The organism is Rhodococcus sp. T9N (assembly GCF_024436645.1).
Lineage (GTDB): Bacteria > Actinomycetota > Actinomycetes > Mycobacteriales > Mycobacteriaceae > Rhodococcus_F > Rhodococcus_F qingshengii.
Window position 1 is genome coordinate 57672 of sequence record NZ_JAMSKS010000004.1, and the last position, 115343, is coordinate 173014.

Below are 115343 nucleotides of genomic sequence, written 5' to 3' on the forward strand. Positions count from 1 at the left end.
CCACACCGATTTCCGAAAAGCGAGTCCTGAAAGCTATCGAAGCGATCAAGCGTTGATGTTCGGCGGGAATTGCGCGATCAGTAGATTGTCTGAATGTTGACGTTGGTGAGGAAACCGCCAAAGGTGGCAACAGTGTTGGCGAACCCGAGGGTTACCAGGCTGTTCACGACTCCGAGAACTGCAACTAAGTTCATAACGCCTCCGTGAAGATCCGAGATGCGGACGAACGTACCTGGTAGACACTAAGCGAATAACGTGCCCGATTTGTTCGATTGTTCGCTTTGTGTTCTCAGCGTTACCTAAGACCGCTCTGTGCTCTCAGCGTTATCTGAGGCGAAGGCCTCAGTCGACGGAAACGGTCTCGGCGCCGGGAGCCTTCTCGGCGGCACGGGTCTCTGCATGCTCGCGCATGTCGGTGATCTCACGTTCGAAATCCGCAGCCGAGCTGAAGGACTTGTACACCGATGCGAATCGCAGGTAGGCGACTTCGTCGAGATTTCGAAGCGGATCGAGGATCGCGAGCCCTACCTCGTTACTGGGAATTTCGGCAGAACCCGAAGCTCGAACGGCATCTTCAACCTGTTGGGCGAGCAAATTCAGCGAATCGTTGTCCACTTGGCGGCCCTGGCATGCGCGACGCACACCTTTGACAACCTTTTCTCGGCTGAAAGGCTCCGTGACGCCGCTGCGCTTCACGACCGAGAGAACTGCCGTCTCGACCGTGGTGAATCGGCGGCCACACTCGGGGCACGAACGGCGCCGCCTGATCGCCTGGCCCTCGTCGGCCTCGCGCGAATCGACCACTCGGGAATCAGGGTGCCGGCAGAACGGGCAATGCATCGGGGTTCCTTCGTTGTCGCCGAAATGGCCGCAACTCAGATTCGCTACCGACTGCAAATCCTCCGACGATTTACAGAGCAGATCCACGTACTCAACGCGACCACCCGAGGTGGTGGGACTGTCAAGTGGACAGCTTACTCGCTGTGAACGGACTGCTCTCACGCTCGGTACGCCCCCGCCTGGTACGGGGTAGGTCAGCGCCCCGAGGCCGGCACGATCAGCGTTTGTCCCACTGACAGTCCGGAACTCGACATCGCATTGAGATCCATGATCTGCTCGATCACCGAACCGACCGCCTGGCCAGGTGCAACCTTGGCAGCAATATCACTGAGGGATTCACCCGCGGCAACGCGAACCACTTCGGTCGCGCCGTTTGTCGCAGCTACGTCACCACTCGACAAAGCGCCGATCCCCACCAACGCCAACACTGCGAATGCGGTGAATACGGCGCCCAGGAAAACCGTCTTCCAACTGACATCCTCGGCGGCCACTTCATGTTCGACCCGTGACACACCGACCCTGTTTCGGTGCGCGAAACTTCCTCCGTACGGGCGTGACGAATCGTGCTCGCTGTCCCACCGGCGAGGAGATTCGCGCAATGAACGCGAACCTGAAACCGCGCCCACCGCCGGAACCCGGCGAACGACGGCCGCCTGCGGTTCGTTGTCGACATCCCTGGCCACGCCATGCATTTCGGCCGCTCCGCGCCGTTCGAAGGACACAGCGTCTGCATCGGGCCCATAGAACGAGGGGTGGTACTTCAGTGCCGACGTACCGTCGAAACCAAACGCGTCGAAACCAATCGCGTCGTCGAAAACCCTGTTGCTTTTCAGTGCTGCGTTACCCATCGTGACCTCCGCTGGTCGACACCGATCGATGTGTTCGATCATGCGTTCGATGGAACGCATGTTCGAATTTCTACCACGCCTGGCCGACAATGTCTCTACTTGGAGCGACACGAATCGAACAGATGTTTGAAACCGCGAGCAAATCCGGCTAGATTCGTGTCAGACCACACAGCGGGAATTGCGAAAGCCTCCGTGTTTGTCGACAGCTCGAATGTTGGCAGGAGGCACCGACAGGTTTCTGCGCGACTTGCACCAGGCACTTTTGCAGGCAGTTTTCAGACACGACTTGTTCAGACACGACTTCTTCAGACACGACTTCTTCAGACACGGAGGCAACAGGCCATGAAGGACGATCGCTCCAGCACAGCCGCGGAGGCAGGAGCTTCTGCAGTTCCGTCTCCGTCGAGCGAGACGCTCACCGAGCGTCAGCGGCGCGTTCTCGAAGTGATCCGCGATTCGGTGACGGAGCGCGGGTATCCGCCGAGCATTCGCGAAATCGGGGATGCGGTGGGGCTTACCTCCACGTCGTCGGTCGCGCATCAACTGCGAACGTTGGAGCGCAAGGGCTTCCTTCGACGCGATCCCAATCGCCCTCGTGCAGTCGATGTTCGGGGTCTCGACGAGGTTGCGGCCGATACCGCCATCGCGTCGGTGTCGAAGCATTCCGGCGAGTACAACAGTGCCGACCCGCTGCCAGAGCCGGCGTTCGTCCCCATCCTGGGCCGCATCGCTGCCGGCGGACCGATCCTCGCCGAGGAAGCTGTGGAGGATGTGTTTCCACTCCCCCGCGAGCTCGTCGGCCAAGGTTCGCTCTTCATGCTCAAGGTTGTCGGTGAGTCGATGATCGATGCAGCGATCTGCGATGGCGACTGGGTTGTCGTCCGTCAGCAGAACGTCGCCGAGAACGGTGACATCGTGGCCGCAATGATCGACGGCGAAGCCACCGTGAAGACGTTCAAGCGTACGAAGAAGGAGGTGTGGCTGATGCCGCACAACGACCTCTTCGAGCCGATTCCCGGCAACAACGCCGTCATCTTGGGCAAGGTTGTCACGGTCATGCGGAAGATCTGAGTTCGCTCGCACCCTCGATCACAAAACTCTGGGCCCCGGCATCAGCCGGGGCCCAGAGTCTTTTCGTGACGATCAGCGGTCCATCACCCGAATCAGAGATTCAGCGAACGTCCGATGATCTCCTTCATGATTTCGGTTGTGCCCCCGTAGATGGTCTGCACACGAGAGTCCATGTACGCCTTGGCAACCGGGTATTCCTTCATGTAGCCGTAGCCTCCGTGCAGCTGGAGGCAGCGGTCGATGAGCTTGACCTGAGCTTCGGTGGTCCACCACTTCGCCATCGCAGCTTCCTGCACGGTCAGCTTCTCGGCATTGAGCTGCTCGATGAACTTGTCCACCAGGATGCGCACTGCCGTGGTCTCCGTTGCCAATTCGGCCAGTACGAATCGGGTGTTCTGGAAGCTGCCGATCGACTTGCCGAATGCCTTGCGGTCACGGCAGTACTGGATCGTGCTCTCGAGAACCGATTCCATTGCGGCGGCAGCAACGACGGCGATCGAGAGTCGTTCCTGGGGAAGGTTCTTCATCAAGTAGAAGAAGCCCATTCCCTCTTCGCCCAGCAGGTTGGCAGCGGGAACGCGTACGTCGGTGAAGCTGAGTTCGGCGGTGTCCTGAGCCTTCATGCCGATCTTGTCGAGATTGCGTCCCCGCTCGAAGCCGGGCATGTCCCGCTCGACCACGAGGAGGCTGAAGCCCTGAGCACCCTTGTCCGGGTCGGTGCACGCGACAACGATGATGATGTCGGCGTTGATTCCGTTGGTGATGAAGGTCTTCGAACCGTTGAGTACCCAGTGGTCCCCGTCGCGAACTGCTTTCGTCTTGATGCCCTGCAGGTCGCTACCGGTACCCGGTTCGGTCATCGCGATCGCCGAGATCAGCTCACCCGACGCGAATCCGGGTAGCCAACGCTGCTTCTGCTCCTGGTTGGTCAACTCCAGGAGGTACGGCGCCACCACGTCGTTGTGCAGCGTGAAGCCGATACCACTGAAGCCACCCTTGGTGGTTTCCTCGGTGATGATCGCGTTGTAGCGGAAATCCTTGACACCGCCGCCGCCGAATTCCTCAGGTACCGCGGTTCCCAGGAATCCCTGCTTTCCGGCCTCGACCCAGACGTCACGATCGACGATGTTCTGCTCTTCCCACTTCTCGTGGTTCGGTGCCACGTGCTGTGCCAAGAACTTCTGGTACGACTCCCGGAAGAGTTCATGTTCCGGTTCGAACAGGGTGCGCTCCACGCCGACTCCTTGCAATTCGATATACGGCACTTCAGTGATGTACCCGGTGGGGACGATGTACCCGGTCGGGATATTTTCGCTGAGACTGGGCACGCCGAAGTTCGCGGGCCCACGTCACTGCCTCCGACGGTAGAACCTGTTGCGATACCCGTCGATGACCCGAACGATCACGATTCGTGACTGTAGCGGTTATCTGTTACTCGAAGTACGGAATTTGGCGAGGTATCGCATGATCGGGTAGGCGACGAGGATGCCGATCGACCCCCAAGCGATGCCGCCCAGCTCGACCGAACCAATGGTCAGCGTCAGGTTCCCGATGCCGGCAACCAGTGCGGCAGCGGCGACGGTCAGGTTGACCGGATCGGTGAAGTCCACCTTCGCTTCCATCCAGATGCGCACACCGAGAATGCCGATGAGTCCGTAGAGAACCATCGTCGCACCGCCGATGACGCCGTTCGGAACCGTGAAGACCAGTGCACCGAATTTGGGCGAAAATGCCAGGATCACGGCGGTGGCGGCCGCTACCCAGTACGCCGCGGTCGAGTACACACGCGTCGCTGCCATGACACCGATGTTCTCGGCATACGTGGTGGTTCCGGATCCGCCGCCGGCGCCCGCCAAGGTCGTGGCGAGACCGTCTGCAAACAGCGCATTTCCGGCCAGGTCATCGAGGGACTTACCCGTCATGGCGGACACCGCTTTGACATGTCCGACGTTCTCGGCGACCAGAACGATCACCACGGGCAGCGCGAGCACGATCACCGACCAGTCGAACGACGGTCCGTGCAGACTCGGCAGCCCGAACCAGTCGGCTTCGCGCAGAGCGGACACTCGTTCACTGTCGAGACCACCGATGACCGCGGCGAAGACCCAGCCGATCACGACGCCGACCAGAATGCCCAACCGGCCGAGCAGCCCGGGACCGACGACCGTGACCAGCAGGATCGAAACGAGCGTGACCGTGGCGATCAGCGGCTGCGATTCGAAGGAACCGACCGCCGTCGGAGCGAGGTTGAGACCGATCAGCGCGACGACGGCGCCTGTCACTACCGGCGGCATGACGGCGTCGATGACCCGGCTGCCGATCAGACGTACGGCGACGCCGATCAACATCAACACGATGCCGACGGCCATGACGGCACCGAGCTGCGCGGCCGGGCCCGATCCTGCCGACGCTGTCAGCGGGGCGATGAACGCGAAGGACGAACCGAGATAGCTCGGGATCCGGCCCCGGGTGATGAGCAGGAACAGCGCGGTGCCGATACCCGAGAACAACAGCGTCGTCGTGACGGGGAAGCCGGTGATGGTCGGAACGAGCAGTGTCGCTCCGAACATCGCGATGACGTGTTGCATCCCGATTCCGATGGTGCGCGGCCAACTCAGTCGTTCGTCCGGCGCCACGACGGCTCCGTCGGCGATCCGCTTGCCGTCTCCGTGGACAGTCCAGCCGATTCCGCCGGCCCCGGTCATTGTTTCTCGTTCGATCACAGGTCGAAATACTAGAGGTCAGGCGCTCGGTCTCCGACCGAGACCAACGAAACCAGTTCAGCTGATTGCGTCGGCCGCCGCTTTGCGCGCTGCCACCGGATCACCGGTTGCCAGCACCGCCGCCGCAGCCGCCTCACATTGCGCCATGGTGACGGACCCGACCTTCGCTCCCACACCCACGACCGACGCCGCAGCGCACGACAGCGAGGAAACTCCGAGTCCGGCCAGAACACACGCCAACAGTGGATCGGCGGCCGCCTCACCGCAGACGCCGACGCGCTTGCCTGCCGCCTGACCGGCCTGGGCCGTACGTGCGACAAGGGCGAGCACCGCGGGCTGCCACGGATCGGTCAGGTCGGCGAGTTCGGAGGACATCCGATCAGCGGCCATCGTGTACTGAGCGAGGTCGTTGGTACCGATCGAGAGGAATTCGACGTGTTCGAGAATCTGGTCGGCCAACAGCGCCGCCGCCGGGATCTCCACCATCACACCGGGAACAAGATCGCGTGCCCGCACCGCATCGGCAAAACGTTTCGCCTCGGCCGGGGTGGCGATCATCGGTGCCATGACCCACGGCGACGAGTTGGTCGACGCCGCGGCTGCCGCGATCGCGTCGAGCTGGCGGTCGAGAATTCCCATGTCCTGCCAGGCGATTCGGACCCCACGAACGCCGAGGGCCGGATTCGCTTCCTCTTGATGGTTGGCGAATTTGAGCGGCTTGTCCGAACCCGCGTCCAACGTGCGAATGATGACCTTCTTGCCTGCGAAGGCCTCGAGAACTTCGGCGTAGATCGCCGCCTGCTCGTCTACGGTCGGTTCGGTCTCACGGCCGAGGAAGCAGAGTTCGGTCCGGAAGAGCCCGATGCCTCCCGCTGCGGTCAGCGCCGCGGCCCGAGCGCCGGCGCCGTCTTGAACGTTGGCGAGGACTTCTACCGGCCGGCCGTCCGACGTCCGGCCTGGTCCGGTCCACGTGCTGACGCGTTCACGATCGATCCGGGATTGTTCGACCAGTTCGCGCGCCTGCTCGGGATCGGGCTCCGCGATCACGTCGCCGGTGGTTCCGTCGATCAGAATCGGTGTTCCGGCCGCGATGGATTCCAGTTCCTTCGCGGCCACGATGCACGGGATGCCCAACTGCCTCGCGATGATTGCCGTGTGGCTGGTCGGGCCGCCGAAGATGGTCACGAGTCCGATGATCTTGGTTGCATCGAGGCCCGCGGTGTCCGCAGGAGCCAGATCGTCCGCGCACAGCACCGACGGCGTCTCGGGCATCGGAACTCCGGGTTCGGGCAATCCGGAGAGTTCGGCGATCACGCGGTCGCGGATGTCCTCGAGATCGGTGACGCGCTCGGCCATCACACCGCCGACCTTGGTGAACAGCACCACGAACTGCTCCGTCGCCGCGATCGCAGCCTGCACCGGGGGCACTCCGCCGGCGATCGACTTCTTTGCCGCCCCGATCCAGCCGCGATCGGCTGCCATCGCTGCGTTGGCCTGCAAGACCTCGGCGGCCGCGCCTGTGGCTTCGGCAGCCCGTCCGAGAAGGCGGTTCTCGACAGCCTTCGCTGCTGCGACGAAGGCGTCTGCAGCGGCCTCTCGATCGGCCTCGTCGAGTGCGGGCGCATCGGTGACGAGTTCTGGTCGGCTGGACGGCCAGATAGCCGGGCCGTAGGCAATTCCGGGCACGACGGGGGTGCCGTGCACGGTGATTCGGTTGAGCTGTTCGGTCATCTGTCCTCCTTGAGCGATGGGCCCGGTGTCACACCGGATCACCTCGAGCGCGTAAAGCCCTCACCTTCGTTGTGACGAAGATTACTCCCAAGTCTTGACATGTCAACACACTCGGGCGTAAAACAACATAAAGCAACATTCACTGTGATCCACAACGCACCGTCGGATCACATTTCGGAATCGGAGAGCACGTGTACGCGGAAGAACGCCAACAAGCGATCGGCACCATGGTGTCGCAGCGCGGACGCATGTCCGTGGCGGCGCTGTCGGAGACCTTCGGTGTGACCACCGAGACCGTGCGTCGCGATCTGGCCTTCCTCGAGCGGATCGGACAGATCAGGCGTGTACACGGCGGCGCCGTTCCGACCGGATCCCTCCACGTGACCGAACCGGGCATGGCGGAACGCGATCAGACCCGCGCGCAACAGAAGGACCGGATCGCCCGCTGCGCGGTCACCTATCTCCCTCCTACCGGCGGCAGCGTCATCTTCGACGCGGGCACGACCACGGGCCGCATGATCCCCGAACTTCCGACCGAGAACGACTTCACGGCCGTGACCAATTCCGTGCCGATCGGCGCACGACTGGCATCGATGAACTCGATTTCCCTGATCCTGCTCGGCGGACGAGTACGCGGGGTGACGCAAGCCGCGGTCGGCGAGGACGCTCTGCGCCTGCTGAGCACGTTGCGGGTCGACGTCGCCTTCGTCGGAACCAACGCGATCAGCGTCGGGCACGGACTCTCCACCCCGGACAGCGAAGAGGCCGCCGTCAAACGAGCGATGGTCAAGGCCGCCAATCACGTTGTCGTGGTGGCCGATTCCAGCAAAGTCGGCCGCGAGCACTTGATCAGCTTCGCACCACTCGACAGCATCGACGTCCTCATCACCGACGAAGAGATCAGTCCCACAGACACATCCGAGTTCCACGACCACGGAATCGAGGTGGTGATCGCATGATCGTCACACTGACAGCCAACCCGAGTATCGATCGGACCGTACAACTCGAGCAACGGCTCGAACGAGGCTCCGTCCTACGCGCCCACTCCACTCGCAGCGACCCCGGCGGCAAGGGGGTCAACGTGGCGCGTGTTCTCGCCGCAGCCGACCTCGACGTGCTCGCGGTGCTGCCGGGAAACGGTGGTGACCCTCTGCTCTCGGCGCTCGCAACCGGTGGGATTCCCCACATCGGCGTCGCCACAACGGGTCCGGCTCGCACCAACATCACCATCGCGGAACCGGACGGGACCACGACGAAGATCAACGAACCGGGCGCAACGCTGTCCGGTTCGACACTCGACGCCCTGGCACAGGAGTTGATCGCCCGCGCCGATACCGCACTGTGGTTCGCGCTGTCCGGCTCACTGCCTCCCGGCGTTCCGCTGGGGTGGTACTGCGAACTGGTCGCCGCGCTGCGCGATCACCCGTGCAAGGTGGCGGTCGACACCTCGGACGCCCCGCTGACGGCACTCGCCGAATGCTTCCCCGGCTCGGCACCTGATCTGCTCAAACCCAACGGCGAGGAACTCGCGCAACTGACCGGCGTCGACGGCCACGTCCTCGAACGTGCTGCCGAGAACGGTGATCCCGGGCCTGCAATCACGGCGGCACAGCGATTGGTCGATCGCGGCGTCGGCAGTGTGCTCGCCACACTCGGCGCAGCCGGTGCCGTCCTCGTCACGTCCGACGGCGCGTGGATCGCCACCGCTCCCCCGATTGTCGCAGTCAGTACCGTCGGCGCAGGCGATTCGTCGCTGGCCGGCTACATCCTCGCCGAAGCGGGCGGCAGCTCGGAATCCGAGCGGCTACGTCACGCGGTCGCCTACGGAAGCGCCGCTGCCTCCCTTCCCGGCACAACCCTTCCCACACCCGAACAGATCGATCTGGCAGCGGTTTCGGTATCTGCAGCAGATGCCGCCTCTCCCATCCCCGTCCCCACCGAACTCGCCTGACGCCCTAAGGAACCTGACATGTCCGATACCACCGCAGCCGGCAGTTCCGGCCCGGAGATCATCAGTCCCGAACTGATCTCACTCGACACCGACCTGGGTTCGACCAAGGAAGATGTCATTCGTTCTCTCGCAGCGCGATTGACTGCAGCGGGGCGGGCGAGCGACGCCGCTGGACTGGTCGATGCCGCACTCGCTCGCGAAGCGCAGTCCGCGACCGGACTGCCCGGCGGAATCGCAATTCCCCACTGCCGCGCCGAGGCTGTCTCGTCCGCGTCCCTGGGGTTTGCTCGACTCGATCCGAAGGTCGACTTCGGTGCACCCGACGGCCCCGCCGATCTGGTCTTCCTGATCGCGGCACCCGAAGGCGCCGGAGCCGAACACATGAAGCTGCTCTCCTCCTTGGCCCGAGCACTCGTCAGGCCCGCGTTCGTCACGTCACTTCGTGAAGCGTCGACGCCGGACGAGATCGTGAGACTGGTCGACGAGGTACTCAACCCCGCGCCGAAGGATCCTGCAGCAAAGGCTGCGGCAGCGACACCCCCGGCACCTGTTTCCACCGGGAAACGCGCTACCGAGGAGACCCCGGCACCAGCGCCCGCGGAGCGTCACATCGTCGCGGTCACCGCCTGCCCGACCGGAATCGCTCACACCTACATGGCGGCGGACTCACTCGTCGCCGCGGGTGAACGCGCCGGCGTCAAGGTGCACGTCGAAACCCAAGGTTCGAGCGGAAGCACCCCCCTTGACCCTTCGGTGATCGCGGGAGCCGCCGCGGTCATCTTCGCCACCGACGTCGGAGTGAAGGGCCGCAAACGATTCGCCGGTAAGCCCGTCGTCGCTTCCGGTGTGAAGCGGGCAATCAACGAGCCGGACAAGATGCTCGCAGAAGCGTTGCGCGCCTCCGAGAATCCCGCCGCCGCCACCGTTGACGGCACCGCCGCAGCGGCCGCGGATTCCGATGCCGGTTCCGTAGGGTTCGGCACCCACCTCCGTCAGGTCCTCCTGACCGGTGTCAGCTACATGATCCCGTTCGTCGCGGCCGGCGGTCTGCTGATCGCACTCGGCTTCCTGCTCGGCGGATACGAGATCTCCGGTCCGGCCAAGGACATCGTTCTCAACAACTCGATCACCAACCTTCCCGACGGTGGTCTGGCCACCTATCTCGGCGCAGTGCTGTTCCAGATCGGTTCGTTGGCATTCAGCTTCCTGGTGCCCGCGTTGGCCGGCTACATCGCCTTCGCCATCGCCGACCGGCCTGGCATCGCTCCCGGCTTCACAGCCGGCGCGGTCGCCGTGTTCGTCGGTGCCGGTTTCATCGGCGGCTTGGTCGGTGGTCTCATCGCCGGTGTCGTCGCGCTCTACATCGGCCGGATCGCCGTCCCGCAGTGGCTGCGAGGCCTGATGCCGGTGGTGATCATTCCGCTGTTCGCGACGCTGGTCGTCGGAGCACTGATGTTCATCGTCCTCGGGCGTCCGCTCGCCGCGATCACCTCCGGTCTCACCGACTGGCTCAACGGACTGTCCGGCAGCTCGGCCATCTTCCTCGGCATCATTCTCGGCCTGATGATGTGCTTCGACCTCGGTGGACCGGTCAACAAGGCGGCTTACGCCTTCGCCGTCGCCGGACTCAACGTCAACGACCCGGCCACTTTGCGCATCATGGCGGCTGTCATGGCTGCCGGTATGGTTCCGCCGCTTGCCATGGCACTTGCCTCGACGGTGCTGCGTCCCAAGCTCTTCAGCGAAGCCGAACGGGAGAACGGAAAGGCTGCCTGGTTGCTGGGTTCGGCATTCATCTCCGAGGGCGCGATTCCGTTCGCCGCTGCCGACCCGCTTCGCGTGATCCCCTCGATGATGGCGGGCGGCGCGGTCACCGGCGCGCTGATCATGGCTTTCGACGTCACTCTCAGCGCCCCGCACGGCGGGATCTTCGTCTTCTTCGCAGTCGGCGGAATCGGCTGGTTCCTGGTCTCGCTCGCCGCGGGAACCGTGGTAGCTGCGCTCGCCGTCGTCGGAGCCAAGGAGTTCTTCCGCAAGGGGCCGTCCGATGCCGAACTCGACCCCGAAATCGTGCCCGCTGCGGCATGATCGACAGCAGGCAACACTGCAGTCACCACCTGAGTCACCAGATCTGCCCGAACACCCCATAACGTCCGCAACGACAGTTCTACAACGAGGAGATCCCATGCCCAGCAAGACAGTTGCCGTCGGTTCCGCAGTCGGCCTCCACGCCCGCCCCGCCGCTCTCATCGCCGAAGCAGTCGGAGCCTCCGGCGCCACGGTCACCCTCGCAGTCGCCGACGGCGAACCCGTGGATGCAGGTTCGGCACTGATGATCATGACGCTCGGAGCCGCCAAGGACACCGAAGTAACCATCGAGTCCGACGACGCCGACGCACTCGCCAAGGTCGCCGAGCTGGTAGCCGCTGATCTCGACGCCTGACCCGATGTCAGTCGGTGCTGTGTAGCGGGCCGGACACTCTCACGGAGTCAGTGCGAGTGTCCGGCCCAGCCAGTCCATTTCGAGTTCCAGAGCAGTGCCCCACACATCACCCGAGTGCCCGCCGGGAAGGGTGTAGTAGTCCACGTTCATGTCGGCGGCGCGTGCAGCCTCGAACATGATCTCCTGCTGAGGGCGGTAGATGTCGTCGTCCTCACCCGCGACAAATACACCCGACAACTGCGGATACCGATTCTGCGCCATCAGGTCTCGGGCGTTGACCGCGTCGAACGCGCTTTCGTCACCGTCGAACATGGCCGCCACGGTGTCCTCGTGATCACCGGTCGACGGTTCGTCCTGGCCGGAGAAGTCCAGGAACGACGGGTATCGGTCCGGGAAGTTCACGGCCATCTCGATCGCGCATGTCCCGCCGTAGGAGAACCCACCGATAGCCCATTGCGCAGCGTCCGGATTCACTTGAAGGTTCGATTCGATCCAGTTCGGGACGTCCTGGTCCAGATACGTCGCGACGTTGCCGAGCGCAGAATCCATGCAGCCGGGGTTGGCGTCGTAGTCCCCCAACGCGTCGGGCACCACCACGACGGGAGCAAGCCCGGAATGCCTCGACGCATAGGCGTCGACGGTGGTCGCGAGCCGGCCACTGTCCAGCCAGTCGCTGGGGCTGCCGGGCTCACCCGCCACCAACACCAGTACGGGCAACTCGGCACGCGGATCGGCAAGATAGGCCGGCGGGAGATACAGCGTCGCAGGCCTCGCGTCGAATCCCGAAACGTTTCCTGGAATCGCCGCTTCCGTCACGACACCGTTGCTCGGCATCCGCACCGGAACCTGCCAATGAGTTTCGGTGGGCAGTCCCCGTTGAACCCAAGGTTCGGCCCCGGGGAGCGAATCGAAGGCAACGTTCTCGACCGAGCCCACCGGCCAGTGCCCGACCAGTGAGCCGAGTGTGGGATAGGTGCCGGTCTGCGCGTTGACCTGACCCACTGCGACGATCGCGGCCAGCCCGGCGAATGCCGTCACCGAAAGGCCACGCGCAAGCCCTGGGCGCCGAAGGAGAACGAGTGCGGCGCCGATGACTCCGAACATCGCCAGCGCTATCCAGACAAAATTCGACACCGGTAGCTGCGCGGGCAGCGGCCGAAAGCTGAGCCACACGAACGTCGCACCGGTGGCTGATCCGAGCACTGACAGACCTAGCGCGACCAACGCGGCCCGACGCGGCAACCACCGAAGCAGAAGCAACGTGCCGACGCCGACGATGACGGAACCCACGAGCAGCGCTGCGGTGATGTGTCCGTGCTCGAGTGACATACGCGAGAGCCGCGTCAGGAGTTGATGCCCGTGCATTCGTTCCAGTATCCACATCTACCGTCGGTCTGCGAATTCGTGGAATTATCGGGAATCAGCGGCGTCGTCGAAATCTCACGAATGCCGCGCCCCCGATCGCACATCCTGCCGCGACCAACCCGGCCCACACGAATGTCCACGGATCGACCCCGACACCGACCGAACCGGCAGACGAGTCAGCCGTCGCTTCTGTCGCGTCCACGAGCGCTCGCATCACGTACACCGGAGGCAACGCTCCGCCGGCAGATTCCGAACCGATCAGAACATCGCCCGCATCGTTGAATGCCACCGCCTCACCCTGAGGCTCCTTCGGGAGCGGGATCCGCAGCGGTTCGGTACCGGTGAGCGTCGCGCCGATTCCGCCGTCCACGACTTCGTACAGGTACAGGTCGGAGTAACTCCGAAGTGCGATCGCCGAACCGTCCGACGACACCGCTCCCCCGGTGAACATCACCGACACGGGCTTCTCCGGTCCGAGGGACACGGCTCCGACGCGCTCGAGCGGCGTCGGGCCGGGCTGCGCCAAGTCACTCAGTTTCTGATCCCCGATCGGTGTGTAGACACTGCTTTCGCCGAACAATTCCTTGGTCACGACAAAAACGTGGCCGTCGGGGTCTAGCAGTATCGACTCGGTGTCGTGCGCACCGTCCGGGTACGTGAGGCGGTGCAACGTACCGTCACCGGAATCGAGGTCCATCGTGATGAACGCCACTGTTTCGCGGGTCCGGAGGTTGTCACCGGTGTCCGACAGAACGAGCGTTCGCCCACTCACCGCAAGATCTTCGACGTCGTAAGGATCTATCGGGACCGGAATCTGTTTCTGGACAACACAGTTCAGGTCCATTTCGAATACGAAGTCGTCACTGCCGCCGTCGCCCATCGCGTAGATCCGATCGTCGACGACGACCATCCCCGACAACTCCTGGAGCGCAGGATCGGTAGGCGTACAGAGTGGGGCGAACTCGCTCGGTTCGAACGACGACGCCTGTGCGAGCGCTCCGGGAAGCAGTGCGGTTGCCGTAGTCGCAGCAATCACCGCGACCACGGCCCCGAAACTACGCACTAGGTGCGTACTCGACCAATGCCGAGGCCAACATCTGTGGCACGCGTGCGTGCACCCGCGTGCCGGCCTCTTCGTGAGTCGATTCCAAAATTGTTCCGTCCGAGTGGATTCGAGCCATCAAGTCACCGCGCGTGTACGGCACCAGCACGTCGACCTCGACCTCCGGCCGAACCAGCACCTCGCTGAGATGTGCTCGTAGTTCGGCGATTCCCTCACCCGTACGCGCCGAGACGAACACGGCACCAGGCAACAGACCACGCAGTTGCGTCAACGTAACCGGATCTGCCGCGTCGATCTTGTTGACCACGATCAACTCCGGCGGAGCCTTCGAATCCGTCTCGCGCAGAACATCGGTGACGACTTCCCGCACAGCCTTGATCTGTTCTGTCGGCAACGGATCCGAACCGTCGACGACGTGCAGCAGCAGATCCGCGTCGGTTACTTCCTCGAGAGTCGAGCGGAATGCCTCGACCAACTGAGTCGGCAGGTGTCGCACGAAGCCGACCGTGTCGGTGAGTACGTACTCGCGGCCGTCGTCGAGTGCTGCGCGGCGAGTGGTCGGGTCCAAGGTGGCGAACAACGCGTTCTCCACGAGCACACCCGATCCGGTGAGCGAATTGAGCAGACTCGACTTGCCCGCGTTGGTGTATCCGACGATGGCGATCGACGGGATGTCGCTCTGCAGTCGACGTGTGCGCTTGGTGTCGCGAGCGGCCTTCATGCCCTTGATCTCGCGGCGTAGTTTTGCCATGCGCTCACGAATACGACGGCGGTCCGTCTCGATTTTCGTTTCACCGGGACCACGCAGACCCACACCGCCGTTACTGCCGGCACGGCCACCGGCCTGGCGCGACATCGACTCGCCCCAACCACGCAGACGCGGGAGCATGTACTCCATCTGAGCAAAAGCGACCTGCGCCTTACCCTCACGCGAAGTGGCGTGCTGAGCAAAGATGTCGAGAATCAGAGCTGTCCGGTCGATGACCTTGACCTTGACGATCTTCTCCAGCGCCGTGAGCTGCGCCGGCGTCAGCTCACCGTCGCAGACGACGGTGTCGGCACCGGTCGCCAGCACAACTTCGCGCAGTTCCTGCGCCTTGCCGGAACCGATGTAGGTGGCAGCGTCAGGTTTGTCGCGACGCTGAACCAGTCCTTCGAGGACCTCGGAGCCGGCCGTCTCGGCAAGTGCGGCCAACTCGGTCATGCTCGCCTCGGCCTGCTCGGCAGTTCCCTGCGTCCAGACGCCGACCAGGACAACTCTTTCGAGTCGAAGCTGGCGGTACTCGACTTCGGTGACGTCCTCGAGCTCGGTCGACAGACCGGCCACGCGGCGCAGGGCGCCGCGATCTGCGAGTTGCATCTCACCGGTCGACGGGTTGCCCGATGCGGACGCTGCCGTGTATTCGGCTTGCGCGTACTCGGACTGCTCGTGAGCGGTGGACTCTTCGTTTTCATGTGTGTTCGTCATACAAGATCCATGGTCCCACGAAACCTGGCCACGGTGCATCCGTATTTCCTGCAGGCGTATTTCCCGCGGGCGATATCACACAAGCGATTGCCACCAGGCATCGCTGATCGTCCCGTTCGCCACCAGAACCGAGGGCCCCCGCAACGACCCTTTGCCGCCTTCGACGGTGACCTGCACCTCGCCACCGAGCACGCGCACCAGTACCGAGCCTTCATCGCGGCCGTCGTACCTCAGCGCCGCGGCCGCCGCTGCGACCGTTCCGGTTCCGCAGGAACGAGTCTCGCCCACACCACGCTCGTGTACGCGCATGTGGACCCCACCGTCGTGGATCGGCGTCACGATCTCGATGTTGACCCCGTGCGGGAAGAACCCGGGATCGAAGCCCGGAGAAACACTCAAATCGAGCGCACTCAACACTTCTGCCGTCACGTGCTCGTCGACACACGCCAAATGCGGATTACCGACGTCGATCCCGACGCCGGCGAAGACGCGGCCGTCGATTGTTGCCGAGCTGGTGCCGAGGTCCTTGATCGGGCCCATCGCCACGGTCACGTCACCATGCGTGGCGTCGTAGCCGTGCACCACGACCGGACGCGCTCCGGCGCGGCTGCCGACCACGAACTCGTCCTTGCTCTCCAAGCCCGAGGCCTTGAGATAGTGGGCGAATACGCGAACGCCGTTTCCGCACATCTCGGCAATGGAGCCGTCGCTGTTGCGGTAGTCCATGAACCAGTCTTCGGCAGCGACGCCGTCGGGCAGCGCACCGAGCACGCCCGCGTCCGCAAGTGCGCCTGCCCGGGCGACACGAAGGATGCCGTCGGCGCCGAGGCCACGCTGACGATCACACAACGCTGAAACTCGCGCCGACTCGAGATCGATCCGAACGTCGAGGTCAGGGAGAACAACGAAGTCGTTCTGCGTGCCGTGGCCCTTACTGAAATCCATGGTCGCCATCCTATCCGGACCTACCGAGCGACTTACGCAGGTGACGCGGTGACCACGACGTTCTGTTCGTACGTGAAGCCGGACGGCAACGAGGGGTCGGGCACGGTTGCGCCGCCGCAGGTCACCAGGACAAGCCTGGGCGCACCGGATTCGGAGAAGAACTCCGCAGGCAAAGCCACCTTTTCGTACAACTTCAGGCTCGCTGCGTGATAGGTGAACATCGTTCCGGTGTCGTCACTGACATAGATCGGTGTTCCAGGCTTCATCTGGTGCAGCCCCCACAAGGCGCCGTGCGTGCGGTCACCGTCGTCGACGTGGCCGGCAACAAGATTGGTACCCTCCGAAGATCCGAACTGCACGCCGTTGGTGAAATGCGAAACCTTGTCAGGATGCGGAAGGATCATTCCGCGGTTGGCGCCGAACCCACTGGTCACGATGTCGGCTCGCACATCCAGATCGGGAATCGCGAGCGTGTTCGGCGGCAGATCCGTTGGCGCAGGCGCCCACGTCGCCCCTGGATCGGTTGGGGCTCCCACATCGAAGGGCGCTTCGGGAACAGGTGCGCTGATGGGCTTCCCGGCCGCACTCACCGCAAAGTAGATCAGTACCCCGCCGACCGTGAGAAATGCGACGAGCAGAAGAACCAGCGGTAGCCGACCCGCGCGTCGACGTTTCGGATGCGCGTGCGCCGCGGTCTGCGCCATGCTCGTTGACCTCCAGTTCATCGCTCGCGAAACCGATCGATCGCGAAATAGCTAACTGTAAGATAGCTGATCCGCTCGATCGTGTTACAGACCGCGATCTGCGAGCGCCGCGAAGGCGGAGTTGGGCAGCTCCGGATCGGCACCGTCGAGCCAGTGCACGCGTGCGTCACGACGGAACCATGATCGTTGTCGGCGAACATAGCGCCGTGTCCCGATGAACGTCCGTTCGAGTGCTTCGGCCAGATCGTATTCACCGTCGAAATGTGCGAGCACCTGTGCGTAGCCGATGGCTCGCGGCGCGGTGACGCCATCACGCAATCCTTGCTCGACGAGCACGGCAACTTCGTCGACAAGTCCGTCTGAAAACATCAGCTCTGTTCGCAACCGAATCCGGGCGTCGAGTTCTTCCGTATCCCGATCCACGCCGAGAATGCGGGTTCCCCATCGAGGGTCACCGATCTGCGGCGCCGAGGCCGCGAACGGCAGACCTGTCAGCTCGACGACCTCGAGCGCCCGAACCATCCGCCGACCGTCCGTCGGCAGTATCGACGCCGCTGCTACCGGATCAGCAGCAACAAGCGCCGTATGCACCGCACCGACCCCTCCTTCGGCGAGCACCGCCTCCCACTTCGCACGAACCTCGGGATCGGTTGCCGGAAAGGACCATTCGTCGAGCAAAGACTGGACGTACATCATGGATCCGCCGACGATCACCGGAACCTTGCCCGCCGCGATCAGATCCTCGGCGATCGCGATCGCGTCGCTTTGATAACGCGCGACGGTGGCGGTCTCCTTCACATCGAGAACGTCGAGCAGGTGATGCGGAATCCCACGGCGCTCGGCCGGTGTCAGTTTGGCGGTCCCGATATCCATGCCGCGATAGAGCTGCATCGCGTCGATGTTGATGATTTCACCGCCGAATTCCTCGGCCAGTGCCAACGCGAGATCGGACTTTCCCGACGCTGTCGGACCGACAACTGCGATCGGGCGAAGTTCTTCAGGGACGTTCACGGCCGCCACGTCCCGACGTGGTAACCGACGCCGAACGGCGCATCGCTGTAGTCGACCGTCGCGCGAGGATGGGCCGACCGAGACGAGCACGTAAAGACACCGGCCAGGACCTGCCACGCCGCGCGCCCCTGGGCTCCGACACTGCGGCAGAGCCGCGGATCGAGAGCAAGCAGCGCCTCCGGGTCCCCGGCCGTCAGGGCGTCGTCGATGGCCGACTGCACACCCGCGGCGCGCTCGTCGAAGCTTCCTGGCGCCTTTGCCGTCAGCGTGGACGCACCGTCAGCAACGATCAGAAGCCCTTGCGGTCGGTTGTCGCTGTCGAGTTGCTTGCGCAGCTGCTGCCCGAATTCACGACATTCATTCGCCGACGCCTTTGCACTGACGACGTGCATGTCGACGGTTATCTCCACGTCTGTTCGGCCACGCAACCAGCCGGCAACAAGGGCGCACAGTTCGAGAGATGGCACCGGTTCGCCTGCCGCATCCGCGTCCAGTGACGTCCGGACATCGGCGCCGAATCCAGCGAACGTACCGATCTGCCCACGTCCGACGCCCGATCGCCAGAGTTCGCCTGCTGCTTTCTCGGGTTCTGCATTCTCGGGGCCGACACCGACGCCCACCCAGTGCACCGCCTCGTGAGCGAGCCGGCTCACGGCGGTTGTCGCTGCAGCACGCACCTGAGCGGACTCGGCCGAATCACCGGACAATTCCGGCACGAGTAACGGCGCCGAGGGGACGAGAACAGCGGAAGTCAACACAGTTGCCACGCTAGTCGACCCCGAGGTGGCGACCTCACACCCTCTTACCTGATTCAATAGTCGGAGAACGTGAGTACCGGGTTCAATGGAACCAGGAATGCGATCAGGCAGCCGTGACGCGCGGCAGAGACGAGGACCGATGACCGAGAACAGTGAACCCACCACCGGCGCCGACAGCAGTTCGGCCAGCCCGAGCCCGGCAGCACCCAAACCCGGCGCTCCCAAACCTGGTGGACCACGCCCCGGTGCGCCCCGCCCCGGAGCACCTCGCCCCGGACCAGCAGCCTCGCATGCCGTCACCGCCGCACCGGCCAGCGACCCGAGCAAGTTCGGACGCGTCGAGGAAGACGGAACCGCCTGGGTGAAGACCGCTGACGGTGAACGTCAGATCGGTTCGTGGCAGGCCGGCGACGCCACCGAGGGCCTCGCCCATTTCGGTCGTCGCTACGACGACCTCGCGACCGAGGTCTCGCTACTCGAGGCGCGACTGACGTCGGGCGCCGGAGACGCCAAGAAGACCAAGGCTGCCGCCATCGCTCTGTCCGAATCCCTCTCGACCGCTGCAGTGATCGGTGACCTCGACGCTTTGGCTCGCCGACTCGACGTGATCGTTGCCGGTTCCGACGAGGCCGCAGCGCACGCGAAGGAAGAGAAGGAACAGTCGCGCGCGGCAAGCACCGCCCGCAAGGAGGCCCTCGCAGTCGAGGCCGAGCAGATCGGCTCGGAGTCGACCCAGTGGAAGACCGCGGGTGATCGACTGCGCGAGATTCTCGACGAGTGGAAGACGATTCGCGGAATCGACCGCAAGGTCGACGACGCGCTGTGGAAGCGGTACTCCAAGGCTCGCGAGTCCTTCAACCGACGACGTGGAGCGCACTTCGCCGAACTCGACCGGGATCGTGCGAGCGCCCGTTCGACGAAGGAAGAACTGGTCGAGCGCGCCGAGAAGCTGTCGACCTCCACTGAATGGGGACAGACCGCCGGGGAATTCCGCGATCTGCTCAGCGAGTGGAAGGCTGCCGGCCGCGCACCGCGCGAGGCCGACGACAACCTGTGGAAGCGCTTCAAGGGCGCTCAGGACGTGTTCTTCGCCGCGCGCAACGCTGCTGCATCCGAGCGCGACGCCGAATTCGAGCAGAACGCAGTCGCGAAGGAAGAGCTGCTCGCTGCGAACGCGAACATCGACCCGGCGCACGGACTCGAGAATGCTCGTGCAGCGCTTCGCGACCTGCAGGAGAAGTGGGACGCGATCGGCAAGGTGCCGCGCGACCGAATGCAGGAACTCGAAGCGAAGCTCCGGGCCATCGAAACCAAGGTGCGCGACGCGGTCGACGCCGAGTGGCGTCGCACCGATCCGGAAGCACTTGCCCGGGTCGCGCAGTTCAAGGAGCGGGTGAGCCAGTTCGAGGAGCAGGCCGCCAAGGCTCAGGCTGCCGGCAAGACGAAGGACGCCGAGAAGGCTCTCGCTCAGGCCAAGCAGTGGCGTGAGTGGGCCGAAGCTGCCGAAAGCGCCGTCAACGAGTAATCGACGACGAGCTGTAAAGACAACAAAAACGCCGGCTGACTCCGAAAGGAGTCAGCCGGCGTTGTCTTGTGCTTTGGACGGACGGCCTGCTGTGTCAGCCGACGTTCCATTCCTGATGCTTCTCGGCTTCGGCCGCAGCGATCCGGCGTTGCTCCTCGGCAGCGAGCTGAATGTTGGTTCGTGTCCAGACCACCTTGAGCCAATGGAACGTCAAGAACACGACGGCAAACCATCCGATGATCAGCCCGATCGACGGTCCTGCCACATTGAAACCGGCGGGAATGGTCTGACGCGACCAGACGGCCATCATGCCGAGAGCGCTCGCCACGGCACTGCCGGCGAGTGCGACCCAGGCCAGACTCCAACGCCGCGTGACCAGCGCGAGCATCGAGAATCCGATGCCGAAGATGACGACGAACCACACGAACAAGCGTGAGAACAGTGCAATCCGTTCGGTTTCCGCGTCCTGGTTGTACGCGAGCACATCCCAGCCGTTCGCAACTCCCGCATGGGGCAGGGCAAGGGTGCCGACCAGCACGAGCACCGCAACCGCGACAACCATGGCGCGCACACCCGGATCGATTTCTCCCGCGACCTTGCGTTCCGCGTCGTCGAGATCCTTGCGGTAGCCCTCGAAGGCGTCGTCGCCCGGCTGTGGTGTCGTGTTCTCGTGTTGCGAGGTCATGCGTTGCATCCCATCTGAACGGGTTGTGGGGCCGGGGCACCGATCTTCGGTAGTCCGAGACCTACGCCGATGGGCGGGGTCTTGGGTGTGATGCCCTTTTCGAACGAATCACCGGCGCGGGTCCGACGGTGCGTGAGCACTCCGTCATCTGCCACGAGGTGATGAGGGGCTCCGTGGGTGACGACGACCGTCACCACGTCACCGGGTCGGATTGTGCCGTCGAGGTTTCCCTCGGGGCGGAAATGCACCAGGCGACCGTCTCGCGCGCGACCACTGAGACGTTGAGTCGCCGCGTTCTTCCGACCCTCCCCCGCTGCCACCAAGAGTTCGACCTCGGTGCCGACGAGCTTGCGATTCTCCTCGATGTTCACTTCTTCCTGAACGGCGAGCAATCGCATGTAGCGTTCCTGGACAACCTCTTTGGGAAGCTGATCGGCCATCTCCGCCGCCGGCGTGCCCGGGCGCTTGGAGTACTGGAAGGTGTAGGCGTTGGAGAATCGCGCCTTACGCACGACGTCCAGCGTCTCCTCGAAATCCTCCTCCGTCTCCCCCGGGAACCCGACGATGATGTCCGTGGTGATGGCGGCGTGCGGCATTGCGGCGCGCACCTTCTCGATGATCCCGAGGTACTTCGACTTGCGGTACGAGCGCTTCATCGCTTTGAGAACCTTGTCCGAACCGGACTGCAACGGCATGTGCAGCTGCGGGCAGACGTTGGGAGTGGTTGCCATCGCTTCGATGACGTCGTCAGTGAATTCTGCCGGGTGCGGCGATGTGAACCTCACCCGTTCGAGGCCGTCGATGTGTCCACATGCCTTCAAGAGGGAGGCGAAGGCTCCGCGATCGCGCGGTTGTTCCGGATCGGCGAACGACACGCCGTAGGCATTGACGTTCTGTCCGAGCAGGGTTACTTCCGAGACACCCTCGTCGACGAGTGCCTGCACCTCGGCCAGAATGTCGCCGGGACGTCGATCCACTTCCTTGCCACGCAGGGCCGGAACGATGCAGAACGTACACGTGTTGTTGCAGCCCACCGAGATGGAAACCCAACCTGCATAAGCAGATTCGCGCTTGGCTGGCAGTGTCGACGGAAACGCCTCGAGTGCGTCGAGGATTTCGACCTCGGCGCGCTGATTGTGACGCGCACGATCGAGCAGCGCGGGCAGCGAGCCGATGTTGTGAGTGCCGAAGACGACATCGACGAACGGCGCCTTCTTGACGACGGTGTCACGATCCTTCTGCGCCAGGCACCCGCCGACCGCGATCTGCATGTCGGGGTTCGCCTCCTTGTTCGGGGCGAGCTGGCTGAGGTTGCCGTACAACTTGTTGTCCGCGTTCTCGCGGACCGCACACGTGTTGAAGACGACAAGATCAGGATCGGTTCCGGTCTCCGCCTTCGAATACCCGGCGTCCTCGAGCAGACCGGACAGTCGCTCGGAATCGTGGACGTTCATCTGACAGCCGTACGTCCGCACCTCGTAGGTGCGAACAGACTTCGCAGTCGGCTCCGGAACTGCAGTCGGCTCCGGAAGTGCAGGGGACATTTCGTCGATCAGTGACACGCTTCAGCCTAGCTCACGTCCACTACGACGTGTAATAACGCCCTGATAAACAGCCGAAACGCGACATAAACGTCGTCACAGTAAAATTTCCATTACATATGGCAAGAACCATGGCGAAATCACGGGCGTCGACGCAAACTACGCCTAAGGTTCTCGTTTATGACCCAAGCCGACGATGCGACGACGCCGACCACCTCCGGCGATTCCACATCCATGATTTCGATGACCTCGGTGAACAAACACTTCGGGGAACTTCACGTCCTGCAAGAGGTCAATCTCGAAGTACCCAAGGGCCAAGTGGTGATCGTCCTTGGTCCGTCGGGCTCCGGTAAGTCGACTCTGTGCCGCACCATCAATCGCCTGGAACCCATCGACTCGGGCACCATCGCCGTCGACGGCAAGACGCTCCCCGAGGAGGGCAAAGCACTTGCCGCACTTCGTGCCGACGTCGGGATGGTCTTTCAGTCCTTCAACCTGTTCGCACACAAGACGATCCTCGAGAACGTCATGCTCGCACCGATGAAGGTCCGCAAGGCGAAGAAGGACGAAGCCAAGAAGACGGCGCAGGCATTGCTCGAGCGCGTCGGTATCGCCAATCAGGCCGACAAGTACCCGGCGCAGCTTTCCGGCGGTCAGCAACAGCGTGTCGCGATTGCTCGCGCTCTTGCGATGCAGCCGAAGGTGATGTTGTTCGACGAGCCCACCTCCGCTCTCGATCCCGAGATGGTCAACGAGGTCCTCGACGTCATGACTTCCCTCGCCAAGGAAGGCATGACCATGCTCGTGGTCACGCACGAGATGGGATTCGCCCGCAAAGCCGGCGATCGTGTGCTGTTCATGGCTGACGGCCAGGTCGTCGAAGACACCACGCCCGAAGAGTTCTTCACCCATCCCAAGTCGGATCGGGCCAAGGACTTCCTCGGCAAGATCCTCACGCACTGATTACAGTCTCCCCTCCGACAGTCCTGTCCTCGTCCACAAGACAACTTGCTCGACTGCACCGTTCACCTCGGCTGCACCGTTCATCTCGACTGCACTGTTCGTGTGTCGACAACTGAGAGGATCTTCATGAAGATCAATCGTTCCGTCCGTTTCGGAATCGGAATCATGGCCATCGCGTTCGCTGCCACGGCCTGTGGCGGCGGCGAGGAGAACAAGTCGATCACCGAGAGCGCTTCCGACGGCACTCTCACCGTCGGCATCAAGTTCGATCAGCCCGGCCTCGGTCAGCGCAACCCTGACGGCACCTTCTCCGGCTTCGACGTCGAGGTAGCCCGTTACATCGCAAACGAACTGGGCGTAAAGCCCGAAGGCATCACCTTCAAGGAATCTCCGTCAGCCCAGCGCGAGACCCTGATCCAGAACGGCGAGGTCGACTACATCGTCGCGACATACTCGATCACCGACACGCGCAAGGAAAAGGTCAGCTTCGGCGGCCCGTACTTCATCGCAGGCCAGTCGCTGCTCGTTCGCTCCGACAACACCGACATCACCGGCCCCGATTCCCTGACCGGCGGCAAGAAGCTCTGCTCGGTGTCGGGTTCGACTCCGGCGCAGAACATCCAGGACAACTACGCCAAGGATGTCCAGCTCCAGCCGCTCGACACGTACTCCGCTTGTGTCGAGGCTCTGCGTAACGGCGCTGTCGACGCTGTCACCACCGACGACATCATCCTCGCCGGCTACGCTGCCCAGTACCCGGGCGAGCTGAAGGTAGTCGGAGAACCGTTCACGACCGAAAAGTACGGCGTCGGCCTGGCCAAGGACGATTCCGAGGGTCGCGGCAAGATCAACGACGCCATCGAGAAGATGATCTCCACCGGCGCATGGGAAGAAGCCTTCAACAACACCGTTGGCGCTTCGGGCTACCCCATCCCGGCACCGCCCACCGTTGATCGTTACTGACCTGCTTTTTTCACCGTCAATCTCGCTGCGGCTCCCCACTTCGGGAGCCGCAGCGCGTGACGCCACCAACGGAGATCCCGTGATCTGGGGAGACGGCAAGTGAACCTTCTGAGCAAGTACGGCGACCAGATTCTGGAAGCCTTCTGGACCACGATCCAGCTGACGTTCTTCTCCGCGATCGGCGCCGTCATCATCGGTGTCCTGATTGCGGCAATGCGCGTGTCACCGGTCCCGGTCGCCCGATTCCTGGGTACCGCGTACGTGACCGTGTTCCGAAACACCCCCCTGACACTGATTCTGCTGTTCTGCCTGTTCGGTCTTTCGCAGACGCTCGGAGTCAACCTCGCCAAGTCGGACTCACCGACGTTCTTGACAGACAACAACTTCCGACTCGCCGTACTCGGCCTCAGTGTCTACACCGCCGCGTTCGTGTGTGAGTCACTTCGATCGGGAATCAATACCGTTCCGGTCGGCCAGGCCGAAGCGGGCCGATCACTCGGTCTGTCGTTTGCACAAAATCTTCGGCTGATCGTCTTGCCTCAGGCTTTTCGCGCGGTCACAGCACCGCTGGGTAGCGTGCTGATCGCACTGACCAAGAACTCGACCATCGCCGCGGTGATCGGCGTTTCCGAAGCGTCAGCGCTGATGAAGAAGATGATCGAGAACGAAGCCGCGATCTTCGTCGTCGGTGGAATCTTCGCTGTCGGTTTCGTGATCCTGACACTTCCCATGGGCTTGATCTTCGGCAAGCTGAGCAAGCGATTCGAGGTTTCACGATGAGCAACCGCGCAACAGTTCTCTACGACGCGCCCGGTCCGAGAGCGCGAAATCTCTACCGATTCGCGTCCCTTGTCGTCGCCGCACTCATGGTGGCAATCGGGTACGTCGTCTACCGCGCGCTCGACGAAAAGGGCCAGCTGACAGCAGCGAAGTGGGATCCGTTCCTCGAATCCACCTCGTGGACAACGTATCTGATACCCGGTATCCGAGGGACGTTGATCGCGGCTGCGATGTCCATCGTCTTCGCGCTCATCCTCGGTTCTGCCCTGGGTATCGGTCGACTCTCCGAGCACAACATCATTCGGAAGATCTGCGGCGTCATCGTCGAATTGTTCCGCGCGGTACCGGTGCTGATTCTGATGATCTTCTCGTATCAGGTGTTTGCCGAATACGAAGTCTTCAAGTCGAAGTACCTCGCACTCGCCGCAGTCGTGGTGGGCTTGACCCTGTACAACGGTTCCGTGATCGCCGAGATCGTCCGCGCCGGAATCAACTCACTCCCCCGTGGGCAAAGTGAGGCCGCCAAGGCACTTGGCATGCGCAAGACGCAGATCATGGTGACAATCCTGCTCCCCCAAGCGGTTACCGCCATGCTCCCGGCCCTGATCTCGCAGATGGTCGTGGCGCTGAAGGACTCCGCCCTCGGTTACCTGATCGGGTATGTCGAGTTGGTGCGTCAGGCCCAACAGCTCGGCACCTTCTACGGAAACTTCTTGCCGGCGCTCATCGTGGTCGCAGCGATCATGATCGCTCTCAACTCGGCTCTGACCTTCCTGGCAACCAAGGTGGAGAAGCGCCTGCGTTCGGGAAAGCGAAAGGGCAAGGGCCCCATCGCGGCGCCGTCCGCCGACCCCGCCGTTTCGGTTCCGGGCATGGACTTGACCAAGCCGTGAATCAGATGGAGCCGTGAGTCGAATCCAGCCGCGTTAGCGCGAATACACAACAGGGCGGGGGTACCACCGAATTTCGGTGGTACCCCCGCCCTTTTGTTCTGAATGCTGCACTTCGCTACGAGTCGGTGACCGCCGCCATCTCGGCTTTGACCACCTCGTAGGACATCCCCGCTGAATATCCCTTGCGTGCCAGCATCGAGACCAGTCGACGCGTGGCCTTGTCGCGATCATCGACGGGCTTGTTCTTCAGCTTCCGCCGAACCAGCTCCGCTGCTCGCTCGCGTTCATCTTCCGGATCGATCTGTGACAACGCTTCGGAAGCGGTGTCCTGGTCGATTCCTTTGAGCCGCAACTCGACTGCAAGCGCACGCTTTCCCTTGCCCGAGTACGTATGCCGCGAATGAACCCACTGGTTCGCGAAGTCCGCGTCGTCGATCAACCCGATTTCCTGGAGTCGATCGAGGACCTTGGCAATGATCTCGGGCTCGAAGCCGCGCCCGCTCAGCTTGGTTTCCAGCTCGGAACGACTGCGCGCCCGGTCGGTCAGGAGGCGTAGGCAAGCATCTTTGGCCTGCGCCTCCGTCCCACCTTCTGCGCGTTGCGACGGCTTCTCGGATCGTTGACGGGATCGACGCCGAGGAGCGCCGTACTCTTCACGAGCATTCTCGCCGTTGTCACCGTCGTCGAAGCTCATGACTGAACTCAGAAGTCGGCGGGAGCTTCGTCGGTTGCAGTGACGTCAGCACCGATACCGAGCTTTTCCTTGATCTTCTTCTCGATCTCGTCGCGGATATCGGTGTTCTCCAGCAAGAACTTACGAGCATTTTCCTTGCCCTGACCCAACTGGTCACCTTCGTAGGTGTACCAGGAGCCGGACTTGCGGATGAACCCGTGCTCGACACCCATGTCGATGAGCGAGCCTTCCTTGCTGATGCCCTGGCCGTAGAGAATGTCGAACTCGGCCTGCTTGAACGGCGGCGCGACCTTGTTCTTGACGACCTTGACGCGAGTGCGGTTACCCACTGCGTCGGTACCGTCCTTGAGAGTTTCGATACGACGGATGTCGAGGCGGACCGAAGCGTAGAACTTCAGTGCCTTACCACCGGTGGTGGTTTCGGGAGAACCGAACATCACACCGATCTTCTCGCGAAGCTGGTTGATGAAGATGACGGTGGTGCCCGAGTTGTTCATGGCACCGGTGATCTTGCGCAGCGCCTGGCTCATCAGTCGAGCCTGCAAACCGACGTGGCTGTCACCCATCTCGCCTTCGATCTCGGCGCGAGGAACAAGAGCGGCCACGGAGTCGATCACGACGATGTCGAGGGCGCCTGAACGGATCAGCATGTCGGTGATTTCGAGGGCCTGCTCACCCGTATCGGGCTGCGAGACCAGGAGTGCATCGGTATCGACGCCCAGCTTGGCTGCATAGTCGGGATCGAGTGCGTGCTCCGCGTCGATGAACGCCGCGATGCCGCCGTTGGCCTGAGCATTGGCAACTGCGTGCAGTGCCACGGTGGTCTTACCCGAGGACTCCGGGCCGTAGATCTCGATGACGCGGCCACGCGGCAGTCCGCCGATACCCAGCGCGACGTCGAGCGCGATGGAACCGGTGGGAATGACGGCGATGGGCTGGCGGACACCCTCACCCAGGCGCATCACCGAACCCTTGCCGAAGTTCTTGTCGATCTGCGCCAACGCGAGGTCGAGTGCCTTGTCCCGATCAGGTGCCTGTGGTGCCATCGTGATCCCCATCCTTGTTTCAGTCTTCAGTGCCTGCCTGAGCAGACTCCGTCTCTTCAGCGCCTGCCTGAGCCGACCCTGTTGGTGTGTTGCGATCAGAGTAGATCCGGCCACCGACAGACTTTTCGATCTTGCTTTAGCGCTTGTCGATCACTGTGCTTTGTCGATAACCGAAAGTTCGCAGTTACGAAAGGAGCGTCACCACCGAACAGCTTCAGCATAGACGAACACGTGTTCGAACAGAAGATGGGAGACGTTCGACACGCCGAAGAATCAGCGGCGGGCGGGTGGTACGTCGAACTCCACACAGAGCGCACGCCACACCTCGCGAGGCTCCCAGCCTGCTTCGACGGCCTCCGCGGCAGTCATTCCGTCGAGACTCTGGAGTACATGGTCGATCAGCATCGAGTCGCCTCGTACCTGCCCGAACTCTTCGCGCACCATTTCATGAAATTCGGTCAACCGCACAGCCGCCACCGTAGTCCACAGAGCGGTGCACCTGCATTCAGGCGCAACGTGCTCACGCCGTCACACCACCGTTGACCACCTGTCGGCACACCGCCACCGGATCGGTGACCTGCGACGCAGTCGCGGCAGCCGCTCTCGCAGCTTCCGCGAATCGTTTGTCGGAGAGCACCTGCAGTACGGCATCGCGAATCGACTGAGCATCTGCGGGCCGCACGATCACCGACGTCCCTGCCCGCGCAGCGCGATTGGCCAACTCCCACTGGTCCCCGCCCCCGGGAACGACGACCGTCGGCACGCCGGCCAGCAGGGCCTTCGCCAACATGCCGTGCCCGCCGCCACATACCAACACCGACGCGTCACGCAGCATCGCGTCCTGGCGTCCGAGACCTGCACGAACCCAATCAGGATGCTCACCTTCAGCCCCGTCGAGCATCGACGCGATCAGCCGCACACCGGCTCCGCCGAGTCCTTCGACCGTGCCCTCGAACATTCCCACTGCGCCGGTGTGCGCCGTGGAGGGCGCCACCATAACCAGCGGTTCGTCACCTGGCGGTGGATCCAGAATCACCTCGGTCGGCTCCCACAGAAGCGGTCCGACGACGTGAGCGCGCTCCGGCCAGTCGGGGCGAGGCACTTCGAGTGCCGGAAGTGTTGCGATCAGCCGCGCTTGCGGACCGGGATCCAGAGCGGGCAGTCCGACACCGACACGGGCCTGGGATCGCTGGGCCAACCCTTGCTTGATCGAACGTCCCGTCGCTGCGCGCATCAGGGTATCGCGGAGTCGACCACGAATTCCGACGCCGGGAGCGAGCCCACTGCCGATCGGCGGCAACCCCCGTGAAGGTGAGTACAGCGGGTGAGGCGAGAGTTCCACCCAGGGGATGCCAAGTCTTTCGGCGGCCAATCCGCCTCCGGCAGTGAGGATGTCGGAAACGACGAGATCCGGGGAGACGGACTTCAGGTCGGGAAGCAGTTCGGTGGAAATATAGGCGGCGCGCGAATGAATCCGAGCGCCTGCATCAAGATCGTCGTCTCCCGGCCGCGGGGCCAAGCCCTTGAGCGGCTCGGCTTCCACGCCGGCTGCTCGCGCTGCCTCGACCCACCGGGTCCCCGTGTACAGGATCGGTTCGTCGCCGGCCTGGATCAACGCCAGCGACAACGCTATTGCGGGAAAAGCATGACCCGGGTCCGGCCCGGCAACAACGGCTACACGCACCGGATCAGAGTGTCACACCGAGTGAAAGGCCTGTTCCGCCGCACCCAGTGCGCGTTCGCGATCCGAAGCCACCAATCCGATTCTCGTCCTGCGATCGAGGACGTCGTCGACGTCGAGGGCGCCTTCATGCGACACCGCGAAATCGAACTCGGCACCGCAGATCTCCAAGTCCGCAACCGACCGGAGACGATCGCCGCTCGCCGCGGCAACGACCTCGGCCTCGGTGCCGTATCGCGCCACCAATGACGCGGGTGCCTTGATCTTCTTCAATTCCGCCGGTGATGCAGCGCCTACCAGCGGCAACGCGCGTGTCCGACATGCCCCGGCGCTCAGCGACCCGACCTCGACCGCAGCGTCGACGGCGTCTTCGGCCATCTTGCGGTACGTCGTGAGTTTTCCGCCTACCACCGTGACCAAGCCCGAGTCCGAACGGACTACCGCGTGATTGCGCGAGAGGTCGGCCGTCGAGCCTTCACCGGTGTCCAGCAGCGGACGCAGACCCGCGAAGGTCCCCAAGACGTCCCCACGGGTCAGCGGAACTTCCAACGCCGTGTTCACGGTGTCGAGCAGGAAGTCGATCTCGTCCTCGGACGCCGTCGGGACGTCTGGCACCGGTCCCGGAGCTGCTTCGTCGGTCAACCCGAGGTAGATCCGGCCGAGCTGCGCGGGCAGGGCGAAGACGAAACGGTTGGTCTCGCCGGGAATCGGCACGGTCAGCGCTGCCGTGGGGTTCCCCAATCGCGCTGCATCGAGCACCAGGTGCGTCCCGCGGCTTGGGCGCAGGGTGATGCTGGAGTCGACCTGATCAGCCCAGACACCGGTCGCATTGACCACGACGCGGGCACGCATCAAGAACTCGGATCCGGTCAACTCGTCGCGCAAGGTGGCCGACGTTCCGGATACGTCGTGAGCACCGACGCGCGTCAGGATTCGCGCGCCGTGCGACGCTGCGGTTCTGGCGATACCGACGACGAGGCGGGCGTCGTCGATGAGCTGCCCGTCGAACGCGGTCAAGGCGCCTCGTAGGTTTTCCCGCTTGACCGCGGGAGCCAATTCGCGCGCCCGCGCAGCGCTGACCGTCCGTGATCTGGGCAGCACCGAAGCCGGGGTTCGCGCCGACATGCGCAGAGCGTCACCGGCCAGGAAACCGGTACGCACCAGGGCCTTCCCGAAGAACGACGTTTCGGGCAATAGCGGTACGAGTTGAGGCATGGCGCGAACGAGGTGCGGCGCGGTGCGCGTCATGAGAATGCCGCGCTCGACCGCACTTTCACGCGCTATACCGACATTGCCGGAAGCCAGGTACCGAAGGCCGCCGTGTGCCAGTTTCGAACTCCAGCGGCTGGTGCCGAACGCGAGGTCGTGCTTTTCGACCAGCGCAACACTGAGTCCACGAGTCACGGCGTCGAGAGCGACACCGACACCGGTGATTCCGCCGCCGATCACCAGGACGTCGACCGAATCGCCGTTCGCCAACTGCTCGAGTTCACGAGTACGCCGTTGTGCGTTGAGCGCTGAATCGCTGCCTGCTGAATCTAGGGGGCTCACAGCTATTCTCCCGAATTCTTGACGGGTGCCAGATAAGCAGCGACCGCATATCGAAGTTGCTCGACCGACGCATCGGAGGAAAGCTCCGGCTCGAGAGTCGGCGCAGAAATGACGACGGACTGAGCCATCAGTAGAACCATCGCCGCGATCTCGTTGACGCTTCCCTCGCGAATCGAACCATCCTGTTGGCCGGCCGCGACAACGGACGTGATCAGCTCGAGAATCGACTTCTGGCTCGCGCCGAGCCGGTCCACGATGTAGGTCGTCAGCAATTCTTGATCAGCTTGCCGAATTTTCACGAAGAGCGGATGGTCGCGAATCTGGCCGACGACGTCACCGATCGCCTCCACGAGCAACGTGCCGGCAGACCCGTTGAAGGTCACCTCGGGCAGCACCGATCGGATCTCCCGGGTGAGCAGGTCCGCGACGACAGCTCGCGTGTCCGGCCATCGCCGGTAGACCGTCGGTCGGCTCACGCCGGCGCGACGCGAGATCTCGGCAAGTGTGGTTCGCTGCATTCCGAAATCGAGGACACACGACCTTGCTGCGTCGAGAATCACGTCGTCGATCTCGCGGCTGGGGATGCGCTGACCATCTGCCTTGCGAGGGGCAAATGAGTCATCTGCGTTACGGATTACCATCGTGTGTAACACAATACCGGACAAGTCACCGGTAATCCCGTCGGGACTTGCGATTTCTCTCGCTCAGAGATCATCAGAAATAGTACAACTCGAAACCAACTGCTCGCTCGGCGTCGAAACCAGGCTTCGGTCCGCTGACCATGTCGATCTGTGCGCGCGCCTGTTCCCGGATCGGCGTGGAACTCAGCGCCGCCAGATATCGCGCATGTTCCGCGAGCGAATCCACGGCGCGATCGACCGTCGACGTCACGTCGACGCAGTGTGTGGGAGTCATCGTATTGACCGCAACCCACCGAACACCGGACCACGGCGCCAGTCCCTGCGCTGTCAATGAGGGAAAGATCCATTCGTTCGCTGCGTCGGCAGTTGCGTCGAGAACGCTGATCCCGAGTGCACGGTGATCTGCGCTGTTCAGATAGCCGGGGCCCCAGGTGTGGGAGAAGTTCATCGTCACCACCAATTCCGGACGGTGGCGGCGAATTGCTGCGGCGAGAGTCGAGCGCAACTCCAAGCCTTCCACGAGACGACCGTCGGGCAGGCCGAGGAACTCCACCTCACCGACACCGACGATCGCGGCCGAGCGACGCTCTTCTTCCTCGCGGATCGGGCCGGACTCCTCGGGCGACAGACCGGCGATTCCGGCCTCGCCGCGCGTGGCCAGGACATATCGCACGTCTTTGCCGCGATCGGTCCACTGCGCCACTGCTGCGGCTGCGCCGTATTCGATGTCATCGGGATGCGCCACGATGACAATCGCGCGCTGCCAGTCCTCGGGGAAGTTTTCCATAGGGCAGATCTTGCCCGTCAGAACCGCGAAGCGGGCGAATTGTCGTCACTTCCCGACATCGCCTTCACCAGGAAGTAGATTCCGAAGCCGACAGCGCCGACCACCAGAACCCAGAAAAGCCCCTTGATCAGCGCACCGACCACCGCGAGTGCGACCCACACCAGTACGACGGCCAAAACGATCTTCCAAAACATGCTTACCTCCAACGTGCCGTTGAATAATCAGTCGAATCGGACAGGTGCTGCGTCGTCCGTAGAACCAGCCTGACAGGTCTGGCGTGACAAAGCAGCAGCTCAGCGGCAAGTTCAGGTAAAGATCAGGGTTCACCCCGAGACCGGCCCTCACGCGGGTCAGGTGTCCAACCCATGGGAGCTTGCTCCTGGCGTAAACTCGCGAAGTTCGATCCCGTATGCCGAAGGAGCACGTCCGCAGTGTCTACGACCCGTTTCCCCGCTCGCGATCTCGCGCATGTCGCCGTCTTCGCCGCACTCATCATCGCGCTGGGCCTACCCGGGTCGATCAACATCGGCATTTCCGGCGTGCCGATCACCCTTCAGTCCATGGGCGTCATGATGGCCGGCGCTCTACTCGGACCGCGCAAGGGTGTTCTCGCCGTCCTGACGGTCATTGCTCTGGGATTGGTCGGTCTACCGGTCCTTGCCGGCGGTCGCACCGCACTCGTGTCTCTATCGAGCCCGACAGCCGGATTCCTCATCGGTTGGATCCCGACGGCGTTTGTCATCGGATGGCTGACCGCCAAGATGCTGCCCAAGTACCGGATCATCGCGGGCATCGGCATCAACCTTCTCGGCGGCGTCGTCGTTCTCTACGCGTTCGGCATCGTTGGAATGATGGTCCGCGGACACATGAGCTTCGTTGCCGCATGGTCGGCCAACGCCGCCTTCATCCCGCTCGACGCCGCAAAAGCAGTCGTCACCGCGTTGGTCGCGTCCCAGGTTCACCGGGCATACCCGGCACTACTGCGCGACTCGGTGATCTCGTCGAACAAAACCGTGGTGGCGAATTAATCTCCGATGAGTGAGATCGTCTTCGAGAACGTCGGACACAGCTTCGGTGAACGAACGGTCCTGCAGCAGATAGATCTGCGACTGAGCGAGCAGCGAATCGGAATCGTGGGTGCGAACGGAAGCGGCAAGTCGACGCTCGCTCGCATGATCAACGGACTGGTCGTTCCGACGGAAGGACACGTCCACGTCAACGGCTTGGACACGGCGAAGAAGGGCCGCGACGTACGCAAGCAGGTCGGATTCGTCTTCACCGATCCCAACCACCAGATCGTGATGCCGACGGTTGCCGAGGACATCGAATTCTCGCTCCGCCGTAGCGGATTGGGCAAAGCCGAGCGCGCCGCAAAGGTGGCCTCGGTGCTCGAACGCTACGGCCTCGCCGGGCACGCCGACCATCCCACCCACCAGCTTTCGGGCGGGCAGAAACAGCTCCTCGCGCTCGCGGCCATCATGGTGACGGAACCGAACGTACTCGTCGCCGACGAACCCACCACGCTCCTCGACCTTCGCAACTCTCGGCTGATCAGCTCGGTATTCGAGTCACTCGATCAGCAACTGATCGTCGTGACCCACCAACTCGATCTCCTCGAGTCCTTCGAACGGGTGTTGGTCGTCGACCAAGGCCGCGTCGTCGCTGACGGCTCCCCCGCCGACTCCATCGATCACTACCGGTCGTTGGTCTCGTGACCACTCTCGGCGTCTACCGTCCGGGCCGCTCACTCCTGCACCGGATGCCGACGGGGATCAAGCTCTTCGCCTTGGTCGTGGCCATCCTCGCCGTCTCGATCTTCGTGCGCGAGCCGTGGCAACTGGCAGCTCCCACGATCGTCGTTGTGGCCCTGTACGCGATTGCGCGCATTCCTCCGATGACTGCGATCCGGCAGCTGCGTCCGGCGCTGTGGATGTTGCTCTTCATCGGGGCGTTCCAGCTGATAGTCGCGGGATGGCAGCGAGCGGCCGTCGTGTGCGGGGTTCTGATCATTTCGATCGCCTTCGCGGCGATCATGGGTCTGACCACACGGATCTCCGAGATGCTCGACGCGATCACCCGGTTCCTGACACCCTTGCGACGCTTCGGCGTCAATCCCGAACGGATCGCTTTGCTCCTCGCAATGACGATCCGGTGCATCCCGCTGATGTTCGAGGTCATCACACAGGTGTCCGAGGCACGCAAGGCGCGAGGGCTCGGATTCTCGCTGCGATCCTTCGCAGTTCCGGTCATCGTCGGCACCCTGATGACCGCTGACGCAATGGGTGAAGCATTGGCGGCCCGCGGCGCCGACGACTGAGATTTCGAACAGGTGCATCGATCAGGCGCGAGGACCGATCAGTTGTACTTGCGGGTGATGTCGTCCACCTCACCGATGGCGTCGGCAAGCGCCGAGAGTCGCTCGGCGGCCGCGTGCAGCGCCGAGAGTTCTCGGTTGAATCCCACCAGAGCCGAAGGGCTGTGAGGCGCTGTCAATGCAGCTGCGGAGGTCACCAGATCCTCGTACTGATCCAACCCCGACTGCAACTCACGAACTGCGCCGTCGATGGTGGGATCAAGAGGTTCGGTTACCTTCGGCGTCGCGGCCACAGCGCGTTCCATCGCGACGACATCCGAAGACACCGCGAACATCGCTCTCAGTGCCGAATCGGCGGTAACAGTGATTTCGTCCAACTCACCGGGGTCGATGGTGTCGGCGCGTCTGAGCACACTCAAGATCTCGAACAGCGAAGTCTCGGCGCCGATGAGGCGAGACATCGGGATGAACGCGCGAGACGACGACGGTGGCAACCGCCTGCGAATCGGCGCGGACGGCGGTGGGCCGGAACTCATCGAACGGTAACGGCCGACCGCGATGACGGCGGGAACCGCGAACAGTGCCGCTCCCCCGCCTGCCACGACCACCGACCACTCGGGGGCCGACGCAACAGCAAGGCCGGCCGTGCCGACCACTGATCCGCCGGACATGAAACCCCAACGCTGAGCGCGTCGACGTGCACGGGCACGTTTGCGCTCGAATTTGGCGCGCGGGTCTTGCCACCGCCGAGCGGCATCCGCCGCCGACAGTCCGACCTCGCGCAATGTGTCCGCGGTGCGTCCCAACGCTCCGAAGGCGCCGGATACGGAAACGGGAACGGTCGACCGGGGCTCGCGCCCAGGTCGACCGTCTCGTGAAGAAAACATCAGAGCATCACTGCCGACATCGAGGATTCGGCTACTGCCCGGTCTGACCGGCAGCCGGGGGCTGCTTCTCGACGGACGGCGTCGCAGGAGTGGCAGCTGAGCCGCCGGAAGGCAGTGCCTCGCCCTTCATGGAGGCACGAATCTGCTCGAGGCGACTGTGCCCTGCCATCTGGACCGAGGCCTGCTGGACCTCCATCATGCGGCCTTGAACGGAGTTCTGGGCGAGCTCGGCAGAGCCGAGTGCGTCGGCGTAACGCCGCTCGATCTTGTCGCGCACAGCATCGAGGCTGGGGGTGTTGCCGGGAGCCGACAGCGTGCTGTCCATGGACCGAAGGGACTCGCTCACGCGCTCCTGCATCTTGGCCTGCTCCAGCTGGCTGAGCAGCTTGGTGCGCTCGGCAACCTTTGCCTGCAGAGTCATCGCGTTCTGCTCGACAGCCTTCTTGGCCTGAGCGGCGGCCTGCAAGGACTGGTCGTGCAGTGCCTTCAGATCTTCGACGCCCTGCTCGGCCGTCACCAACTGGGCCGCAAAAGCTTCGGCAGCGTTGGTGTACTGGATCGCCTTGTCGTTGTCGCCGGCAGCAGCGGCCTGATCGGCGAGGTTGACGGCCTGGCGCGCGTTGGCGTTGAGCTTTTCGACCTCGTCGAGTTGACGGCTGAGCTTCATCTCGAGTTGACGCTGATTACCGATCACCGACGCAGCCTGCTGGGACAACGCCTGATGCTGGCGCTGTGCGTCCTCGATCGCCTGCTGAATCTGAACCTTTGGATCTGCCTTCTCATCGATCTTCGAATTGAAGAGCGCCATCAGGTACTTCCAGCCCTTGACGAAAGGATTAGCCATTGGTTTGATCCTGCCTCCATCTGATGCGCCGCGCCGAACGCGACCCGGAGCGCGACCGTCGCGCACCGAAACAAGGGCTGCGCCCTATCTGCTCTGACCCCACCTGCTGGAAACCGGCGGTTACGTACAAAATCTATCGGTTACGGCCGGTAGTGGCTACGCCGCCGCCAACCTTCGAGCGTTCGGTGCCGGAATCACGACGCGGGTATCGCGTGCGATTGTCGGCGAACCGGAAGCCGAGACCGAACCGGAAGCCGACACGGCGGGTTCGGCGACCTGTCGACCAGCTACCGGAGCGCTCTTCTTCGTGGCCAGGGTCTCGCTCACGTCGACCAGCACGTCGGACAGTGGGACTGCGAGCGCATCACAGATCGCCGCCAACAGTTCGCTCGATGCTTCCTTACGTCCACGTTCCACTTCGGACAGATAGCCCAAGCTCACACGCGCGCTGTTCGACACCTCACGTAGCGTGCGGCTCTGCGAAACGCGCGTACGCCGGAGACTGTCACCGATTGCCTCACGCAATAGCAGCGCCATCTCGCTCCTCCTTCATCCGTGACCTCATCGTGCATGGTCGTACGTCTTCACAATCGTCAACGTCCGAACACATCCGATTGGTTCCCGAGCCTATCGTGCCGCACGCTCTGCGACACGATCACGTAACCGCGACACGGCAGTTGCGACTGCGGTTGTCCGAATCTCCCACCGTTCGCCGCCGAGCGCGAGCGGTACGCATTCGGTTCCGTCCGGGCCGGCGATACCGAGAAACACCGTTCCGACCGGGTGTCCGTCCTGCTCACTCGGACCGGCGACTCCGGTCAGTCCGATACCCCAGTCGGCGCCGCACCTCGTCCGGGCGCCGAGCGCCAAAGCCACGGCGGTGCTCTCGGACACGGGGCCGTCCGTTGCCAGACGCTCGGGATCCACGCCCGCCAGCGTCGCTTTCAGATCGGTCGCGTACACGACCAGGCCCCCACGCAGCACCGCGCTCGACCCTGGCACGGACGCGACCGCAGCCGTGAACAAGCCAGCCGTCAGAGATTCGGCGGCGGCGACAGTATGCCTCGCGGCGCCAAGGGCGTCGACGAGTTCGACCACTCCGAGTGCGAGCAGCGGGTCCGTCATGACTCGACTGCGCGAACTCCGGCGCGAAGCCTGATCGCCTGCACGATGTATTCGATTCCCGTCGCCACCGTCAGCACGACGGCAGCAGCCATCAGCAATCCGCTGACGATGTCCCAACTGCTCGGCAGCGGGCAGAGGTAGAACCCGATCGCGACGGCCTGCACGAGGGTCTTGAGCTTGCCGCCCTTGCCCGCCGGGATGACCGCGTGCCGCAGTACCGCGAACCGCAACAGCGTGATTCCGAGTTCTCTGGCGATGATCACTCCGGTCACCCACCACGACAGGTCACCGAGAACCGAAAGACCGATCAGCGCGGCGCCGATCAGTGCCTTGTCCGCGATCGGGTCCATGAGTTTGCCGAAATCGGTGACCAGACCGTACTTCCGAGCCAATTGGCCGTCGATCCGATCCGTGATCGCGGCGACGATGAACACGCCCATTGCCCCGAGACGCCACCACGTCGAGTGTCCGCCGTCGACGAACAGAACAACGAGAAAAACCGGAACGAGAACCATTCGGACCATCGTGAGAATGTTCGCGATGTTCAGCAACGGAACCGGGTTGTCCGCGACAGGTGTGCCGTCGGACGGGCCGACGGCGGCGCGATGGGCGTCGGTCTGATCGCGCGGGGTACTCATCGGATCACCGCACAGGCGGTGAGCCGAACCCGGGACAAAGCCGAGCGGCGCGGGAATTGCGTGGGGCGGACAGGCACGCGACTTAGAATATCGGTAGGGCCATTGACTAATGTGCACCACATGACTTCGACCGCGCCGACCTATACCGAGAGCCAGTTGATCGTGCGTCGCGCGCGAACGTCGGACATCCCCGAAATCAAGCGTCTGATCGACATCTACGCCGGCAAGATCCTCCTCGAGAAGAATCTCGTGACACTGTACGAGGCAGTCCAGGAGTTCTGGGTCGCCGAGCGAGGCGGCCAGGTAATCGCTTGCGGCGCACTGCATGTGCTGTGGGCGGACCTGGGTGAGATCCGCACCGTCGCAGTCGATCCGACTGCCAAAGGCCAGGGCGCAGGTTTCCACGTCGTCGACAAACTCATCGAGGTCGCCAAGGAATTGGAGTTGGAACGGTTGTTCGTTTTGACGTTCGAGACCGAGTTCTTCCACCGTCACGGATTCGCGGAGATCGACGGCACCCCCGTCACCGCCGAGGTCTATGCGGAAATGTGTCGGTCCTACGACGCCGGCGTCGCCGAGTTCCTCGATCTGAGCTATGTGAAACCCAACACACTCGGCAATACTCGCATGCTCCTGACTCTCTGAACCGTTCAGACTCTTCACACACCACCCTCTCGATCACCAGCCCCGAAAGCGGTTCACGATGTCGTTGTTCCTCGTCGAATACACCTACGCGCCCGAGAAGAACGCTCAGCGCGACGAAGTCCGTAGCGATCACCGCGCGTGGCTCGCGGATCTGGTTTCCCGCTCGATCGTCTTGTCATCCGGCCCGTTTGCAGATGGAAACGGCGCGCTGATCATCGTCGACGCCGCAGACGCCGACACCGTTTCCCTCCTCTTCACCCACGATCCGTTCGCGATCGCCGATTTGATCGAGAAGGTCCGGATCACCGAGTGGGTTCCGGTGTTGGGTCAGTTCAGCGCCTGAGAGCCCCGGCCCCGGCTTACTCCCCCGCCCGGTCGCGAGTCTTCAACAGGCTCGCGACCGTCGTCACCGCCAATACTCCGATGATCACTCCGAGTGAGAGTGCCGTGGAGATTTCCGGGACGGAGACGTGTTCACCTCCGTTGACGAACGAGAGGGTGTTCTCGTGCAACGCGTGAAGTACCAATTTCACACCGATGAACGCCAGGATTATCGAGAGCCCGTACGAGAGATAGACCAGCCTTTCGAGCAACCCACCGATCAGGAAGTACAGCTGCCGTAGACCCATCAGCGCGAAGGCGTTGGCGGTGAACACCAGATACGGTTCCTGGGTCAGACCGTAGATCGCCGGAATCGAATCGAGCGCGAAGAGCACGTCGGCAAACCCGATTGCGATGAGCGCCAACAACAACGGTGTCACGACGCGCTTGCCGTCGATCCGGGTGATCAGTTTGTCCCCGTCGTATTCCTCGGTTGTCGGCAGCACCCGCTTCACGAGTGAGATGATGCGACTGTCGCGCTTCTCCTCGGCTTCCTTCTCATGCCCGTGATCGCGGATCAGGGTGTACGCGGTGTAGATCAGGAACGCACCGAAGAGGTAGAACACCCAGCTGTACGCATTGATGGCGGCCGCACCGACTCCGATGAAGATTCCGCGCATCACCAATGCGAGGACGATGCCGATCAGCAGGACTTTCTGCTGGAACTCTCGCGGGACGGCGAACGTCGACATGATGATCACGAAGACGAACAGATTGTCGACCGAGAGCGCCTTCTCCGTGACGTAGCCGGCGAAGTACTCACCGCCGTACGTGGTGCCCCAGATCCACATCACGACGAATCCGAAGACGATGGCGATCGAAATGTAGACCGTCGACCAGAATGCGGACTCCCGGAAGGTCGGCGCATGCGGAGTGCGGACGTGGGCGAAGAAGTCGAAGACGAACAGGCCGAGGATCACCACGATCGTGATTCCCCAAGCCAACGGCGTCACATGCACGGGTTCCTCCGGTCGTCTGTCGACGGCTTCTCCGCCGAGGTGTCCCTACTCGTCTGCAGGTGCCTCATCCGGGTCGCCGCCGCGTATCGACCACAGCAGACCGTCGAGCTCCTCGGGCTTCATGAGCACCTCGCGTGCCTTCGAGCCCTCGCTGGGTCCGACGACGCCGCGGTTTTCCATGAGGTCCATCAGTCTGCCGGCCTTGGCGAACCCGACTCGTAGCTTGCGCTGCAACATCGACGTCGAACCGAATTGACTCGTGATGACCAATTCCACGGCCTGCAGGAGGACATCCATGTCGTCCCCGATGTCAGGATCGACGTCTTTCTTCTCCCCTGCCTTCTGCGCGGTGACACCTTCGGTGTACTCGGGCTCGGCCTGGTTCTTCGCGAAGTCGACGACCGCCGAGATTTCCTCGTCGGTGATGAACGCGCCCTGCATACGGGTCGGCTTACCCGCGCCCATGGGCAGGAAGAGGCCGTCACCCATACCGATGAGCTTCTCGGCTCCGGGCTGATCGAGGATGACTCGCGAGTCCGTCAGTGAAGACGTCGCGAACGCCAGACGCGAAGGCACGTTGGTCTTGATCAGGCCGGTGACGACGTCGACGGACGGGCGCTGCGTTGCCAGCACCAGGTGGATACCGGCAGCACGGGCTTTCTGCGTGATGCGGACGATTGCTTCTTCGACGTCGCGCGGCGCGGTCATCATGAGGTCTGCCAGCTCGTCCACGATCGCCAGGATGTAGGGGTACGGACGGTAGACGCGCTCGCTGCCCAGCGGGGCGGTGATTTCCCCGGACTTGACCTTGGAGTTGAAGTCGTCGATATGACGCACCCGGTTGGCCTGCATGTCCTGGTAGCGCTGTTCCATCTCCTCGACCAACCAGGCCAGCGCTGCCGCTGCCTTCTTCGGCTGAGTGATGATCGGCGTGATCAGGTGCGGGATACCTTCGTACGGCGTGAGCTCGACCATCTTGGGGTCGATGAGGATCATCCGTACTTCTTCGGGCGTTGCTCGGGTGAGCAACGAGACGAGCATCGAGTTCACGAAGCTCGACTTACCCGAGCCGGTCGAACCTGCCACCAGAAGGTGGGGCATCTTCGCGAGGTTCGCACTGACGAAGTCACCTTCGATGTCCTTACCGAGACCGATCACCAGCGGATGGTGATCGCGTCGGGTGCTCGGCGCGTTCAAAACGTCGGCGAGGCGGACCATTTCGCGGTCGGAGTTCGGTACCTCGATACCCACCGCGGACTTACCCGGAATGGGGGCCAGGAGGCGGACGTTGTCGGTTGCCACGGCGTACGCGATGTTGCGGGCGAGCGCGGTGATCTTCTCGACCTTCACGCCTGGGCCGAGTTCGACCTCGTAGCGCGTCACCGTCGGTCCGCGGGTGAAACCGGTAACAGCGGCATCGATCTTGAACTGTTCGAGGACTTCGCTGATCGCCTCGATCATCGCGTCGTTCGCAGAACTGCGGAGCTTGGGCGGGTCTCCCTCGATCAGCAACGTCGTCGGCGGGAGGTTGTAGTCGCCGTCGGTGACCCGATCGGTGACGAAGTGTTCCTTCTCCTCCGGCTCCGGTTCGGGTTTCGGCACGGGCTTGGCGATGGGGACCGAACGCGCAGGCACCTTGGGGCGCGGTGCCGGCGTCTCCACGACGGGCGCTGCCGCAGCCGCGACGGGCTCGTCGGGTACTGCGGTGTCGTCGGCGTTCCACAGACCGAGGACTTCGGTCTTCTTGTCTCCGGATTCGAACTCGTCCGTCGGGTAGTTGTCGATCGGTGCGCGTCGACTGGTCCGCTTGGCGGGCTTGAGCGGCGGCTCGGCGTAGGTGTCGACCGGGTAGCCGTCGGCGTCGAACAGTGAAGGATCGTAAGCAGATTCGCCGTAGTGGTGCTCACCGTCCTCGTCGAATTCGGATCCGTAGTCGCCGTATTCATCCGAGCGATACGAGGCGCCGAAGAAGGACTGGAACTTGCTCGGCACCTCACGCAGAGTCGTTCCGGTCAGAAGGAGGATTCCGAATCCGGCGCCGATGACCAGCAGCGGCGCAGACAGCCAGACGGTGAGCCCGTTGGTGAGCGGGCCGCCCACGACGTATCCGACAAACCCTGCGCCGTTGGAGCGACCGGTGGCGTCTGTCGGTGAACCCGAGATGATGTGCCAGAGGCCGAGCGCCGGCAGACCGACCAGCAAGGATCCCATGATCAGTCGGGGCCGGATCTCAGGTTTCGGTTCGGTGCGCATCAACAGGATCGCGAGGCCGACGCCGACGATGGGGAGCACGGCCGAGGCCGCGCCGAAGATCGCCCGCACGAGGGTGTCGATGCCGCCGCCGATCGGACCACCGGCCTTGAACCAGACGCCACCGGCGATGACGACGCTGAATGCGATCAGGCCGAGCGCTATTCCGTCGCGGCGGTGGCCGGCTTCGATCTCGCCGACCTTACTGACGGTGCGTGTGGTGGCGCCGACGCCGCGGGCAGCCAGGGACCACCCGGCTCCGATTCCCTTGCCCACAGCGGCCAACGGGCTGGCCCGCTGAGAGGTTTTCGATACCGGGCGGCGCGCGGCCGACGACGTACCGGACGCCTTCTTGGGCGCCGGCTTGGAGCCTTTGCCCGACGCGGGGCGCCCACCAGCCCTGGCCGAAGTCGTGACATTTCGAGGAGTCGATACGGTTCGCGTGGTGCGCGAGGCACGAGGTTTTGCGGTTGCGCGCGCGCTCGGAGTAGAGGCTGACGACCTGGTCGATGCCCTGGACGTAGACGTGCTTGTACTGGATCCCCGGGCGCTCGACTTACCTGCCATGGAGTTCAGGCTAGTCTGTGCGACCCCATCTGGACCATCCGCAACACCAGCAACACTGGTGGCGAGTGCGAAACGTGATCTTCACAACCCGTCTGTCGAGTTCGGCTCCGGCAGAAGGGGGCCATCAGAAACTGCGATCGAGCGCCATCACGGATTGAACGTCGGCCAGTTCACCTTTGGCTTCGATCTTCACCTCGCTGCGACCGAAAGCGTGCAGCAGCAACTCGGCGGGTTCACCCTGCAGGACAACACTGCGAGAGCCGGATTTGTGGACGACCGCACTCTCGCCGGACGGAAGTTCGAAAATGACCTCGACAGCGGCTTTGCGGTAACCCATCTTGCCGATCTGCCGGGCGTACTTCCACAGCTGAGCCTGCCGACCCTCCGACAACGGACGCGGCGCCCAGTTCAGATGTGCGCGTCGTACATCTTCGTGGTGGACGAACATTTCCGTGGTATTTACCTGCGCGTCGAGCCAGTACATCGGCGACCACCGAGGCGGCCCACTCCGAACGTCGTCGAGGATCTCCTCCCACGGACGCGCCGCTGCGGCCTTACGCACGCTCTCGGTGTGACCGGCAAGAGGGCTCAACATGATTCCGGGAGCGGCGTCGAGACGCCGCTCCCGGACTATCAGATGTGCTGCCAGGTCACGATTGGTCCACTCCCCACACAGTGTCGGAGCATCGGGGCCGAATTCGACCATGCTGTCCACCAGGGCGAGTCGTTCGTCATGAGCGAAGGTCACCTTCGCCAAAGTACTCGAACCGGACCGGGTTCGAGCGGAAGCGACCTGCTGTGCCGAATCTACGGAACCGCGATGACCGTCGGAATGATCATCGGACGGCGGCGGTACTTGTCCGCGACCCAGCGTCCGACGACGCGGCGCACCGACTGCGCGATGCGATGAGCGTCGATGACGCCTTCGCTCGCCAACCGGGCCAGGTCCGATTCCACGAGATCCGCGGCAGCCTTGAGCGCTGTCGGATCGTCGGAGAAGCCGCGACCGGACACCTCGGGGGTGCTGACCGCACGGCCCGTCGACTCGTTGATGACGATGGTGATCGCGATGAAGCCGCCCTCACCGAGCACGAGGCGATCGGACAGCGTCGGCTCACCGACGTCGCCGACGGACAGACCGTCGACGTAGACGTGTCCGACCGGTACGCGTCCGACGATCTCGGCGAGGCCGTCCACCATGTCGACCACGACGCCGTCCTCGGCCAATACGATGCGCTCTTCCGGCACGCCGGTTGCCTTTGCCAGCGCGGCGTTGGCACGCAGGTGCCGCCATTCACCGTGGACGGGCATGGCATTGGTGGGCCGAACCGCGTTGTACAGGTAGAGCAACTCACCGGCGGACGCGTGGCCCGAGACGTGAACCTTGGCGCTCTGCTGGGTCACGACGGTGGCACCGCGCTTGGCCAAACCGTTGACCACGGCGAAAACGGAGTTCTCGTTGCCCGGGATCAGCGAAGACGCGAGAACGACCAGGTCGTTGGCGCGGATGTTGATCTGACGGTGTTCGCCGCGCGCCATACGCGAGAGCGCTGCCAACGGCTCACCTTGCGAACCCGTCGAAATGAGCACCAGGCGATCGTCGGGAAGGGTGGCGGCGGTGTCGATGTCTACGACGAGGCCGTCGGGCACCGTCAGGTAGCCCAGATCCTGGGCGATCTGCATGTTGCGGACCATCGAGCGGCCGACGAAGACGATGCGGCGGTTGTACCGAGCGGCTACGTCGACGACCTGCTGGATGCGATGCACATGGCTGGCGAAAGATGCCACGATGACGCGCTGCTTCGCCTTGCCGATGACGTTGTCGAGCACTCCCCCGATTTCGCGCTCGGGTGTGACGAATCCCGGAACTTCGGCGTTCGTCGAGTCGACGAGGAACAGGTCGACGCCCTCGTCGCCCAGGCGGGAGAATCCGGCGAGGTCGGTCAGGCGGCCGTCGAGAGGCAGCTGATCGAGCTTGATGTCACCGGTGTGCAGTACGACGCCGGCGTCGGTGCGAATCGCGATCGCGAGAGCGTCGGGAATCGAGTGGTTGACCGCGAAGTACTCGCAGTCGAACGGGCCATGGGTGGTGGTGTTTCCCTCGACGACCTCGACCAGGTTCGGACGCAGGCGATGCTCGCGGCACTTGGCGGCAACGAGAGCGAGAGTGAACTTCGCGCCGATGACCGGAATGTCCGCGCGCAGACGCAGCAAGAACGGCAGAGCACCGATGTGGTCCTCGTGTCCGTGAGTCAAGATGACGGCTTCGACGTCGTCCATACGGTCTTCGATGTAGCGGAAGTCCGGGAGGATCAGGTCGACGCCAGGCTGCTGGTCCTCGGGGAACAGCACACCGCAGTCGACGATCAGCAACTTGCCACGGTGCTCGAACACCGTCATGTTGCGACCGATTTCGCCGATGCCGCCCAGCGCGACGATGCGCAAACCCGATGCCGGCGCCTTCGGGGGTGTTCCGAGGCGACCCGTGGGATCGACGGCCGGACGGTTCTCGGGGCGCTTGTTTCCGCGCCCGTTGCCCGACTTCGATGCTGCCGGTCGGTTACCGCCGGAAGATTTGCGCGGCGACCTCTCTTCGGTCGACTTCTTGGGTGCAGCAGATTTGGTGGCAGTGGACTTGGTTGCTGCAGATTTGGTTGCTGCGGCCTTCTTGGGCGGGGCGGCTGCGGCGGGGGCCGCTTCTGCCGCCGGCGCAGCTGGTGCCTCTACCGGTGCGGCCTTTGCGGCCGTTTCGGGAGCCGGAGGCGAAGGCGGACCGGCTTGACGACTGGCACTACGACGTCGGGGGGGACGGGTCATTTACAAAACTCCTGCCGCATGCAGATCGGCGGCAAGACCGTCGATCTGCTCTTTAGTGGGTGCAACCTGCGGAAGGCGTGGTTCTCCGACATCGATTCCGATGAGTCGCAGACCCGCCTTCGAAGCGCTGACACCGCCGAGGCGGGCAACGGAACGAATCACAGGGATCAAACTGAGGTTTATCTCGCGTGCGCGGGCGATGTCGCCGGACACGAACGCGGTGTGAAGGTCACGGAGACGACCCGGAACAAGATGGCCGATGACGCTGACGAAGCCGGTGGCGCCGACAGCGAGCCACGGCAGATTCAGCGGGTCGTCGCCGGAGAAGAACTGAAGCTCGGTGGTGCCGATCAACTCTGCGCCGGCGTTGAGGTCGCCCTTGGCGTCCTTGACGGCCTTGATTCGCGGGTGCTCGGCGAGTCGGCGGATCGTCTCGGTCTCGATGGGAACGACGGAGCGGGGCGGAATGTCGTACAACATGACGGGCAGGTCGGTCGCGTTGGCGACGGCGGTGAAGTGTGCAAACAGTCCGGCCTGGGGCGGACGTGAGTAATACGGGGTGACGACGAGCAGACCGTGCGCTCCGGCGCGAGCCGCGTCACGTGCGAGTTCGACGCTGTGAGCGGTGTCGTTGCTGCCGGCGCCTGCAACGATCTTCGCGCGGTTACCGACGGCGTCGATCACTGCGCGGAGCAGGTCGAGCTTCTCGGACTCGGTGGTGGTGGGAGATTCACCGGTGGTACCGGCAAGAACGAGGCCGTCACAGCCGTTGTCGACGAGATGGGCTGCGAGGCGCACTCCCGCGTCGACGTCCAACTTCCCGTCGGCAGTGAACGGGGTCACCATCGCAACGGAAATGGTGCCGAACGGACGCTCGACAAGAGAAGCGGAATCACCGTAGGTCATGGTCAGAAGGTTACCCGGTTCAGCTCTTACTTCTGCACACGAGTCACGACTCGGCCGCAAATGCGCTGACGGCAATTTCCGATCCGTCGCTTCCGCGAAGAATCTCGTAGTCCCCGAACACATTTGGCGCGACATCACGAAGCTGACGCAGGCACTCGACCGCGACTCGCCGGATCTCGACATCCGCATGTTCGGTGGCACGCATCTCGACGAAGTGCCGCCAGGCCCGATAGTTCCCGGTCACGACCAAGCGCGTCTCGGTGGCGTTGGGCAGCACCGAGCGCGCAGCCTGCCTGGCTTGCTTGCCCCGCATCGGGGCACCGGGCACCGATTGCAGTTTCCCTTCGAGGGCAGTCAGCAGTTCCCCGTAAGCGCGACGGCTTTCGTCGGTGGCATGCAGAAACAGTGCTTCGAGCTCGGGATCACCTTCGACAGCAGGAGGCACGACGACGTTTGCATCGTTCTCACGGACGAATCGCTGCGAGAGTTGCGAGTACGAGAAGTGCCGGTGACGAATCAATTCGTGAGTGCACGAGCGCGAGATACCGGTGATGTAGAAGCTCACTGTCGCATGCTCGAGCACCGAAACGTGTCCGACCTCGAGCAGATGCCTCAGATAGCCGGCGTTGGTTGCGGTTCGCGGATTCGGCTTGGACCAACTCTGGTAGCAGGCTCGACCGGAGAACTCGACGAGCGCTTCGCCACCATCCGCGTCCGTCTCCCACGGAATGTCCTCGGGCGGGAAGAACTCGGACTTCGCCACCAACTGCACTTTCAGTGACACCGTGTTCGGCACAACCCACTCCTCGACAAGCACGAAACGACCAGCACGAAACCCGGGCGCCGTTCGCCTCAGGTGCTGGGCAACTCTATAGCGGTCGACCGCCCTCGATACCGAGTGACGTCATCACAGCCTTGACTGACGTCACTTTTGACGCCACTGTGGTGTCATGGACATTTCGGAGTACACCGCAAAGCTGCAGAACGACCTCGCCACTGCAGCCGAACTCGGCGACGATCACACGCGCCGGATTGCGGCGTCGTTGTCCGCCGCCATCGAACCCTCGGTCCGCCTGGTCTTGTTGGCCGCGGCGACGGAACTGGCCAAGGAGATCGGGGCGAAGCTGGGCGACCGAGAGGTCAAGGTGAATCTCGACGGAAGCGAATTACTGGTCGACGTCGTTCGCCCGCCGAACTCGACCGGCGGCGAAGGTGCAAACGAGAAGGCAGACGACGAGAAGAAGGACTCAACCTACTCGTTCGACGACGTCAGCGGAGATATCAGCCGGGTGACGTTGAGGATGATGGAACAGATCAAAGCCCGCGCCGAGGAGGCCGCCAATCAGAACGGAGTCTCCCTCAACTCGTGGGTTTCACAAGCCGTCCAGGGCGCATTGCGGGACCAGATGCGCAAGAACGGCATGGACTAGCTCGACGCCAACCCGATCACCGAATGATCTAATTGCGCAACTGCAGTAATCACGAACCGTTGCCGCAAGGCGAGAAGGAGCACGTTCATGGCCGTTTCGGGCGTCAAGGAATTCGAGATCAAGGCTGATCCGGAAACGGTGATGAAGGCCGTAGCAGCCGTCGATCGGCTGCCGGAGTGGTCGTCTGCACACAAGAAGATCACCATCGAGAGCACCCACGACGACGGTCGCCCCCATCGCGTTCGCATGGCCGTGTCCATTCTGGGAATCAACGACGAGCAGGTAGTCGACTACACCTTCGAGGGCGACGAGAAGGTGACCTGGACCCTCGTGGAGAGCGGTCAGCAGAACCAGCAGGACGGCTCGTACGTCTTGACTCCCACCGACGGTGGAACCAAAGTCACCTTCGAACTGACCATCGATCCCAAGATCCCGCTGCCGGGCTTCCTGGTGAAGAAGGCACAGAAGACGGCGCTGGAAACAGCGAGCAAGGGCCTGACGAAGTTCGTCGAAAACTTCTGAGCGCACACGCAATTCAGGCGGCCCTTACTTCCGGCGTTCATCGCCGGGTAGGGGCCGTTTGCCGTGAAGCCGAGCTGTGTTTTCGCGGAAGTCCCTGCCGATGTTGAAGATTCGCCGGTAGCCGGGGACCGCCCGGAGTAACGTCGGCCGCGTGTCCGCCGAGACCGCAGAGCCCAACTCCATGGCACCCGTGCGCATCCTCGTCTACAGCGACGACGCACACACGCGCGAGCAAGTTCGGCTCGCTCTCGGAGAGCGCCCACATCCGTCGATGCCCACCATCGACTACATCGAGGTCGCGACGGCACCGATCGTCGTAGCCAAGCTCGATGCCGGCGGAATCGACCTCGCCATTCTCGACGGCGAGGCGAGTCCGGCGGGCGGCATGGGCGTCGCGAAACAACTCAAGGACGAGATCGCCGACTGTCCACCGATCCTCGTACTGACCGGTCGACCCGACGATGCGTGGCTGGCGTCGTGGTCGAGAGCGGAAGCCTCAGTGCCGCAGCCGATAGATCCGATCGAACTTGCTTCCACCGTCATCGCGCTTCTGCGTCGACAACTGAGCCGGTGAGCACCCGTTGCAGCGGTGATTCGTTGCGGCGCCGACTACTTCGGACTTTCGAGAGCGAAACTCGGCACCCCGAAAACGAACCCAATGTCGGAGGCCTCCCCTAGTGTGGGTGTCGCAGGTCACATAAGTATCGAATTGCTGGCAGTATCGAAATCGAACGGCACCTTCGGGCTGGGCGGACATCCGCACAGCGGAGAGGAGTTCGGGTGACATGAACGCTTACATCCCCATTCTCGTCCTCGGGGTCATCGCGATGGCCTTCGCTGTGGTGTCGGTTGTTCTCGCGTCCGTGGTCGGCCCGAAGCGGTACAACAGGGCGAAACTCGAAGCCTACGAATGCGGAATCGAACCGGCACCCCGTACCGCCGGTGGCGGGCGGTTTCCCGTCAAGTTCTATCTGACGGCAATGCTGTTCATCATCTTCGACATCGAGATCGTTTTCCTCTACCCGTGGGCGGTGCATTTCGATTCGCTCGGCTTGTTCGGCCTCGCGGCGATGGGCCTTTTCATAGTCAACGTCTCGGTGGCATACGCATACGAATGGCGACGAGGCGGTCTCGGTTGGGACTAGGCCAGCGGACACAGGTACAGCACACATACGTCAGACAAAACCGGTCACACCGCAGCTGTTACGACTGAAAAGAGTCGGATATGGGTCTCGAAGAAAAGCTCCCCAGCGGATTTCTACTGACCACTGTCGAGGGCCTGGCAGGGTATGCCCGCAAAGGATCACTGTGGCCTGCCACCTTCGGGCTCGCGTGCTGCGCGATCGAGATGATGGCAACCACGTCAGGTCGCTTCGACCTGGCGCGGTTCGGCATGGAGGCATTCCGCGCGTCGCCGCGACAGGCAGACCTTCTGATCGTGGCCGGGCGGGTCAGTCAAAAGATGGGGCCGGTACTTCGTCAGGTCTACGACCAGATGGCCGAGCCGAAATGGGTTCTGGCCATGGGTGTGTGTGCGTCGTCCGGCGGTATGTTCAACAACTACGCAGTGGTACAGGGCGTCGACCACATCGTGCCGGTCGACATCTACTTGCCCGGCTGTCCGCCGCGGCCGGAGATGCTCCTGAACGCGATCATCGAACTGCACCGAAAGATCCAGGAGATGCCCCTCGGCGTGAACCGCGAAGAGGCACGCGCGGCAGCCGAGCGCGCCGCACTGGCATCCACCCCCACCATCGACATGAAGGGGCTTCTGCGATGACCGCGGGCAACAACGGATCGAGGGGGATGTTCGGGGTCCGCGGCAGTGGTGACACCTCGGGCTACAGCCGGCTCGCCCCGCCGATCTCAGTAGAGGACAAGGCCTCTCGACCGTTCGGTGGATACTTCGACGAAGTTGCGGACTCCTTGGATGCCGCATTGCGCAGCGGGGGCAGCACTTTCACCGATGCAATCGAGCGGGTAGTGATCTTTCGAGACGAGATGACGCTGCATGTCGAACGGTCTCACCTCCCGCAGGTCGCGCGCAGACTGCGCGACGAATCGGAACTGCGCTTCGAACTTTGCCTGGGTGTCGATGGAGTCCACTATCCGCAGGACACCGGTCGCGAGCTCCACGCCGTGTATCCATTTGCTTCGATCACGCACAACCGCCGGATCAGACTGGAAGTGTCCGTGCCGGACTCCGATCCACATATTCCGTCCATCGTCGGGATATACCCCACCAACGATTGGCACGAGCGTGAGACCTACGACTTCTTCGGGATCGTCTTCGACGGTCACCCGGCCCTGACCCGTATCGAGATGCCCGACGACTGGAAGGGCCACCCACAGCGCAAGGACTATCCGCTCGGCGGTATCCCGGTCGAGTACAAGGGCGCCCAGACTCCTCCACCCGACGAGCGTAGGTCGTACAACTGATGAACGAGACGACAGGAAGCAACTCCGGTGCCACGACGGAAACCGTCGTCACAGCATCGGGTCAGGACTGGGACGACATCGTCACCGCGGCCGCTCGCCAGCGAACCGGCGAGGCCGAACGGATCGTGGTCAACATGGGCCCGCAGCATCCGTCCACTCACGGCGTCTTGCGCCTCATTCTCGAAATCGAGGGTGAGACAGTCGTGGAAGCTCGGTGTGGAATCGGCTACCTGCACACCGGAATCGAAAAGAATCTCGAATACCGGAACTGGACGCAGGGCGTCACTTTCGTTACTCGAATGGACTACCTGTCACCGTTCTTCAACGAAACCGCGTACTGCCTCGGAGTCGAAAAACTTCTCGGCATCACCGACGACATTCCCGAGCGAGCCACCGTCATTCGCGTGATGATGATGGAGCTCAATCGAATCTCGTCGCACCTTGTCGCCCTGGCAACCGGTGGAATGGAACTGGGCGCCGTGACGGCGATGCTGTTCGGATTCCGCGAACGCGAATTGATTCTGGACGTGTTCGAGACGATCACCGGACTGCGGATGAATCACGCCTACATCAGGCCTGGTGGTCTCGCTCAGGATCTACCCGACGGGTCGGTCGCGAAGGTACGAGAACTGTTGAAGGTCCTACCGAAACGGTTGCGTGACGTCGAACTGATGCTCAGCGACAACTCCATCTGGAAAGCCCGCACCCAGGGAATCGGATATCTCGATCTCACCGGCTGCATGGCGCTCGGCGTGACGGGGCCGGTCCTACGCGCCACGGGTCTCCCCCACGATCAGCGTCGAGCGCAGCCCTACTGCGGCTACGAGAACTACGAGTTCGACGTCGTGACGCACGACGGATCCGATTGCTACGGAAGGTACGTCATCCGTGTCGAGGAGATGAAGGAGTCCCTCAAGATCGTCGAGCAGTGCCTCGACAAACTACAACCGGGGCCGGTCATGGTGGACGACAAGAAGATCGCCTGGCCTGCCGATCTCGCTGTCGGACCGGATGGCCTCGGCAATTCGCAGAAGCACATCGCCAAGATCATGGAGTCGTCCATGGAGGGTCTGATTCACCATTTCAAACTGGTCACCGAAGGAATCCGCGTGCCGCCCGGCCAGGTGTACGCCGCCGTCGAGTCCCCGCGTGGCGAGTTGGGTGTGCACATGGTCAGCGACGGGGGAACCCGGCCGTACCGCGTCCATTTCCGGGATCCGTCATTCACCAACCTTCAAGCGGTAGCGGCGATGTGCGAGGGAGGCATGGTGTCCGACGTGATCGCCTCGGTTGCCAGTATCGATCCCGTCATGGGCGGAGTGGACCGATGACCGGCCCGAACGGCTCGTCACGGGTGTTCATCGAACTCGGGCCGCGCCCGGACGAGCCCACGCAACTGGTACGCCCTGGCGCACGATCGAGTTATCCGCCTGACGTACTCGCCCGACTCGACGCCGATGCCGAAACCGTCATCGCTCGTTACCGTGAGCCTGACGCCGCGGCGACCACCAGTCGATCAGCCCTCCTGCCGCTCCTTCATCTCGTGCAGTCCGAGGACGGGTACATCACCCCGGCCGGGATCGATTTCTGCAGTGCCAAGCTGGGTTTGACCGGCGCCGAGGTTGCCGCCGTTTCCACCTTCTACTCGATGTATCGCCGTGGTCCGACGGGTGAGTATCTGGTCGGAGTCTGCACCAACACGCTGTGCGCGATCATGGGCGGAGACGACATCCTCGCAGCACTCGAAGAGCATCTCGGGTCAGCAGGCTCCAGAGACGAAGGCGGACACTCCATCTCGACGTCCGACGGCAAGATCACCCTCGAACACATCGAGTGCAATGCGGCGTGCGACTACGCCCCCGTCATGATGATCAACTGGGAGTTCTTCGACAACCAGACTCCGGAATCGGCGCGCTCACTCGTCGATGCGCTCCGCGCCGGAGAGCGCGTGACACCCAGTCGCGGTGCCACACTGTGTTCGTTCCGACAGACCGCACGCACCTTGGCCGGGTTCCCGGATACGCGAATCGAAGCAGCCGAAGCACAAACAATCGGCGGGGCAACTCTTGCCGGACTGCGTATCAGCCGATCTCACGACGACAACCCACCCGGCTCGGCCTCAGCAGCCGACGCTCCCGGCGAAGGGAAGTGACATGACACTCGCCCCCGTCCTGAGTCGCTACTGGGATCAACCGAACTCGTGGACTCTCGACAGCTACCTTCGTCACGACGGCTACCAAGCCCTACGCAAAGCGCTAGCCATGTCCCCGGACGCCGTGATCGAAACGGTCAAGGACGCGGGCCTTCGTGGGCGCGGTGGCGCCGGTTTCCCGACGGGCCTCAAGTGGAGTTTCATCCCACAGAGCACCGAAGACAAGCCAGGAGACGGCAAGCCCCACTATCTCGTCGTCAATGCCGACGAGTCCGAACCGGGCACATGCAAGGACATGCCGTTGATGATGGCGACCCCACACACGTTGGTCGAGGGAGTCATCATCGCGGCGTATGCAATTCGAGCGGCCAAGGCGTTCATCTACGTCCGGGGCGAGGTGGTCCCGGTCCTGCGACGTCTGCAGACCGCTGTGGCCGAGGCCTACGCGGCCGGATACCTGGGCCGCAGCATCCTCGGTTCGGGATTCGACTTGGATCTCGTCGTGCACGCCGGAGCAGGCGCGTACATCTGTGGTGAGGAGACAGCCCTCCTCGATTCGTTGGAGGGACGACGCGGTCAGCCTCGACTGCGGCCGCCATTCCCCGCCGTCGCCGGCCTCTACGCCTGCCCGACCGTCGTCAACAACGTCGAGTCCATCGCGAGTGTGCCGTCGATCGTCCTGGGCGGCCCGGAGTGGTTCCGGTCGATGGGAAGCGAGAAGTCGCCGGGGTTCAAGTTGTACTCGCTCTCTGGTCATGTCACCACTCCCGGCCAGTACGAGGCGCCGCTCGGCATCACGTTGCGAGAACTTCTCGATTACGCGGGCGGCGTTCGCACCGGGCACACCCTCAAGTTCTGGACTCCCGGCGGATCCTCGACTCCGATCTTCACCGACGAACATCTCGATGTCCCACTCGACTACGAGGGTGTCGGCGCGGCGGGATCGATGCTCGGCACCAAGGCACTGCAGATATTCGACGACACAACCTGCATCGTGCGCGCGGTGCTGCGGTGGACCGAGTTCTACGCCCACGAATCTTGCGGTAAATGCACGCCGTGCCGCGAAGGCACGTACTGGCTGGTGCAGATCCTGCGGCGACTCGAAGGCGGAACAGGTACTGAAGCTGATCTCACCAAACTTCTCGACATCTCGGACACCATCCTCGGAAAATCCTTCTGCGCGTTGGGCGACGGAGCGACCAGCCCGATCATGTCCTCCCTGAAGTACTTCCGCGAGGAATACGTAGCGCATTTCGACGGCAACGGATGCCCGTTCGATCCTCGCCGGTCCGTTCTCGCGACAGGAGCGTTCGTCTCATGACTGCAGCCGACGCCACCACTGGAACCGATGCGGCACCGCCGATTGATCTCGTCACCCTCACCATCGACGGCCGGGAACTCCAGGTACCCAAGGGCACGTTGATCATTCGCGCTGCAGAGATGATCGGCACACAGATTCCGCGGTTCTGCGATCATCCTCTTCTGGACCCGGTCGGGGCGTGCCGACAGTGCATCGTGGAGGTCGAAGGTCAACGCAAGCCGGTGGCGTCCTGCACGACACCGGTTGCGGACGGAATGGTCGTCACCACACAGCTCACGTCACCGGTGGCGGAGAAGGCGCAGCGCGGGGTGATGGAACTCCTGCTCATCAACCACCCTCTGGACTGCCCCGTGTGCGACAAGGGCGGCGAGTGTCCGCTTCAAAACCAGGCGATGTCGACCGGTCGCACCGAATCCCGGTTCGGTGAGGAGAAAAGGACCTATCCCAAGCCCATCCCACTCTCGTCCGAAATCCTCCTCGACCGCGAGCGTTGCGTCCTCTGCGCCAGATGCACGCGGTTTTCGGGCCAGATCGCCGGCGACCCGTTCATCGATCTCCTCGAGCGTGGCGCGCTTCAACAGGTCGGGATCTACGCCAACGAGCCCTTCGAGTCCTACTTCTCGGGCAACACCATCCAGGTGTGCCCGGTCGGCGCGCTTACCAGTACGGCATACCGATTCCGGGCGCGACCGTTCGATCTGGTGTCCAGCCCCAGCGTGTGTGAACACTGCGCCGACGGATGTGCTCAGCGCACGGACCACCGTCGCGGAAAGGTTCTCCGCCGTCTCGCCGGGGACGACCCCGAAGTCAACGAGGAATGGAACTGCGACAAGGGCCGTTTCGCATTCACGTACACGACCCAAGGTGATCGGATCACCACTCCCCTGATCCGCAACGCTGACGGCGAATTGATTCCGGCGTCGTGGCCCATGGCACTCGACCTCGTTGCGCGATCCTTCGCGCAGGCCCGCGGTGACGCAGGCGTACTCGTCGGCGGACGCTCTACCTTGGAGGACGCCTACGCCTACGGCAAGTTCGCGCGAGTTGCTCTCGCTACCAACAACATCGACTTCCGAATCCGTGCTCACTCAGCCGAAGAGGCAGGTTTCCTCTCAGCACACGTCGCCGGCCGCACACTCGAAGAGGCGGTGACGTACCAGGACCTCGAGTCGGCCCCGACCGCATTGCTGGTAGCTCTCGAGCCCGAGGAGGAGTCACCGATCATCTTCCTGCGGCTACGCAAAGCCGCACGTTTCGGCAAGACGACGGTGCTCTCCAGCGCGCCATTCGCTACGCGCGGCCTGCAGAAGATGGGCGGCTCTTTGCTTCGGACCGTACCCGGAAGTGAAGCAGCTCTGATGGATTCGTTGGCTCGCCCTGGAAATGAGGAGGGCCAGCTCCTCCGGCAGCCCGGCGCAGTGATCCTGTTGGGCGAACGACTCAGTGAGGTGGCGGGCGGCTTCGCCGCGGCGGTACGTCTCGCCGAAGCGACAGGAGCTTGTTTGGCTTGGGTCCCACGCCGCGCTGGTGATCGCGGCGCCGTCGAGGCCGGCGCACTACCGGGATTGCTTCCCGGCGGACGCCCCGTTGCGGACCCGGCAGCACGTCAGGAGGTGGAATCAGTGTGGGGGGCCTCCATCCCGGCATCCGACGGGCGCGACGCCGCGAGTCTGCTGGATCCGGGGCAGACGACTGCTGCCCTTCTTGTCGGCGGCGTCGAATTGAGTGATCTCCCGAACCCGGCGAAGGCAAGGGCCGCGATCGAAGCAGCAGGTTTCGTGGTGAGTTTGGAGATCCGTCACAGCGGAGTCACCGAACTCGCCGACGTCGTCTTCCCGGTGGCACCGGTCGCCGAGAAGCCCGGAACCTTCCTCGATTGGGAAGGCCGCGAGCGCGTGTTCGACACCGCATTGAGAACGACAGGAGTGATGCCGGATCAGCGCGTCCTTCACGCGATCGCAGCCGAGATGGGCATCGATCTGGGCCTACCCGACGCAGATTCCGCACGCTCGGAGATACACCGCCTCGGCGCGTGGTCCGGATCGCGCCCCATCTCGCCTCAGGTGCCGTCAGGCACCATGCCCACACCGGCACTGGGCGAGGCAGTGTTGTCGAGCTGGCGAATGCTGCTCGACAACGGCCGATTGCAAGACGGCGAGCCCAACCTGGCGGGTACGGCACGGCTCCCACTCGTGCGTTTGTCTGCCGAGACCGCTGCCGAGATCGGCGCCGACAACGGCGATCACGTTGCGGTGTCGACTGAATCCGGTTCCATCACATTACCGTTGGAGATCACCGAACTCCCGCCTCGAACAGTCTGGCTCCCGCTCAATTCACCGGGTAGCACGATCTACGAAACGCTCTGCGTTACCGCGGGTTCCGTGGTGAAGATTGCGAAGGCGGGAGCGCAATGACCACCCACGAGTACGGGACCGTGTCAGCTCCGGTCGACCTGTCGGCGTTCGGGCACGACCCGTGGTGGTTGGTGATCGGCAAGGCTCTCGCCATTTTCGTGTTCCTCGTACTCACACCGCTGGTGGCAATTTACGCGGAACGAAAGGTCATGGCACGCATGCAGATGCGTGTCGGACCGAACCGCGTCGGCCCCCGTGGAATGCTCCAGAGTCTCGCTGACGGAATCAAGCTCGCCCTCAAGGAGGGCATCTCACCGACCGGCGCCGACAAACCGATTTATCTCCTCGCGCCCGTCATCGCAGTCGTGCCCGCGTTCATGGCCTTTGCCGTCATCCCGTTCGGTCCGCAGGTCTCGATCTTCGGAACCCTTTCACCCCTGCAACTGACCGATCTGCCGGTCGGAGTTCTCTACATCCTCGCCGTAACTTCAATCGGTGTGTACGGGATCGTGCTTGCCGGCTGGTCGTCCGGATCGACGTATCCACTACTGGGCGCACTTCGATCGACCGCGCAGGTCATCTCCTACGAAGTAGCAATGGGGCTGTCCTTCGCCGCAGTCTTCCTCTACGCCGGCACGATGTCCACGTCCGGCATCGTCAGCGCCCAACAAGGTGCCTGGTACGTCTTTCTCCTCCTGCCGTCCTTCTTGATCTACGTGACAGCCATGGTCGGCGAAACCAACAGGGCTCCCTTCGACCTTCCCGAGGCCGAGGGTGAACTGGTGGGTGGGTTCCACACCGAGTACTCCTCACTCAAGTTCGCGATGTTCATGCTGGCCGAGTACGTGAACATGGTGACGGTGTCCGCTCTGGCCACGACACTGTTCCTGGGCGGGTGGCACGCACCGTTCCCGTTCAACCTGTGGGACGGCGCCAATTCCGGTTGGTGGCCGGTGCTGTGGTTTGTCGCCAAGGTGTGGGGCTTCCTCTTCGTCTTCATCTGGTTGCGCAGCACGCTTCCTCGATTGCGCTACGACCAGTTCATGAATCTCGGCTGGAAGGTTCTGATCCCCGCAGCTTTGGTATGGGTGATGGTGATCGCGACCGTTCGTGCGTTCCGCAACGAGGGCTACAACACCTGGGTCGTACTTCTCTGCGTCGCACTGGTTCTCGGAGCTGCGCTCCTGATCGTGTTGGCCGGGACTTACCGCAGCCGACGCCGAACCGCCGCGTTGGTGCCCGATTCGGGGACCCGGCCTTTCGATGCGATGTCGGGCGGCTTCCCGGTTCCACCCCTACCTGGTCAAACGCTGCCGACCCGAAAACTACCGGGTCAGAACGTGCCACCGCCGCGGCGGACAGATGTTTCCGACACATCGGAGGACTCCCATGCCTGATTTCCTCGGACCTATCGCGGGTTTCGGAGTGACGCTCTCGACAATGTTCAAGAAACCCGAGACCGAGTTCTATCCGGAGGAGAAGCGGCCCACCGCGCCCGGATACCACGGTCGCCATCAACTCAACCGGTATGCAGACGGACTCGAGAAGTGCATCGGTTGCGAACTGTGTGCCTGGGCCTGCCCCGCCGACGCGATCTATGTCGAGGGTGCTGACAACACCGAAGAAGAACGGTTCTCCCCCGGCGAGCGTTACGGGCGGGTGTATCAGATCAACTACCTGCGGTGCATCGGCTGTGGCCTCTGCGTCGAGGCTTGCCCCACTCGGGCTCTCACCATGACCAACGAGTACGAGATGACCGACGACAACCGAGCCGGATTGATCTACGAGAAGGACCGCCTTCTCGCGCCCCTGAAACCCGACATGGCAGCGCCACCACACGCGCTGCGTCCCGGCACAACTCAGGACGACTACTACCGCGGCGACATCACAGCAGCTCCCGAACAGGCAGTACCCGAGCAAGAGCCGAACCCGGAGACCGAGAAATGATCGCGGCGGTCACGACCACGATCCTGGCGGAGGGAACGATGACATCGACCTCCACCGGCGAGGCGGTGCAGTTCTGGATCCTCGGAACCCTTGCGGTGATCAGCGCTTTGGGTGTGGTCGCCGCCCCCAAGGCCGTCTACTCTGCGCTCTTCCTTGCAATGACGATGATCATCCTGGCCGTCTTCTACATCGTGCAGGGCGCACTGTTCCTGGGTGTCGTCCAGATCGTCGTCTATACCGGCGCAGTGATGATGTTGTTCCTGTTCGTCCTGATGCTGGTCGGCGTGGATTCTTCGGACTCCTTGGTCGAAACGCTACGGGGACAACGCGTCAGCGCGATCGTGATCGGTGTCGGATTCGGACTGCTCCTCATCGGCGGACTCGGAAATGCGTCGATCTCGGGCTTCACCGGATTCACCGGACTCGACCAGGGCAACATCGACGCTCTCGCCGATCTCATCTTCATCCGCTACGTCTGGGCCTTCGAACTGACCGGCGCAATGCTGATCACGGCGACACTTGGCGCAATGATGCTCGCGCATCGGGAGAAGATCGGAGCCACACTCAGCCAACGCGAACTCTCGCAGCAACGATTCGCGTACCTGGGCAGCGATGAGAGCAATCCCGACAAGGGCTCGGCCACTCCCCTCCCCAGTCCCGGCGTGTACGCACGTCACAACGCAGTGGACATGCCGGCACTGTTGCCCGACGGGACGTTCTCGACGCTCTCCGTCAGCAGCGCCCTCACTCCGCGTTCCCCGGATCCGAGTACCGGTGAGGAGTCTGCGCGATGAATCCCGAGAATTACCTGTATCTGTCGGTCCTGTTGTTCACCATCGGGGCTGCGGGAGTCCTCCTGCGACGCAACGCCATCGTGGTGTTCATGTGTATCGAATTGATGCTCAACGCCGCCAACCTGGCATTCGTGACCTTCGCGCGCATGCACGGCAATCTGGACGGCCAGATCTTCGCCTTCTTCACGATGGTGGTAGCTGCTGCCGAAGTAGTCGTCGGCCTGGCAATCATCATGATCATCTTCCGATCTCGGCGTTCTGTATCCGTCGACGACGCAGACCTGCTGAAGTACTGACATGTCAGGAGGAATCACGTCCGCCATCTGGTTGCTCCCCGCCCTGCCCCTGTGCGGCGCCGCTGTCCTGTTGCTGGCGGGTCGTCGCACGAACGCGTGGGGCCACCTGTTCGCCTGCGTCATGGCACTCGCGTCGTTTGTCGTCGCAGTGGTGTTTTTCATCGCCATGCTCGGCCGCGACACCGCCGACCGCACCGTCACCGAGCACCTGTTCAGTTGGGTCCCGGTCGACAGTCTTCAGGTCGAGTTCGGACTGCAGCTTGATCAACTGTCGATGTGTTTCGTCCTGCTCATCACCGGTGTAGGTTCGCTGATCCACATCTACTCGGTCGGCTACATGGCGCACGACCCCGAGCGTCGTAAGTTCTTCGCCTACCTCAATCTCTTCCTCGCTGCGATGCTGCTCCTCGTGCTCGCCGACAACTTCCTCGGGCTCTACGTCGGCTGGGAAGGCGTCGGTTTGGCGTCGTACCTGCTGATCGGTTTCTGGCAGCACAAGCCGTCGGCGGCGACCGCTGCCAAGAAGGCTTTTGTCGTCAATCGGGTGGGCGACATCGGATTGATGATCGCGATGATGTTGATGTTCAGCACGTTCGGCTCGCTCTCGTTCAGCAGCGTCTTCGCCGACGCGTCTGGTGCAAGCGAAGGTGTCCTGACGGCGATCGGCCTGATGCTCCTCCTCGCTGCATGCGCGAAGTCCGCGCAGGTGCCACTGCAGTCGTGGCTCGGCGACGCGATGGAGGGCCCCACCCCCGTCTCGGCTCTGATTCACGCGGCCACGATGGTCACGGCCGGCGTCTACCTGATCGTGCGCTCCAATCCGATCTTCGATCTCGCACCCGACGCTCAACTCGTGGTTGTCATCGTCGGTGCCGTGACGCTCCTGTTCGGTGCGATCATCGGCTGCGCGAAAGACGACATCAAGAAAGCGCTCGCCGCATCGACCATGAGTCAGATCGGATACATGGTCCTGGCGGCGGGCCTCGGACCAGCTGGATACGCCTTCGCAATCCTTCATCTGATCACCCACGGATTCTTCAAGGCAGGCCTGTTCCTCGGCGCGGGTTCGGTGATGCACGCGATGAACGACGAAACCGACATGCGGCGCTACGGCGGGCTCCGAGCGTTCATGCCACTGACTTTTGTCACTTTCGGGCTCGGATACCTTGCCATCATCGGTGTTCCGCCGTTTGCCGGGTTCTTCTCCAAGGACAAGATCATCGAGGTTGCGATCGGCGAGGGCGGCATCAAGGGTGTTGTGCTGGGCATCGTCACGCTGTTGGGTGCGGCGCTCACTGCCTTCTACATGAGCCGCGTGATGCTGATGACCTTCTTCGGGAAGGCCCGCTGGGAGAACCAGAAACCTCACGAATCTCCGGCGGTGATGACGTCTCCGATGATCATCCTGGCGGTGGGGTCCGTCGGCGCCGGGATGCTCCTGACCATCGGGTCCAGCTTGCAGAACTGGCTCGAACCGGTTGTCGGCTCACATCACGTCGAACCGCCGATACCCGCATGGTCGATCACCGCGCTGGCGCTGCTCGCGGTCGCCGCCGGCGTCGCGATTGCGTATCGCGAGTACGCCACCCGGGAGATTCCACTTGTGGCACCTACTCCGGTTTCACCGTTGACCGTTGCGGCTCGCCGCGATCTGTACGGTGACGCCTTCAACGAGACGGTGTTCATGAAGCCCGGACAACAACTCACCAAGTCGTTGGAAGTGTTCGACACCAAGGGAATAGGCGGCGTCGTGGGCAGCTTTGCGGTGGTCGTCACCGGGCTGTCCGCGCTCACGCGGAAGCTACAGACCGGGTTTGTTCGCTCGTACGCGCTGGTGATGTTTGTCGGAGCAACACTCGTGGTCGCGACAATGATGGCGGTGACACTGTGGTGATCGAAGCGGCGGTGAGCGACTCTGTGACCAATACCGGCTTCCCCGCGCTGACGGTGCTCTGGTTGCTTCCGCTCATCGGAGCGGGTGTAGTCCTCGCTCTGCCGGCACGGTCGTACCAATTTGCGAAGTATCTCGCATTGGCTGTGTCCGTGGCAGTCCTGGTGGTCGCCGCCGTTCTCGGAGTTGCGTTCGACCGCGGCGGCGAACAATTTCAATTTGTCGAAAGCCACAGCTGGATACCGGCTTTCGGCACCAGCTACACACTCGGACTCGACGGGATCGCACTCGTTCTGGTTCTTCTCACCGCAGTGCTGGTGCCATTACTACTGATCGCGGGCTGGAACGACGTCCCGGCAGACCCGGCATCACCCAAGAGAATGCCGCACACCTATTTCGCGCTGATCCTTGTTGTCGAGTCCATGGTGATGATTTCGTTCAGCGCCTTGGACATTCTCTTGTTCTACATTTTCTTCGAGGCAATGCTGATACCGATGTATTTCCTCATCGGCGGGTTCGGCGGAGTGGGCAGATCTCGCGCAGCCGTGAAGTTTCTGCTCTACAACCTCCTCGGCGGCCTGGTCATGCTCGCTGCAGTCATCGGCCTGTATGTGGTCACCACGCGCGACGAGAGTCCCTTCGCCAGCGGCACTTTCGACTTCCGGGCGATCGCCTCAGCGGCAAACAGCGGTGAACTCGGTGTTGGACCCGGGGTGCTCAACGCCTTGTTCCTCGGATTCATGTTCGCGTTCGCGGTGAAGGCACCGCTCTGGCCGCTGCACAGTTGGTTGCCGGACTCCGCGGTGGAATCGACTCCGTCGACAGCAGTGTTGATGATGGCGGTCGTGGACAAGGTGGGCACGTTCGCGATGATTCGCTACTGCCTGCAACTGTTCCCGGAGTCGTCGTCGACCTTTGCACCGTGGATCATCACGCTCGCCGTTATCGGGATCGTCTACGGCGCAATACTGGCGATCGCGCAAACAGACGTCATGAGACTGATCGCCTACACGTCGATTTCGCACTTCGGCTTCATCATTCTCGGAATCTTCGCGATGACCAGCCAGAGCCAGGCGGGTTCCGCGCTGTACATGGTCAATCACGGAGTCTCCACTGCGGCTCTGTTCTTGATTGCGGGATTCCTCGTCTCGCAGCGAGGTACTCGATCGATCGCGGCGTACGGCGGCGTCCAGAAAGTTGCACCCGTACTTGCCGGCACATTCCTCGTTGCGGGGTTGGCAACGCTGTCGCTGCCGGGTCTCGCGCCGTTCGTCAGTGAGTTCCTGGTGCTGATCGGGACGTACTCGCGATACCACGTGGCCGCTATCGCGGCGACTGCCGCGCTTGTCCTGTCCGCGATCTACATACTCTGGCTCTACCAGCGCATGATGGGCGGACCTGTGAAGGAAGGGCAGGGAACGATCCGCGACCTCTCTCGACGCGAACTCGTGGTGGTCGCCCCTCTGATCGCACTCCTGTTGCTTCTCGGCATCTACCCCAAGCCTGCCTTGGACGTCATCACTCCTGCAGTGAGCCATACGGTCGTCGACGAGGCTCCGACCCCGCTCGTCGCCGACCACGAAGGAGGTGCCCACAAATGAGTTCCTTCAACGACGTGACCATCCTCGGCTCAGCCGGCACGGCGTCACCCAGTGTCGAATACAGCTTGCTCTCGCCAATGTTGATCGTGTTCGGTGTTGCGGTTGTGGGCGTACTCATCGAGGCATTTGCACCCCGGCGTTTTCGATACCCCGTGCAACTCGTCCTCGGTGTCGCAGGCTTGGCGGCCGCGTTCGTGGCAGTGCTTCTGCTCGCCGGCACGCGGTCTACGGCGATGATGGGTTCTGTAGCGGTCGACGGTCCGACCCTTTTCCTGCAGGCCACGATCCTTCTCGTGTCTATCCCCGCAGTACTGCTGATCGCCGAGCGAGGCTCGGGCAACACCGCCGAGGTGATCGCGCAACACGACGCGCTCGGCGGTTTCACCCCTCAAGCGTCGAGCGTCCCCGGAAGTGTTGCGGAACAAGAAGCAGTGAAGGTGGGTCTCGCCCAGACCGAGGTCTTTCCGCTCACCCTCTTCGCTGTCGGCGGCATGCTCCTTTTTCCCGCGTCCAACGATCTGCTGACGATGTTCGTTGCGCTCGAAGTGTTCTCACTGCCTCTGTATCTCCTGTGTGGTCTGGCACGCCGACGTCGCATGCTCTCCCAGGAAGCTGCGCTCAAGTACTTTCTGCTCGGGGCATTTTCGTCGGCGTTCTTCGTTTTCGGAATCGCGTTGCTGTACGGCTATGCCGGGACGGTCACGCTCTCCGGTATCGCCGACGCAGCACGCAGCGGGTCGGGTACCGATGCCTTCCTGTGGCTCGGGACAGCACTCGTGGCCGTGGGATTACTGTTCAAAGTCGGTGCCGTGCCGTTCCATTCGTGGATTCCCGATGTCTATCAAGGGGCGCCGACGCCGATCACCAGTTTCATGGCTACTGCGACCAAGATCGCCGCATTCGGTGCCATCCTTCGTGTCTTCTATGTGGCTCTGCCCAACGAGTACGTGAACTGGCGTCCACTGATGTGGGCGGTCGCGATTCTCACGATGGTTGTCGGATCGATCGTCGCTGTGACGCAAACCGATATGAAGCGGATGCTCGCGTATTCGGCCATCGCGCACACCGGATTCATTCTGACCGCTGTGGTTGCGGATTCGGACGCCGGCCTGGCCTCGGCGATGTTCTACCTTCTGGCCTACGGATTCAGCACCGTGGGCGCGTTCGCCGTCGTGAGTCTGGTTCGGGACGCAGACGGTGAGGTCGCGACGCTCTCGCGCTGGGCCGGATTGGGCCGGCGCTCACCGCTGGTCGGAGTTGTGTTTGCACTGTTCCTGTTGGCTTTCGCCGGGATCCCGTTGACCAGTGGGTTCATCGGAAAGTTCGCGGTGTTCAGCGCGGCAGCCGAGGGCGGGGCCGCACCTCTCGTGATCGTCGGCGTCCTGTGCAGCGCGATCGCCGCGTACTTCTACGTGCGAGTGATCGTGTTGATGTTCTTCACCGAATCGGCCGCAGACGCTCCGACCGTCGTGGTACCGAGTGCACTGACCAGCAGCGTGATCGGCCTCGGCGCCGGTGTCACGCTCATCCTCGGCATACTCCCCCAGCCGGCGCTCGACCTCGCCGAGCGTGCAGCGGACTTCCTACACTGAGCCGATGCGTGAATCTGACCTCGACCCCGGGCTGCCGAGCATCATCCGGGCCCCATGGTTCGTCGTGTTTTCAGCGGTAGCGATTGTCCATCTGATCCTCAATGCCGCTGATGCTGCGCCCTGGGACGGGATCACCAAGGTCATGCTCGCTCCGATTCTGGCTGCCTGGGTTGTCGCCCGACGCGGACCTCGAATTGTTGCTGCTGCGCTGATTGCCTGTGCTTTCGGAGATTTGTTCCTGATCTGGGAGACCACGTTTGTCATCGGGATGGCAGCCTTCGCGATCGGTCACCTCTGCTTCATCCGATTCTTTCTCTCACACGGCGCGCTTCGGGAGATACGAAGGCGGCCATGGTTTCTGTGCGCTTACACCGTCGCTGGGATCGCTCTTGTGTCGTACACCTGGACCGGTCTCGAACCTGAACTTCGAATTGCCGTCCCCGTGTACGCCGCAATACTGGTGGGAACCGCATCAACCGCACTGACGTACAACTCGATCACCGGTATCGGCGGCGCGCTGTTCCTCACCTCTGACGCCCTCATCCTGCTCGGCCAGGCGAACAAGTGGCAGCCCGCCGCTGCGGGCATCTGGATCATGACGCTGTACATCCTCGCTCTGTTGCTTCTGACAGTGGGAGTTCTCGGCCGGAGTAACACGCCAAACCGTCCATTAGCTCAGAGGCTGTAAGGATCAGCAACCAGCCGGACATCTCTTCATATGACCCCGAAATCCGAGGAACAGCCACCGCCGAGCGGCGAAGAGCGGTTCACCGCCCTGTGGGACGCCTACGCCGGTCGGGTGTTCGCGTATACCTGTCGCCACGTTGATCATCACAGCGCGCAGGAGGTTGTCTCCGAGACGTTCCTCGTTGCCTGGCGACGCTTGGACGAAGTGCCCGAGCAGGCACTGCCGTGGCTGTTGGTGGTGGCTCGTAACACCGTGAACAACAACCGTCGCAGCGTTCGGCGCCTTGACGCGCTCACCGAGAAGATGGGACGCATCGAGCAGATTGCGGCATCGACGCCGGGCGCCGACGTCACTGTCACCGAACGCACGGAACTGCTCGAAGCACTGGCAACACTCACCGTCACCGAACGTGAAGCCCTGCTCCTGACTGCCTGGGACGGGTTGACCGCCACCGAAGCCGCGCGGGTCGCTGGGTGTTCGGTTCCGGCCATGCATGTTCGTCTCTTTCGCGCTCGGCGTCGATTGCGCGCCGGGTTGACTTCAGAATCCGACACCGTAATCCCGATGAACACCGCCCGACCTTGCGCTGCCGCCGAACACGGGAGTACCCCATGACCAAAGATCCGCTCACCACGCTCGAGAAGCTGCGGCCGAGCGATACGGTTTCCGCCGAACTCTGGCCCGAGAACGTCCAAGATGCCGCACGCACCCGAATCATGGCTACCGAAAACAACATTGGGGCAACCAAAGCTCCACGCCGTCGCGTCGGTGCCATCGTTCTCGTCGCGGCGATCTGCGCAGCAGTGGTGGTGGGCTGCGCCGCTGCCACGGGGATGATGCCGAAAGCGTTCACCGACATGTACTCGGGTTGGCAGACGATGCCGGGAACCAACGGCGGAATAGATCCGTCCACCGCCGAGCGGGTCGGGTCCATTCCCGGACCTGACGGAACCTTGTTCAGCGTCTTTGTCGCCCACGGCGCTAATGGCTGGAGGTGCGTCGCCCCGGTTTTCGAGGCGTCAGCCGACATCGACAAGGTTGGTCCGTCGAAATTCATCGGCCTCGGACACGCCTGCAGATCAATTGACTTGTACGGCGCAGATTCATTCGGGGGCGGCGCCGGGTACGAGGCCGGTCCGCACGAGGCGACCTACGACGCAGGAGCGGGAGGTGCTGTCCGAGCCGAACTTCACACCGCAGACGGCCATATCTATCCGACAATTCTTGCCGAAGACCGCTTCTACGGATGGATTCCCCTGTCGCTCACGTCCCCTCGTCCAACCCTCGTCGGATATGCCGCAGACGGGACGGTCGTCGGCACCCGGTGAGCTGTCGGTACCCTCGAAAGATGACTGCACACGCCCCGAACGAGCGCATCCCCAGCCAGTGGGAAGAGATCACTGCAGCCGACTCGACGCATTCCACACGATATGTCGAGCGTTTCCGTTCCATGAGAGCGGACGGCAAGGACATTGTCGGGGAAGCACGTTTGATCGACGCGATGCTCGGACGCGGTGGCCGGGTTCTCGATGCAGGGTGCGGGCCTGGCCGACTCGGCGGTTATCTGCACGACGTCGGGCATGTGGTTGTCGGAGTCGATGTCGACCCGGTTCTCATCGCTGCCGCAGAAGAAGACCACCCCGGACCGACGTGGCTTGTCGGCGATCTCGCCGAACTCGATCTGCCGGCCCGCGGTGTCGAGGCAGATTTCGACGTCATCGTGTCGGCAGGCAACGTGGTGGCGTTTCTCGCGCCGTCCACCAGGCAAGCAGTATTGTCAGGATTTGCTCGTCATCTCGCTCCGAGCGGCCGAGTGGTCATCGGATTCGGTGCCGGCCGTGGCTACGAGTTCCCCGAGTTTCTCGCCGACGCGACCGCGAGTGGCCTCGAGGCTGATCTGCTGCTCTCCACGTGGGATCTTCGCCCGTTCAAGGAGGATTCCGAATTCCTGGTCGCGGTGTTCTCCCGCGCCTGACCCGGCACTTCCCCCGCAGTCCCTGCGATCCGTCACACAGCGATCAACTCACCCTGATCACAATGGTGGCGACTGTTGTTCACTACGAACATAATTGGATCAATGCGGGTGTGGCCGAGCGGTAAGGCAGCGGTCTGCAAAACCGTCCACGCAGGTTCGACTCCTGCCATCCGCTCCCCTTGCGAACCAGCGACTCATGTCGCAACCCTCACCTAGGAATGACATTCGGTGCACGCAGCCTGCATCGCTCCGCTCCGTCTCCGCGCACATGGCTCCGGACAGTTACCCTCGATCGATGCACCCTCTCCCCGAGACAGGACAGCTACCTCCCGGACCGATGGCTTTGCAAGTGGAACACCTCTGCATGGCGTTCGGCGCGAAAGTTGCTGTGAACGACCTTTCCCTTGCGGTGCCCTCAGGTTCGTTGTTCGGTCTGGTTGGGCCGAATGGTGCGGGAAAAACGACCACACTGTCGATGGCTGTCGGATTGCTTCGCCCGCACTACGGTCGCAGCCTGGTGTACGGCTACGACGTGTGGAACGACCCTGTGGCAGCGAAGAGTCTGCTCGGCGTTCTACCCGACGGTTTGGCGCTACCCGCCCAGTTCACCGGTCATGAACTACTCACCTATTTCGGGCGACTGCGCGGTATGCCAGAGGACGTCATCGCGTCACGACGCGACGAACTGTTGGCCGCGCTCGATCTCGCCGATGCAGGTGGAACGGTCATCGCCGATTATTCAGCGGGCATGACGAAGAAAATCGGGTTGGCCTCGGCCTTGTTGCACGGCCCTCGCTTACTGGTACTGGATGAGCCGTTCGAAGCTGTCGACCCCATTTCTTCGGCCGGAATTCGGAGCATTCTGCTCTCGTTCGTCCACTCAGGTGGCTCGGTCATTCTTTCCAGTCACGTGATGGCCCTTGTCGAACAACTGTGTACTCAAATCGGAGTCATCGCAGACGGTCGCGTCGTGGCTTCAGGAACGGTCGACGAGGTGCGCGCAGGCAACACTCTCGACGAGGCATTCGTTCGCCTGGTCGGTAGCCGCAGTCCCAGTCCCGACGGACTGTCATGGATGCGCGCATGACCACCACCAGCTTTTCACCGACACACTGGAACCCGTCGGCCTCTGTGTGGCGCACTGTTCTCCGCATGCGCATGACCCTCTACAAACGTCAGTTCACCGGTGGAAGAGCTGTAATCAAGGTCATTGCAGCGTTGTTCGGGGTTCTGGGGGCAGCGCTACTGTGCCTACGAGCTTCGGGAAAGAACGGTGGTTCTCCCGATCTCGTCAGCGGCACAACCAGTCTCGCACTTTCGGCTATCGGCGTGATGTGGATCTTGATGCCGATCATGTCTGGTCTGTCAGATGACAATCTTCACCCCAGACATTTCCAACTACTCCCCCTGGAACCCGTCCGACTCGCCAGAGCACTGTTCTCGACGTCGCTGGTCGGTATGACCGTGCCGATTACCGCGTTGGCTGCAGCAGCGATTCCAATTTATGCCGCTACACACCACCCTGCCGCACTGCCATTGGCCATTATCGCTTGGCCCGCAACGGTCCTGCTCATTGTCGGCACCTCACGGGTCGCGATGCTGGCGATGTCGCAGCTCCTGCGGAGTCGTCGCAGCCGCGAACTGGGACTGTTGGCATTCGGCACGTTCTTCGGCGGACTGTATCTGCTGCAATTTCCGCTGCAGAGTCGCCTCGGCACGGTCGTGGACGGCGACGTCACGTGGCCGCTCACGGTCGCGCATTCGATCCCGTTCGCGTGGGGAATCACCAGTGTCGACGCAGCAGCAGGAGGCGCCTGGCTCCTCGCCGCCGGAGCAGTCCTCGCCCTGGTGCTGGTCGATCTCGCACTGCTGTGGTCATGGCAACGCCTGGTCGTTCGCTACTTCAACGGGAAGGTCGCAGAATCAGCGGGCGCCACTTCCGTGCAATTGAAGAACCAGGGCCGCGACATTCGAACCGGTTGGCGCGCATCCCGACTGGGCACCGTCATCTCTCGCGAGCTTTCGCTCTGGCACGGAGACATGCGCCGACGAACACAACTGCTCTCCGTTGCCATCATGACCTTGGTCTCCGGCTTCGGACCGCTGATCTCGTCATCGATCCCCTTCTCCGCCGCATGGGGTGCCTGGTTCCTGATCTACCTGGCAATGGCAGCCGGATCGAATCTGTACGGATTCGACGGCGCATCGATCTGGCATCTGGTGATGATCCCCGAAGCCGCTGCCGCTGACGTCCGGGGCCGACAAATCGCGTGGGCGATCGTGATGACACCCTTCGTGGTCGTCGCAACAGCTGCTGTACGGATCTTCGGGGACCTCGGGACCGACCGACTGGCCGTGCCGCTCGCCGTCGGCATTTCGATGATGGGAGTCGGTGCAGGACTGGCAGTAGCGATATCCGCCAAAGCCCCCTACCCGGTCCCGGAGATGAAGAAGTCGTTCTCCCTCAACACCCGCGGATCCTTCAATGGCTCGTCCTTCGGACTGATCATCCTCGCCATCGTCATCTTCGCCGCGACAACGGCGCCCGGCGTGCTACTAGGAGCGCTGCTACCGAACCCGGTGAACTATTTCGCCATCCCTGTCGCTGTTGCGATTGGTGCACTTGGTGCTTGGATCGGAGGCCGCGTCGCGATCACCCGTATGCAACGCGAGCCGGATCGGATTCTGTTCGCGGTTACCACCGCATGATCGTTGCCCAGATAGTCCGAGAATTTCTGGGCGTCAGCGCAGTAGCCGCAACTTGCACCAAAAAACTCAGTCTGGGCAATCGGATTATCAGGGAGCCAGGTAGCGCAGCTCAACGGGTTCGGTCCTCGCATATCGCCGCCGGGCTTTCGTGACATAGCTTCCGCTCGAGCCGAACCATTGCCCTGGAAACATCGCACCACCAAGATGTTTGGCATGCCTCCGGAGCACTACGGTTCCGTACGTGTCGCCGAACGTCCCGGCCGATGCGGGAACTGCGCGCACCCCGCCCCTTCGCTGGAGCGTGGGTGGATCGAGCGCTGCCTCAGGTTCGCACCGCAGCCCGCTCGGTGTGCAGAAATCCTGGTGATGGACCACTACACCGGAGCGATGGAATTCTGCCGGTGCCGACATCCGTTCCACGGGTCCTGATCGCGCCGGATCCTCGAGATCCGCTGTCGAGCCGAGTCCCTCGGCGCCCCGGCTCGACAGCGAAATCACACCTGAATCAGCTCAGCGAGCTCAGCAGCGGCTCGAGAAGCTTGTAGAGCTCGAAGATTCCGATGATCGTTGAAATAGAACCCATGATGATCCTCCGTGATTCGTGAACTTTCCGTGACGTCGCGTCACAGGCAGAAAGCTAACAAACCCGGCATTCAAACGGGGACCTTGGATGTGTCCGGCAGATGAACTCCCTGCTCGGAGAAGCATTTTGGTGACCAGCGTCATGCTCATCGAGAAATGAGCCCCATCGTCACATCACCTGACACCGACCGACGGTGGCAGCAAAAGTCTGCCCGTTGCGATCTGGCGATACATGGCACCATTTCCAACCCGTCCGACTCTTGCTTTGTGCGCTGAATCCGATTACATTTCTCCACAATAACGGTACGCGTAACGAAATAACGAGATGGTCTACTTCACAGCCCGATATATCCAGTGCCACAACCCTTCCGGGCTCTTGGAGGGGCGGCGTTTCGTCGCGTCCATAAGCTCCTCACTCCCCGATCGAAAGAGAGCACGATGACCACAGAGAGCGTCTCCGGCAATCAGCTGCGACCGGTAGCAACTATCGCAAGCCTGACCCTGCTGATCGCTGCCGTGGCCGCGCTCGAAAGCATCATCGTCCCCGCACTCCCCCTGATACAGAGAGACTTCGGAGTGACGGCCGACGTCGGAGCGCTCGCATCCGTCGCTCTGACGTTGAGCACTGTCCTCGTCACGCCGATGGCCGGGCGAATAGCCGACGTGTACGGCGCCCGCCCCACCTTGCTCGCGATCACGACAATCGTTGTCCTGGGCGGCAGCGTGTCCGCTCTCGCAACGATCTTCCCGCTGTTCGTCCTCGGCCAATTTCTCCAGGGATTCGGGCTCGGGTTGCTTCCCGTGAGCTTCGTGGTCCTACGACGCACTTTATCCTCGGACCGACTGAAGACGGCCACGGGTTTGCTCGGGGCTGTTGTAGTGGCCGGCGGCGCTCTGGGAGTCGTATTGTCCGGGCCCGTCGCGGAAAACGTCTCACGCACCGCGATGTATGCAGTTCCGACCGCGTTCGTTTTGCTCGGCGCAATTGCTTTTGCCGTGAGCACACCACGAGATCACATGTCGAACGTCGGCGGCCGACTCGATTGGCCGGGAGCGGGCGGATTGGCTCTTGGATTGTTGACGCTGACGGCGTGGCTGGCGAGCGCATCGAGCAACGGGTGGGGCGCACCGACGTCGATGCTGCTGCTTCTCGCTTCCGCTGCCGTGTTCGCGATCTGGGCCAGGTATCAGAGCCGGACAACCGAGCCGATGGTCGACCTGACGATGATGCGGCATCGTTCGATGTGGAGCGCCGTGGTCGTCGGCGTGGTTTTCGGGTTCACCTACGGCGCTGTTGTCTATCTACTTCCGCAACAACTCGCCGTGCCGGCAGAGAGCGGATTCGGCCGCGGTGCGTCGACCAGCGCCATCGGCTTCCTGCTGTGCGTCGGCTACGGCGCAGCGGTCATCGCGTCGGTGATCTCCGGAAAGCTCGCACAACGGGTCGGCACGAAAGCCATTGCGGTAGCGGGAGTTGCCTTCCTCGGCCTGAGCGGCGCCGTCGGCGTCTTTGCAACAACGATGTGGCAGATCGTTGTGGTGCTGATCCTTGCGGGTACCGGCGTTGCCGCCGCGTCGACGGCAGTGTTCGTCATCTCCGCCGACAGCGCACCGGCAGACCGCGTAGGTGTCACGACGGCAATAGTCACGATCGCCAGATCGCTGGGTTCTGCTGTGGGAACCCAAATTGCCGCCGGGATCATCGCGAGCGCGACTTCATCCGGCGGCCTTCCCCAGCACTCGGCATTCGCCACGGCTTTCGGAGTGGCGGCAATCGTTGCGATTGTCGGACTCGTTGTCGCGGTGACGATGCCGAAACCGGCGTCAACCGATGTTCAGTGGTCGTCGTCGTCCTCGTCGAAGTCTGCGACTCCGCGCTTCCAGTAGCCCGTGATCAGGTAGTCGCCCGAACTCAGGCCGAGTTCGTCGCGCACGAATCTGCGAATCGGCTTGAGACTGGTGGCCTCACCGGAGATCCAGGCGTAGAGGCGCTCACCTTCGGGCACGGTGACCGTCCGTACTGCCTGCTCGAGCAGATCCGAGTGACCGGCTGGGACGTCACCGCGGTGCAGCCATCGCACCTCGACGCCTTCCGGAACAGTGAGTTCGATTTCCTGTGAAGGGTCGGTGATCTCGACGAACACCCACCCGGCGGCAGCAGCGGGCATCATCTCGAGCCAACGAGCAATGGCAGGAAGGGCGGTGATGTCACCGGCCAGCAGATAGCGGTCGTACGTCCACGGAACCACGACGCCACCGGGCGGACCTGCCACGTGCACCCGAGTGCCGACGGTCGCCGCCTGAGCCCAATCAGAGGCGTACCCACCTTCGTGGAGCGCGAAGTCGAGGTCCAGCTCCCCCGCCTCGGCGTCGTATCGACGGACGGTGTACTCACGCGAGATCGGCAATGGACGAGGCCACTTCAGGCTGAATCCGTCGCGTTCGGGTAGACGTAAAGTTCCGTCTGCATCCGGGTAGACCAGGCGAACATGCTCGTCGGGAGCGTGCGATTCGAAGCCCGCCAACTCCGGTCCACCCAAGGTCAGACGCAACAGTCCGGTCCCGACCATTTCGCTGCGAACAACTTCGAGTTCGCGAATGCCGATGGGGTACGGCACTTTTGCGCCGGTGGTTCCCGCCAGAACTTCGGCGATGGTCGCGAGGTGGTCTCCTCGGTTCATGAACTACCTTCCTTTTCCGGCGGAGCATTCCCCACCGGCACAGTGTTTTCGGAGAGATCGACTTCGTTGATCTCCGAAGTTACCCGGCGCACCGAACCCAATGCTGCCAGGAGCACCAGGCCCAGTGTCACACCGGCGAGCCCCAAGACCAGTAGCGCGGCGCCAGGCTCGAGCCACTGCCCGAGGAACCCGGCTGCCATCGAACCGATCGCCGTACCCGTGACGGCTTGCACCATCCACAGACTGGACACGCGTCCGCGCAATTCGTCCGGCGTGTTCTGTTGAAGGACTGCAAATCTCAGAATGTCGTTGAGTGCGCGGCCGAGGCCGAATCCGGCCAGGCCCAGGAACGCGACAATCGCTGCTCCCGACGCACCCAGTACCACCAGGCCGAGAGGCATCAGCGCAACAGAGATCAACATCGCGGCGCCGTTGCGGTGGACTCGTCCGGTCCAACCGCTGGTGAGGGAACCGACCACAGCGCCGACAGCGGGGGCGCCGTAGAGCAGACCGAGCATGGTGGGTCCGCCGCCGAGAACCTGGTCGACGAAGGCAGGCAGCAACACCATCGGCCCGCTGACGAACATGACCAACAGACCGCTGATCAGGATGCCGCGAATGACTGTGTGCGTGCCGGCGAATTTCACGCCGGTCACCAGCGCGCGCATCGGGCTTTCGTGATTCGTGCCCGGTGCCGGGGAAGGGCCGATGGCTTGGAACAACGTGACAGTTGCTGCGGTGGCCACCGCAGCAACAAAGTATGTCGCGGGAATGCCGCCGGAGGCGATGATCACGCCGGCGATTGCCGGCGAGATCATCGTCCCGATGTCGGTGGTCAGCGCTACCAAAGCGCCGGCCGCAGCCATCTTGTTGCGCGGCAACAACGTCGGCATCAAAGCCATCAAGGCCGAGCTGCTGACACCGCCGGCCAAGCCGTCGACAGCTGCCGCGACGTAGATGACCCACATCGACGGGTGTGGCAAGAGCGCATTGCACCCGAGAATGACAAAGCCGAGACCCGCAGCACTGCGGGCCAACTGGATGGTGCGTCGCCGATCGTAACGGTCAGCGAGCACGCCGCCGAACAGGCTGCCGAAGAACATGGCGATGGCCATCGCCGTGGACACTCCGGCAACCTGCAAGGTCGAGCCGGTGAGCTGGTACGTCTGCGCGGGGACGGCTACGACGAGCAGTCCGATCCCGAGCAGCGAGATCAATCGCGCGGAAAAGGCGTACCTGAAGGGACGGCTGGTCCGCAAGGGTGAAACATCGATCACCAGCCCACCGAATCGAGTCATGCGAAGGTCTGGCCGATCAGGTCGAGGGTAGCCATTGCGCCGTCGTAGTCAGGACGGTAGCTGCTGGCGGGGAGCTCGAACGTCGTGCCTGCCTTGAAGGACGGCAACTGCGAGTAAAGCGGATCGGTGGCAAGTTCGGCCATCGGGCGACCGGACACCGGAATCACAAAGGCGACAGGAGCATCGGCGACCTGCGAGAGCAGTTCCGGGCTGACCTCGAACGAGTCACCCGAGCCGAAGAGCTGCGGGTTGCCGGCCTTGGCCATGACGTCGTCGGCCTTGAAACCGAGCTCGGCGAGCATCGCGGGCAGCGCGGCCGTCGGCGGAACGAGGTACGGCTTGTTGCTCGAGACCGAGAGGAAGTAGACGACGTTGCCCTCGGGAACCTTGATCTTGCCCTTGACCTCTTTGACCTTGTCCTCGTATGCGCTCATCAGCGCCGGAACCTGGTCGGAACGGCCCGCCGCGTCGGCGACGATTTCGAGCTGCTTGTCCCACGCGGCGACCGTCTTGGGGACCAAGACGGTGGGTGCGATAGCAGTGAGCTGATCGTAGAGTTCCTCGGACTGAACGGAGGTGATTCCCTGGCCACCGCCGATGATCAGGTCGGGCTCAGCCGCCGCGACGGCTTCGATGTTGAGCTGCTCGCCGGCCGGCAATTCCTTGGTGCCCTGCGCCTTTGCGGCGTCCGCCCAAGCCGGCGGGAATCCACCGTCGAGGTTCGTGACACCGAGGACGCGGGTATCGGTGGCAACCACCGGCGCGTCCAGGGCGTACAGGTATCCGGCGAGACCGCCGCTCAGAACCACGATGCGCTCCGCCGACGCGGGCACGGTGACCGAGCCCTTCTCGGTCTCGATCACACGGGTCGTGGGCTCTGCAGCCTTGGTCGGTTCGTCGTTCGAATCGCTACTGCAACCGATCATCGCCACGAGTGCGACGATCAGCAACCCTGCGATGGCGACGAATCGTCGCCAACTCCGTATCGCGAGGGGCGGTGTGGACTTCATCATTGAGCTCCCATTGTGTTTCAACTGTGCGGTTTTCGAACTATGTGGCCGTGCGTTTCGACAAATGGCTGTCGAGCAGCGGGGCAATCGCCGCCCACCCGGCTGGGGTCACCAAACCGGCGTGGTCGTACGGCAGATGGTGTACTGCCATGTCCCGGTCCCCGCGGACTCTGCGCCAGCGATCGGCCAGCAGCTGTCCGGACGCCTCGGCGTCGGCGGTGATCAGAGTAACCGGTCCGTCGTAGGTTGTGTCGGTCGAGCTGGCCACGAGCAAACGAGTGGCATCAAAACCCGCCCGAACAGCGTCGACCAGTCCCGGTGCCTGAGTGAGGATCTCGGGTGGCAGGGCGGCGGCCAGATCTCGGTCGTCGGCATCGTCGCGACCGTGATCGTCACGATCTCCCAGTGGATGAGTATCGATCAGACCGGCGAACTCCACTGTCTCGCCGATATCGACCAGCTGAGCCGCCATCGCGGCAACGACGTTGCCACCGAACGAGTAGCCGAGCAGGTGGTACGGCCCGCTCGGTTGCACGCCGCGAATCGTGTCGACGTACATCGCTGCCAGTTGGTCCACGTTCGTCGGTTCGAGTGGCTCACCGGCAACTGTGGGCAGTTGCAGGCCGAACAGTGGACGGTCGGCCTCGAGAACACCGGTCAAAGGCGCAAAGGGCCAAGCGAATCCACCGGCCGGATGCACGCAGAACAGTGGTTCTCCGCTGCCGTCGGCTCGCAGTGTCAGGAGGCGATCGCGACTCAGATCGATTTCGGACGCCGACTCGTCAAGGTGTGCTGCGAGCTCAGCGACTGTCGGACGGGCCATCAGCGTTGCCACACCGACGCTCACCGACAGGTCGTGCTCCATCTCCCCCACCAGTCGCATTGCTCGAAGCGAGTCGCCGCCGAGATCGAAGAAACTCTCTTCGGGATCGACTGCCTCGACGCCGAGTACCCGCGCAAAGACTTGGCACAGTTGCCTTTCCATCTCGGTTCGCGGTGCTCGGGCCGCTACTCGGGCGGGGGGTGCCGGCAACGCACCGCGGTCCAGTTTTCCGTTGGGCGTCAACGGGATCGAATCCACGACGACGATGTCCGACGGAACCAGGTGTGCCGGTACGCGTTCCCGCAACGCAGCTCGCAGATCGGTTGAATCGGCACCGGGTTCTTCGATGACGTAGCCGACCAGTCTCGGCGGCGCGCCGCCTTCGCTACGGACGGACGCTGCCGCTCGCAACACTCCCGGCAACGACGCCAACGCGGATTCCACTTCACCCAATTCGATCCGAATGCCTCGGATCTTGACCTGATGGTCCGCGCGACCCAGGTATTCGAGTTCACCGTCGCGACGACGCAGTACGACATCGCCCGTGCGGTACATGCGCTTGCCGACGGAGTAGGGATCAGCAACGAACACAGCGGAGGTCAACGCGGTCCGGTGAAGGTAACCCATCGCCGTTCCGTCTCCGGACATGTACAGCTCGCCCGCCGCTCCGATCGGTACCTCCCGCAGACCCGAATCGAGTACCCGCGCAGACGCGTTCAGAATCGGACGACCCAAGCAGGGTGTCTCGCTCCCCTGAACCGGGGATCCCATCGCGTTGATCGTGAACTCCGTCGGCCCGTAAAGGTCGTACCCGTCGACACCGTCCTGATCGCGCAATCGCGACCACAACTCGGCAGGTACAGCTTCTCCGCCGAGCATCACCAACACCGGCGTCCGCTCACCGTCGAGGAGACCGGCGGCCATCAGTTCCCGTGCATACGAGGGGGTTACATTCACGACGTCGATACCGACTTCGCGGTAATGCTTCACCAGAGACGCGGGGTCCAGTCGCGCCTGCTCGTCGATCACGTGAACTTCGTGCCCCGCGAGCAACCAGAACAGTTCCTCCCACGACATGTCGAACGAGAACGAGACTGTATGCGCGATGCGCAGACGTCGGCCACCCACACTGTTTTCGGTCGGAGTGAATATCTCGGCCTTGTGATTGTGATACATCGTCGTCAACCCGCGGTGACCCACCACGACGCCCTTGGGTTTTCCGGTACTGCCCGAGGTGTAGATGACGTAGGCAGGCTGGTCCGGTGAGGTCGGCCCGCAGACCGCAGCCTCGTCGACAACTGGTGCCGAAGACTGCCCGTCGAGTACCCCGGCCACGTCCGGGTCGTCGAGTACCAGACATGCCTGTCCATCGGGAACTACGAGGTCACGCGTCTGAGTCGTGGTGACTACCAGCGCCGCATCGCTGTCGAGGATGAGTTCGCGCAGGCGTGCCGGCGGGTGAGCCAGATCCAAGGGAAGGTAGGCCGCTCCGGTTCTCATGACGGCGAAGATTGCGACGACGTGATCGGCAGTACGCGGAAGTGCGAGCGCGACAACACGGGTCGGTCCCCCGCCTGGTACCGACTGCCCCAGCGCCGAAGCGAGTATCCGTGCCAGTCTGTCCACCCGAGAGTTCATCTCGGCTGCGCTCAGTGTGACGTCTCCGAAGACCAGCGCCGTCTCGTCCGGAGTTGCCGCTGCCCTTTCGCGCAGTAGTGCGTCCACGCTACCGCCGGCCTGGTCCGGCCGTGGCATCACGACGTGCTCCGAAGCGAATTCCGCGGGGGTGCGCGAAAGCGGAACCGCCGTGTCCGCCACCGTGGCGGTATCGGAATTCGCCATCACTTCGAGAATCGTGATGGTGCGGGACAGGATGTCCTGAGCCACGTCGTGCGGAATCAGGTCAGGACGGTTTTCGAGTGTGAGCGCCATCGCCGCGTCCCCGACACCCGGATCCACGTCGAGCGTGAGCGCATAGTGGGTGCCGTCCACTGCGTCGAACCCGACGATTCCACTGCGCCCGAACGTGTCTCGACGTGCCTGTTCGTCACGAGGCGTGTTGCGGAAGACGTAGAGCGTGTCGAACAGTGTTGCGAACCCAGCGCTTCGCTGCACGTCGCCGAGCCCGAGCTGGTGATGCCCCAGCAGCGAACCTTGTTCACGGAACAGGCGTCCGAGCAACGCCGAAATCTCCTCGCCTGGCCGGACCCGGACACGTACCGGAATGGTGTTGAGCGCCAAGCCCACCATGCGGTCGGCGCCCTCGACCTCGGGTGAACGTCCCGAAACCGTCGATCCGAAGACCACGTCGTCACGGCCCGTCACGGCGCGCAATGCCAGGCCCCACGCCGCAGAAACCACGGTGGACAGCGTCACTCCGCTACGTCTGGCCAACTCGCGTACGTGCTCGGTGATGCTCTGTTCGAGCTGAACCCGGGTGAACACCGGCAACGGAGCGCGCCCGCCTGATCCCGTACCACCCACGAGTGTGGGTTGCTCGAGATCCGCGAGGTAGTCCTTCCAGGACGAGATGGCGTCCGTGCGATCCGCTTCGGCGATCCATCGCAGGTGATCACGGAAGTCCGCAGGCTTGTCGAGCGCGCCGTCGAGTCCAACCGGGTCCGTGCCGTGTGTGCGAGCAAACTCGTAGAGCGCAAACAACTCCGCGTACATCAAGGTCTGCGACCAACCGTCGGTCAGCAGGTGGTGCTGAGTGAAGACGAGGTGCGCTCCCCCACCTGGCAACCAGACCAACACCATTCGAATGAGTGGCGGCGCACTCAAGTCGAACAGCCTGCCGAATTCGGCCTCGTCGACGCCGCGGACCTCGATATCCAAGTTCTCGGGTGCGACTGCGCTCAGATCGACCTCACGGAAAGGCATTTCGGCTTCCCTGGGCACGAACTGCACCGGAGCGTCGAACCCGGCGTGTGTGAAACCGGCCCGCAAGTTCGGATAGCGTCGCAAGAGCGCATCCCCCGCTGCGCGGAGTGAGCGAACGTCGACGGCGGCATCGGCGGAGAACTCGAATCGCGGCTGCATGTGATAGACATCCGTGCCGCCGGCGCCGTCGAGAACCGACTGGAAGTACATGCCTTCCTGCAAGGGACCGAGTGGTAGCACGTCCTGCCAGCCCGGGCTCAGCGACTCGAGCCGTGCCCGACGATCCGCATCGACGGCCACGAGCGGACTCTGCACGCGATCCGGCGCGGTGTCGGGCAATGCCTTCCGGTCCACCTTCCCGTTGAGGGTGAGTGGTAGTGCCTCGAGCACCGTGATGGTCTGCGGCACCATGTGTTCGGGTAGGAGCTGCGCAATCTCCTTGCGCACCAGTACCGAATCGAGCGTGGTTGCACCTTCGGGAACCACATACCCGTGCAAACTTCCGGTACCCGCCGCATCGACGCGAACGGTGGCTGCCGCGCGGAACACACCTGCCACCGATCCGAGCGCGCCTTCGACTTCGCCGAGCTCGATGCGGAAACCGCGAACCTTCACCTGATCGTCCGCACGACGAAGGAAGTGCAAAACCCCTCGCCGGCGTCGGACCAGATCGCCGGTGCGGTAGAGGCGTGCCCCCGGCAGAGAAGGATCGGCGACGAACCGAGCGACGGTCAGATCGGGGCGGTTCAGGTATCCGCGTACCACCTGCGCACCGCCCAGATACAGCTCGCCCGCAACGCCTTCCGGAACCTCACGCAGGTCGTCGTCGAGGATTCGCACGTGCACATCGGTCCAGGGCTGACCGATCGTGACTCGGTCGCCGGTCGTGATCACCGAAGATGTCGCCCACACCGTGGCCTCGGTGGGTCCATAGACATTCCGGACCGAAGCAGCGTTGGCCACCAGATCGTCGGCCAGATCCTGCGGGAGGGCTTCCCCTCCCACCAGGGCTCGCACCATCGCGAGTCCGACTGCGTTCTCGTGTTCGGTGACCACTCGCCACAGCGCCGGCGTTGCCTGCATCACTGTCGCATCGCTTGCGATGATCAACGCCGACAACGCATCCGGGTCGCGAACCGTCCTGCGGTCTGCGATCACGACAGTCGCGCCCGCCGCGAGCGGGCACAGCAACTCGAGTGCCGCGATGTCGAACGACACCGTTGTCACCGCGACGATGCGATCGCCCGGCCTGATCCAGCAATCCTCGAGTACCGTGTCCGCGAAGGCTGCGAGGTTGCCCGTCGAGACCATCACGCCCTTGGGGCGACCCGTCGAACCGGAGGTGTGGATCATGTAGGCGAGGTGATCACCCGCCGCGGGCGGCGGAGGAAGCACGACACCCGAGTTGGTGAACTCACCGTCCACGAAGACACTCGTGGCGACCGTGGACGGAAGTTGCCCGGCGCTGTCGATACTGGTCAGGACACACACCGGAGCCGCGTCCTCGATCATGAACTCGAGCCGCTCAGACGGGTAATCGACGTCGAGTGGCAGGTACGCAGCGCCGATGCGCAGTACCGCGAGCAGTCCGGCCACCAGATCCGCATTTCGATCCAGCGCGACGGCGACTACCTTCTCGGGTCCGGCGCCGACCGCGAGAAGTTCGCGGGCCAGCTCGTCGACGCGCGCCGACAGTTCCCCGTAGGTAATTCCGACCTCGCCGGAGATCACCGCGATGTCGTCGGGGTGGCGGCTGACGTGTCGAGCGAACAACTGCGAGATCCCCGACGGCGGCGTCGCGCGTCGGCCCGGGTCGCGATCCGGCTTGTTTTCTGCCAGTCGCAGATCCGCGACGACAGTGCTGATTTCGTGACCGAGGACCGCGATCACACCGTCGAGCAATGCGTCCGCAGTCGCGGCGTCGAACAGCCCGGCATCAACCGTCAATCGAAGTTCTGTTGCGGTTCGGACGAATTCGAGGTCGACGCTCTTTCCGGGCGAGTGACCGACACGGGCAGCGAACAGGCTGCTCGTCGGACGCCCGAGTAGATCGGCGATTCGGTCGAGGCTGACATCGGAATGCGCAAGTGCCTCGGAGACAGCGTTTTCGACTCGCCGAACGACATCGGCAATTCTCGGCCGACCGGACAGGTCGACCCGAATCAGGGTGTCAGTCCCTTCCGAGACCAGTCCGACCGCAAGGTCCCGACCACCGCCGAAGCTGTTCAGCGTCGCCGCCACGGCAGCCAACAGCACCGCGTCGAATCCTGGTTCGTCACCGAACCGGGCATCGCGTAGCTGACGGAGGTAGGTGTGCGGGCGGTACTCTTCGCCGCGCGGGCGGTCATACGGAAGGTCCGTTTCGAGGGGCAGGTCCGCGAGCGTGCGAACCCAGTAACGCTCGTGATCAGGATTTCCCGCCACCGCCGGGGCGCGGAACGTCGCCACGGTCACAACGGGTCGATCGACGCCAACGACCGAATCCGGCGAGAACTTCGTCCGATCGACGCGTGCGGCCACGGCAAGACCGAGGGGGGTCGGGGTGTCGAAGACATCCGAGACGACGACGCGAATTCCCAGCTTGCGCAGGCTTCCCACCAACCGCATCGCAGTGAGCGAGTGACCGCCGAGAGTGAAGAAATTGTCGCCCGGATCGACGTCGGGAATCTCCAACACCGTTTCGACACAGGCGCACACTGCATCCACGACCGCGGGATCGACATCGATCGCAGGATCGGACGCGGCCACCTTTTTCGTGACAGCGACATTTTTCGCGGCAGACACCGCATCGGCAACGGACGCTGCCTGTCGGACTACCGTGAGCACCGCGGATGCGGGAGCTGTCGGCTCGGTCAGCAACCCACGCAGGATCTCCGCGAGCCGTGTGACCATTCGCTCCGCCGTGGCGTCGGAGACAACTGCCGGATCGTGGTACAGAACCAGATCCAGACCGGTGCTCGGCGGCGCCATCAACGTCATCGGATAGTGCGTGACTCCGCGGTTGGTGAATCCCTCGACCCGCAGTGTGTGCGATGCAGGCTGTCCTGCACCGGAGTTCGGGAAGTTCTCGAACACCAGGAGCGTGTCGAACAGTTGCCCGATTCCGGCGATGCGTTCGATCTCGGCCAAACTGGTGTGTTCGACGTCCACGATGTCGAATTGGGCGTTCTGGAGATCGACGAACTGATCGAGCAAAGGCCGGTCCGCGACGATGTCGAGGCGGGCCGGAATCGTGTTGCTGAACAACCCGACCATTCCCTCCACCCCCGAGAGTTCGGCAGGTCGGCCGGACACCGTGGCCCCGAACACGACGTCCCACTGTCCTGTCGCTTCGGCGAGCGCTGCTGCCCACGCACCCTGAACCAGGGTGTTGACCGTCAGCGCTCGCGCACGGCCGAGTTCGATCAGCGCTTCGGCGTCCGATGTCGCGAGAGGAACCTCGAGCGCGACGGGCACACTTCGCGGCGCTCCGGCATCGGCAACGAGAGTCGGCGCGGTGAGCCCACGCAAACGCTCGCTCCACGCTGCGCGGGCAGAGTCCTGATCACGGCCGGCGATCCATGCCAAGTAGTCGCGATACGGCGTCGGCGCAGGGAGGCGGCTGTCGCCGTCGTGGTAGACGTTCATCAGCTCGCGCAGGACGATCGGAGTCGACCAACCGTCGGTGAGCAGGTGGTGCGCGTTGAGGACCAAACGGTGCACCCCGCCGGGCAGCCGAACCAGTAGTGCACGCAGCAGAGGCGGTGTACTGACGTCGAAGACATGCTTGGCGGCCTCGTCCTCGAGCTGATCTGCAGAGCGGAATGCAGTGTCAGCTGGAACGGAGGTCAGATCGACCGAACGCCACTCGACTTTTGCGCCGCGCGGAATGATCTGAACGGGCCGTTCGAACTGCTCGTAGTGAAAAGCTGCGCGAAGGTTCGGGTGCCTGTCGATCACGGTCTCGAACGCGTCGGCCAACTTCGCCTCGTCCAGTGGCCCGGAGAGGTCGAAGCGTGCAGTGAGCGTGTAGACGTCTGCGGCTCCGTCACGGACCGCATGGAACAGGAGACCTTCTTGTAGCGGCGAGAGCGGAAGGACGTCGGCAAGCGGTCCGTGGACGGCTTCGAGTTCGTTGATCCCTGCCTGATCGACCACCGCGCCCTGGCCGAAGATCGTCGCCGAGCAATCGGAAGGCGTCAAACCACCCTCGAAGAGCGCGGCATGCGCGGTCAGGGCAGCGAGCGCACGTTCCCAATGCTCTTGCAGCTCGACGATCGTCGCGCCGTCGAGCACTGAACCCGCCGCAGTCCATTCGACTGCCAGCGTCGTCGAGTCATCCTCTCGGACAAATGCGTTGAGCGCCAGCACTTCCGACATAACCTTCGTCGCCGGCTCGATGACCGCGAATGGATCCTGCTCCGGCAATCGCCATCCGGTTCCGGGCAAGGACGGGAAGCGGCCCAGATAGTTGAGCAGCAGTTCGGGTGTAGCGCACGCGGAAAGGTCAGGTGCGGTGTCGGGATCCAGATGCCGCAGAACTCCATAGCCGACTCCGCCTCCGGGTACGGCGCGTTTTGCCTCCTTCACCGCACGAAGGAGATGTCCCGCAGCTGCTCCGCCGCTCAGTGCGTCGGCAAGATCGTCTGCGGTGAGCAGTGCATCGGTGGGAACCCGGACGGGGAACTCACTGGTGAACCACCCGATGGTTCCGGCGAAGTCGGTGTCGCTGGTGAGCGCGTCGCGGCCATGACCTTCGACGGTAACTGTCTGCGCGGGCAGCCCGATGAGGCCGCGACTGTGCTGCCATGAGCGCAAGGCAAGCATCAATCCCGCGAGAAGCACTTCGTCGGTCTTGGCTCGATACGCCGCCGGAAGCGTGGTCAACAGCGCGTCCGTGACGGCCGGGGGCGCAACAGTTGTCGTGCGAGTGGCGGTTGCGGTCACGTCGATCTTCGGGTCGAGACGACGACTGCCGATCGCCTCGTCGTCCGCCTGTACCGACGCGGACTTCCAGTACTCGAGCTCTGACGCCCTGCTGCCAGAGGCCCCGAATTCCGCGAGCAACCCTGCGTATCGACGCCACGAACTTCCGCCTGCAGCCAACCGGGCCGACCTACGCTCGCGCGCTGCATCGGTAGCTTCGCGGAGGTCTGGAAGCAGAATTCGCCAGGACACACCGTCGACGATCAAATGGTGAGCCACGACGATCAATTGGTCGGGTCGACCGGCCTCGGTATTGACCAGTACGACTCGCAGGAGTTCACCGGCGCGTGGGTCGAGACTCGCCGCCGACGCCTCCGCGAGCTCTCTGATCCGGGACGGCTCGGAGGTGTCGGACACCTCGCGAACGAGTCCCTCGCTGCGCACTGCACCGGCGTCCCGGACGATCAATTCGGTAGTGCCGCTGTCGTTGTCACGGCGCAGGAGCAGGCGTAGAGCGTCATGGTGATCGAGGATCGTCTGCACGCCGGACTGCAGGTCACCCAGTGAAAGGCTGTCGTCGATGCGCACTGCGGTCCACTGCGCATAGCCCGCGATTGCCTCGTCTGCCGAATTTTTTTCGATCAGTGCTCGAACGATCGGCGGGGCGATCACGGTGCCGGTGGCCACGTCCGCAACCGAGGCTACGGCGTCGGCGTCATCGGCAATCTCACGTGCCGCAGCGGCGATGGTTCCCAGATCTCGCTGTGCCAGTAGTTCTTTGGGAGCAACGATTAGTCCGCGCACCCGCAGGCGACTGCTGACACTGATTGCCGTGATGCTGTCACCACCGAGGCCGAAGAAGTCCTCGTCCACGCCGACGCGTTCGCGGCCGAGCACCTCGGCCACCACGTCACAGAGGATTTCCTCGCTCGGTGTGGATGCGGCGCGACCTGCCGATTCGGCAGCCGGGGCTGGTAGTGCCGCACGATCGAGCTTTCCGTTCACCGTGACGGGTAGTTCGTCCAGAACGACGATTGCGGCGGGAACGAGATGATCCGGTACGCGACCGGCGAGGTCACGGCGCAATTCTTCCTGCGGCGGAAGCGCCGCGCCGGCGGCGGCTACAACGTAGCCGACGAGGCTGGGCCGTCCCCCATCCGTGCGGATCAACGCAGCAGCCGCGCCGATTCCGGGTACCGATCCGAGAACAGCCTCGACCTCGCTCAACTCGACTCGATGTCCGCGAATCTTCACCTGCTTGTCGCTGCGACCGATGAAGTCGTAGCCCCGCCCCGGCACCCACCGCGCCACGTCCCCGGCGCGGTACATCAGATCTCCCGGAGCCCCGAAAGGATCTGCGACAAAACGCTCGGAGGTCGCGCCGGCGCGGCCGAGGTAGCCCCTGGCCATTTGCGGTCCCGCCAGGTAGAGCTCACCTCGTTCACCGTCGGCGACCGGCTCGAGCGCGCTGTCGAGCAGGTACGCACGGGTACCCGCGAGGGGGTACCCGATACGCGGTCCGGCACCTTCGACCGTGGTCGCGATCGCGTCGACCGTCGTTTCGGTGGGGCCGTACAGGTTTCGAGCCGGAACACCGGATTCGATGATCGCGTCCCACAGTGCGGGCGGTGCCGCCTCGCCACCCACGACGAGGAGCTGCAACCGATGCGTACGCAGCAACCCGTTGTCCACCATCGCTGCCGCCATCGACGGCGTCGTGTCGACCACGTCGACGCAATCTCGCTCGAACGCCGCGACCAGAGCAACCGCGTCCTTCTGCAGTTCCTCGTCGTATACGTGCACACGATGACCACACAGCAGCCACAACAGTTGATCGAGAGACGCATCGAAGGCGAACGACGCTGTGTGCGCGGTGTGCAGTTGGCGGTTCCCGACGCGCTCGGCGGTGTCCCGGTAGATGGTGGCGCGATGGTGGTGAAGCAGGTGCGCCAATCCACCGCCTCTGACCAGCACACCCTTGGGCTTGCCTGTCGATCCCGAGGTGTAGATGACATACGCCAGGTGATCACCATGCCGTGCTGTCGCCAGTTCACCGAGTTCGAGTGGAAGCTCGGAATTAGCACGGAGTTCTTCGCGGACTGCGTCGGAATCGATGACGAGGGGGTCGGGCCGAGAACCTCCGACGAGTTGCTCGGCCAGAGTGGAAGTGGTGATCACGACCTTCGGCTGCGCGTCGTCGATCAGATCTCGCAACCGCTCGGCCGGGTGCTGCGGATCCAGGGCCACGTACGCTGCGCCCGCGTTCAATGTCGCGAGCAGAGCCACCACCATCTCGGAAGTACGCGGAAGCGCAAGTCCGACAATGTCGTCCGGGCCGACATCGCGGGCCCGAAGCAACCGGGCGAGCTTGTGGACGCGGCCACCGAGTTCTGCGCCTGTCAAACGTTCGTCACCGCACACGAGGACTGTGTCAAGCGCGTGCTCGACAACGATGCGGTCGAACACGTCGGGAACGAGTTCGACCGAGCCGGGCAGCGGTGCAGTTTCGCGGCCGGCGAGAATCCGCGCGGCTTCGGCCGCAGGCATCATCTCCACCTGACCGACGGCAGGATCTCCCTCCCCGACCATCGCGTTGACGATGCTGACGAAACCGGCGAGGCGACGCTGAACCGATTCCCGAGTATTGGTACGCGCGTCCACTTCGAATCCGAGTAGAACTTCGCCGTCCGCAATGGGCGTCACCGTCAAACCCAGGTCCTCCGGCGGTCCCCCGGCGACGTTTCGCAGTACACCCACAGCGCCGGCGAAATCGAGGGCGAAGTCGAAAGCCTTGAGATTGATTCCGATCCCGTGAAGCAGTGCGCCGGTTCCGGCGACGCCCAGGTCCCGAGCAAGATTCTCACCGCGGTAGCGCTGGTGTGCGCGCAGGCTTTTCATCGTGGCGGCCACCTGCTTGCTCAGGTCACCGAGTCGATCGTGGCTGCGAATCGTCAACCGGAGAGGCAGAACGTTGACTGCCATGGCCGGCGTCTTGAGTGCCGTGCGACCTACGCGCGCCATGAGTGGCATCGCGATGACAACATCCGTCTCGCCGAGCAGTCGGTGGAGAAACGCGCCGTAGCAGGCGATCAGTGCCTCGGCCCACGTTGTTCCCGTCGCGTCTGCCACGTCTTTGAGGCGGTTGAGGGCGTCGGCGGTAATGATCTCGCGAACCTGGATCGTTCGTTCCGCCGGACCGGTGACCTGCTGGCCGCGTCCGTCCAACGCGGGCAACGGCGTCAGGACATCACGCCAGTAGTCACGATCTTCCGCGAACTGCTCGCCAGCCCGGTACGCCTCGTCCTCGCTGACCAGATCTGTCATAGAACCGAATCGCGTTGGTGCGACGTCGGTTCCCTTCTTCGCGGCCGTGTAGTGCGCGGCGACACGACGCGAAATCATGGCTGCGCTGTAGCCGTCGACGATCAAGTGGTGATAGAGCTGGATGCACCAGATCTCGCGATCGGAGAGCCTGATCAGCGAGTACGTGTACAGCGGACGCTCCACCATCAGGCGGCAGTACTCGGACGCCCGGCTGCGCTCGGCGTCGACCAGTGCGTGCGCCACGGCTACGGGATCGCGCTCGTCACGGACGTCGGTGATCGGGATGATGCCAACCGGCTCGTCGGAGATGTACTGACGCGGGCCGTCCGCCGTCTCGATCATCCGCAGCCGCATGGTTTCGGCTTCACCGATCGTCGCCGTGATGGCGGCTGTCAGCAGTTCGGTGTCGATCGGTTCGTCACCCGAGATTTCGAGCACCTCGCCGACGAGGTAGCTCCGAGATTCGGGATCAAGCCTCTGTGCGTTCCAAATCCCGAGTTGAGCTCCTGTGAGAGCAAACGTAGCTTCGCTCGCCGCTCCGGAGTTCGAACCTGGAAGAACGCTCACACTGATCCCCTCGTCTGTGGACACACGTCACCCAAGGGTGACCTAACGTCGTTTTGGGTAGCCTAAACTAAATGTCAATGAATCGGGGAATCCGCCTCGCCGGTGACCCGAGAACCGACGGCTCCCGACGCGTTAATCAGAGGACACGCGCTTCTACAACCGCTTGCGGGACAGTCTCTTTCGTGAATCGAAACGAGAAAGTGAAGGCTAGTCCATCAGCGTTGCCGCGACGGTTCCGCCCAGTTCATAACAACCATCGCGGACAGATTTGTCCACGCTCACAGTCACTTCGAGCGGATCCGCCACCGCGACCAATCCGAGCCCGGTGGCGAGTTTGCGCACCGAGGACACTGCACCGGCAGTGTCGTTGTTGCCGTGAACCCACAGGCCGTACGGTCGATCCGAAACCGCGCCGAGGCATTGGTAGTACGTGGTGTCGAAGAAGTATTTCAGCGCGCCCGACATGTAACCGAAATTGGCGGTGGTTCCGAAAAGATAGCCGTCAGCAGCGAGGACGTCGGGCACCGTCGCCGCCAACGCCGGCATCACCTTCACCTCGACGCCCTCGATCTCGGGATCGCGAGCCCCGGCCAGGACTGCATCCAACAATTCGTGGGTTGTCGGCGAGGGCGAGTGGTGAACCACCAACAGAGTCTTCACACATCTGACAATACGGCGACGGGTGGCGCACCCGTCGCCGTTCACGCCTACGCCGAAACGGTTTCCGCGCTCATCGCCTTGACCAGGTCGTCGGTTCGGGTGACCGAGGCGCAGCGCCCGGCCGCGTACTCGAGCGCACCGACATGCTCGTCCAGGGAGAAGTCGGCTACCGCGTCGCCCACGAAGAAGATCTGCACGTCTTGCATGAACCCGTCCAAAGCGGTAGTCAGGCAACCGATGTGGGCATAGATTCCGGTGATGATCAGCTGGTCACGCCCACTCTCGCGCAGCCGCTCACGCAGATCCGTCTTGATGAAGGCGCTGTAGCGCCATTTTGTGAGCATCACGTCGTCCGAATGCGGAGCCAACTCGGCGATCACGTCGGTGTGAGCGGGATCTGCCTTCAGACCCGGTCCCCAGAAATCCGACAGCAACGCACGCTCCTCGGGATCCTGATCACCGGGTTGGGCGGTGTAGACGATCGGGATTCCGGCAGCTCGCGCCGACGAACGAAGCCGGTCGATGTTCGGAACCACGGTTTGGAGCGGGTCGACGCTTCGGTCGTACGCGTTCACGAAATATTCCTGCATGTCGTGCAGAAGCAACACCGCTCGGGAAGGATCGAGAGTCCAGTCGACCCGATTCTGCGGAAACTCGGTGGGCATCTCGTATCGCACTGCTGTGGGTAGCGCCATGATGAATCTCCTCGAAAATGTGGGGGTGGGAACCGATCAACTCGACAGAGTCTGTGCGGCAATCGATTCGCTGAGAACACGGCGCAAGGCCGCCTTGCTGGTCTTTCCGACGCCGGTGACGGGGAACTCGGTCACGAACTCCACTCGATCCGGAACCTTGTACGCCGCAACGCCTCGGCCTCGTATGTATCGCTTGATCTCGCCGACGGTCGGTGCATCTCCGGAAATCACCAGAACAGCACAGGTTCGTTCGCCCAGGTACTCGTCGGGAACGGCGACGACGGCCGCATCGTGGACAGCCGGATGCGAGAGCAGGTGGTTCTCGATCTCCTCGGCCGCAACCTTCTCACCGCCGCGGTTGATCTGGTCTTTTGCGCGCCCCTCGACTATCAGATGTCCTGAATCGGTGACGCTGACCAGATCGCCGGTGCGATAGAAACCTTCGGCGTCGAAGACCTCGGCATTGTGCGCATCCGCCCGGTAATAGCCACGGATCGTATACGGACCCCGAGTCAGTAAGTGCCCCGTGGTTCCGGGCGCGACGAGCGCGCCTTCGTCGTCGACCACACGAACCTCGTCGTCGGGTGAAATGGGCCGGCCCTGAGTGCTGACGATCAATTCTTGCGTGTCGTCGAGGCGGGTGTAGTTGACCAGCCCCTCGGCCATCCCGAACACCTGCTGGAGGGTGCAGCCCAGCTCCGTGGGTACGCGTGCAGCGGCTTCGGCGCTGAACTTCGCTCCGCCGACGCCGAGAACCCGCAAGCTCGACAGATCGTGATCTGCCTTACTGGGGGCGGCCATCCAGGCCAACGCGATCGGTGGGACCAAGGAAGCGTGCGTGACTCGCTCTGATTCGATCAGACCGAAAGCTGTGGAGGGCATGGTGTCCGGCGCCAGAACCACGGAGCCGCCCGCGTGGAGAACACCCAGGATGCCCGGCGAACTCATCGGAAAATTATGCGCTGCAGGAAGAACCACCAACATGCGCGTCGAGTCGTCGACGCCGCAGATCGGGTTGGACGCTCGCACCGAGTAGAGGTAGTCGGCGTGCGTTCGCGGAATCAGCTTCGGAACACCGGTCGTGCCACCGGAAAGCTGAAGAAAGGCGACCGACAACGGATCGACGTCGGCAAGAACGGGAACCTCGTATCCGCGCAGCGAATCGAAACCGACAAACTCTTCGGGGTCACCGGCCACGATCACAACAGGCGGAGTCTCGAGGCCTTCGTTCACCTCACGCGCCAGCGCGCGGTAGTCGAACCCGCCATGACGGTCAGCGACGATATAGGCAGCGACATCAGCGAACTGGCAGAAGTATCCGATTTCGGTTCGGCGATGCGCCGGCAACCCGAATACCGGCAGGGCGCCGAGCTTCAACACACCGAACAATGCTTCGACGTATTCCACGATGTTCGGCAGCTGCAGAAGCACCCGGTCACCGGCGCGAACACCCAAGCCGGACAGGCCTCCGGCCACGGCCGAGCTGCGACGATCGAGGTCGGAATATGTCAGCCGTGTCTGTGTGCCAGAGGCATCGCTGCCGACCACCGCTTCGTTGTCGGGATGCCGTGCGGCCGCGGCCGTGACGAATCCGGCCAGCGTCTCGTCAGTCCAATAGCCTCGTTCCCGATAATGCGTCACCAAATCGGGTGGATACTGTGCGACGGGTGCCAAGGGCTCGCGAGCGATCCTCGAGGTCATGCAAGTGACTCCTGTTCGAAAGTACTGTCAGCAAATACGTCTCACGCTTTGAGCGTCGCTCCACCGTCGACGTACAGCGCCTGCATGGTGATGTGGGCCGCCCGGTCGGACAGCAGGAAGTGCACCGAGTCCGCGATATCGTCTGCGGTGGCCAGTTTTCCGAGCGGAATACCCAGGCGATAGCTCGCCAGATTGCCTTCGATGACCGCGTCGGCACCCGAATCGTCGGAAGGGTCCGACCACAATGACCGCTGCATCGCTGTGTCGGTGGATCCCGGAGCGACCACGTTGACACGAATGCCGTCAGTAGCCAGCTCCAGTCCAGCGGTTCGAACCAACATGGTGGCAGCAGCTTTGGACGAACCGTAAGCACCCATCCCGATACGTGGGACACCGGCCGCGTTCGACGAGACGACCACGATCGCCCCGGCCCGACGGCGACGCATTTCCAGTCCCACGCTTTGCAGCACGTTCAGCAATCCGAAGACGTTGACGCCGAATATCTTCCGCCACTGGTCCGGATCGGAGTCCAGCACCGATCCGGTGTCGAGAATTCCGGCGACGTGCGCGAGCGCGTCGATCCGGCCGAACGTGTCCATCGTCGAGGCCACTGCAGCGTCGACTGCCTGCCGATCGGTCACGTCCACGACGTGACTCTCGATATCGGCGCCTTCGACGATTGTTTCTGCCAATTCCGCAGTTACCCGCTTCAATTCGACGTCGTCGCGATCGAGCAACGCCAGCGAATACCCGTCGCGCGCAAGCGTACGGGCCACTGCGGCGCCGATCCCCGCCGCAGCACCGGTGACCACGGCGATTCGGCGCTCGCTCACTGCGGGCACAGGACCTGAACCCAGGCATTGATCGTGGGCTCTTCTGCCAACTCCGCGAAGTCGGCATCCGCGCCCGCTCCCCGCCACCGTTCGACGAGCGTCATCAAGCGAACCGAGTCAAGGCCTTCGTCACCCAGGTCCGCGTCGTCGCCGAGTTGTTCTGCCCTCATCGACAGAACCTCGGCGACGTCGCGCACGATCTGGTCACGGTCCACGGTGTTGCTCATCGGTCTCCTCGAGTAGTGGTCGACGCGCTCAGATCGAGCCAACCCAACCCTCGTGTCGACCCCGTCCGCACGCCTTGACTTTAGGCCAGCCTAACCATAACGGTACGGAAGTACACAACCCGGGCGCTCGCAACACAAATTCACCCAAACTAAGGCTAGCCTCAACATAACAAGCAATCTGCCGAACTGGAAGGGTGTCCATGTCAGCACTCGCCGAAGTCTCCGAATTCCCGTTGCGCAACAACCGGACTGACGATGAAACGGACTCCGTTTTCCTGCTCTCACGTAGGCAAACGTCGATCCGCACTTCGGGAGCAGTCGAAGAATTCGACTCGGCCTTCGACGCTGCCGAAGCCCTCAAGACCGGGCGCATCGACTCGGTCGTCGGCGCCCTGCCGTTCTCCCCGGAGTCGCCGTCCGCCCTCACCGCGCCACTGAGTTTCACACGAGTCCGCGGTGATCTATATCACTCGAACATCCCGTCACTACCCACTTCGCGGGTAGCCGGATTCGAACCCAGCCCGCAGATCCACACCGACAGGGTCCGCGGAGCCATCGAGCGACTTCGAGCAGGCGAACTCGACAAAGTTGTCCTCGCACGCTCCCTGACCATCGAGGCCGAGTCCACGATCTTCCCCGCCGCTCTGGCCGAGAAACTGATTGCACTCGATCACGCGCACAACGGTTTCTGCGTCGACCTGTCCCCCGCCGGAGGAAAGTACCGCGGTCGTTCGCTGGTCGGTTCGACGCCCGAGGTTCTGATCGAAAGGCGAGGCGGCGTCGTCACCTGCCACCCGCTGGCGGGCTCGATTGCACGCCACCCGAATTCGGATCAGGACGAGGCGAATGCCGAGCAACTCCGCGCGTCGACTAAAGATCTGGCCGAACACGCGTTTGTCGTCGACTCCATCAGCGCGATACTCGGACCACTGTGCACGTCCTTCAATGCACCCAGCGCACCGGAAATCCTTCGGACACCGCAACTGTGGCATCTCGGGACCAAGATCGAAGGTGTCCTGATCGACCCGAGCCTGACCTCGCTCGAACTCGCAATGGCGCTGCATCCGACTCCCGCTGTCTGCGGCACACCGACGGTCGCCGCACGCGAGCACATCACCGCAACCGAAGCCGATCGTGGGTTCTATGCCGGTGCCGTGGGCTGGTGCGACCGGACTGGAGACGGCGAGTGGATGGTTGCTATTCGTTGCGCCGAGATCGCAGCAGACGGCCTCTCGGCGCGGGCCTACGCCGGCGGCGGCATCGTCGCTACTTCCGACCCGGAAATCGAATTGAGAGAGACCAGTACAAAATTCCGCACGCTACTCAGTGCGTTCGACCTCGCTGAACATCAGCTCTGACAGGGCGTCACTTCTTCGAGGTGTTCAGGGCAATCGCGGCGTGAACGAGTGCCTTGAACGCCTTTTCGTCGACGGCTTCGCCCTCGTGGAAATCGATCGCCCGTCGCGTATTGCCCTCGAGGCTGGAGTTGAAGAGTCCTGAAGCGTCGTCGAGTGATGCGCCTTTGGCAAAGGTCACCTTCACTGCGCTCTTGTAAGTCTCACCGGTACAGATCATTCCGGCGTGGTACCACACGGGAACACCTCGCCACTTCCATTCCTCCACCACATCCGGATCCACTTCTTTGATCAGAGTTCGTATCCGGGCGAGCATCTCGCCCCGCCAGTCTCCGAGTTCCTCGATTCGCTGGTCGATCAACCGAGACGGGGAATCTGCGCCTTGCTTGTCGGACTCACTCTTCGCCATCGCTTCGTCACTTCCTGCTCGTCGCCGCCGATCTCCGGTGAGTCGAGTATCCCCTCCTGCACGCGGATTCACTCGGTGAATCACTGACGCATCACGGCGTCTCGGCAGATGCGATTTCTTGCAGTTTCGGTCAAAGTGAGACGGACGTCCAGTATTCTCTGGGTACTAAGTCCCGATTCTTCGGCCCGGAGGACTGCATAGTGATCTGGAATCGACCGCTCGCCCACTCAGTTGCTTGGGCTGCCGGATCGGTTGTTCTCGCCGCCGCGATTGTCGGCGTTCACACCGTTCCTGCGGCGGCGCAACAGGCCCGCGTCTTCGACGTACTGTGCACACCCACCGATGCAGGCCTTTCCGAGCTGTCCGGACTCACCGTCACCGCGGCCGGGATGTACGCAATCGGCGACAGCGGCTCCGACGATCGGGTCGCCGAACTCGATTCGAACTGCCACGTGCAGCGCTGGATCAGCGTGGGCACCCCTCGTGTCGACGTCGAGGATCTGTCGTCGACTCCCGACGGCCACCTGTGGCTGGCAGACATCGGCGACAACAACGCGGTACGAACGTCGGTCGGGCTGATCGAACTCGATCCGGCTTCAGGTGCGGCGACCTCCTACCCCCTGGTCTATCCCGACGGCGCGCACGACGCCGAGACACTACTGATCCAGAGCGACGGGGTTCCCGTCATCGTCACCAAGGACTACCTGGGTGCAAGCGTGGTCTACACAACCGCTGAGCGACAGCAGGTTCAGGATCTGAGTACGGGCTCGCCGACCATGTTGGCCAAAGTAGGTCAGCTCAGATTTACTCCCACCCTCACACCCGGTGGGCCCGTCCCCCACGCCGGAACGATGGCTGTCACCGGCGGCGCCGTGAGCAAGGACGGCACGGTGGTAGCGCTCCGCACGTATACCGACGCTTACCTGTACGCAGCTCCCGACGGCGATATCGTGAAAGCGTTGAACACCAACCCGATTCGCGTCTCCCTTCCCGACGAGCCACAAGGTGAGGCGATCGCGTTCGACGCTGCCGGTGATCTGATCAGTGGCTCCGAGGCATACCGAGGGCCATTACCACCAATCCGAATTCTTCGCGGCGCCAGCGACATCGCACTGTCGGACGGAGCGAGCGGCTCTCTCGGGTCGTAGTCGATTCGCGTCCCCGGGAAAGCGGACAGGCGCCGCTATCATGGCCGAGTGAACAAACAACTTCGAGCGACAGTGGTGGTCTCGGCAGTTCTCGCACTGGCTTCGTGTGCGAATTCCCTCGAAGGATCACCGCGCCCGGATGCGTTTGTTCCGAGCATCGACAACCCGGATCCGTCCGAAGCCATCGACGGAGTTGTCACGGTCGACTACCCAGCGGCACAACACGTACGCCCGAACGAACGCGTGGCGTACACATATTCACCGCCCTTCGGCGGCCGTCATGACTCGGTCTGGGCAAACTGCACCGGAGTTGTTTATCCACAAGCGATTCGGACCGAGAATGCGGTCCATTCTCTCGAGCACGGGGCCGTGTGGATCACGTACAACCCCGACCTCGTCTCGAGCGAGGATCAGGCTCGCTTGGCACAGCGAGTCGAGGGCATGAGCTACACGTTGATGTCGCCGTATCCGACCCTGGATTCGCCGATCTCGCTGCAGTCTTGGGGCCGTCAGCTCAAGCTCGACAACGCCGCGGACGCGCGCATCGATCAGTTCGTCTCGGCTCTGCGCGTCAACCCGAACACGTATCCCGAAGTGGGCGCGACCTGTTCGGTGCCGGTGACGAGCTTCGACCCGAACAACCCGCCGCCATTCGACCCCACCACTCCGGATCCGTCATCTCCCACAACCGTTCCGGAGCGGTAGCGTCTCAGCAGGCCCCGCTTCGCGGCGTAGACACCTACTTGCCTCGTGAACGGCGTTCCAGTTCGACTGCCCGTCGCATGGTTTCCCGAGCCCGGCTTCGGTCACCGGCATAGTCGTAGGCGCGAGCAAGTCGGAAGTTCTGCTTCCAGTTGTCCGGGTCTGCTTCCCAGTCGACCTTGATCTGGGCGAACAACTCGTCGGCAGCCGCTCGCTCGATCCGGCCCGAAGGCAATTTCGGAAGCGCAGACGCGTCGACAGCGAGGCCCTCGTCGTGAATCTGCTGCGCGAGGCGCTGGTGCGTGAAGCCGGCACGGAGCGTGGCGATGACGAGCCACAGCCCCAGGAACGGCAGGATCAGCACGCCGATCCCTAGACCGATCGCGGCGCCGCCACCGTCCTGGATGAGCTGGATTCCGCGCTGACCGAGCAGCACGAAGTACACCGCGAGCGCGATGCAAATCGCGACGATCAGTGCGACGGTGCGGGTGGTCTTGTTCATAGATCGAGAAAGGAATCGATACCGACCGTCAGACCCGGACGCGAGCCGATCTGGCGGACACCGAGCAGAACGCCCGGCGCGAACGAATTCCGGTCGATCGAGTCGTGGCGAATGGTCAGCGTCTCGCCCTGAGTTCCGAGAATCACTTCCTGATGCGCAACCAGTCCGGCCATCCGCACGGAGTGAACCCGGACGCCGTCGACGTCGGCTCCACGCGCACCCTCGAGCTCGGTCGTGGTGGCGTCAGGGCTACGTCCGACGCCTGCTTCCGCGCGAGCCTCGGCGATCATGGCGGCCGTTCGGTATGCGGTGCCCGAGGGAGCATCTGCCTTGTTGGGGTGGTGAAGTTCGATAACCTCGACGGAATCGAAGAAGCGCGCCGCGGCAGCCGAGAAGCGCATCAACAACACAGCACCGATGGCGAAGTTCGGGGCGATCAGAACACCCGTTGCCGGCTGGGCGTCAAGCCAGGACTGCACAGTCGCAAGCCTGGACTCGTCGAAACCGGTGGTGCCGATCACTGCGTGAATTCCGTTGGCCACGAGAAATTCCAGATTTCCCATGACGACGTCGGGGTGCGTGAAATCGACCACTACCTGAGTGCGGGTGTCGACAAACGTCTCGATGCGATCACCGGTGTCGACCTGAGCGACGAGTTCCAGATCGGGAGCAGCTTCCACTGCCTCGCAGATCGCTCGACCGACCTTGCCCTTGGCTCCCAGAACCCCGACCCTGATGGGTGCTGCACTCACGTCTTCCACGCTCCGTCCGATGCATTGTTTGAGGTGAAGCCTACGCAATCACCCCGATGCGCTCACCATCAGTCGGGCGGGAGTTATGTCACCACTGGCACACTGGACGTAGTGAGCAACCGTCCGCAAGTCCGCGAAACCGGCAACCTTCGACCACTCGAGTTGGCAACGGGTGCCGTCATGGCCGGATTCACGGTCGCGTTGTCCGTCATTGCCACGGTCATCCCCATGGCCAGCGCCCTCAACCTCGTGGCCGCCGTTCCGATGGGAATTGTTGCCCAGCGCTTCCGAGTCCGCGCCGTGACGACGGCCGGTATCTCGGCCACGGCAGTCGCCTTTGTCGCGGCGGGTTCGGGATCTGCGGCGGCGGTCGCATTGAGCGCTCTCCTCGGCGGAATCATCGGTACGGTCAAGCGGCGCGGTCTCGGCTTCGTCTCCGCGTTGCTGTCGTCATTGGTCATCGGGCCCGCGCTGGCGTTGTTCTCCATAGTCCTGTTGCTTGTTCTCGCTCCGCTGCGCACCTTGTTGTTGACCTCGCTCGAGAACACCGCGTTGGGCGTGGCCGAGATCTTGAAGCGTGCCCCCACACTGGTCGGCGCAGCCGAATGGATCGAGAACAGCATCGGCTCGATCATCGACTACTGGTGGTTGTGGATCGGCGTGTCCATCATCTCCGGAATCGTCCTCAGTACCGTCGTCTCCTATTTCGTCCTCGGCGCCGTCCTCGACCGATTGGCTGCACTCCCTTCGGCCGACCCGCTCCAGACAGCACCCGACGACCGTCCGATCGATCCGCTGCCGGTCACTTTCGATCACGTGGGCTTCACCTATCCGGGTGCAACGACACCGGCCCTCGTCGACGTCAACTTCACCGTGCGACGAGGAGAGTTCGTCACCGTCGTCGGCCACAACGGCTCGGGCAAGTCCACACTCACCCGGTTGCTCGCCGGTCGCGCGCCGACTGTCGGGACGCTGACGAGACCCGGGTCCGCCGGTCTCGGCCGACACGGCGGAACCGCCGTCGTCCTCCAACGACCCGAAAGCCAGATCCTCGGAACCCGCGTCGCGGACGACGTCGTCTGGGGGCTCCCCCCCGAGTCGCATCCCGACGTCGATGCACTGCTGGCCGAGGTGGGACTCGCGGGCATGGGTATGCGTGAGACCTCCGGGCTGTCCGGTGGCGAGATGCAACGTCTGGCTGTTGCAGCCGCGCTGGCGCGGCGCCCCGCTCTGCTGATCGCGGACGAAGCCACCGCGATGGTCGATCAGGCCGGCCGGGAGGAATTGGTCTCGCTCCTTGCCGAACTTCCGCGACGCCACCCGATGGCCGTGGTACTGGTCACCCATCACCACGCCGACACCCGCAACGCAGATCGGGTGATTCAACTACAACGCGGACGGCAGATCGATCACCAACCAGGTTGGATGACGTCGACGTTCGGGGGTCCTCCGTCTGCGCCGTGGCCGGTCAGCACTCGAGCTGTCCTCCAACTCACCGATGTCACCCACACGTACAACGACCGGACTCCGTGGTCGCGGCGCGCCTTGTCGGACGTCAATCTCACAATCGGCGACGGCGACGGGCTGCTGGTTCTGGGCGGCAACGGTTCCGGTAAATCGACTCTGGCCTGGATCATGGCGGGCTTGATCGCACCGAGCAAGGGAACCGCAGTCTTCGACGGCAAACCCGTCTCACGCCAACTCGGCACCGTCGGTCTCACGTTCCAGCATTCGCGACTGCAGCTGCAACGCCGAACCGTCGCCGAAGACATCGAGGCCGCCGGAGGTCCGGAGATCGGATCGGTGCAAGTCTCGTGGGCGCTCGACGCCGTCGGACTCGACCGTCACATCGCCGGCCGCAGCATCGACGAGTTGAGCGGCGGACAGATGCGACGCGTCGTCCTGGCCGGTCTCCTCGTGCGCCAACCGCGGGTACTCATCCTCGACGAACCGCTGGCCGGTCTCGATCCACCCGGTCGACACGAAATCCTGAACGTACTCAGGTGGATTCGTCGGAACGGAACCGCGGTAGTCGTCATCTCCCACGATGTCGACGGCATGGACGCCGTGTGCAGCAGAACAATTCGACTGTCGGAGGGTCGCATCCTCGACCCTGCCGCCAGCAGCGCCTTGGAAGGATCGACGACGTGACAACACTTCTGCGCGAAGTCCCGACTTCATCGCCGATCCACCGATTGTGGGCCGGAACGAAGATCGTTGCCGTCGTTCTCGTCAGCATCGTGGTCGTGACCGCTCCGTCCTGGCCGGCGATCGGCGTCGTACTCGGATTGTTGTTGCTGACCGCGGTGATCGGACGCATCCCCCCGACTGCAGTTCCGCGACCTCCGTGGTGGTTGTGGGCGCTGATCCTGCTCGGCGCGTTGATCAATCTTCCGATCGGCCTCGACGCAGTGTTCATCTACCTGCAAGCTGTGACGTTCGGTCTTGTATTGCTCTGCGTCTCACTGATGTTGGCATGGACCACGTCGATGAGCGATGTGGCGCCGGCACTGGCAACGCTCGGTAGACCGCTGCGATTCCTCAAGATCCCGGTCGACGAGTGGGCGATCGCGACGGCCCTCTGCATTCGTTCACTTCCGCTCTTGATCGACGAGATGCTCACCCTGGTGGCGGCGCGACGACTACGCCCGAAAGCTGTGGTGAACAGCGCTGCGGACAATTCGATAGTCGATCTGATCACCACGACCATGTCGGTGGCAATTCGGCGCTCTGCCGAGATGGGTGAAGCGATCTCCGCTCGCGGGGGCACCGGTTTGATCGCGGCGTACCCCAAGCGCCCTCAGCTCGCCGACCTGTTCGCACTGACCGTCGTCATCGCCGCGTGCGTCAGCGCGGTAGTTTTGACTCTGGTTCTGCGCTGATCGGGTCACCGCTGACAGAATTTCCCTGGGCGATGATCGCAGAACCCATCCAGCGCCGTAGGTATCGCCGCAGTTCCTCGTCGCTCCGCTTCGGGTCGCCGGGCGCGAGGAAAAACGACTGCATCGTCCGCAGGACGTATTCGACCAGTTCCTGAAGTGATGCGTCGTCGTATCCGAAACGCACCCAGTCCACGTCGAAGCGGGTGATCATCGCCATTCCGAAGGCCTGCGCCTCCTGAGAGGTCAGACCCTCGGGATGAAGACTCGAATTCGTGCTGGTGAGCAGAATGCCGAGATGCGGCGTTCGGTGGACCTGGGTCAGGGTGTAGACGACACCCTCGGTCATCGCCTCGACGGGATCTTCGATGCCGCTCACGTGTGTGGTGAGTCGATCGAGATAGCCGTCGACCGACGCGATCGCCGCTGCCCTCATCAGAGCGTCGGCGCTGGGAAAGTATCGATACACGGTCTGCCGGATCACGCCCAGTGACTCGGCGACGTCGCCGATGCTGATTTCCGAACTCGTCCGTGCGATCAACTCGACCGCGGCCTCGACAATGCGACGAGACGCATCTTCGTCACTGTCCGGTGGATTGCCGCCCCACCCACGCCTTCGTGCCACTGCCCACTTCCTCGCTCGAACGAGGCTCGAACCATGTCTTTGCGCTCGAAGTCCAAGAGCCACAGGCTAACACAGGCAGGTTTTGCATCTGCGCCCCTCGAATTCACTCCCCTCGCCGAAAGTGAACATACAACTGCACACCAATATGTATGATTACCGCCACACGTGGCTTCGAGTGCCAGAGCGGCCACCTGACCAGCCCCTCCGAAAGACGAGGTTCGACAAGTGACCAACCTTCAACCCCGAAAAATGGACTTCGGATTCGAGGATCAGGACGTTCCCTTCCTGTGGAACCCGGAGAATCCGGCCTGGTCGAGCATGTCCAACGCGGTCTCGTTCCTGGCCATCGGTTTCGAGAAGATGATCGTGAAGATGATCATGCAGACCAAGTCGCGGATCAGCGATCCTGAAGTGGCCGAGGAAGCCGTGGCGTTCATGCGTCAGGAAGGCCATCACTCGACCGCGCACCGCCAGCATGTGAAGGCTCTGATCAGGCGCTACCCCGGACTACAGAACACGCTCGACGCTGTGATCGGTGAATTCGATCTACTGACCGAGGCGACCTCGCTGAACTACCGGCTTGCATACACCGCGGACCTGGAGGCGACCTTCACTCCGGTGTTCAAACTGATGCTCGACAACGAGGCGACCTTGTTCCGTCCGGGAGACGACCGCGTCGCGTCGCTGTTCATCTGGCACTTCGTCGAGGAGGTCGAGCATCGCAGCTCGGCACTGATCATCTTCAATTCCGTTGTCGGAAGCGAGCTTTACCGGATGCGAATGGCGCCGTCGATCTTCGCACACGTCATGAAGGTGATTCGTATCGCCTGCGCAGGCTTCAACCAGCACGTTCCGCTCTCCGAGCGGCAAGTCGACTCACTGTCGATGTTCGCCACCCACCGCACCAAGCAGAAGATTCTGACGTCGTTCGCTCCGTATCTGACCAAGGGCACGATGCCTCGCGCCTTCGATCACCTTCGACTCGGAGAACAACTCGTCGCACTCGGCGGTGTCTTCCGCAGCCAGATGCCCAATCACAACCCGGACCACGAGAAACTCCCCGCACTCGCCGACCAGTGGTTCAAGCGTTACGACGACGGCTACGACTGCACACGCTGGTACACCGCCGAATCTCAGGCACAAGCCGAGTCGATCACGTCAGGGGCCAACTGATGGCAGAACACTGCTCCCCCACGTTCTCCCAGCTCGCAACAGAACTCGGTTTCTCCTGTCAGGAAGCAGGTGGACTCGTCGAGTTCCGTAACCCGGCGGCGCTGGAGAACTGGACCCTGCCCGTCCTCGAATGGACCATCATCGTCGGCTCGGTGCTCGCACTGGTCCTGGCGATCGTGCGGTTGCGCCGCAACGGCGACCCCACCAATCTGGTTCTCTGGTTCGGCGCCACCGCCTACCTGTTCATCATCGAGCCGCCGCTGTACTTCCCGGCGGCGTTCGGCATCGAAGAACAAGTGGACACGATGTTCGCGCACAACGTGTTCACCGTCGACTTCATGTGGGGTCGACTGCCGCTGTACATCGTTGCCATCTATCCACTGATGGCGACGTTGGCCTTCGAAATAGTCAGAATGCTCGGCGTTTTCCGCAAATACGGTCCACTACTGGGCGCTGTCTGCGTCGGCTTCGTCCACCATGCGTTCTACGAAATCTTCGACCACCTGGGGCCCCAGTTGCGGTGGTGGGAGTGGTCGACGTCGAACCCGATCAACCAACCCATGTTCGACGCGGTTCCACTTCCCAGCGTGGTCGTCTTCGCCGCGCTGTGGCCGATGTCGTTGGCATTCTGCGTCCAGTACTTCGTCGGACGGCACGTCGATGCCGGCAAGCACTTCTCCGGACTTCAATTGGTATGGCGCACCATCGTGATCGGCCTGCTGGCCTCGCTGGGTACGTTCATTCTCCCGCTCCCGGCGACGGTCTTCGGTATGGGAAGCGACACTGTCCGCGGGTTCCTCTACGCCGCTGAACTTGCAGTCCTCACAGTGGTCGCGATCGTGGTTCTCGTCCGCCAATGGACGCACCTGCGCTCGGCAGAATCGAACACTCCTGAACACACCAACAGGTTCGTGCAGATCTACAGCGTGGTGTACCTGGTTGTCATGGCCGTCCTGTGGGCGAGTGCGCTTCCCGACTTCTTCGACGCGGTCGACGGTTCCACCAGCGCTGGAGATCCCATCGGGAACCTCTGGTACACAGTGGCGTGCTTCGTCATCGCAATCCTGTGCGTGAGCGCAACTTTCACCATTCCGAAGCGGAACTCCGGGACGGCCGACGCCGAGCTTCTCGGGGCAAACTCAGCGACTCCGGCTACCTAGGCGACCGGGACGAGACCGCTCGGGTCTCGTCCCGGTTTCTCGGTTTCACGGGACGCGGTGAGTCCACTCTTCGGTTCTGAACTTCGTGTCCACCAGCTTGCGCGCCTGCTCCAACTCCGGGTCCGTGTAATCGCTGTCGTGGGTGTCGTATTGACCTCGGAAGTGCTGCGCAAACGACTCCAGGATTGCTGCACGCGTCATTCCGGTCTGCGAACGCAGCGGATCGACGCGCTTGGCCGCACTCTTGGTTCCCTTGTCCGACATCTTCTCTCGTCCGATTCGCAACACCTGCGTCATCTTCTCAGCGTCGATGTCGTAGGCCATGGTCACGTGATGGAGCACAGTGCCGGACGCGAATCGCTTCTGAGCGGCGCCGGCGATCTTGCCCTTGTCCGAGGCGATGTCGTTGAGCGGCACATACCGAGCGTTGATACCGACCTCGGCAAGCGCTCCCATGACCCACTGATCGAGAAACGCGTAGGACTGCTCGAAACTCAAACCCTCGACCAATGACGCCGGTACTGCCAACGAGTACGTGATGCAGTTGCCCGGTTCCATGAACATCGCGCCGCCACCGGAGATTCGGCGCACCACCCCGATGCCGTACCGCGCAGCCGCCTCGGAGTCGACCTCGTTACGCACGGACTGGAACGATCCGATCACGACCAAGGGCGAGTCCCAGTCCCAGAAACGCAATGTCGGCGGACGCTCACCCGATGCGACCTCACGCGCGATGACCTCGTCCAGCGCGACGTGCATCGCGGGATCGAGAACCACCGGCGGGATGAGGTCGAAGGTGTGATCCGCCCAGCTCGTGGCGTGGCCGAGTGCGCGCCGGATCGCGATGCCGACCGACTGCGGCGTGAAGCCGATCATCGAGACGGACTCGTCGAGCGCAGTGGAGATGGCATGCGCCAACTGTTCTGCATCCGAGTCGGCGGGCATTCCGCGCAACGCCGCGTTGATGTCGTCGAGCGCGCTGTCGGGCTCGAGGAAGAAGTCCCCCGAGACTGCGACTTCGGACAGCCGACCGTCCGCCACCTCGACGTCGACCGCGACCAGTTTTCCACCAGGAACCTTGTACTCTCCACGCATCCGTCCAGCCTATCCCTGCGGGATTCTCTGCGGTGAGCGCCGTCGAAGATCACACCGCGCGCGCAGTGCGCATCTGTTCGGAAGGCAGGGCGACCAAGTAACCACACCTGTAAGTCGCTGCGGGGCTGCATAATCGCGCGGACGGGACCGCACGTGTCGACCCCTGGCAATTTGGCCGAGCAACGGCCCTGCTTCTGCCGACAGGCGAGATGATCTCTGTGGTGGGAGGATTGCCGCAACGAGCCAACTCCCTGGCGAGCCACAACGGAGGTAGACATGAAGGTCCCGGCGTTCCACTCGACGGTTCCTTCGGATCTCGACGTCTATCACGACAACGAAAGCTGCATTTTGGCCGCGCGCATCGCAGTGTCCCATCGTGCGCCCGGAGTCGACGGCCGACCGTGGTGCACTGCGTGTGCGTCTTTGGACTGACGAGCGACCACCAGTTCACTCACACCCACGTCGCCGATTCGGGGACAACCCCGTTGGCCCGAGCATTCGCATCGATGACAGCGCGGAGCCACAGTGTCAGACCGGTCTCGACCTGCTCGTAGAACGCGGTGAATCTCGGATCGGCCACGTACATCCGTCCCAGACACACCTGCATCGAATGTGTGCAGTCGAAGTAAACCCCGATCGACGCTCGGTGCCGTTCTGCCAGCGAATTCGCCTCGGCGCTTCCCGGTTCGACTCCGGACCGGCACGCCAGCGCCAGGTCTTCGTTGAGCATCTCGACGCAGTCGGCAATCTTCTGCCAATCCTCAGCGGTCCTACCCGCCGACCGTTCCGCGTGCTGCGCCCACTGCGCACTGTCACCCCAACGCTCGTGCGCCTCAGGTCCCCATGACGGCTGCCAGTGTCGGCCGAAGATCGAGACCTGCTCGTGTGCCGGCAACAGCACACCCGACTTCCTGGCATCGATGATGCGATCCAAGGACTCGCCCAGTTCCTCCAAGTCGGCTATCCGTTGCCGCAACTCGGCGCGCTGCCCACGCAGCGTCTCGTCCACGTGGGCTGCGGGCGCATCGAGCAATATCCCGATCTCGTCGAGCGACAAACCCACGTCACGGTAGACAAGCACCCGGCCGATGCGGCCGAGGTCCGCGTCGGTGTACAGCCGGTAGCCCCCGTCACTGCGCCCGGACGGGCGCACCAAACCGATTGCGTCCCAATGATGAAGGGTACGTACGGTTATGCCTAGTCGTGATGCGGCAGCACCGACAGTGAGAGCACTGTCTGCCTCGTCTCCGAAGAGTTGGTCCGTCACGTGATCCAGTCTGACAGACGCGGTTCGGGAGGCCACAGCGTCAGACCTCGGTTCAGTCGTCGGGTCCGTCAATTCCCATCCCTCGCAGATGCTCGGCCTCGGCACTGTTCGGGTCGTACGGACGAGCGGCCGTCATGATCACGCGCGCGTTCTCCGGTGTCACAATCTCCAACTCCAGTGAATTCCACGGCTTCAGATGTGGACCGCTGGTGCATCCGGGCCGCAATTCCTCACACGCCTGTGCTATCTGGTCCATCTGACTCAGCACACACGCAAAGCTCACACTGACGGACGGTGGTGAATCTGCACATTCGCCGGGCACGAGCAGAACGTCTTGAAATGCCCAGCGTCGCAGGTGCGTCAGTCGATCCGGTACCGAAAAGAGGTCGAAGAAACCGAGCCCACGGATCCAGAAGTCGGCCGATTCGGCCAGATCCGATGTCGGAACCGACACGAACATGGGCATTCCGTAGAGACCTCGGAACTGTTCCGGAGGCACGGCGTCTATAGCGGGGACAGGGACGGGGCTGATGTCGAATGCTGGGTAAGTATCGGTCATGAAGTCATCGTGAGCCCTCACGCTACGTCAGGGTCAAATCGTGTGAAATCCGATCGAACCAGATTGCGCGATCACACCGAGCGTGCGAATGCGCCGTCGTCTGCGAATACCCGTTGGGCAAAGCGTTCGCCGATGAGACGGTGCGTCGCAGCGTCCGGATGGAGCTGATCGGGAAGCGGCAACTCTTCGTTCTCGGCCGCACCATAGAGATCGCACCCGTCGACGTAATGCAGATTGGGATCATCCGCCGATCGCTGGGTTACGATGCGCGCCAACTCTTCCCGAATAGAGCGCAGCGTCAGCTTTCCGGCTGCGCGCTCGGCGGGATCGCCGGTAGCAACGAATCGCATTTCGCCTCTGGCAAGCGCGTCGAAATCGAATGCACCAGGTCCAGGCGTGTCTTCGTGAATCGGGCAATAGACAGGCGAGACGACCAGCAGTGGAGCCACTGGATGGCCGTCGCGGACCGTGTCGAGGAAGCCGTGCATTGCCGACGTGAAGGCCCGCAGGCGCATCACGTCGGAGTTGACCAGATTGATGCCCATCTTGATGCTGATGAGGTCGGCAGGAGTGTCTCGCATAGCGCGGGCGACGTACTGGTCCAGCAGAGCGCTGCCGCTGAACCCGAGGTTGATCAGATCCACGCCGCCGAGGGAGGCTGCGAGAGCAGGCCAAGTGCGGGAGGGACTTTCAGCGCCGGAGCCTTGACTGATCGAGCTTCCGTGATGGAGCCACACATCACGCTTCGTGCCGACTGCGAGTTCGAGCGGGGCGTCGGTTCGCAATGCGACAAGTTCGGTGGTTTCGTTGTGCGGCAACCAGATCTCGACGGTCTTGGATCGCGCGGGCAAGTCCGCGAAGCGGATGGTGCTGACGGGTCCGGATTGTCTCTGAGCGGTACCGGTCGCCATGTCGATCGTCACCGTGTTGCCACCCTCAGCGATTGCGTGCCCGGTTGGTTCGCCGTCGACGATCAGGTCGTACACCCCTTGCGGCCTCGGCGGAGCACCGATGTAGATCATTTTCGTGGGCAGAGTGTCGAGTTCGATGGCCGTAGCGCTGGTTCGGAACACCAGCCGCACTCCGGACGGTTGTGATTGCGCCGTTGCCATCTGCCCGTCAGCGAATTGCGTGCGAGCTCTGGCAGGCAGACGGTGTGTCAGCACACCGCGTTCGGTCCGCTCGAGCTCGAGGGCTCCGCGCACGATGTCCTCGGAAATTGCGGTAGTAATCCAGCTGCTCTGGCTGTTCATCTCATTCACCTGTAGATAAGTTGCGAAGGTTTTAACTACAGCACACAGTAATTTGCCTATACTATTTAGGCAAGCGGTTTCACTTCTCGACGAACAGGACCAACGGACATGCCTCGCGCAGGACTGACACCCGAACGCCTCGCCGTGGCGGGCGCCGAATTGGCCGACGAGGTGGGCTTCGAGCAGGTGACCGTATCGGCGGTCGCCAGAGCGTTCGACGTCAAGGTCGCAAGCCTGTACTCGCACGTGAAAAGTTCGAACGACCTCAAAACCAGAATCGCGCTGCTTGCCTTGGAAGAGATGGCCGACCAGGCTGCCGACGCCGTGGCCGGTCGGTCCGGCCGCGACGCCTTGACCGCCTTCGCGAACGTGTACCGCAACTACGCGAGGTCACACCCTGGTCGGTACGCCGCGTCACAGATGCGCCTCACCCCGGAGGCCGCGGCCGCGAGCGCGGGTTTCAGACACTCGCAGATGTTGCGATCGATTCTGCGCGGGTACAACCTCACCGATCTCGATCAGACCCACGCAGTTCGGTTGCTCGGCAGCGTTTTTCATGGGTACGCCAGCCTCGAGCTGGGTGGATCGTTCAGCCACAGTGCACCGGACAGCGCCGAAAGCTGGGCAAGAATCCTCGAGGCTCTCGATTCGATGCTGACCAATTGGCCAGCGTCGAGTCCATGACCAGGCGTGATTCTTGCGCGCCAAGTTCTTGCGCCACTTGGTGATCGCACACGGCCAAGAAACCTCGGGCCCACCCCAGGAGCGGCGCCACACAATCGCGCGCTCCCGCAACCACAGGTCGCACTGGGACAGAAGAAGGTCCGAGTAGGCAAGAAGCCGGGCGTGGAGCTCCGCTTAGAGGAGAAGCTTGGCGCGCAGAGAGTCGACAGTGCCCTGGTCGACGCCGAGGCCCTCCCGTACGTAAGTATCCATACCGCCGTAGAGCCGGTCCACCTGTGCATACGCCGCATCGAGCCACGACAGGTCCACCGCGTCGTCCCGGCCCAGGTACGTGTTCGACGCCATGAAATCGGCACTGATGAACTCACGCGGGACACCCAGAATGGTCAGCAGGATCGCGGTACCCCAACCGGTGCGGTCCTTCCCTGCACTGCAGTGGTAGACGGTTGCGCCGTCGGAGTTGTTCGCGATCGCAGTCAGCAGGTCACGAAAGGCGACATCGGAACCCCGGTAGTTGACCATGAACGGGTAGCCGATGCTCTGGCCGATGTTCGAGGTTCCCTTGACTGCGCCGTCGATCAACGCGCGACCGAGGGTCAGGGGAACGAACTCGTGGAACGCGATGCCGTGTTCGATACTGACGACGTCGGCGACCTGGTAGGTGACCCCGGCTGGGATCCGATCAGGATCCTCCGCACGTTCGGAGGCGTTGCGCAGGTCGACGTCGAGGGTCAGGTTCGCGGCGGTGAGTTTTGCCAGATCAGTCTCATTGAGCGAGCTGAGCTTGTTGGAACGGAACACCACTCCTGTCCGGACGGTCCTGCCGTCAGTAGTCCGATAGCCGCCGATGTCGCGGAAGTTCCGCGCCTCGTCGAGCCTGATCTCGGCCGCGGACGGCGGTGGGATCTCCGGCAGCGGCGGTTGCTCCCCGGACGATCCGAACTGACTCGAACCCAATTGCAGGTCGCCGCTCGAGGCGGAGGCGAGTGTGGGGCCTGTCAGGGCCGCACCCATGGCGACCAGCGCAGCGAGGGCGATTCCGAAAGGGCGCGCCCCTCGGCGGCGCGTGTAGACAGTTGTCACCTTCATCCTCTCATTCGCTGTGCGGGATACCCCGCGCCCCGCAAACTCCCGTGCGAGATTACAAGGGTGGCGCGCTCCTCGTCCCGACTTTGCTCCAGAAACCGGACATGTGTTCAGGTGCCCGGCCAGCCGTCATCCTGCAGGAAGAAACTCTTGCCCGTCATTGCGTCGCCATCGACCACGCCGGGCCCGTTCGAACGACAGACCGCGGCCGCGCCCGTGCTTGTCACTCCGACTCGCCGTCGAGACATTGCCCAAGCCAGGCACCCATATCCGACGCAGCGCGGCGGGCAACAGGCGTTGGATGGTTTGTAAATCCATGCGGGACATCAGGATAGAGACGCAAGTCGACGTCGTTTCCGGCCGCCGACAGTCGCGCCACCATGGCAAGGTTCTCTGCCAGGACCACGTCTTCTGATCCAACGACAACGAGGGTCGGCGGCAGGCCGCTGAGGTCGCCGAATGTCGGAGAAATATCCGGGAGAGTGCGATCATCGACATGGCCGACGTAGGCTTCGATGAAGTATTCGTCGCTGATGGTGCGGCCCGCGGGAGTCTGGGCACTGACGTCGTACGTGCCCGCTTCCAGCACCGCACCCGAAAATGCCTTGGCCAGACCTCGATCACGAAGGCGCAGCAACGTCGTCGTCACCAAGGTTGCTCCCGCCGACATGCCACCGATGGCGAGCCTGGTCGTCCCGAACCGTTCGGCAGCGACCTCAAGCAGCCACAAGGCGACTGCCTCACAATCGTCCGGCGCTGCCGGCCAAGGGAATTCCGGTGCAAGCCGGTAATCGACGGTAACCACTACCACCCCGACCTCGTCGGCAAGTCTCATGCTTCGGGCGTCAGCGCTGGCCGCTGAACTCATGTAGAAACCCCCACCCGGAAGATACAGATAGACCCCGTTGACATCGCCGTCTTTCGGAGTGACTACGCGCACCGAAACGGATCGGCCCTCGATGTCGAGTGCGTGTTCAACAGCCCGGCTCGCCGTGGGATCAACCACCCTGGATGCTCGCACCACAAGCAGTTCCTGCAGGGAACTCGGACCGACACCGGCAGGCCGCGACGCATAGAACGCTCGCGTACTCGCCAAATCGTCACGAGGCATTTGTTCGATCAGATCAGTCAATGCAAGCTTCACCAGGGCTCCCTCGGGTCGAGACTTGTCGACAATGATGACACCTCCAGCAGGAGCACGTGTCCGACGTGTTCTCGGCAACGCGGGGCCGTGACAGGTATGAGCAAACCGCGCCGGAAAGAGGTCTTCTCACGCTAGCCTCGACTCGGAATTGGACGTTTGTCTAGAAAGGTCGATGGATGCGTGCGCTGTTGCTTGCCACCCTCGCAATCCTGGTCCTCCAGATTGCAACTCCGGCGGCGAACGCTGCACCACCGGATCCGGGCTGGACTCTCCCCCAACTGACCGTCGCAGATCGAACGATCAAGGACGTCGACGGACGAACGGTGTTGCTCCGCGGCGTGAACGCCAACGGTCTCAATGACTACGCAACCAACGGCACCGGTCTACCCACCGTTACGCCGCTGGGAAGAACGGACTTCGCGCAGATGGCAGCGCTGGGCTTCAACGTCGTCCGGCTCAACGTCGCGTGGTCCCTCCTGGAACCGACCCGCGGTGCATTCGACACTGCGTACGTCGACCGCATCCGAGTAGCGGTCCAGGATGCAAAAGACCACGGCATCTACACCGTTCTCGACATGCATCAGGATGCATGGGGCCCGTACGTCGGCACCCCGAGCGACCAGTCGTGCCCGTCTTTCATGGAGCCGGGAGTCGGCTGGGACGGCGCACCCGAGTGGGCAACCCTGACCGGCGGATGGACAACCTGCAACATCGGTGGACTCAGGGAAGCCGCACCCGCGATCGCCCATGCCTTCCAGGCGTTCTACGACGACGAGCAAGGAATCCAGAGTCGCCTCGTCGCGACGTGGGCGCGGTTGGCTGCCGAGTTCAAAGACGAACCAGCTGTAGCCGGATACGACCTGTTGAACGAACCGAACCCCGGCCTGCGCGATCCATTCACGGCAGCTGATCAGATCGGGCAGTTCTACAAGCGGGCCACCGACGCCATCAGACAGGCCGAAGCAGGAGGATTTCCACACCTCGTGTTCTTCGAGCCCAGCGCGATCTGGTCGGCTTTCGGCCTCGACGCGCTGCCTCCACGCCATTACCTGACCGATCCCCTGGTGGTCTTCTCGCCCCATCTCTACAGCGAATCGATAACGGTCAGTAGCGAATTCCCCGGAATCGAAGACGGATTCAAGATCGCCGACCTCGCTGCCGCCTGGTACGACGCACCGTTGTGGACAGGTGAATGGGGTTGGTTCGGCGACGCCGACGAGCAGAGAGCAGACGTCGACCGCTTCGTCGATGCCACCGACAAGTACCGGATGGGCGGCGCGTGGTGGTCGTGGACACAAGCGTGCGGTGACCCCCACCCGGTTCGCGACGGCAATACCCACCAGCCACAGGGAAATCTGAATCGCATCGACTGCCCGTCCGGTGAATCACTCGGGCTCGTAGAGGGATTCGCCGCGCCACTCTCGCGAGCGTATCCGCGGGCAGCGCCCGGCACGCTGACGGAGGTATCGCGTGACGGGTTTGACGGGAGCGGCACCGGACGGGTCGAGGCCTGGTACCCCGGCACCGACCGGCCACAGCTCGAGACCACGAATCTCTCCGACGTCCGACTGTCCCCGATCGAGGGCGGATGGCAACTGATCGGCCACGCCGACGGCGACTACGCGGTCAAGCGCGCCTGATCGAACGATCATCCGGGAATCGCGCCTTCACACCACGCGAAAGAGCGGGTATCAGAAGATTCCGCCAATTCCCTTGCCGATCAGAACAACTCCGACGACCAAGATCAACACACTCATCACCGTGGTGTTGTTGTCCTGGAGCCAGACTTTGAGATTGGCCAACGGCTTTCGCAGGCGATCAGCAGCCACCACGTATCCGATGACCGGGATCGCGACAGTTGAACTGGCGATGACCGTGAAGACGAGAATCGAGGTGATCGCTCCGCTGGTCGCCAACGACGCCGAGCCGATCGACACTCCGGCCGCGATGCACATGAGCAGGTTCTTCGGGTTGATCGCGGCGAGCGCGAATCCAAGGCCCAATCCCTTGACCGCGGTCATCTCGTCGACGGCTTGCATCCACTTCGGTGTTTCGTGCTCGCCGCTGCGCCCCCGCCACTGCTTGACCCCGACGGCCAACAGGAGGACACCGAGAGCTAGTTTGATCCACGAAACCGTGGCGGACGGTCCGTCGTCTGACGTGCTGACGGCACTGGACAAGATGACGAAAAAAACTGTAGCGATGAAGATTCCGAGTAACCAGCCCACCGCGAACCCGGCGCTGGTGCTACCCGCTCGCTTGGAGAGCAACATCAAGATGGTGGCGATGACGGCCACCGGCGACACGGCGACACCGACGGCCAACGGGAGAAGTTCTCCGACAACGGAACCCATGTCAAAACTCATTTCTGATTGCGGCAAGCAGGATAGGCGGTAGGCGAGAAAAGCCGCCCCTGTCCGCCACGACGGACAACAGAGCACAGCCGATACCGCTGCGCGACAATGCTGACACTGCGAGCGCCTGCGTAGTTGATGCCTCATTCGAAAGGGATGAGTGCCTGAACCGCAGGCCCCGATTCCCCACCGAAGATCGCGAAAAGACTTGGTCAACGGTGTGTCGGCTGCGCTCGCAGCAGAGCGCAGCCAACATCATCGAGGAGGATCACCAGACACAATCTCGAGTAGTGACCTCACGCGTAAAGACGGGTTACTTCGCGCAGCCACTGCCCTCGAACGCGAGCTTGGACGTATATTGCCCGTCCGGCAGATACTCTCCCATCACTGCCTTCTCGTCACCGGGCGTCTTGGTGTCGTGTGCAGCGTGGCTGAAGTCCTTGGACGGCAGCATGTTCCGCATGATCAAGAGGGAATCGTCGGGGTGCCCTGCGCCGTCACCGGCCGGCGAGAGCGAAAGCCATGACACCCCACATTCCTTCGTAGCGTTTGCGGGTCGGTCTTCAGGGAGCGACGCGACAATCGTGTAGCGACCATCCGCATCAGTGGCCATCTGCTCGTCGAACAGACACGTCGCTACCTTCGTCGTTGCCAGCGATTCATTGCTGCACATCGACCAGAACCGCATGTCGGCTGCGCTGTCGAGATTCTTTGCGCCGCCTGTCGTCTTCGGAGTCCTCGGCAACTCTCCCCGAAGTACTAGAACTTCGCCGAACCCACGGTTGACTTCAGCGGTGACGTAGCTGTTGTCGATGTTGGAGTACTGCCCGCCCACCCGCTGGGGTGTGCCATCGCATTTGCCGAGATAGGTACAGCCGAGCGTGAACTCGGCGCTGTAGTACGCCCGCCAGACTGGTGTCTGCTCGGAAGGGAATGTCGCAGGCTTGCCCGGTTGGTCACGCAATGCCTTGTACGTGTCCAGCGGCAGCGAAGCCGGCTTCAAGATTCCGTTGTCCGCACCGACCGCTGAACACAGATCCTGCCCGCGCAACACCTGACCACCGGAAAGGTGCAGCTCTGGCTCCGGCAGTCCAACGCCGCCGGTGAGATCACGCCCGTTGTCCGGCAGGTAGATGCGATAAAGCAGGCTTATCCGGTCCTGACCTGGCACACCGGCATACAAGGTGTTGGGTTTCGGCTCAGCAGGCGAGGCCTCGTTGAGGACGGAAGCCGTGTACGACCTGGCACTTTCGTTCGATCGATCGGCACCGGGAAGATAGGTGTTGCGCGAACCTGCGTCGGGAGCTGTCGAAATGTCATTGAGGACGGCGGTCGGCATCGCGGTTGCTGCGTTGTACGAGTTCAACGACTGATAGCGCGCATGCGCATACTGCCCTCGGATAACCAACTCGGCGTTCTCGGGGATTGTGAACTGCGCAGCCCAGTAAATCGCCGCGGTGTCAGGAAAGGCGTAGTTGAGCTGTGGGTCCGCGCGCTCGGGATTGATCGGCACGGACCAGAAGCAGGTCGACACCGGATGCTCGACGTCCGGTCCGCCGGATCCGAAATCGACAGAACCAGATTCGGATCCGCTAGCCGAACCGGTTCCTGATCCGGATCCGCTCGACGAGCCGAAATCGACAGATCCGACCGCCGGCGCGGCAACCGCGGACCCAGCCCCGGCAAATACAGTGATCGCACTCAGCGCCACCGCAGCTACGAGTGTTCTTGATGAATGCATCGCGCTCCTTGTTAGATAGCTGACAAACAGTGATAGAACGATCTAGAGCGAGTACTCCCGGTCCAACGACGAGAGACCGTCACGAGGTCCGCACTCCGCACTACTACTTGGTGGGTTGAAAGTCGTTCGTCAGAGCGCCGCGAATCGCGTCGGTGTCCGACTGAGACCAGTTGTCGGGGTGCAGGATCCGCGCCCACATGTCCGCCGCCTCGGCACCGTAGTTGTGCCCGTGACCTGGCGGAACGTCCGCCGAGAAGACCATGTCGAGTGTCACCTGCCAGAATGTCACGAACGGTATCCACGTCATTCCCGGATCGACATCACGGCCGAGAGGCTCGGCAAGCCAGTCCGGCTTGTTCAGAAGCAGGTCGAAAGACCACCAGACAATTGGGTCGCTGGCGTGCTGCCAGTACACGACGCGTGAGTCGTTCCACGGCGCATCCAGTTCGAGATCCTCCGGATAGGCAGCGAAACGAATCGACTGCCCGTCGTCGATCACCGGCACGGCTTCCCGTGAGCCGGAGTCACGACTGCTGGTGATCTCCTGCCAT

105 protein-coding genes and 1 tRNA gene (2 of these 106 cut by a window edge) are annotated in these 115343 nt (G+C 62.9%); 51 read left to right on the plus strand and 55 right to left on the minus strand.

Going from position 1 to position 115343, the window contains the following annotated elements; translation table 11 throughout:
• Positions 1-56, plus strand: the final stretch of a protein-coding gene (hrpA, locus tag M1L53_RS08975) for an ATP-dependent RNA helicase HrpA (protein WP_054188524.1). It extends 3850 nt beyond the left edge of the window; the window shows 56 of its 3906 coding nt (coding positions 3851-3906); the start codon falls outside the window, past its left edge; its stop codon occupies positions 54-56.
• Between the two features lie 286 nt (positions 57-342).
• On the opposite strand, the gene nrdR is transcribed toward hrpA, so the two are convergent.
• Positions 343-840 (minus strand): transcriptional regulator NrdR, encoded by a 498-nt coding sequence (gene nrdR / locus M1L53_RS08980; protein WP_030535543.1) that lies wholly within the window; start codon positions 838-840, stop codon positions 343-345.
• Positions 841-1034: 194 nt separating this feature from the next.
• On the minus strand, positions 1035-1748 hold the full coding sequence (locus tag M1L53_RS08985; RefSeq protein WP_030535544.1) for a LysM peptidoglycan-binding domain-containing protein: 714 nt from the start codon (positions 1746-1748) through the stop codon (positions 1035-1037).
• A gap of 282 nt (positions 1749-2030) precedes the next feature.
• Here M1L53_RS08985 and lexA point away from each other — a divergent pair, with 282 nt between their 5' ends.
• A complete protein-coding gene (gene lexA / locus M1L53_RS08990) occupies positions 2031-2759 on the plus strand; it encodes a transcriptional repressor LexA (RefSeq protein WP_007735195.1) in 729 nt (242 codons plus the stop codon).
• Between the two features lie 92 nt (positions 2760-2851).
• On the opposite strand, the gene M1L53_RS08995 is transcribed toward lexA, so the two are convergent.
• From M1L53_RS08995 to M1L53_RS09005, 3 genes are all read right to left on the minus strand, one after another.
• Entirely contained in the window at positions 2852-3994 is a 1143-nt protein-coding gene (locus M1L53_RS08995) for an acyl-CoA dehydrogenase family protein (protein ID WP_054188585.1), read from the minus strand.
• A 189-nt stretch (positions 3995-4183) separates the two neighbouring features.
• Complete coding sequence (locus M1L53_RS09000) at positions 4184-5464, minus strand: uracil-xanthine permease family protein (RefSeq protein ID WP_020907537.1); 1281 nt, start codon at positions 5462-5464, stop codon at positions 4184-4186.
• A 75-nt stretch (positions 5465-5539) separates the two neighbouring features.
• A complete protein-coding gene (locus tag M1L53_RS09005; protein WP_054188525.1) occupies positions 5540-7213 on the minus strand; it encodes a putative PEP-binding protein in 1674 nt (557 codons plus the stop codon).
• A 191-nt stretch (positions 7214-7404) separates the two neighbouring features.
• Between M1L53_RS09005 and M1L53_RS09010 the strand changes: the two genes are divergently transcribed.
• From M1L53_RS09010 to M1L53_RS09025, 4 genes are all read left to right on the plus strand, one after another.
• Positions 7405-8172, plus strand: coding sequence for a DeoR/GlpR family DNA-binding transcription regulator (locus tag M1L53_RS09010; protein WP_003942134.1), 768 nt, complete (start codon positions 7405-7407; stop codon positions 8170-8172).
• Positions 8169-9164: a 1-phosphofructokinase family hexose kinase gene (locus M1L53_RS09015; protein WP_054188526.1), complete on the plus strand. Its 996-nt coding sequence runs from the start codon at positions 8169-8171 to the stop codon at positions 9162-9164. The genes M1L53_RS09010 and M1L53_RS09015 overlap by 4 nt, the downstream gene beginning before the upstream one ends.
• 18 nt (positions 9165-9182) lie before the next feature.
• Entirely contained in the window at positions 9183-11252 is a 2070-nt protein-coding gene (locus tag M1L53_RS09020; protein ID WP_054188527.1) for a fructose-specific PTS transporter subunit EIIC, read from the plus strand.
• A 97-nt stretch (positions 11253-11349) separates the two neighbouring features.
• A complete protein-coding gene (locus M1L53_RS09025) occupies positions 11350-11607 on the plus strand; it encodes an HPr family phosphocarrier protein (protein ID WP_003942144.1) in 258 nt (85 codons plus the stop codon).
• A gap of 39 nt (positions 11608-11646) precedes the next feature.
• Here the strand turns inward: M1L53_RS09025 and M1L53_RS09030 are convergent, their stop codons facing one another.
• From M1L53_RS09030 to M1L53_RS09060, 7 genes are all read right to left on the minus strand, one after another.
• Entirely contained in the window at positions 11647-12972 is a 1326-nt protein-coding gene (locus M1L53_RS09030) for an esterase family protein (RefSeq protein ID WP_030535547.1), read from the minus strand.
• A 55-nt stretch (positions 12973-13027) separates the two neighbouring features.
• The gene (locus M1L53_RS09035) at positions 13028-14017 is read right to left on the minus strand and encodes a hypothetical protein (protein ID WP_232319096.1); all 990 of its coding nucleotides are present in this window, start codon (positions 14015-14017) and stop codon (positions 13028-13030) included.
• A gap of 10 nt (positions 14018-14027) precedes the next feature.
• Positions 14028-15503 (minus strand): GTPase HflX, encoded by a 1476-nt coding sequence (gene hflX / locus M1L53_RS09040; RefSeq protein WP_003942213.1) that lies wholly within the window; start codon positions 15501-15503, stop codon positions 14028-14030.
• 75 nt (positions 15504-15578) lie between these two features.
• Complete coding sequence (gene dapF / locus M1L53_RS09045; RefSeq protein ID WP_054188586.1) at positions 15579-16448, minus strand: diaminopimelate epimerase; 870 nt, start codon at positions 16446-16448, stop codon at positions 15579-15581.
• Positions 16449-16480: 32 nt separating this feature from the next.
• Positions 16481-17152 (minus strand): class F sortase, encoded by a 672-nt coding sequence (locus M1L53_RS09050; protein ID WP_054188529.1) that lies wholly within the window; start codon positions 17150-17152, stop codon positions 16481-16483.
• Between the two features lie 84 nt (positions 17153-17236).
• Positions 17237-18172, minus strand: a complete 936-nt coding sequence (miaA, locus tag M1L53_RS09055) for a tRNA (adenosine(37)-N6)-dimethylallyltransferase MiaA (protein WP_007735177.1) — start codon at positions 18170-18172, stop codon at positions 17237-17239.
• Entirely contained in the window at positions 18160-18921 is a 762-nt protein-coding gene (locus tag M1L53_RS09060; protein ID WP_054188530.1) for a class III extradiol dioxygenase subunit B-like domain-containing protein, read from the minus strand. Before M1L53_RS09060 ends, miaA begins: the two co-directional genes overlap by 13 nt.
• A gap of 139 nt (positions 18922-19060) precedes the next feature.
• Between M1L53_RS09060 and M1L53_RS09065 the strand changes: the two genes are divergently transcribed.
• The gene (locus M1L53_RS09065; RefSeq protein WP_003942193.1) at positions 19061-20446 is read left to right on the plus strand and encodes a DUF349 domain-containing protein; all 1386 of its coding nucleotides are present in this window, start codon (positions 19061-19063) and stop codon (positions 20444-20446) included.
• A 94-nt stretch (positions 20447-20540) separates the two neighbouring features.
• On the opposite strand, the gene M1L53_RS09070 is transcribed toward M1L53_RS09065, so the two are convergent.
• Both M1L53_RS09070 and miaB read right to left on the minus strand, forming a co-directional pair.
• The gene (locus M1L53_RS09070; RefSeq protein ID WP_003942155.1) at positions 20541-21131 is read right to left on the minus strand and encodes a hypothetical protein; all 591 of its coding nucleotides are present in this window, start codon (positions 21129-21131) and stop codon (positions 20541-20543) included.
• On the minus strand, positions 21128-22675 hold the full coding sequence (gene miaB / locus M1L53_RS09075; RefSeq protein WP_047271495.1) for a tRNA (N6-isopentenyl adenosine(37)-C2)-methylthiotransferase MiaB: 1548 nt from the start codon (positions 22673-22675) through the stop codon (positions 21128-21130). The genes M1L53_RS09070 and miaB overlap by 4 nt, the downstream gene beginning before the upstream one ends.
• Before the next feature lie 231 nt (positions 22676-22906).
• On the opposite strand from miaB, the gene gluA reads away from it, so the two are divergent.
• The 4 genes from gluA (at position 22907) to M1L53_RS09095 (ending at position 26271) form a co-directional block, all read left to right on the plus strand.
• Positions 22907-23635: a glutamate ABC transporter ATP-binding protein GluA gene (gene gluA, locus M1L53_RS09080; RefSeq protein ID WP_007735175.1), complete on the plus strand. Its 729-nt coding sequence runs from the start codon at positions 22907-22909 to the stop codon at positions 23633-23635.
• A gap of 126 nt (positions 23636-23761) precedes the next feature.
• On the plus strand, positions 23762-24598 hold the full coding sequence (locus M1L53_RS09085) for a glutamate ABC transporter substrate-binding protein (protein ID WP_020907523.1): 837 nt from the start codon (positions 23762-23764) through the stop codon (positions 24596-24598).
• A gap of 99 nt (positions 24599-24697) precedes the next feature.
• The gene (locus M1L53_RS09090) at positions 24698-25378 is read left to right on the plus strand and encodes an amino acid ABC transporter permease (RefSeq protein WP_019748198.1); all 681 of its coding nucleotides are present in this window, start codon (positions 24698-24700) and stop codon (positions 25376-25378) included.
• Complete coding sequence (locus M1L53_RS09095; RefSeq protein ID WP_054188531.1) at positions 25375-26271, plus strand: amino acid ABC transporter permease; 897 nt, start codon at positions 25375-25377, stop codon at positions 26269-26271. Before M1L53_RS09090 ends, M1L53_RS09095 begins: the two co-directional genes overlap by 4 nt.
• 115 nt (positions 26272-26386) lie before the next feature.
• Here M1L53_RS09095 and recX read toward each other — a convergent pair whose 3' ends face one another.
• The 8 genes from recX to M1L53_RS09135 form a co-directional block, all read right to left on the minus strand.
• On the minus strand, positions 26387-26965 hold the full coding sequence (gene recX / locus M1L53_RS09100) for a recombination regulator RecX (RefSeq protein ID WP_050655795.1): 579 nt from the start codon (positions 26963-26965) through the stop codon (positions 26387-26389).
• Between the two features lie 8 nt (positions 26966-26973).
• Positions 26974-28011, minus strand: a complete 1038-nt coding sequence (gene recA / locus M1L53_RS09105) for a recombinase RecA (RefSeq protein WP_007735170.1) — start codon at positions 28009-28011, stop codon at positions 26974-26976.
• Positions 28012-28284: 273 nt separating this feature from the next.
• Positions 28285-28479, minus strand: a complete 195-nt coding sequence (locus M1L53_RS09110; protein WP_003942185.1) for a DUF3046 domain-containing protein — start codon at positions 28477-28479, stop codon at positions 28285-28287.
• A gap of 52 nt (positions 28480-28531) precedes the next feature.
• Positions 28532-29695, minus strand: coding sequence for a glycosyltransferase (locus M1L53_RS09115; RefSeq protein WP_042450679.1), 1164 nt, complete (start codon positions 29693-29695; stop codon positions 28532-28534).
• 12 nt (positions 29696-29707) lie between these two features.
• On the minus strand, positions 29708-31243 hold the full coding sequence (locus tag M1L53_RS09120; RefSeq protein ID WP_054188532.1) for a glycerol-3-phosphate dehydrogenase/oxidase: 1536 nt from the start codon (positions 31241-31243) through the stop codon (positions 29708-29710).
• A gap of 2 nt (positions 31244-31245) precedes the next feature.
• Positions 31246-31884, minus strand: a complete 639-nt coding sequence (locus tag M1L53_RS09125) for a TetR/AcrR family transcriptional regulator (RefSeq protein ID WP_050655792.1) — start codon at positions 31882-31884, stop codon at positions 31246-31248.
• A 73-nt stretch (positions 31885-31957) separates the two neighbouring features.
• A complete protein-coding gene (locus tag M1L53_RS09130; protein WP_007735164.1) occupies positions 31958-32671 on the minus strand; it encodes a PIG-L deacetylase family protein in 714 nt (237 codons plus the stop codon).
• Between the two features lie 17 nt (positions 32672-32688).
• Entirely contained in the window at positions 32689-32865 is a 177-nt protein-coding gene (locus tag M1L53_RS09135; RefSeq protein WP_003942133.1) for a hypothetical protein, read from the minus strand.
• Positions 32866-33102: 237 nt separating this feature from the next.
• On the opposite strand from M1L53_RS09135, the gene M1L53_RS09140 reads away from it, so the two are divergent.
• The 3 genes from M1L53_RS09140 to M1L53_RS09150 are packed head-to-tail and all read left to right on the plus strand — an operon-like array spanning position 33103 to position 34988.
• Positions 33103-33699 (plus strand): biotin transporter BioY, encoded by a 597-nt coding sequence (locus M1L53_RS09140; protein ID WP_007735162.1) that lies wholly within the window; start codon positions 33103-33105, stop codon positions 33697-33699.
• 6 nt (positions 33700-33705) lie between these two features.
• Positions 33706-34386: an energy-coupling factor ABC transporter ATP-binding protein gene (locus M1L53_RS09145; RefSeq protein ID WP_007735161.1), complete on the plus strand. Its 681-nt coding sequence runs from the start codon at positions 33706-33708 to the stop codon at positions 34384-34386.
• Positions 34383-34988 carry an energy-coupling factor transporter transmembrane protein EcfT gene (locus M1L53_RS09150; protein WP_042450682.1) on the plus strand — a complete coding sequence of 202 codons (606 nt, stop codon included), beginning with the start codon at positions 34383-34385 and terminating at the stop codon, positions 34986-34988. Before M1L53_RS09145 ends, M1L53_RS09150 begins: the two co-directional genes overlap by 4 nt.
• A gap of 38 nt (positions 34989-35026) precedes the next feature.
• On the opposite strand, the gene M1L53_RS09155 is transcribed toward M1L53_RS09150, so the two are convergent.
• The 5 genes from M1L53_RS09155 to pgsA all read right to left on the minus strand — a co-directional run bounded on the left by M1L53_RS09155 (position 35027) and on the right by pgsA (position 38479).
• Complete coding sequence (locus tag M1L53_RS09155; RefSeq protein ID WP_231783326.1) at positions 35027-35872, minus strand: phage shock envelope stress response protein PspM; 846 nt, start codon at positions 35870-35872, stop codon at positions 35027-35029.
• Positions 35873-35903: 31 nt separating this feature from the next.
• Positions 35904-36716, minus strand: a complete 813-nt coding sequence (gene pspA, locus M1L53_RS09160; protein ID WP_054188533.1) for a phage shock protein PspA — start codon at positions 36714-36716, stop codon at positions 35904-35906.
• Positions 36717-36872: 156 nt separating this feature from the next.
• Positions 36873-37253, minus strand: a complete 381-nt coding sequence (locus M1L53_RS09165; protein ID WP_003942191.1) for a helix-turn-helix domain-containing protein — start codon at positions 37251-37253, stop codon at positions 36873-36875.
• Between the two features lie 90 nt (positions 37254-37343).
• Complete coding sequence (locus tag M1L53_RS09170; RefSeq protein WP_030535560.1) at positions 37344-37841, minus strand: CinA family protein; 498 nt, start codon at positions 37839-37841, stop codon at positions 37344-37346.
• Positions 37838-38479, minus strand: a complete 642-nt coding sequence (pgsA, locus tag M1L53_RS09175; RefSeq protein ID WP_003942125.1) for a CDP-diacylglycerol--glycerol-3-phosphate 3-phosphatidyltransferase — start codon at positions 38477-38479, stop codon at positions 37838-37840. Before pgsA ends, M1L53_RS09170 begins: the two co-directional genes overlap by 4 nt.
• A 120-nt stretch (positions 38480-38599) precedes the next feature.
• Here pgsA and M1L53_RS09180 point away from each other — a divergent pair, with 120 nt between their 5' ends.
• Together M1L53_RS09180 and M1L53_RS09185 are read left to right on the plus strand one after the other, a co-directional pair.
• Positions 38600-39124: an amino-acid N-acetyltransferase gene (locus M1L53_RS09180; RefSeq protein WP_007735157.1), complete on the plus strand. Its 525-nt coding sequence runs from the start codon at positions 38600-38602 to the stop codon at positions 39122-39124.
• Between the two features lie 58 nt (positions 39125-39182).
• Positions 39183-39467, plus strand: a complete 285-nt coding sequence (locus M1L53_RS09185; RefSeq protein ID WP_003942124.1) for a YciI family protein — start codon at positions 39183-39185, stop codon at positions 39465-39467.
• A gap of 16 nt (positions 39468-39483) precedes the next feature.
• Here the strand turns inward: M1L53_RS09185 and M1L53_RS09190 are convergent, their stop codons facing one another.
• The 6 genes from M1L53_RS09190 to thyX form a co-directional block, all read right to left on the minus strand.
• Complete coding sequence (locus M1L53_RS09190) at positions 39484-40464, minus strand: TerC family protein (RefSeq protein ID WP_054188534.1); 981 nt, start codon at positions 40462-40464, stop codon at positions 39484-39486.
• Between the two features lie 45 nt (positions 40465-40509).
• Positions 40510-43281 (minus strand): DNA translocase FtsK, encoded by a 2772-nt coding sequence (locus tag M1L53_RS09195; protein WP_083471240.1) that lies wholly within the window; start codon positions 43279-43281, stop codon positions 40510-40512.
• A 124-nt stretch (positions 43282-43405) separates the two neighbouring features.
• A complete protein-coding gene (locus M1L53_RS09200) occupies positions 43406-44029 on the minus strand; it encodes a TIGR03085 family metal-binding protein (protein ID WP_054188535.1) in 624 nt (207 codons plus the stop codon).
• 59 nt (positions 44030-44088) lie between these two features.
• Positions 44089-46098 (minus strand): ribonuclease J, encoded by a 2010-nt coding sequence (locus tag M1L53_RS09205; RefSeq protein ID WP_054188536.1) that lies wholly within the window; start codon positions 46096-46098, stop codon positions 44089-44091.
• A complete protein-coding gene (gene dapA / locus M1L53_RS09210) occupies positions 46099-47004 on the minus strand; it encodes a 4-hydroxy-tetrahydrodipicolinate synthase (RefSeq protein ID WP_003942142.1) in 906 nt (301 codons plus the stop codon). It abuts the gene before it with no gap.
• Positions 47005-47047: 43 nt separating this feature from the next.
• Positions 47048-47800 (minus strand): FAD-dependent thymidylate synthase, encoded by a 753-nt coding sequence (thyX, locus tag M1L53_RS09215; protein ID WP_054188588.1) that lies wholly within the window; start codon positions 47798-47800, stop codon positions 47048-47050.
• 154 nt (positions 47801-47954) lie between these two features.
• Between thyX and M1L53_RS09220 the strand changes: the two genes are divergently transcribed.
• The 25 genes from M1L53_RS09220 (at position 47955) to M1L53_RS09340 (ending at position 73184) form a co-directional block, all read left to right on the plus strand.
• Complete coding sequence (locus tag M1L53_RS09220; RefSeq protein ID WP_003942206.1) at positions 47955-48434, plus strand: toxin-antitoxin system HicB family antitoxin; 480 nt, start codon at positions 47955-47957, stop codon at positions 48432-48434.
• Between the two features lie 87 nt (positions 48435-48521).
• On the plus strand, positions 48522-48956 hold the full coding sequence (locus tag M1L53_RS09225) for an SRPBCC family protein (RefSeq protein ID WP_003942203.1): 435 nt from the start codon (positions 48522-48524) through the stop codon (positions 48954-48956).
• Positions 48957-49137: 181 nt separating this feature from the next.
• Positions 49138-49530: a response regulator transcription factor gene (locus M1L53_RS09230; RefSeq protein ID WP_042450864.1), complete on the plus strand. Its 393-nt coding sequence runs from the start codon at positions 49138-49140 to the stop codon at positions 49528-49530.
• 211 nt (positions 49531-49741) lie between these two features.
• A complete protein-coding gene (locus tag M1L53_RS09235) occupies positions 49742-50101 on the plus strand; it encodes an NADH-quinone oxidoreductase subunit A (protein WP_003942165.1) in 360 nt (119 codons plus the stop codon).
• A gap of 80 nt (positions 50102-50181) precedes the next feature.
• On the plus strand, positions 50182-50736 hold the full coding sequence (locus tag M1L53_RS09240; protein ID WP_003942234.1) for an NADH-quinone oxidoreductase subunit B family protein: 555 nt from the start codon (positions 50182-50184) through the stop codon (positions 50734-50736).
• A complete protein-coding gene (locus M1L53_RS09245; protein WP_007735151.1) occupies positions 50733-51395 on the plus strand; it encodes an NADH-quinone oxidoreductase subunit C in 663 nt (220 codons plus the stop codon). Before M1L53_RS09240 ends, M1L53_RS09245 begins: the two co-directional genes overlap by 4 nt.
• Positions 51395-52726, plus strand: a complete 1332-nt coding sequence (gene nuoD / locus M1L53_RS09250; protein ID WP_054188537.1) for an NADH dehydrogenase (quinone) subunit D — start codon at positions 51395-51397, stop codon at positions 52724-52726. Before M1L53_RS09245 ends, nuoD begins: the two co-directional genes overlap by 1 nt.
• Positions 52723-53547, plus strand: coding sequence for an NADH-quinone oxidoreductase subunit NuoE (gene nuoE, locus M1L53_RS09255; protein WP_003942123.1), 825 nt, complete (start codon positions 52723-52725; stop codon positions 53545-53547). Before nuoD ends, nuoE begins: the two co-directional genes overlap by 4 nt.
• A gap of 1 nt (position 53548) precedes the next feature.
• On the plus strand, positions 53549-54868 hold the full coding sequence (gene nuoF / locus M1L53_RS09260; RefSeq protein ID WP_261949218.1) for an NADH-quinone oxidoreductase subunit NuoF: 1320 nt from the start codon (positions 53549-53551) through the stop codon (positions 54866-54868).
• Positions 54865-57282: an NADH-quinone oxidoreductase subunit G gene (locus M1L53_RS09265; RefSeq protein ID WP_047271444.1), complete on the plus strand. Its 2418-nt coding sequence runs from the start codon at positions 54865-54867 to the stop codon at positions 57280-57282. The genes nuoF and M1L53_RS09265 overlap by 4 nt, the downstream gene beginning before the upstream one ends.
• Positions 57279-58619, plus strand: coding sequence for an NADH-quinone oxidoreductase subunit NuoH (nuoH, locus tag M1L53_RS09270; protein ID WP_054188538.1), 1341 nt, complete (start codon positions 57279-57281; stop codon positions 58617-58619). Before M1L53_RS09265 ends, nuoH begins: the two co-directional genes overlap by 4 nt.
• Positions 58612-59169, plus strand: a complete 558-nt coding sequence (gene nuoI, locus M1L53_RS09275; RefSeq protein WP_003942192.1) for an NADH-quinone oxidoreductase subunit NuoI — start codon at positions 58612-58614, stop codon at positions 59167-59169. The genes nuoH and nuoI overlap by 8 nt, the downstream gene beginning before the upstream one ends.
• A complete protein-coding gene (locus tag M1L53_RS09280) occupies positions 59166-59963 on the plus strand; it encodes an NADH-quinone oxidoreductase subunit J (RefSeq protein WP_047271440.1) in 798 nt (265 codons plus the stop codon). Before nuoI ends, M1L53_RS09280 begins: the two co-directional genes overlap by 4 nt.
• Positions 59960-60259, plus strand: a complete 300-nt coding sequence (nuoK, locus tag M1L53_RS09285; protein WP_003942238.1) for an NADH-quinone oxidoreductase subunit NuoK — start codon at positions 59960-59962, stop codon at positions 60257-60259. Before M1L53_RS09280 ends, nuoK begins: the two co-directional genes overlap by 4 nt.
• Before the next feature lies 1 nt (position 60260).
• Complete coding sequence (gene nuoL, locus M1L53_RS09290; RefSeq protein ID WP_054188539.1) at positions 60261-62153, plus strand: NADH-quinone oxidoreductase subunit L; 1893 nt, start codon at positions 60261-60263, stop codon at positions 62151-62153.
• Complete coding sequence (locus tag M1L53_RS09295; RefSeq protein ID WP_054188540.1) at positions 62147-63751, plus strand: NADH-quinone oxidoreductase subunit M; 1605 nt, start codon at positions 62147-62149, stop codon at positions 63749-63751. The genes nuoL and M1L53_RS09295 overlap by 7 nt, the downstream gene beginning before the upstream one ends.
• Positions 63748-65343, plus strand: coding sequence for an NADH-quinone oxidoreductase subunit NuoN (gene nuoN, locus M1L53_RS09300; RefSeq protein ID WP_054188541.1), 1596 nt, complete (start codon positions 63748-63750; stop codon positions 65341-65343). The genes M1L53_RS09295 and nuoN overlap by 4 nt, the downstream gene beginning before the upstream one ends.
• A 4-nt stretch (positions 65344-65347) precedes the next feature.
• Positions 65348-66031, plus strand: a complete 684-nt coding sequence (locus tag M1L53_RS09305; RefSeq protein WP_007735138.1) for a lysoplasmalogenase — start codon at positions 65348-65350, stop codon at positions 66029-66031.
• A gap of 30 nt (positions 66032-66061) precedes the next feature.
• A complete protein-coding gene (locus tag M1L53_RS09310; RefSeq protein ID WP_054188542.1) occupies positions 66062-66646 on the plus strand; it encodes an RNA polymerase sigma factor in 585 nt (194 codons plus the stop codon).
• Entirely contained in the window at positions 66643-67359 is a 717-nt protein-coding gene (locus M1L53_RS09315) for a hypothetical protein (RefSeq protein ID WP_054188543.1), read from the plus strand. Before M1L53_RS09310 ends, M1L53_RS09315 begins: the two co-directional genes overlap by 4 nt.
• Before the next feature lie 20 nt (positions 67360-67379).
• On the plus strand, positions 67380-68006 hold the full coding sequence (locus M1L53_RS09320) for a trans-aconitate 2-methyltransferase (protein WP_003942244.1): 627 nt from the start codon (positions 67380-67382) through the stop codon (positions 68004-68006).
• 104 nt (positions 68007-68110) lie between these two features.
• Positions 68111-68181 (plus strand) — tRNA-Cys (locus M1L53_RS09325).
• Positions 68182-68301: 120 nt separating this feature from the next.
• Positions 68302-69093, plus strand: a complete 792-nt coding sequence (locus tag M1L53_RS09330; RefSeq protein ID WP_054188589.1) for an ABC transporter ATP-binding protein — start codon at positions 68302-68304, stop codon at positions 69091-69093.
• Positions 69090-70715 (plus strand): hypothetical protein, encoded by a 1626-nt coding sequence (locus tag M1L53_RS09335; RefSeq protein ID WP_054188590.1) that lies wholly within the window; start codon positions 69090-69092, stop codon positions 70713-70715. Before M1L53_RS09330 ends, M1L53_RS09335 begins: the two co-directional genes overlap by 4 nt.
• A 1020-nt stretch (positions 70716-71735) precedes the next feature.
• Positions 71736-73184, plus strand: a complete 1449-nt coding sequence (locus M1L53_RS09340) for an MFS transporter (RefSeq protein ID WP_054188545.1) — start codon at positions 71736-71738, stop codon at positions 73182-73184.
• Here M1L53_RS09340 and M1L53_RS09345 read toward each other — a convergent pair.
• The 9 genes from M1L53_RS09345 to M1L53_RS09385 form a co-directional block, all read right to left on the minus strand.
• The gene (locus tag M1L53_RS09345; RefSeq protein WP_030535573.1) at positions 73133-73978 is read right to left on the minus strand and encodes a siderophore-interacting protein; all 846 of its coding nucleotides are present in this window, start codon (positions 73976-73978) and stop codon (positions 73133-73135) included. The two genes, M1L53_RS09340 and M1L53_RS09345, sit on opposite strands and share 52 nt — an antisense overlap.
• Positions 73975-75276 (minus strand): enterobactin transporter EntS, encoded by a 1302-nt coding sequence (gene entS, locus M1L53_RS09350; RefSeq protein ID WP_007735127.1) that lies wholly within the window; start codon positions 75274-75276, stop codon positions 73975-73977. Before entS ends, M1L53_RS09345 begins: the two co-directional genes overlap by 4 nt.
• Positions 75273-76286 carry a Fe2+-enterobactin ABC transporter substrate-binding protein gene (locus tag M1L53_RS09355; protein ID WP_003942170.1) on the minus strand — a complete coding sequence of 338 codons (1014 nt, stop codon included), beginning with the start codon at positions 76284-76286 and terminating at the stop codon, positions 75273-75275. The genes entS and M1L53_RS09355 overlap by 4 nt, the downstream gene beginning before the upstream one ends.
• A 40-nt stretch (positions 76287-76326) precedes the next feature.
• Positions 76327-88788, minus strand: coding sequence for a non-ribosomal peptide synthetase (locus M1L53_RS09360; RefSeq protein WP_232319097.1), 12462 nt, complete (start codon positions 88786-88788; stop codon positions 76327-76329).
• Between the two features lie 207 nt (positions 88789-88995).
• Positions 88996-89448, minus strand: a complete 453-nt coding sequence (locus tag M1L53_RS09365) for a flavodoxin family protein (RefSeq protein WP_003942217.1) — start codon at positions 89446-89448, stop codon at positions 88996-88998.
• Positions 89449-89495: 47 nt separating this feature from the next.
• Complete coding sequence (locus M1L53_RS09370; protein WP_003942132.1) at positions 89496-90143, minus strand: isochorismatase family protein; 648 nt, start codon at positions 90141-90143, stop codon at positions 89496-89498.
• A gap of 36 nt (positions 90144-90179) precedes the next feature.
• On the minus strand, positions 90180-91844 hold the full coding sequence (locus M1L53_RS09375; RefSeq protein WP_054188547.1) for a (2,3-dihydroxybenzoyl)adenylate synthase: 1665 nt from the start codon (positions 91842-91844) through the stop codon (positions 90180-90182).
• Between the two features lie 41 nt (positions 91845-91885).
• Positions 91886-92686, minus strand: coding sequence for a 2,3-dihydro-2,3-dihydroxybenzoate dehydrogenase (locus M1L53_RS09380; protein ID WP_003942103.1), 801 nt, complete (start codon positions 92684-92686; stop codon positions 91886-91888).
• Positions 92674-92904, minus strand: coding sequence for a phosphopantetheine-binding protein (locus M1L53_RS09385; RefSeq protein WP_003942230.1), 231 nt, complete (start codon positions 92902-92904; stop codon positions 92674-92676). The genes M1L53_RS09380 and M1L53_RS09385 overlap by 13 nt, the downstream gene beginning before the upstream one ends.
• 200 nt (positions 92905-93104) lie before the next feature.
• Between M1L53_RS09385 and M1L53_RS09390 the strand changes: the two genes are divergently transcribed.
• Positions 93105-94262 (plus strand): isochorismate synthase MenF, encoded by a 1158-nt coding sequence (locus tag M1L53_RS09390; protein ID WP_083471241.1) that lies wholly within the window; start codon positions 93105-93107, stop codon positions 94260-94262.
• A 7-nt stretch (positions 94263-94269) separates the two neighbouring features.
• Here M1L53_RS09390 and M1L53_RS09395 read toward each other — a convergent pair whose 3' ends face one another.
• Positions 94270-94668: a DUF1801 domain-containing protein gene (locus M1L53_RS09395; protein ID WP_037130001.1), complete on the minus strand. Its 399-nt coding sequence runs from the start codon at positions 94666-94668 to the stop codon at positions 94270-94272.
• A 200-nt stretch (positions 94669-94868) separates the two neighbouring features.
• On the opposite strand from M1L53_RS09395, the gene M1L53_RS09400 reads away from it, so the two are divergent.
• Positions 94869-95816 carry a hypothetical protein gene (locus M1L53_RS09400; RefSeq protein WP_054188548.1) on the plus strand — a complete coding sequence of 316 codons (948 nt, stop codon included), beginning with the start codon at positions 94869-94871 and terminating at the stop codon, positions 95814-95816.
• Between the two features lie 48 nt (positions 95817-95864).
• Positions 95865-96521, plus strand: a complete 657-nt coding sequence (locus M1L53_RS09405) for a DUF3105 domain-containing protein (RefSeq protein WP_003942235.1) — start codon at positions 95865-95867, stop codon at positions 96519-96521.
• Between the two features lie 34 nt (positions 96522-96555).
• Here M1L53_RS09405 and M1L53_RS09410 read toward each other — a convergent pair whose 3' ends face one another.
• Positions 96556-97020 carry a hypothetical protein gene (locus tag M1L53_RS09410; protein ID WP_003942246.1) on the minus strand — a complete coding sequence of 155 codons (465 nt, stop codon included), beginning with the start codon at positions 97018-97020 and terminating at the stop codon, positions 96556-96558.
• Positions 97017-97772: a 4-hydroxy-tetrahydrodipicolinate reductase gene (gene dapB / locus M1L53_RS09415; RefSeq protein WP_007735114.1), complete on the minus strand. Its 756-nt coding sequence runs from the start codon at positions 97770-97772 to the stop codon at positions 97017-97019. The genes M1L53_RS09410 and dapB overlap by 4 nt, the downstream gene beginning before the upstream one ends.
• A 111-nt stretch (positions 97773-97883) precedes the next feature.
• Between dapB and M1L53_RS09420 the strand changes: the two genes are divergently transcribed.
• Both M1L53_RS09420 and M1L53_RS09425 read left to right on the plus strand, forming a co-directional pair.
• Entirely contained in the window at positions 97884-99923 is a 2040-nt protein-coding gene (locus M1L53_RS09420) for an ATP-binding cassette domain-containing protein (RefSeq protein ID WP_030535578.1), read from the plus strand.
• Entirely contained in the window at positions 99920-100654 is a 735-nt protein-coding gene (locus tag M1L53_RS09425; RefSeq protein WP_003942210.1) for an energy-coupling factor transporter transmembrane protein EcfT, read from the plus strand. Before M1L53_RS09420 ends, M1L53_RS09425 begins: the two co-directional genes overlap by 4 nt.
• On the opposite strand, the gene M1L53_RS09430 is transcribed toward M1L53_RS09425, so the two are convergent.
• Positions 100620-101276, minus strand: coding sequence for a TetR/AcrR family transcriptional regulator (locus tag M1L53_RS09430; protein WP_054188549.1), 657 nt, complete (start codon positions 101274-101276; stop codon positions 100620-100622). The genes M1L53_RS09425 and M1L53_RS09430 overlap by 35 nt on opposite strands.
• Positions 101277-101501: 225 nt before the next feature.
• Between M1L53_RS09430 and M1L53_RS09435 the strand changes: the two genes are divergently transcribed.
• Both M1L53_RS09435 and M1L53_RS09440 read left to right on the plus strand, forming a co-directional pair.
• Positions 101502-102449 carry a metal-dependent hydrolase gene (locus M1L53_RS09435; RefSeq protein ID WP_054188550.1) on the plus strand — a complete coding sequence of 316 codons (948 nt, stop codon included), beginning with the start codon at positions 101502-101504 and terminating at the stop codon, positions 102447-102449.
• Positions 102449-103609: a hypothetical protein gene (locus tag M1L53_RS09440; RefSeq protein ID WP_054188551.1), complete on the plus strand. Its 1161-nt coding sequence runs from the start codon at positions 102449-102451 to the stop codon at positions 103607-103609. Before M1L53_RS09435 ends, M1L53_RS09440 begins: the two co-directional genes overlap by 1 nt.
• Before the next feature lie 45 nt (positions 103610-103654).
• On the opposite strand, the gene M1L53_RS09445 is transcribed toward M1L53_RS09440, so the two are convergent.
• The gene (locus M1L53_RS09445; protein ID WP_050655770.1) at positions 103655-104704 is read right to left on the minus strand and encodes a biotin/lipoate A/B protein ligase family protein; all 1050 of its coding nucleotides are present in this window, start codon (positions 104702-104704) and stop codon (positions 103655-103657) included.
• Between the two features lie 276 nt (positions 104705-104980).
• Here M1L53_RS09445 and M1L53_RS09450 point away from each other — a divergent pair, with 276 nt between their 5' ends.
• A complete protein-coding gene (locus M1L53_RS09450; protein WP_003942131.1) occupies positions 104981-105136 on the plus strand; it encodes a hypothetical protein in 156 nt (51 codons plus the stop codon).
• 19 nt (positions 105137-105155) lie between these two features.
• On the opposite strand, the gene M1L53_RS09455 is transcribed toward M1L53_RS09450, so the two are convergent.
• The 3 genes from M1L53_RS09455 to M1L53_RS09465 all read right to left on the minus strand — a co-directional run bounded on the left by M1L53_RS09455 (position 105156) and on the right by M1L53_RS09465 (position 107783).
• The gene (locus M1L53_RS09455; RefSeq protein ID WP_054188592.1) at positions 105156-105971 is read right to left on the minus strand and encodes a MerR family transcriptional regulator; all 816 of its coding nucleotides are present in this window, start codon (positions 105969-105971) and stop codon (positions 105156-105158) included.
• Positions 105972-106023: 52 nt separating this feature from the next.
• Entirely contained in the window at positions 106024-106530 is a 507-nt protein-coding gene (locus tag M1L53_RS09460) for a glyoxalase/bleomycin resistance/dioxygenase family protein (protein ID WP_039973461.1), read from the minus strand.
• 71 nt (positions 106531-106601) lie between these two features.
• Complete coding sequence (locus tag M1L53_RS09465; protein ID WP_054188552.1) at positions 106602-107783, minus strand: GDSL-type esterase/lipase family protein; 1182 nt, start codon at positions 107781-107783, stop codon at positions 106602-106604.
• Between the two features lie 108 nt (positions 107784-107891).
• Here M1L53_RS09465 and M1L53_RS09470 point away from each other — a divergent pair, with 108 nt between their 5' ends.
• Positions 107892-108467: a TetR/AcrR family transcriptional regulator gene (locus M1L53_RS09470; RefSeq protein ID WP_054188553.1), complete on the plus strand. Its 576-nt coding sequence runs from the start codon at positions 107892-107894 to the stop codon at positions 108465-108467.
• Positions 108468-108641: 174 nt separating this feature from the next.
• Here the strand turns inward: M1L53_RS09470 and M1L53_RS09475 are convergent, their stop codons facing one another.
• Positions 108642-109556 (minus strand): tyrosine-protein phosphatase, encoded by a 915-nt coding sequence (locus M1L53_RS09475; protein WP_054188554.1) that lies wholly within the window; start codon positions 109554-109556, stop codon positions 108642-108644.
• A 220-nt stretch (positions 109557-109776) separates the two neighbouring features.
• The gene (locus tag M1L53_RS09480) at positions 109777-110697 is read right to left on the minus strand and encodes an alpha/beta hydrolase (RefSeq protein ID WP_054188555.1); all 921 of its coding nucleotides are present in this window, start codon (positions 110695-110697) and stop codon (positions 109777-109779) included.
• 176 nt (positions 110698-110873) lie between these two features.
• On the opposite strand from M1L53_RS09480, the gene M1L53_RS09485 reads away from it, so the two are divergent.
• Complete coding sequence (locus M1L53_RS09485; protein ID WP_054188556.1) at positions 110874-112337, plus strand: glycoside hydrolase family 5 protein; 1464 nt, start codon at positions 110874-110876, stop codon at positions 112335-112337.
• 51 nt (positions 112338-112388) lie between these two features.
• On the opposite strand, the gene M1L53_RS09490 is transcribed toward M1L53_RS09485, so the two are convergent.
• The 3 genes from M1L53_RS09490 to M1L53_RS09500 all read right to left on the minus strand — a co-directional run.
• Positions 112389-113051: a GAP family protein gene (locus M1L53_RS09490; protein WP_007735094.1), complete on the minus strand. Its 663-nt coding sequence runs from the start codon at positions 113049-113051 to the stop codon at positions 112389-112391.
• Between the two features lie 313 nt (positions 113052-113364).
• Entirely contained in the window at positions 113365-114792 is a 1428-nt protein-coding gene (locus tag M1L53_RS09495) for a hypothetical protein (RefSeq protein ID WP_054188557.1), read from the minus strand.
• A 103-nt stretch (positions 114793-114895) separates the two neighbouring features.
• Positions 114896-115343, minus strand: partial view of an alpha/beta-hydrolase family protein gene (locus M1L53_RS09500; RefSeq protein WP_054188558.1) — the end only. The gene runs 1217 nt beyond the window's last position; 448 of the gene's 1665 nt are visible here — the last part of the coding sequence; its start codon lies beyond the right edge, outside the window — the gene reads right to left on this strand; its stop codon occupies positions 114896-114898.

What these genes read in the sequence shown, in the direction of transcription:
- nrdR (WP_030535543.1), bottom strand. Translation starts at nt 840, where the DNA reads ATGCATTGCCCGTTCTGCCGGCACCCTGATTCCCGAGTGGTCGATTCG.
- M1L53_RS08985 (WP_030535544.1), bottom strand. Translation starts at nt 1,748, where the DNA reads ATGCGTTCCATCGAACGCATGATCGAACACATCGATCGGTGTCGACCA.
- lexA (WP_007735195.1), top strand. Translation starts at nt 2,031, where the DNA reads ATGAAGGACGATCGCTCCAGCACAGCCGCGGAGGCAGGAGCTTCTGCA.
- M1L53_RS09000 (WP_020907537.1), bottom strand. Translation starts at nt 5,464, where the DNA reads ATGACCGGGGCCGGCGGAATCGGCTGGACTGTCCACGGAGACGGCAAG.
- M1L53_RS09005 (WP_054188525.1), bottom strand. Translation starts at nt 7,213, where the DNA reads ATGACCGAACAGCTCAACCGAATCACCGTGCACGGCACCCCCGTCGTG.
- M1L53_RS09015 (WP_054188526.1), top strand. Translation starts at nt 8,169, where the DNA reads ATGATCGTCACACTGACAGCCAACCCGAGTATCGATCGGACCGTACAA.
- M1L53_RS09020 (WP_054188527.1), top strand. Translation starts at nt 9,183, where the DNA reads ATGTCCGATACCACCGCAGCCGGCAGTTCCGGCCCGGAGATCATCAGT.
- M1L53_RS09025 (WP_003942144.1), top strand. Translation starts at nt 11,350, where the DNA reads ATGCCCAGCAAGACAGTTGCCGTCGGTTCCGCAGTCGGCCTCCACGCC.
- M1L53_RS09030 (WP_030535547.1), bottom strand. Translation starts at nt 12,972, where the DNA reads ATGCACGGGCATCAACTCCTGACGCGGCTCTCGCGTATGTCACTCGAG.
- hflX (WP_003942213.1), bottom strand. Translation starts at nt 15,503, where the DNA reads ATGACGAACACACATGAAAACGAAGAGTCCACCGCTCACGAGCAGTCC.
- dapF (WP_054188586.1), bottom strand. Translation starts at nt 16,448, where the DNA reads ATGGATTTCAGTAAGGGCCACGGCACGCAGAACGACTTCGTTGTTCTC.
- M1L53_RS09050 (WP_054188529.1), bottom strand. Translation starts at nt 17,152, where the DNA reads ATGGCGCAGACCGCGGCGCACGCGCATCCGAAACGTCGACGCGCGGGT.
- M1L53_RS09065 (WP_003942193.1), top strand. Translation starts at nt 19,061, where the DNA reads ATGACCGAGAACAGTGAACCCACCACCGGCGCCGACAGCAGTTCGGCC.
- M1L53_RS09070 (WP_003942155.1), bottom strand. Translation starts at nt 21,131, where the DNA reads ATGACCTCGCAACACGAGAACACGACACCACAGCCGGGCGACGACGCC.
- miaB (WP_047271495.1), bottom strand. Translation starts at nt 22,675, where the DNA reads ATGTCCCCTGCACTTCCGGAGCCGACTGCAGTTCCGGAGCCGACTGCG.
- gluA (WP_007735175.1), top strand. Translation starts at nt 22,907, where the DNA reads ATGATTTCGATGACCTCGGTGAACAAACACTTCGGGGAACTTCACGTC.
- M1L53_RS09085 (WP_020907523.1), top strand. Translation starts at nt 23,762, where the DNA reads ATGAAGATCAATCGTTCCGTCCGTTTCGGAATCGGAATCATGGCCATC.
- M1L53_RS09095 (WP_054188531.1), top strand. Translation starts at nt 25,375, where the DNA reads ATGAGCAACCGCGCAACAGTTCTCTACGACGCGCCCGGTCCGAGAGCG.
- recX (WP_050655795.1), bottom strand. Translation starts at nt 26,965, where the DNA reads ATGAGCTTCGACGACGGTGACAACGGCGAGAATGCTCGTGAAGAGTAC.
- recA (WP_007735170.1), bottom strand. Translation starts at nt 28,011, where the DNA reads ATGGCACCACAGGCACCTGATCGGGACAAGGCACTCGACCTCGCGTTG.
- M1L53_RS09125 (WP_050655792.1), bottom strand. Translation starts at nt 31,884, where the DNA reads ATGGTAATCCGTAACGCAGATGACTCATTTGCCCCTCGCAAGGCAGAT.
- M1L53_RS09130 (WP_007735164.1), bottom strand. Translation starts at nt 32,671, where the DNA reads ATGGAAAACTTCCCCGAGGACTGGCAGCGCGCGATTGTCATCGTGGCG.
- M1L53_RS09135 (WP_003942133.1), bottom strand. Translation starts at nt 32,865, where the DNA reads ATGTTTTGGAAGATCGTTTTGGCCGTCGTACTGGTGTGGGTCGCACTC.
- M1L53_RS09145 (WP_007735161.1), top strand. Translation starts at nt 33,706, where the DNA reads ATGAGTGAGATCGTCTTCGAGAACGTCGGACACAGCTTCGGTGAACGA.
- M1L53_RS09155 (WP_231783326.1), bottom strand. Translation starts at nt 35,872, where the DNA reads ATGTTTTCTTCACGAGACGGTCGACCTGGGCGCGAGCCCCGGTCGACC.
- pspA (WP_054188533.1), bottom strand. Translation starts at nt 36,716, where the DNA reads ATGGCTAATCCTTTCGTCAAGGGCTGGAAGTACCTGATGGCGCTCTTC.
- M1L53_RS09165 (WP_003942191.1), bottom strand. Translation starts at nt 37,253, where the DNA reads ATGGCGCTGCTATTGCGTGAGGCAATCGGTGACAGTCTCCGGCGTACG.
- M1L53_RS09170 (WP_030535560.1), bottom strand. Translation starts at nt 37,841, where the DNA reads ATGACGGACCCGCTGCTCGCACTCGGAGTGGTCGAACTCGTCGACGCC.
- pgsA (WP_003942125.1), bottom strand. Translation starts at nt 38,479, where the DNA reads ATGAGTACCCCGCGCGATCAGACCGACGCCCATCGCGCCGCCGTCGGC.
- M1L53_RS09180 (WP_007735157.1), top strand. Translation starts at nt 38,600, where the DNA reads ATGACTTCGACCGCGCCGACCTATACCGAGAGCCAGTTGATCGTGCGT.
- M1L53_RS09185 (WP_003942124.1), top strand. Translation starts at nt 39,183, where the DNA reads ATGTCGTTGTTCCTCGTCGAATACACCTACGCGCCCGAGAAGAACGCT.
- M1L53_RS09195 (WP_083471240.1), bottom strand. Translation starts at nt 43,281, where the DNA reads ATGGCAGGTAAGTCGAGCGCCCGGGGATCCAGTACAAGCACGTCTACG.
- M1L53_RS09205 (WP_054188536.1), bottom strand. Translation starts at nt 46,098, where the DNA reads ATGACCCGTCCCCCCCGACGTCGTAGTGCCAGTCGTCAAGCCGGTCCG.
- dapA (WP_003942142.1), bottom strand. Translation starts at nt 47,004, where the DNA reads ATGACCTACGGTGATTCCGCTTCTCTTGTCGAGCGTCCGTTCGGCACC.
- M1L53_RS09220 (WP_003942206.1), top strand. Translation starts at nt 47,955, where the DNA reads ATGGACATTTCGGAGTACACCGCAAAGCTGCAGAACGACCTCGCCACT.
- M1L53_RS09225 (WP_003942203.1), top strand. Translation starts at nt 48,522, where the DNA reads ATGGCCGTTTCGGGCGTCAAGGAATTCGAGATCAAGGCTGATCCGGAA.
- M1L53_RS09230 (WP_042450864.1), top strand. Translation starts at nt 49,138, where the DNA reads ATGGCACCCGTGCGCATCCTCGTCTACAGCGACGACGCACACACGCGC.
- M1L53_RS09235 (WP_003942165.1), top strand. Translation starts at nt 49,742, where the DNA reads ATGAACGCTTACATCCCCATTCTCGTCCTCGGGGTCATCGCGATGGCC.
- M1L53_RS09240 (WP_003942234.1), top strand. Translation starts at nt 50,182, where the DNA reads ATGGGTCTCGAAGAAAAGCTCCCCAGCGGATTTCTACTGACCACTGTC.
- M1L53_RS09245 (WP_007735151.1), top strand. Translation starts at nt 50,733, where the DNA reads ATGACCGCGGGCAACAACGGATCGAGGGGGATGTTCGGGGTCCGCGGC.
- nuoD (WP_054188537.1), top strand. Translation starts at nt 51,395, where the DNA reads ATGAACGAGACGACAGGAAGCAACTCCGGTGCCACGACGGAAACCGTC.
- nuoE (WP_003942123.1), top strand. Translation starts at nt 52,723, where the DNA reads ATGACCGGCCCGAACGGCTCGTCACGGGTGTTCATCGAACTCGGGCCG.
- nuoF (WP_261949218.1), top strand. Translation starts at nt 53,549, where the DNA reads ATGACACTCGCCCCCGTCCTGAGTCGCTACTGGGATCAACCGAACTCG.
- M1L53_RS09265 (WP_047271444.1), top strand. Translation starts at nt 54,865, where the DNA reads ATGACTGCAGCCGACGCCACCACTGGAACCGATGCGGCACCGCCGATT.
- nuoH (WP_054188538.1), top strand. Translation starts at nt 57,279, where the DNA reads ATGACCACCCACGAGTACGGGACCGTGTCAGCTCCGGTCGACCTGTCG.
- nuoI (WP_003942192.1), top strand. Translation starts at nt 58,612, where the DNA reads ATGCCTGATTTCCTCGGACCTATCGCGGGTTTCGGAGTGACGCTCTCG.
- M1L53_RS09280 (WP_047271440.1), top strand. Translation starts at nt 59,166, where the DNA reads ATGATCGCGGCGGTCACGACCACGATCCTGGCGGAGGGAACGATGACA.
- nuoK (WP_003942238.1), top strand. Translation starts at nt 59,960, where the DNA reads ATGAATCCCGAGAATTACCTGTATCTGTCGGTCCTGTTGTTCACCATC.
- nuoL (WP_054188539.1), top strand. Translation starts at nt 60,261, where the DNA reads ATGTCAGGAGGAATCACGTCCGCCATCTGGTTGCTCCCCGCCCTGCCC.
- nuoN (WP_054188541.1), top strand. Translation starts at nt 63,748, where the DNA reads ATGAGTTCCTTCAACGACGTGACCATCCTCGGCTCAGCCGGCACGGCG.
- M1L53_RS09305 (WP_007735138.1), top strand. Translation starts at nt 65,348, where the DNA reads ATGCGTGAATCTGACCTCGACCCCGGGCTGCCGAGCATCATCCGGGCC.
- M1L53_RS09310 (WP_054188542.1), top strand. Translation starts at nt 66,062, where the DNA reads ATGACCCCGAAATCCGAGGAACAGCCACCGCCGAGCGGCGAAGAGCGG.
- M1L53_RS09315 (WP_054188543.1), top strand. Translation starts at nt 66,643, where the DNA reads ATGACCAAAGATCCGCTCACCACGCTCGAGAAGCTGCGGCCGAGCGAT.
- M1L53_RS09320 (WP_003942244.1), top strand. Translation starts at nt 67,380, where the DNA reads ATGACTGCACACGCCCCGAACGAGCGCATCCCCAGCCAGTGGGAAGAG.
- M1L53_RS09330 (WP_054188589.1), top strand. Translation starts at nt 68,302, where the DNA reads ATGCACCCTCTCCCCGAGACAGGACAGCTACCTCCCGGACCGATGGCT.
- M1L53_RS09335 (WP_054188590.1), top strand. Translation starts at nt 69,090, where the DNA reads ATGACCACCACCAGCTTTTCACCGACACACTGGAACCCGTCGGCCTCT.
- M1L53_RS09340 (WP_054188545.1), top strand. Translation starts at nt 71,736, where the DNA reads ATGACCACAGAGAGCGTCTCCGGCAATCAGCTGCGACCGGTAGCAACT.
- M1L53_RS09345 (WP_030535573.1), bottom strand. Translation starts at nt 73,978, where the DNA reads ATGAACCGAGGAGACCACCTCGCGACCATCGCCGAAGTTCTGGCGGGA.
- entS (WP_007735127.1), bottom strand. Translation starts at nt 75,276, where the DNA reads ATGACTCGATTCGGTGGGCTGGTGATCGATGTTTCACCCTTGCGGACC.
- M1L53_RS09355 (WP_003942170.1), bottom strand. Translation starts at nt 76,286, where the DNA reads ATGAAGTCCACACCGCCCCTCGCGATACGGAGTTGGCGACGATTCGTC.
- M1L53_RS09370 (WP_003942132.1), bottom strand. Translation starts at nt 90,143, where the DNA reads ATGGCGCTACCCACAGCAGTGCGATACGAGATGCCCACCGAGTTTCCG.
- M1L53_RS09375 (WP_054188547.1), bottom strand. Translation starts at nt 91,844, where the DNA reads ATGACCTCGAGGATCGCTCGCGAGCCCTTGGCACCCGTCGCACAGTAT.
- M1L53_RS09385 (WP_003942230.1), bottom strand. Translation starts at nt 92,904, where the DNA reads ATGAGCAACACCGTGGACCGTGACCAGATCGTGCGCGACGTCGCCGAG.
- M1L53_RS09390 (WP_083471241.1), top strand. Translation starts at nt 93,105, where the DNA reads ATGTCAGCACTCGCCGAAGTCTCCGAATTCCCGTTGCGCAACAACCGG.
- M1L53_RS09395 (WP_037130001.1), bottom strand. Translation starts at nt 94,668, where the DNA reads ATGGCGAAGAGTGAGTCCGACAAGCAAGGCGCAGATTCCCCGTCTCGG.
- M1L53_RS09410 (WP_003942246.1), bottom strand. Translation starts at nt 97,020, where the DNA reads ATGAACAAGACCACCCGCACCGTCGCACTGATCGTCGCGATTTGCATC.
- M1L53_RS09440 (WP_054188551.1), top strand. Translation starts at nt 102,449, where the DNA reads ATGGCAGAACACTGCTCCCCCACGTTCTCCCAGCTCGCAACAGAACTC.
- M1L53_RS09445 (WP_050655770.1), bottom strand. Translation starts at nt 104,704, where the DNA reads ATGCGTGGAGAGTACAAGGTTCCTGGTGGAAAACTGGTCGCGGTCGAC.
- M1L53_RS09450 (WP_003942131.1), top strand. Translation starts at nt 104,981, where the DNA reads ATGAAGGTCCCGGCGTTCCACTCGACGGTTCCTTCGGATCTCGACGTC.
- M1L53_RS09460 (WP_039973461.1), bottom strand. Translation starts at nt 106,530, where the DNA reads ATGACCGATACTTACCCAGCATTCGACATCAGCCCCGTCCCTGTCCCC.
- M1L53_RS09465 (WP_054188552.1), bottom strand. Translation starts at nt 107,783, where the DNA reads ATGAACAGCCAGAGCAGCTGGATTACTACCGCAATTTCCGAGGACATC.
- M1L53_RS09470 (WP_054188553.1), top strand. Translation starts at nt 107,892, where the DNA reads ATGCCTCGCGCAGGACTGACACCCGAACGCCTCGCCGTGGCGGGCGCC.
- M1L53_RS09475 (WP_054188554.1), bottom strand. Translation starts at nt 109,556, where the DNA reads ATGAAGGTGACAACTGTCTACACGCGCCGCCGAGGGGCGCGCCCTTTC.
- M1L53_RS09485 (WP_054188556.1), top strand. Translation starts at nt 110,874, where the DNA reads ATGCGTGCGCTGTTGCTTGCCACCCTCGCAATCCTGGTCCTCCAGATT.
- M1L53_RS09490 (WP_007735094.1), bottom strand. Translation starts at nt 113,051, where the DNA reads ATGGGTTCCGTTGTCGGAGAACTTCTCCCGTTGGCCGTCGGTGTCGCC.
- M1L53_RS09495 (WP_054188557.1), bottom strand. Translation starts at nt 114,792, where the DNA reads ATGCATTCATCAAGAACACTCGTAGCTGCGGTGGCGCTGAGTGCGATC.